The sequence below is a fragment of the Paraburkholderia sp. genome (assembly GCF_050742655.1).
Classification (GTDB): Bacteria; Pseudomonadota; Gammaproteobacteria; order Burkholderiales; family Burkholderiaceae; genus Paraburkholderia.
This window is the reverse complement of record NZ_JBOIGG010000017.1, coordinates 1-111,907: the sequence shown is the minus strand read 5'-3', so window position 1 is coordinate 111,907 and position 111,907 is coordinate 1. Positions and strand designations below refer to the sequence as shown.

The window sequence follows — 111,907 nt, the reverse complement described above, 5'->3', positions numbered from 1 at the left end:
TCGGTTCACGGCATTGTGCCAGAGCACTGTGATTCGCCGTATTTGCGTCCACATCGGGCTGCATCGCCTCTGGCGCGGCGCCCCGGGGCCGGTTTGCGGCCGTCCGGGCTTTTATGGTCTAATGACCTTCGACGAAACAGGGGTGCTTTGCTTGCTGGCCATACGCCGCAGCGAGGCTGAGAGAAACCCTTTGCACCCGATCCGGGTAATACCGGCGCGGGAAGTTTCCGGAAGTCCTGTTGTCTTCCTTTTCTCCGCCGGGCGGGCACCTCCACGAGGGTGCAGTCCGGCCGGCCTCGCCCGCCGGTTTCGTCCTTGGGTACGTGCGCTTTCGCCGTACGGAAAGGAACCGATGAGCGCTTATTCTTCAGTCTTTTGCTTCGCCTGCCCGCTGGCCGGCGGCTTCGTGCCGTTCCGCCCGGATGCCGTGCGATGAACGCCGCCATGGATGCTGCGACTAGCCGGCCGGACTTCGCCGTGATCGGCGGCGGACTGTGCGGACGTCTCGTCGCGTGGCATCTCGCGGGCGCGGGGCATCGCGTCGCGCTTTACGAGCGCGGCGATGCGTCGGGCTCGCAGGCGGCCGCGTGGGTGGCCGCGGCGATGCTCGCGCCGCTCGCCGAAGCCGCGAGCGCCGAACTGCTGATCACGCAACTCGGTGCCGCGTCGCTCGAGGCCTGGCCGCGTCTGATCGCCGAGCTTCCGCTACCGGTGTTCTTCCAGCGTAACGGCTCGCTCATCGTGTGGCATCACGCGGACCGTACCGAGGCGTCGCTATTCGAGCGTCGCGTGCGTGCGAATGCGCCGGCTGAATGGCTCGACGAAGGCTTCGTCGCGCTGTCCGGCGCGCAGATCGGCGCGGCCGAGCCGGCGCTCGCGGGCCGCTTTGCGCAGGGCTGGCTGCTGCCGCGCGAAGGTCAACTTGACAACCGCCAGGTGCTGGCCGCGCTCGGCGCGGGGCTCGCGGCACGCGGCGTCGAACTGCACTGGAACACGCCTGTCGACGATCGCGCGATGCCCGCCGCGCACGTCACGATCGATTGCCGCGGCCTCGGCGCGAAGCCCGTGCTGCCGACGCTGCGCGGCATCCGCGGCGAAGTCGCGCGGGTGCATGCGCCGGGCATCGGGCTCACGCGGCCGGTGCGGCTGCTGCATCCGCGCTACCCGCTCTATATCGCACCGAAGCAGGACGACTTCTACGTGATCGGCGCGACCGAGGTCGAGGGCGAGGACATGTCGCCGGTGTCGGTGCGCTCGGCGCTCGAATTGCTGAGCGCCGCGTTCTCGGTACATCCGGCGTTCGGCGAGGCGCGCATTCTCGAACTGAACGCGCAGTGCCGGCCGACGCTGCCCGACCATCGTCCGGCGCTGGTCTGGAACGGCGCGCGCACGCTGCGCGTGAACGGCCTGTACCGGCACGGCTACATGATCGCGCCGGAAGTCGCGGACGAAGCCGCGCGTTTTGCGGTGGCGCTGCTCGATGGACGCGTCGCCGATACCGATGCGTTCGCGACATGGCGGCGCGACGCGCGCTGGAGCGAACTGTTTCATCTCGACGCGTTGAGCCAGCCGGACCCGGCACGCGAGCCCGCATGACCCCGACAACCTGCCTCTTGCCGCGCAATACCGAAGAACCGTATTCGATCGACACCATGGACATTCACATCAACCAGAAGCCGCTGACGTTGCCCGACGGCGCGACCGTCGCCGATGCGCTCGCCGCATGGGGCGCCCGGCCGCCGTTCGCGGTTGCGCTGAATGGCGATTTCGTCGCGCGCGCACAGCATGCAGCGCGCGCGCTGCAGCCGGGCGACCGGCTCGACGTCGTGCAACCCGTCGCGGGCGGCTGAGCCGCTCCCGCACCGTCAGACGCAAGGATTCATCATGACTGCCCTCGCTTCCGTACCCACTCCCGCTCCGGCTCCGGCTGCCGCCGGCGCGCTTCGCCTGTACGGCGAAACGTTCGCGAGCCGCGTGCTGCTCGGCACGTCGCGCTATCCGTCGCTGCAATCGATGGTCGATTCGATCGACGCCGCGCGGCCCGGCATGGTGACCGTTGCGCTGCGCCGCCAGATGAACGAGGGCGGCGCCGAAGCCGGCTTCTTCGATCTGCTGAAACGCCACGGCGTGCCGCTGCTGCCGAACACGGCCGGCTGCCTGACCGTCGGCGAAGCGGTGACGACCGCGCACATGGCACGCGAAATCTTCGAGACCGACTGGGTCAAGCTCGAGCTGATCGGCGACGACTACACGTTGCAGCCCGATCCGGTCGGGCTGATCGAAGCGGCCGCGCGTCTGGTGAAGGACGGCTTCAAGGTGCTGCCGTACTGCACCGAGGATCTCGTGATCGGCCGGCGTCTGCTCGACGTGGGCTGCGAGGCGCTGATGCCGTGGGGTGCGCCGATCGGTACCGGTAAGGGCGTCGTGAATCCGTACGGGCTGCGCGTGCTGCGCGAACGGTTGCCGGATGTGCCGCTGATCGTCGATGCAGGGCTCGGCTTGCCGTCGCACGCCTGTCAGGTGATGGAGTGGGGCTTCGACGGCGTGCTGCTCAATACCGCGGTGTCGCAGGCCACGCACCCCGCGGCGATGGCGAGCGCGTTCGCGCTTGCGACCGAAGCCGGACGCGCCGCCTGGGTCGCGGGCCCGATGGCCGAGCGTGAAACGGCGCACGCGAGCACGCCGGTGGTCGGCATGCCGTTCTGGCATCACGACGGGAGCGCCGCATGACGCAGACCCTGCCGCTATCCGGTCGCGACCTGTTCTGGCCGCCCGCCGACGAACTCACCGAAGCTGCTGAGCGTATCCGCGGCCGGCTCGGCGACTGGCCGCCGACGCACGCACCGTGGCGCATCTGCCTGACTCCGCCGGACGACGCGAACGGTGGCGACCTGATCGTCGTCGCCGATGCGCGGCAGCACGGCGACCACGTCGCACGCTGGCTCGTCCATGGCGCGGGCGTGATCGAAGCCGCGGCTGGCGCCGCGACGCTGCATCTGGGCGGCGAGCGCTACCGGCTCGAAGGCACGCTGCCCGAGGACTGGATTCCCGCGCTCGCCGCGTTTCTCGACTGCGGATTCGCGCCGCACGACGCGCTGGTGCTGGCGCTCGCGTGGCGCGACGGCGACGAACGGCACGCCGCCGACGCGTGGCCGACCGATCTTTCGCGCTTTCCGCGCGTCGCGGGGTTGCCGGCTGCGCCGGCTCAACCGTTCGCGCGCTGTCCTGAGCGGCTGGGCCTCTATCCGGTACTGCCGGACGCGGACTGGGTCGAGCGGGTGCTGTCGTTCGGCGTGAAGACGGTGCAACTGCGCCGCAAGACCAGACATCCCGGCGAACTGACCGCCGAACTCGCCGACGACATCGCGCGCTGCGTCGCGGCCGGCCGCCGGCACGACGCGCAGGTGTTCATCAACGACCACTGGCGCGGCGCACTCGACGCGGGCGCGTACGGCGTCCATCTGGGCCAGGAAGACCTGCACACGGCGGACCTGCACGCGCTGGCTGCCGCCGGCATCCGCCTCGGCCTGTCGACGCACGGCTACTACGAAATTCTCGTCGCGCTGCATTTCCGGCCCAGCTACATCGCGCTCGGCGCGGTCTTCCTGACCACGACCAAAGCGATGCCGACCGAGCCGCAGGGGCTCGCGCGGCTCGCCCGCTACGTGCGGCTGCTGGAGGGCGTCGTGCCGCTGGTTGCGATCGGCGGGATCGACGGCGGCGTGCTGCCGGACGTACTGGCGACGGGCGTCGGATGCGCGGCAGTGGTCCGCGCGGTCACCGAGGCCGTGGACCCGGCCGCCGCGGTTTCCGCATTGCAACAGGCGTTTACGCAATAATCGGCGGACGTTGCGGAATTCCGCGGGCCTGTCACGACAGATTTTTCACGATGGCCCTATAATTCGCCCTTCGTGTAAATGGACTGTCAGCTACGTGCCTTCCACTTCTGAGCCCCTTCTCGAGCTGCGCGACGTCGACTTCGGTTATGGCGACCGCCTCGTCCTGTCGAACCTGAACCTGCGCTTCCCGCGCGGCCAGGTGGTGGCGGTCATGGGCGGCTCGGGATGCGGCAAGACGACGGTGCTGCGGCTGATCGGCGGCCTCGTGAAGGCGAAGAGCGGCCAGGTGCTGTTCCAGGGCGAGGACATCGGCACGCAGACCCGCGACGGCCTCTACGCGCTGCGCCGCAAGATGGGCATGCTGTTCCAGTTCGGCGCGCTGTTCACCGACATGTCGGTGTTCGAGAACGTCGCGTTCGCGTTGCGCGAACACACCGACCTCCCTGAAGAACTGCTCCGCGATCTCGTGCTGATGAAGCTCAATGCGGTTGGCCTGCGCGGCGCGCGCGATCTCGCGCCGTCTGAGATCTCCGGCGGCATGGCGCGGCGCGTGGCGCTGGCCCGTGCCATCGCGCTCGACCCCGAACTGATGATGTACGACGAACCGTTTGCCGGCCTCGACCCGATCTCGCTCGGCATCACGGCGAACCTGATCCGCACGCTGAACCAGGCGCTCGGCGCGACCTCCATCCTCGTCACTCACGACGTGCCCGAATCGTTCGCCATCGCCGACTACGTGTACTTTCTCGCGAACGGCGGCGTGCATGCGGAAGGCACGCCCGCGGAACTGCGCGCGTCGACGGATGCGACCGTGCGCCAGTTCATCGACGGTGCGCCGGACGGTCCGTTCAAGTTCCACTATCCGGGCAGCGCATCGCTTGCCGCGGACTTCGGTATCGGCGGAGGCGCGGCATGATCAGCGCGATCGGACGTTCGGTGATTGGCGGCCTGACCGGCGCGGGCTACGCGGCGCGCATGTTCGCGCGGCTCGTGCTCGAATTCTTCCCGCTGTTGCGCCGGCCGCGCCTCGTCACGAAACAGATCCACTTCGTCGGCAACTATTCGCTGGTGATCATCGCCGTGTCGGGGCTGTTCGTCGGCTTCGTGCTCGGTCTGCAGGGCTACTACACGCTGAACCGCTACGGTTCCGAGCAGGCGCTCGGGCTGCTGGTCGCGCTGTCGCTGGTGCGCGAACTGGGGCCAGTCGTCACGGCGCTGCTGTTCGCGGGCCGCGCGGGCACGTCGCTCACGGCGGAGATCGGCCTGATGAAAGCCGGCGAGCAGCTGACCGCGATGGAAATGATGGCGGTCGATCCGCTGAAGGTCGTCGTCGCGCCGCGCCTGTGGGCTGGCATCGTTGCGATGCCGATTCTCGCGGCGATTTTCAGCGCGGTCGGCATCATCGGCGGTTACGTGGTCGGCGTGCTGATGATCGGCGTCGACTCCGGTGCGTTCTGGTCGCAGATGCAGGGCGGCGTCGACGTGTGGCGCGACGTAGGCAACGGTGTGATCAAAAGCATCGTGTTCGGTTTCGCGGTAACGTTCATTGCGCTGTTTCAGGGCTACGAGGCGAAGCCGACCCCGGAAGGCGTGTCGCGGGCGACGACGAAGACCGTCGTGTATGCATCGCTCGCCGTGCTCGGTCTGGATTTCCTGCTGACCGCGCTGATGTTCAGCTAAGACCCGCGCCCCGCGCACCCGCCTGAAGGCGCCCGGACGGCGCCGTGCGGCGTGCCGGACGCAGCGGCGGTTTCTCTTTGGGATGACGATGAAAAAGACTGCTCTCGACTTCTGGGTCGGCCTGTTCGTGGTGCTGGGCTTCGTCGCGCTGCTGTTCCTGGCGCTGAAGGCCGGCAACATGAGCTCGCTGTCGTTTCAGGCCACGTACCCCGTGAAGCTCAAGTTCGACAACATCGGCGGGCTGAAGCCGCGCGCGCCGGTGAAGAGCGCGGGCGTGACGGTCGGCCGCGTCGCGTCGATCGGGTTCGACAGCAATGCGTACCAGGCGCTCGTCACGATCGATATCGACAGGCAGTATCAGTTTCCGAAGGATTCGTCGGCGAAGATCCTGACGTCCGGGCTGCTCGGCGAGCAGTACATCGGCCTCGAGCCGGGCGGCGACTCCGAGATGCTGAAAGCGGGCGATACCATCACGATGACGCAGTCGGCGATCGTCCTTGAAAATCTGATTGGGCAGTTCCTGTACAGCAAGGCGGCGGATTCTGGCGCCGCCAAGGCTTCCGCGCCCGCGCCGGGCGCTGCGGTACCTGCGCCGCCGGCTTCCGGCGCGGGCCAATAAGGAGAACAAGAATGAAAACCCTGCGCGTGCGCCATGCGGCGATCGTGCTGGCTGCGGTGACGCTTGCCGCGTGCTCGACGGTCCAGACGCCGACCAAGGAAGATCCGCTGGAAGGTTTCAACCGGACCATCTTCAAGTTCAACGACACCGTCGACCAGTACGCGTTGAAGCCGGTGGCGAAGGGCTATGTGTACATCACGCCGCAGCCGGTGCGCGACAGCGTCACGAACTTCTTCTCGAATATCGGCGACGTCTACACCGCGGCCAACAACCTGCTGCAGCTGAAGATCACCGACGGCGTCGAAGACATCATGCGGATCGTGATCAACACGATCTTCGGCGTCGGCGGCCTGTTCGACGTTGCGACGCTCGCGAAGCTGCCGAAGCACAACAACGACCTCGGCCTGACGCTCGGTCACTATGGTGTGCCGGCCGGTCCGTACCTGGTGCTGCCGCTGTTCGGGCCGAGCACGGTGCGCGATACGGTGGGCCTCGTCGGCAACTTCTACATCAGCCCGTTGAGCTATATCGATCCAGAGGGTTTCCGCTGGGCGCTGTATGGGCTGAACATCATCAACACGCGCGCGAGCCTGCTCGCCGCGGGCGACGTGCTCGAAGGCGCGGCGCTCGACAAGTACTCGTTCGTCCGCAACGGGTACCTGCAGCGTCGCCAGTCGCAGCTCTCGGACGGTAGCCCGGGGGCGCTGCCCGACTACGGCGCGCTGCCGAAGTACGACGAGGACGGCGCGACGGGTGCAGCGGCGCCGGCTGGGGCATCGGGTGCGGTTGCTCCACAGGGCGGACAGAGCGGCAACGACGAAACCAATGTGCCGGCGGGTCAGATCGTTCCGCCTTCCCGCTCGGGCTTCGGCTACCCGTCGTTCAAGCTGCATTGACGGCAGGTTGCGATAAAACAAGCCCGGTAACACCTGGAAACGACTGTCGCAGATTCATCGCGGCAGTCGATGAACTCGACCGGCATGGCCGGTTCAAAGATGAGCGCTCACTCCTTTGCAGGCTTCATATGAATATGAAAAAACTCTTCTTCATTCCGCTGTTCGCCGCGTTTTTCTCGCTCACCGGCACCGCATTTGCGCAGACGGTCGACAGCAATTCGCCGGACGGCATGGTCAAGACCGTGACCCAGCAGGTCATCGACACGATCCACAGCGACAAGTCGATCCAGCAGGGCGACATCTCCGCCGTGACGAAGCTCGTCAACGAAAAAATCCTGCCGTACACGGATTTCCGCCGCACGACGCAGCTCGCGATGGGCCGCAACTGGCGCACTGCGACGCCGGAGCAGCAGTCGCAGGTCGTCGAGCAGTTCAAGATGCTGCTGATCCGCACGTATGCCGGCGCGCTCGCGCAGGTGAAGGACCAGCAGATTCAATGGCGTCCGTTCCGCGCGGATCCGAATGACACCGACGTCGTCGTCCGCTCGGTCGTGATGAACAACGGCTCGCCGATCGAACTCGACTACCGTCTGTACAAGACGCCGCAAGGCTGGCGCGTGTATGACATCAACGTCCTCGGCGCGTGGCTGATCCAGGCGTACCAGCAGCAGTTCAACGAGCAGATCCAGCAGCACGGCATCGACGGTCTGATCCAGTTCCTCACGCAGCGCAACCAGCAGCTGGCTGCGGGCAAGCAGTCGTGAGCAACTCAGTGAGCAGCTCAGTGGGCAGCTTCGAAACCGGCGCCACGCTGACCCACGCGAGCGCGAAAGCCGCGTTCGCGGCGGGTCTCGAGCGCATTGCGGGCGGCGCCACCGGCGTCGACTGCACGCCGCTTACGCAGTTCGATTCCTCCGCGCTCGCCGTGCTGCTCGCATGGCAGCGCGCCGCGCAGAAGCGCGGTGCCGCACTCGATATCGTCAATCTCCCGGCAGGGCTCGCCAGCCTCGCCCAGGCCTACGGCGTCGACACGCTGCTGTCGTCGCGACATTGACGCTCCACGCGTCCTCTCCAATTCCCCAAGGCGGAGTCGGATAACCGACTTTGCCCTATAATCAAACGCTTTTTTGGGGTCTGCCGACGTTCAAAACCGGCCCCAATTTCCGTTTTTTCCCCGCAGTTTTGCACCTACAGGCGCCGCCGACGAAAGCGGCGCACCGTCATGCCAGCGATAGACATTCGTAACGTCAAGAAGCGCTACAAGGATTTGCAGGCGCTCAAGGGCGTCAGCCTCGCCGTCGAAGAAGGCGAGTTCTTCGGGTTGCTCGGCCCGAACGGCGCCGGCAAGACGACGCTGATCAGCATCCTCGCAGGACTCGCGCGCGCCGACGAAGGCTCGATCGCCGTGCGTGGCCACGACGTCGTCGCGGATTTTCGCGATGCGCGCCGCGCGCTCGGCGTGGTGCCGCAGGAACTCGTGTTCGATCCGTTCTTCACCGTGCGCGAGACGCTGCGCATCCAGTCCGGCTATTTCGGCTTGCGCCGCAACGACGCCTGGATCGATGAAGTGATGGCGAACCTCGATCTCACCGACAAGGCCGACGCGAACATGCGCGCACTGTCGGGCGGGATGAAACGTCGCGTGCTGGTCGCGCAGGCGCTGGTGCACCGGCCGCCCGTGATCGTGCTCGACGAGCCCACTGCGGGCGTCGACGTCGAGCTGCGGCAGACGTTGTGGAAGTTCATCTCGCGACTGAACCGCGAAGGTCACACGATCGTTTTAACGACGCACTACCTCGAGGAAGCCGAAGCGCTGTGCGACCGCATCGCGATGCTCCGTCGTGGCGAAGTGGTTGCGCTGGACCGCACGTCGGCGCTGCTGCAGCGCTTCGCGGGCACCCAGCTGTATCTGCGCTTCGCGCAGGGCGTGCTGCCCGCCGAACTGCGGCCGCTCGAAGTCGATCCGACCCAGGTGCAGAGCCAGACCCAGGGGCGCCAGCACCTGCTGCGGCTCGCCAGTTACGACGAAGTCGAACGGATTCTCGCGCAATGTCGCGCGGCCGGTTGTACATTCGAAGAAATCGAGATTCGCAAGGCGGATCTCGAAGACGTGTTCGTTCAGGTGATGAACGGTCCGGAAGTGATCGAGGGGCTTGCATGAGCGGCTATAGCGGATTCAGTACGCTGTTCTACAAGGAAGTCCTGCGGTTCTGGAAAGTGTCGTTCCAGACGGTGCTCGCGCCGGTCATCACCGCGTTGCTGTATCTGACGATCTTCGGCCATGCGCTGCGCGATCACGTGCAGGTATACCCTGGCGTGCAGTACACCAGCTTCCTGATCCCCGGCCTCGTGATGATGAGCGTGCTGCAGAACGCGTTCGCGAACAGCTCGTCGTCGCTGATCCAGTCGAAGATCACCGGCAATCTCGTGTTCATGCTGCTGCCGCCGCTGTCCGCCTCGGAGATATTCGGCGCGTACGTGCTTGCGTCGGTGGTGCGCGGTCTCGCGGTCGGTCTCGGCGTGTTCGTCGTGACGGTCTGGTTCATCCCGGTCAGTTTCGCGGCGCCGCTCTTCATCGTCGCGTTCGCGGTGCTCGGCTCGGCGATTCTCGGCACGCTTGGGCTGATCGCCGGCATCGTGGCCGAAAAATTCGACCAGCTCGCCGCGTTCCAGAATTTCCTGATCATGCCGCTCACGTTCCTGTCGGGCGTGTTCTACTCGACGCACACGCTGCCGCCGGTATGGCGTGAAGTGTCGCGGCTGAATCCCTTTTTCTACATGATCGACGGCTTTCGCTTTGGGTTCTTCGGGATGTCGGACATTGCTCCGCTCACGAGCCTCGCGATCGTCGCCGGTTTCTTCGTGGTGCTGGCCGTGCTCGCGATGCGTCTGCTCGCTTCCGGCTACAAACTGCGCCACTGACGAGGAGCACACCCATGTTGCCCACTCCCGAACAGGTCAAGAACTACATCGAGGCAGGCTTGCCCTGCCAGCATCTCGAAGTCGAAGGCGACGGTCAGCATTTTTTCGCGACCATCGTGTCGCCCGACTTCGAAGGCAAGCGGCTGATCCAGCGCCACCAGCTCGTGTACGCGGCGCTCGGCGACCGCATGCGCGAAGAGATTCACGCGCTCAGCATGAAAACGCTGACGCCCGCCGAATGGCAGAACGGATAATCTGGAACATCAGTGCGAACGACTCGACAAGACAACCGCGGTGCCGGTAGCGGCGCTGCAGCAGACAACCAACAGGCCGCGCGGGACGGCGCGGAAACTACCGCTCAGGAAAGCTCAGGCATGGACAAACTCGTTATCGTTGGGGGACAGCGGCTCGAGGGTGAGATCGCTGTGTCGGGCGCGAAAAACGCCGCGCTGCCGATTCTTTGCGCCAGTCTGCTGAGCGCGGAGCCGGTGCATCTGGAAAACGTGCCCGACCTGCAGGACGTGCGCACGATCCTGAAGCTGCTCGGCCAGATGGGCGTGCGCACCGAAAGCGGCGCAGGCCGCGTCGCGCTCGACGCGTCGAAGGTCGACAACCTGGTCGCGCCGTACGAACTCGTGAAGACGATGCGCGCATCGATCCTCGTGCTTGGTCCGCTCGTCGCGCGCTTCGGCGAGGCGAAGGTGTCGCTGCCCGGCGGCTGCGCGATCGGCGCGCGGCCGGTCGACCAGCACATCAAGGGTCTGCAGGCGATGGGCGCCGAGATCAACATCGAGCACGGCTTCATCGAGGCCCGCGCGAAGCGCCTGAAGGGCGCGCGGATCGTCACCGACATGATCACCGTGACGGGCACCGAGAACCTGCTGATGGCCGCCGTGCTCGCCGAAGGCGAAACGGTGATCGAGAACGCCGCGCGCGAGCCGGAAGTCGGCGATCTCGCGAACCTGCTCGTCGAGATGGGCGCGAAGATCGACGGCATCGGCACCGATCGCCTCGTGATCCAGGGTGTCGACAAGCTGCATGGTGCGCGTCACACGGTGATTCCGGATCGCATCGAGGCCGGCACGTTCCTGTGCGCGGTCGCGGCCGCGGGCGGTGACGTCACGCTGCGGCGCGTGCGTCCGCAGATCCTCGAAGCGGTGATCGACAAGCTGCGCGAAGCGGGCGTGACGATCGAGGAAGGCGACGACTGGATGCGCGTGCGGATGAACGCGCGCGCGCAGAGCGTGAGCGTGCGCACGTCCGAGTACCCGGCGTTCCCGACCGACATGCAGGCGCAGTTCATGGCGCTCAACGCGGTCGCGAACGGCACCGCGCAGGTCGTCGAGACGATTTTCGAGAACCGCTTCATGCACGTGCAGGAGCTGAACCGGCTCGGCGCGAACATCACGATCGACGGCAAGACCGCGCTCGTGACCGGCGTCGGCAAGCTGTCGGGCGCGAAGGTGATGGCCACCGATCTGCGCGCGTCGGCGAGCCTCGTGATCGCCGGGCTGTGCGCCGAAGGCGAGACGCTGATCGACCGCATCTATCACCTCGATCGCGGCTACGACCGGATGGAATCGAAGCTCACGGCGCTCGGCGCGCAGGTGCGGCGAATCTCCGGGAGCGCTGCATGAACACGGTGCCGCAGACGTCTTCGTCGCCGGCCGTGAGCGCACCGCTTACGCTCGCGCTGTCGAAGGGGCGTATCTTCGAAGAGACGCTGCCGCTGCTCGCGGCGGCCGGCGTCGAAGTCGCCGAAGACCCGGAGACGTCGCGCAAGCTGATCTTGCCCACCACCGATCCGAACCTGCGCGTGATCATCGTGCGCGCGACCGACGTGCCGACCTACGTCGAGTACGGCGCGGCGGATTTCGGCGTCGCGGGCAAGGACGTGCTGCTCGAACACGGCGGCGGCGGTCTGTATCAGCCGGTCGATCTCGATATCGCGCGCTGCCGGATGTCGGTCGCGGTGAAGGCGGGCTTCGACTACGCGAACGCGGTGCGCCAGGGCGCGCGTCTGCGGGTCGCGACCAAGTACGTCGAGACCGCGCGCGAGCACTTCGCGTCGAAGGGCGTGCACGTCGACCTGATCAAGCTGTACGGATCGATGGAACTCGCGCCGCTCGTCGGCCTCGCCGATGCGATCGTCGATCTGGTCAGCTCGGGCGGCACGCTGCGCGCGAACAACCTGGTCGAGGTGGAAGAGATCATGCAGATCTCGTCGCGCCTCGTCGTGAATCAGGCAGCGCTGAAGCTGAAGCGCGCCGCGCTGCGACCGTTCCTCGACGCGTTTGAACGTGCGTCGCGGCAGAACGGCGCAACAGTCTGACGGCGCTTACCGAAACGGATACCCGTATGTCTATCAAGATTCGCAAACTCGATTCCAGTGCCGCCGATTTTCATCAGGCGCTGCACGCGGTGCTCGCGTTCGAGGCGAGCGAAGACGAAGCGATCGAACGCTCCGTCGCGCAGATTCTCGCCGACGTGAAGGCGCGCGGCGACGCCGCGGTGCTCGACTACACGAATCGTTTCGACCGCCTGAACGCCGGCAGCGTCGCGGCGCTCGAACTGCCGCAAGCCGAACTCGAGGCGGCGCTCGAAGGGCTCGCGCCGAAGCGCCGCGCAGCGCTCGAAGCGGCGGCGGCGCGCGTGCGCGGGTATCACGAGAAGCAGAAGATCGAGTGCGGCAGCCATAGCTGGCAGTACACCGAAGCCGACGGCACGGTGCTCGGCCAGAAGGTCACGCCGCTCGACCGCGCGGGCATCTACGTGCCGGGCGGCAAAGCGGCGTACCCGTCGTCGGTGCTGATGAACGCGATTCCGGCGCGCGTCGCCGGCGTGCGCGAGATCGTGATGGTCGTGCCGACGCCGGACGGCGTGAAGAATCCGCTCGTGCTCGCGGCGGCGCTGCTCGGCGGCGTCGACCGGGTGTTCACGATCGGCGGCGCGCAGGCGGTCGGCGCGCTCGCGTACGGCACGAAGACCATTCCGGCCGTCGACAAGATCTGCGGCCCCGGCAATGCGTACGTCGCGTCGGCGAAGCGCCGCGTGTTCGGCACGGTCGGCATCGACATGATCGCGGGGCCGTCGGAAATCCTCGTGCTGTGCGACGGCACGACCGATCCGCGCTGGGTCGCGATGGACCTGTTCTCGCAGGCCGAACACGACGAACTCGCGCAGTCCATCTTGCTGTGCCCGGACAGCGCGTTCATCGCGCGGGTCGAGGACGCGATCGCCGAGCTGCTGCCGTCGATGCCGCGACGCGACGTGATCCAGGCATCGCTCGAAGGGCGCGGCGCGCTGATCAAGGTGCGCGACATGGCCGAAGCGTGCGCGATCGCCAACGACATCGCGCCGGAGCATCTCGAGATTTCCGCGCTGGAGCCGCATCAGTGGGGCCAGCTGATCCGCCACGCGGGCGCGATCTTCCTCGGTCGTTATACGAGCGAAAGCCTCGGCGACTACTGCGCGGGTCCGAACCATGTGTTGCCGACGTCGCGTACCGCACGGTTTTCGTCGCCGCTGGGGGTCTATGATTTCTTCAAGCGCTCGAGCGTGATCGAGGTCAGCGCCGAGGGTGCGCAGACGCTCGGCGAGATCGCCGCGGAACTCGCGTATGGCGAAGGTCTGCCGGCGCATGCCCGCAGCGCGGAATACCGGATGAAGCAGGGCGGGTGAAGCAGACAGGCTGACCTGGCGCGCAAAACAGGCGCGACGGGAAGTGACGCCGTAGTACGTATAAAACGAGAACATTGACCAACCAGAGGGCGGCCGCGTCTTTTCGCGCACCGCCCGTGCCGCGCCGGCGCGCGATGTGACCGGCTCCTTCAAGCCATGACGACACCTCAAGACATCATCCGCCGCGACGTGCTCGCGATGACGAGCTATCCGGTTCCGGACGCGACCGGCTTCGTGAAGCTGGACGCGATGGAAAATCCGTTCACGCTGCCACCGGCGCTCGCCGCGCAACTGGGCGAGCATCTGGCCGGGGTCGCGCTGAACCGCTATCCGGCGCCGCGGCCGGAAGCGCTGATCGCGAAGATCAAGCGGGTGATGAACGTGCCGGCTGCGTGCGACGTGCTGCTCGGCAACGGCTCGGACGAGATCATCAGCATCATTTCGCTTGCGTGCGCGAAGCCGGGCGCGAAGGTGCTCGCGCCGGTGCCGGGCTTCGTGATGTACCAGCTGTCGGCGAAGTTCGCGCATCTCGAATTCGTCGGGGTGCCGCTGAACGCCGATTTCACGCTCGACACCGACGCGATGATCGCCGCGATCGCCGAGCATGCGCCGGCCGTCGTCTACCTCGCGTATCCGAACAACCCGACCGGCACGCTGTTCGATCCGGCCGACATGGAGCGCATCATCGCCGCCGCCGGGCGCAGCCTCGTCGTGATCGACGAGGCGTACCAGCCGTTCGCGCAGCACAGCTGGATGCCGCGTGCCGACCAGTTCGACAACGTCGTCGTGATGCGCACCGTGTCGAAGCTCGGCCTCGCCGGGATCCGCCTCGGCTATCTCGCCGGCCGGCCCGCGTGGCTGACCGAGTTCGACAAGGTGCGGCCACCGTACAACACGAACGTGCTGACCCAGGCGACCGCCGATTTCATGCTCGATCATGTCGACGTACTCGACGCACAGGCCGCGCAGCTGCGCGACGAGCGCACGACACTGGCGCACGCGGTCGCGCGGCTGCCGGGCGTCGAAGTGTTCCCGAGCGCGGGCAATTTCCTGCTGGTGCGGGTGCCGGATGCGTCGGTGGCGTTCGAAACGCTGCTTACTGCGCGAATTCTGGTGAAAAACGTGAGTAAAATGCACCCATTGCTGGAGAATTGTGTGCGTCTGACCGTGGGTTCGCCCGAGCAGAACGCACAGATGCTCGCCGCGCTGAAACTTGTGTTGCACTGAGCCGCTGCGCCAACGCCGCGGCATTCCCTCTATTTCGCGTCACCCACTTTCAAGTTCGATTCGAGGATTCACCATGCGCCTTGCGGAAGTCGTTCGCAATACCAGCGAAACGCAGATCCGTGTCAAGATCGACCTCGACGGCACCGGCCAGCAGAAGCTTGCGACCGGCGTGCCGTTCCTCGATCACATGCTCGACCAGATCGCCCGTCACGGGCTGATCGATCTCGACATCGAGGCGCATGGCGACCTGCATATCGACGACCATCACACGGTCGAAGACGTCGGCATCACGCTGGGGCAAGCCGTCGCGAAGGCGATCGGCGACCGTAAGGGCATCCGCCGCTACGGCCACGCGTACGTGCCGCTCGACGAAGCGCTGTCGCGCGTCGTGATCGATTTCTCGGGGCGTCCGGGGCTCGAATTCCACGTGCCGTTCACGCGTGCGCGGATCGGTACGTTCGACGTCGACCTGTCCATCGAATTTTTCCGCGGCTTCGTCAATCACGCGGGCGTGACACTGCACATCGACAACCTGCGCGGCCTGAACGCCCACCACCAGATGGAAACGGTGTTCAAGGCATTCGGCCGGGCACTGCGGATGGCAGTCGAGCTGGACGAGCGCGCGGCGGGGCAGATTCCGTCGACCAAGGGCAGCCTGTAGGCCGCCCGAACCCCTGACGAAGCGGACCGGGTTGCGCATCAGCGCGTCCGGCGTGCGATGGACATCACCAAGTCGTTTATTTCGTTGCTCGCGCTGATCAATCCGGTCGGCGCGATACCGTTCTTTTTGAGCCTCACGTCGCAGCAGTCGGGAGCGGAGCGCAAGCGCACCATCCGCGTCGCGGCGATCTCGGTGTTCTGCGTGATCGCCATCACGACGATGCTCGGACAGCAGATCATCAGCTTCTTCGGCATTTCGGTCGGTTCGCTTGAAGTCGGCGGCGGCATCATCATGCTGCTGATGGCGGTCAACATGCTGAACGCGCAGATCGGCAATTCGCGCTCGACGCCCGAAGAGCGCGACGAGGCCGAGCAGAAGAACAGCGTCGCCGTGGTGCCGCTCGCCATTCCGCTGCTCACGGGGCCGGGCGCGATCAGCACGGTCATCGTGTATGCCGCCGGCTCCGCGCACTGGTACGACCGGATCAGTCTGGTCGCGATCGGCGCGGTGCTCGCGGCGATCTGTTTTTTTTCGCTGCGGCTTGCCGAGCCGATCGCCCGCTGGGTCGGGCAGACGGGCATCAATATCGGGACGCGGCTCATGGGTTTGATGTTGTCGGCGCTGGCGGTGGAGTTCATCGTCGACGGATTGAAGGCGTTGCTGCCTAACTTGAGATGAAGACTTCGATAGCGATTGTGGATTACGGAATGGGCAACCTGCGTTCGGTCGCCCAGGCACTCAGAAAGGCGGCGCCCGAGGCCGACGTGGCGATCGTCGACCAGCCGGACGCGATCCGCTCGGCGGACCGCGTCGTGCTGCCGGGTCAGGGCGCGATGCCGGACTGCATGCGCTGCCTCGGCGAATCGGGGCTGCAGGAAGCGGTGGTCGAAGCGTCGCGCAGCAAGCCGCTGATGGGCGTGTGCGTCGGCGAGCAGATGCTGTTCGACTGGAGTGCCGAAGGCGATACGTGCGGCCTCGGGCTGCTGCCCGGCAAGGTCGTGCGCTTCGAACTCGAAGGCCAGGTGCAGGACGACGGCTCGCGCTTCAAGGTGCCGCAGATGGGCTGGAACCGCGTGCGCCAGGCGCAGCCGCATCCGCTGTGGGACGGCGTTGCGGACGGCAGCTTCTTCTATTTTGTGCACAGCTATTACGTTGTACCGGCCGATGCCGCGCATACGTCCGGCGAGACCGTGTACGGCGTGGCCTTTACGTCGGCCGTGGCGCGGGATAACATTTTTGCGACCCAGTTTCACCCTGAAAAGAGCGCCGACGCGGGCTTGCGGATGTACCGCAACTTCGTCCACTGGAACCCATGAACGCGCCGCGCCTGCTGGGCGATGCCGTCCGCGGTGCCGCTTGCGCGCCGCCGGCTATCCGTACGGGCCGGGGGCGCCGAAAGAGATGTACTAAACTAGCGGAACGGCGCGCCGCCGTGCCGTGCCGGCCGATCTCCCATTTCTTCCCAGACACCATCCGATTGCTATGCTGCTGATCCCCGCCATCGACCTGAAAGACGGTCAGTGTGTACGCCTCAAACAAGGTGATATGGACCAGGCGACAGTTTTCTCCGAGGAGCCGGCGGCGATGGCCCGCCACTGGGTCGAGCGCGGTGCGCGGCGGCTGCACCTCGTCGACCTGAACGGCGCGTTCGCCGGCAAGCCGAAGAACGAGGAGGCGATCCGCGCGATCATCGCGGAAGTCGGCAACGAGATTCCGGTGCAGCTGGGCGGTGGCATCCGCGATCTCGACACGATCGAGCGCTATCTGGACGACGGCCTGTCGTACGTCATCATCGGCACTGCGGCGGTGAAGAATCCGGGCTTTCTGCAGGAAGCGTGCACGGCGTTCGGCGGTCACATCATCGTCGGGCTCGACGCGAAGGACGGCAAGGTTGCCACCGACGGCTGGAGCAAGCTGACCGGCCACGAGGTGGTCGACCTCGCGCGCAAGTTCGAGGACTACGGCTGCGAGTCGATCATCTACACGGACATCGGCCGCGACGGCATGCTCCAGGGCATCAACATCGACGCGACCGTGCGCCTCGCGCGCGCGGTGAAGATTCCGGTGATCGCGAGCGGCGGACTGTCGAATCTGACCGATATCGAATCGCTGTGCGAGGTCGAGGGCGAAGGCATCGAAGGCGTGATCTGCGGACGCGCGATCTATTCGGGCGATCTCGATTTCTCCGCCGCGCAGACGCACGCCGATCGCCTGCGCGAATCGGACGACGCCTGACGGGCGGCGCTGCTTCCCGCAGCGCTTCCGTTTCGTGTGTGGCTGTCGTGCAGCTTCGGCGGCCCGGTGCCACATCTGCCCGTCTTCTTCATCGGCGGTATTCGCAACGCATTGGCAAGATCATGGCTCTAGCTAAACGCATCATCCCCTGTCTCGACGTCACGGCCGGCCGCGTGGTGAAGGGCGTCAACTTCGTCGAACTGCGCGACGCGGGCGACCCGGTCGAAATCGCGCGCCGCTACGACGACCAGGGCGCCGACGAACTCACCTTTCTCGACATCACCGCAACGTCCGACCAGCGCGACCTGATCCTGCCGATCATCGAGGCCGTCGCGTCGCAGGTGTTCATTCCGCTGACGGTTGGCGGCGGCGTGCGCGCGGTCGAAGACGTGCGGCGTCTGTTGAACGCGGGCGCGGACAAGATCAGCATGAATTCGTCGGCGGTCGCGAATCCGCAGCTCGTGCGCGACGCGACCGACAAATACGGCTCGCAGTGCATCGTCGTCGCGATCGACGCGAAGCGCGTGTCCGCCGATCACGAAACGCCGCGCTGGGAAGTGTTCACGCACGGCGGCCGCAAGGCAACCGGCCTCGACGCTGTCGAATGGGCGCGCAAAATGGCCGAACTCGGCGCGGGCGAAATCCTGCTCACCAGCATGGACCGCGACGGCACGAAGAGCGGCTTCGACCTCGCGCTCACGCGCGCGGTATCGGACGCGGTACCGGTGTCGGTGATCGCGTCGGGCGGCGTCGGTTCGCTGCAGCATCTCGCGGACGGCATCAAGGACGGCCACGCCGATGCGGTGCTCGCGGCGAGCATCTTCCACTACGGCGAGCACACCGTCGGCGAGGCCAAGCGTTTCATGGCCGGTCAGGGCATTTCAGTGAGGATGTGACGTGGCGAATTCTCCGGGCAGCTGGCTCGACAAGGTGAGATGGGACGCGAACGGCCTCGTGCCGGTGATCGCGCAGGAAGCGTCGACGAACGACGTGCTGATGTTCGCGTGGATGAACCGCGAGGCGCTCGCGAAGACCATCGAGACTGGCCGCGCGGTGTATTTCTCGCGCTCGCGCCAGCGGCTGTGGTTCAAGGGCGAAGAGTCGGGCCACGTACAGCACGTCCACGAAGTGCGGCTCGACTGCGACGAGGACGTCGTGTTGCTGAAGGTCGAGCAGGTGTCGGGCATCGCGTGCCATACGGGCCGTCACTCCTGCTTCTTCCAGAAATTCGAAGGCACCGTCGACGACGGCGACTGGACGGCCGTCGAGCCGGTATTGAAAGACCCCGAACAGATCTACAAATGACGCAAATCTCGCAATCGACGAACGATACCCTGCTGCGCCTCGCGGCGATTATCGACAGCCGCAAGGGCGGCGATCCCGATGCTTCGTACGTTGCGCGCCTGTTTCACAAGGGCGATGACGCGGTACTCAAGAAGATCGGCGAAGAGGCGACCGAGGTCGTGCTCGCCGCAAAGGACGTGCGCCAGGGCGGCGCGCCGACCGCGCTCGTCAGCGAAGTCGCGGATCTGTGGTTTCATTGTCTCGTGATGCTGTCGCATTTCGACCTCAGCCCCGCGGATGTCCTCGCTGAACTCGAGCGTCGCGAAGGCACATCGGGCATCGAGGAAAAGGCGCTGCGCAAGAGCCGCGAGCGCGAGCAGAACGGCGATTGATCAGCGGTCAGCGTTCGCGTACCCAATCGCGCACGAAAGATTGCACCGGAAGGAGGAGGCAGGCATGGAACAGTCGCAGGGCGGGTATCCGCCGCCGTCTTACAGGAACGCTTCTGAATCCGACCGCGAGCGCAGCCTGCGCACGCTGACGCACGTGCTCTACGGGCTGTACGCGGTGCACTACCTGACCGGCGGCGTGTCGGGAATCATCGCGATCATCATCAACTACGTGAAGCGGGCAGATGTGATCGGCACGCCATACGAAGCGCATTTCGACTGGCAGATCCGCACCTTCTGGTGGGCGTTGCTCGGCTATCTGATCGGCGTCGCGCTATTCCTGCTGCTGATCGGCATTCCGATCCTCTGGGCTGTCGGAATCTGGACGTTGTACCGTATCATCAAAGGCTGGCTGTACCTGTACGACGGCAAGCCGCTGCAGAATTCGCGCGCGCTGCTCTGACGCTCCGCGCGCCGTGCATCAGGAAAACCATGAGCCACGACCCGAACTGCCTTTTTTGCAAGATCGCCGCGGGCGACATTCCGTCGACCCGGATTCACGAAGACGACGAGTTCGTCGCGTTTCGCGACATTCATCCGGCGGCTGAAACCCATGTGCTCGTGATTCCACGCAAGCACATCGCCACGCTGTCGGACTGCACCGAAAGCGACGCGCCGCTGCTTGGTAAAATGATGATCCTGGTTGCGCGTCTCGCGAAGCAGCTGGGCGTCGCGTACACGGGCGGCGAGACCGGTTTCCGCACGGTGATCAATACGGGCCCTGGCGGCGGGCAGGAGGTCTATCACCTGCACGCGCACCTGATCGCGGGCCCACGTCCGTGGCAACGGATGGGCTAGTGGCGACGGGCGGGGAGTAGCAGGCTGCGCCCGTTACATCGCTGTAATGCCGCCGACCCGATCGCACGCGATAATGGCGCGCCGTCGGCCGCAGGGCAGACAGTTTTTCCGTCGCGGTGACCCGCGACAGCAGGGTTAAGGAGAGTTTTCATGGGTTCGTTTAGCATTTGGCACTGGTTGATCGTCCTGGTGATCGTCGCACTCGTGTTCGGCACGAAGAAACTGCGCAATATCGGCAGCGATCTGGGTGGCGCGGTGAAGGGTTTCAAGGAAGGCATGAAGGAAAGCGAAGCGGGCGCCGACGCGCCGGGCACGCAGCGCGAACTGCCGCGTGCCGGTACCGTCGACGTCGACGCGAAGGAAAAGGCGCCGCATTCCGGCGATTCCCGCTAAGCCGCGGTTGCACGCGCACTGACGGAACCTCCGACTCATGCTGGATCTCGGTCTAACCAAGATGGCGCTGATCGGCGTCGTCGCACTGGTCGTGCTCGGACCCGAACGGTTGCCGCGCGTCGCGCGGACGGCCGGCGCGCTGTTCGGGCGCGCGCAGCGCTACATCAACGACGTGAAGGCCGAAGTCACGCGCGAAATCGAACTCGACGAACTGCGGCGCATGAAGACCGAGTTCGAATCGGCCGCGCAGAATGCCAGCACGGCGGTTCACGACAATCTGCGCAAGCACGAATCCGAGATCAACGACGCGTGGAACGCCGGGACGTCGGTGTCGTCGAGCGTCGTCGGTGGCGCGGCGATGCAGGCCGGCGACGGCGTGGCGGCGGACAGCACGCCATGGCGCAGCAGCTACTCGGCCGCGCCGAAGCGCAAGAACTGGCGCGTGAAGCAGGCGGCGATGCCGACGTGGTACAAGCGCGCCACGACACGCCGAACGCGCGTGCAGTCGGGGGCGGCGCGTGTCGCGCGGCATACGCCGGCGAGCCTGCGCCGCCCGACCCGCTTCCTCTGATGTCCCGCGTGTCCGCCGTCTCCCTCTCCCCCATTTCCTACCGAGGGCCGTCGTGAGCGACCCCCAGCAGACCCAGAGCGAAGGCAACGAAGAGACCTTCATCTCGCATCTCGTCGAATTGCGCGACCGCATCATTCGCGCCGGCATTTCCGTCATCGTCGTGTTCATCGGGCTCGTGTACTGGGCGCCGGACATTTTCCGGCTGCTCGCGCGGCCGCTGATGATGAACCTGCCGAAGGACGGCAAGATGATCGTCACGGACGTCACCGGCTCGTTCTTCGTGCCGATGAAGGTGACGATGCTCGTCGCGTTCGTGATCGCGCTGCCGATCGTGCTGTACCAGATCTGGGCGTTCGTCGCGCCAGGGCTGTACCAGCACGAGAAGAAGCTGGTCATGCCGCTCGTCGCGAGCAGCTATACGCTGTTCCTCTGCGGGATGGCGTTCGCGTATTTCGTCGTTTTCCCGACCATCTTCCGCGTGATGGCGCACTACAACGCGCCGCTCGGTGCGGAAATGACCACCGACATCGACAACTACCTGAGCTTCGTGCTGACGATGTTCCTCGCGTTCGGCGTGACGTTCGAAGTGCCGATCGTCGTCGTGCTGCTGGTGCGCATGGGCATCCTGACCGTGAAGAAGCTGAAGGAGATCCGGCCGTACGTGATCGTCGGCGCGTTCATCGTGTCCGCCGTGGTGACGCCGCCGGACGTCTTCTCGCAGCTGATTCTCGCGGTGCCGCTGATCGTGCTGTACGAGGCTGGGATCATCGCCGCGCGGCTGTTCGTCGGCAAGCCGGCGCCGGCAGCTGACGAGGAGAACGCTGCGGGTTGAGGGTGGCGCAGGGACTGAATGAAAAAGGGCAGCCGATGTGGCTGCCCTTTTTATTGGTCAATGCACGCGTAGCGTCGGCCGCTCAAGCGACGCCGCCAATCAACCGCCGTCGCTGTCGTTGTTGTCGTCGCCGTTGTTGTCGTCGGTGGCCTGCTTCGGCGGCGGCGGGCGCTTGCCGATCGTCACGTTCAGATCGAGTTCGCGGTTCTTGCGCACGACGTGCACCTTCGCGTCGGTGCCGGGCTTGATCTGCGCGATCACGTTCAGCAGACGCGTGGTGTCGGTGATGTCCTGCCCGTTCACGCTCACGAGGATGTCGCCCGGCTTGATGCCGGCCTTGTCCGCCGGGCCGCCCTTCAGCACCCCTGCGACGATCGCGCCCGACTTCTGCTCGAGCCCGAACGATTCGGCGATTTCCGGCGTCACATCCTGCGGTTCGACGCCGATCCAGCCGCGCGTGACCGAGCCGGTCGTGATGATGCTTTCGAGCACACTGCGCGCAGTCGATACGGGAATCGCGAAGCCGATGCCGAGCGAGCCGCCCGAGCGCGAGTAAATTGCCGTATTGATGCCGAGCAGGTTGCCGTTCACGTCGACGAGCGCACCGCCCGAGTTGCCCGGGTTGATCGCGGCGTCGGTCTGGATGAAGTTCTCGAACGTGTTGATGCCGAGGTGATTGCGGCCGAGCGCGCTGACGATGCCCATCGTCACCGTCTGGCCAACGCCGAACGGATTGCCGATCGCGAGCACGACGTCGCCGACGCGGGTCTGGTCCATCCGGCCGAGCGTGATGGTGGGCAGGTTCGTCATGTTGATCTTCAGCACCGCCAGATCCGTTTCCGGATCGACGCCAATCACCTTCGCGTTGGTGGTGCGGCCGTCGGACAGTGCGATTTCGATCTGGTCTGCACCGTCGACGACGTGCTGGTTCGTTAGAATGTAACCTTCCGAACTCACGATGACACCCGAGCCCAGGTTGGCCGCGGGCTGTTCCTGCTGCTTGCGGTTGTTGTTCCTGTCGCCGAAGAAATAGCGAAACAGCGGATCCTTCGCCCGTGGGTCGGGCGGCAGCGATCCGTCCTTGCTGGAGAACACGTTGACGACCGCGGGCATCGCCTTGTTGGCTGCATCCGCATACGACGCCTGCGCCGGGCCCCCACCGATGCCTGGGGCCACCTCCCGCAGCGCGACGATCGGCTCGGCGAGCTGTTTGCCGAACTGCCCCTGGCGCTGCAGCCATTGCGGTTTGAGGGTCGCAACGATGAACATCAGCGCCAGCAGCACGGTCACCGCTTGGGCGAAAAACAGCCAAAAGCGTCTAAGCATCTGAAAGATTAGAGGTTTATATGGATCGGATCGAACTGGAATTGTACTTGAACAACGTGCTCGAAACCGCGCGGTTCAAGGACTACTGCCCGAACGGGCTGCAGGTGGAAGGGCGTCGGCGGATCGGCAAGATCGCGACCGGCGTGACCGCCTCGCTGGCGTTTCTCGAAGCGGCGCTGGACTGGGGCGCGGACGCCGTGCTGGTCCACCACGGGTACTTCTGGCGCAACGAGGCGCCGCAGATCACCGGGCGCAAATACCGGCGCCTGAAGCTGCTGCTCGCGAACGACCTCAATCTGTTCGCGTTTCATCTGCCGCTCGACGACCACCCGCTGTACGGCAACAACGCGCAGCTCGGCGCGCGACTCGACCTGATTCCCGACGACGCCCGCTTCGGCGACAACCGGCTCGGCTGGCTCAGCACGTTGCCGATGCCCATCACGCTCGCGCATTTCGCGGCCGAGATCGAGCAGACGCTCGGCCGCACGCCGCTCGTATTCGGCGACCCGGACCGCGAACTGCGCCGGATCGGCTGGTGCACCGGCGGTGCACAGGGCTACTTCGACGCCGCGATCGAAGCCGGCGTGGACGTCTACCTGACCGGCGAAGTGTCCGAGCCGGTCGCGCATGCGTCCGCCGAAAGCGGCGTCGCGTTTATCGCAGCCGGGCATCATGCGACCGAGCGTTACGGCGTGCAGGCACTCGGTACGCATATTTCGGAGCGATTCGATATCGAACACCTGTTTATCGATATCGACAATCCAGTGTGAATTACTTGAAGAAAAGGATCGAAATACCCAGAGAACGCTTAAAAGGAGGTGACAAAAAGTTTGCGATCCGTGCGGGAAAACCCTGACATATCAAGGACTTCGCACGGTTTTTGGCAATGGCCCCTTGTAAATGCCGACTCCATTCGAGCAAACTAGCGGCGGTAGAACGACTTGACGGAAAAATCCAACTCAGAAGTGGGGCGATGTGATGCGAGACAAAGAAAGTGAACGCGTCGACGGCAGCCGCCGTACCTGGCTGATTGCGACGACCGTAGTAGGTGGCGTAGGAGGTGTTGCCACTGTCGTACCGTTTGTGAGTTCGTTTGCACCATCTGAAAAAGCCAAGGCGGCCGGCGCACCGGTCGAAGTCGATATCAGCGATTTGAAGCCCGGCGACATGCTGACCGTCGCATGGCGCGGCAAGCCGGTATGGATCCTGAATCGCACCGACGAGATGCTGGCCGACGTCCAGAAAGCCGATAAAGAACTGGCCGATCCCTATACTCAACATCCGTTTTCCATGCCGTTGCCGGCGTACTGCAACAACGAATTCCGCTCGCGGGTCGAACACAAGAACATCCTTATCGTTGTCGCGGTGTGTACGCATCTGGGCTGCACGCCGACACCGCGCTTCCAGGAGGGGCCACAGCCCAATCTTCCCGACGACTGGCCAGGCGGCTTCCTGTGCCCCTGTCACGGCTCGACCTACGATCTGGACGGCCGCGTCTTCAAGAACAAACCCGCGCCGCAGAACCTGGATATCCCGCCCTATATGTTCACGTCCGCCACCCGGGTCGTGATCGGCAAGGACGAGAAAGGAGAAGCGTAAATGGCGATCGAAAAAGAGGTGGAGACAACCGGGCTGGTCGGATGGATCGACCGGCGCTTTCCGTTGACGTCGACGTGGAAGGCCCATGTCTCCGAGTACTACGCACCGAAGAACTTCAACTTCTGGTACTTCTTCGGCTCGCTCGCGCTGATGGTGCTCGTGCTGCAGATCGTCACGGGCATCTTCCTCGTGATGAACTACAAGCCCGATGCGACGCTCGCGTTCGCGTCGGTCGAGTACATCATGCGCGAAGTGCCGTGGGGCTGGCTGATCCGCTACCTGCATTCCACCGGCGCGTCGATGTTCTTCGTCGTCGTGTATCTGCACATGTTCCGCGGGCTGCTGTACGGCTCGTACCGCAAGCCGCGCGAGCTCGTGTGGATCTTCGGCTGCGCGATCTTCCTGTGCCTGATGGCCGAGGCGTTCTTCGGCTACCTGCTGCCGTGGGGGCAGATGTCGTTCTGGGGCGCGCAGGTGATCGTGAACCTATTCTCGGCGATTCCGTTCATCGGGCCGGACCTGTCGCTGTGGATTCGCGGCGACTACGTCGTATCGGACGTCACGCTGAACCGCTTCTTCGCGTTCCACGTGATCGCGATTCCGCTCGTGCTGATCGGTCTCGTCGTGGCCCACCTGGTGGCACTGCACGAGGTCGGGTCGAACAACCCGGACGGGATCGAGATCAAGGCGAAGAAGGACGCGAACGGCATCCCGCTCGACGGCATCCCGTTCCATCCGTACTACTCGGTGCACGATCTGATGGGTGTGTCGGTGTTCCTGCTGATCTTCGCGGCGATCGTCTTCTTCGCGCCGGAGATGGGTGGCTACTTCCTCGAGGCGAACAACTTCGTCCCCGCGAACCCGCTGCAGACGCCGCCGGAAATCGCGCCAGTGTGGTACTTCACCGCGTTCTACGCGATGCTGCGTGCAACCACCGACCCGTTCAAGATCGTGCTGATGATCGTGATCGCGTTGCTGGGTCTGGTCGCGCTGGTGCGCGCGCGCGGCAAGTTCAAGATCGGCTTGCCGGTACTTGCGGTGCTGGTGATCCTCGCGATGTACTTCACCCAATCGAAGTTCTGGGGCGTGGTCGTGATGGGCGGCGCGGTGGTGTCGCTGTTCTTCCTGCCGTGGCTCGACCGGTCGCCGGTGAAGTCGATCCGCTACCGGCCGTTCTTCCACAAGGTGTTCTATGGAATCTTCGTGCTGATTTTCCTGACGCTGGGATTCCTCGGAACGCAGCCCGTGTCGCCCACCCGGACGTTGATCGCGCAGGTCTGCGCGTTGATCTACTTCGCGTTTTTCCTCGGCATGCCGTTCTGGACGCCGCTTGGCAAGTTCAAGCAGCCGCCCGAGCGCGTGCGGTTCAAGCCCCATTAATAGCGAGCGAGGAGAACACGAAGATGAAAAAATTACTGTCGACGCTCGTACGGGCCGGCGCCGCTTCGCTGGCGGTCGCCTGTGCGCTGCTCGGTACGCCGGTTCATGCGGATGAAAATTTTCCCCTCGACCGCGCTCCCGATAACCTCGAAAATCTCGTCTCCCTGCAGCACGGTGCGCAATTGTTTGTAAACTATTGCCTGAATTGCCACAGTGCGAACCTGATGCGCTATAGCCGGTTGACGGACATCGGCATTTCGCAGAAGGAGATCGAGGCAAACCTGTTGTTCACGACGGACAAGGTCGGCAATACGATGTCCGTCGCGATGCGCCCCGAGGACGCGAAGGCGTTTTTCGGTGCGACGCCGCCCGATCTGTCGGTGGAAGCGCGGGCGCGCAATCGCGACTGGCTGTACACGTATCTGCGCAGCTTCTATCGCGACAATACGCGGCCAACCGGCTGGAACAACATGGTGTACGAAAACGTGAGCATGCCTCACGTGCTGTGGCAGCTGCAGGGGCAGCGCACGGCGAAGTTCGAGGATTCGGTCGATCCGGAGAATGGCGAGAAGATCCACAAGTTCGTGGGCTTCCAGCAGGTCTCGGCGGGGACACTTTCGCCGGTGGATTATGATTCGTCTGTGGCCGACCTCGTGGCTTACCTCTCGTGGATGTCCGAACCCACACAGAAAACCCGGAAGCAGCTTGGCGTCTGGGTGCTTCTGTTCCTCGGCGTCCTGTGCTTTTTGACGTGGCGATTGAACGCCGCGTACTGGAAAGATATCAAATAGTCACGCTCTGACGGGCGTGGGGCCGGCGCCAGGAAAAACCTGCAGGACGGTTTTTTCGCACGCTGGCCTTTCAGTTTTTTGAGGAAACGCAAATTATGATGGTTCTGTATTCCGGCACAACTTGCCCGTTCTCCCAGCGTTGCCGGCTGGTGCTGTTCGAAAAGGGCATGGACTTCGAGATTCGCGACGTCGACCTGTTCAACAAACCGGAAGACATCGCGGTGATGAATCCGTATGGTCAGGTGCCGATTCTCGTTGAACGGGATCTGATTCTGTACGAATCGAACATCATCAACGAGTACATCGACGAGCGCTTCCCGCATCCGCAGCTGATGCCCGCCGATCCGGTGCAACGCGCGCGCGCGCGGCTGTTCCTGCTGAACTTCGAGAAAGAGCTGTTCGTGCATGTCGGCACGCTCGAGAACGAGAAGGGCAAGGCCGCCGAGAAGAATCACGAGAAGGCGCGCGTCGCCATTCGCGATCGTCTGACGCAGCTCGCGCCGATCTTCCTGAAGAACAAGTACATGCTCGGCGAAGAGTTCTCGATGCTCGACGTCGCGATCGCACCGCTGCTGTGGCGTCTGGATCATTACGGTATAGAGCTGTCGAAGAACGCGGCGCCGCTGATGAAGTACGCCGAGCGTATTTTCAGCCGTCCGGCTTATATCGAAGCGCTGACGCCGTCGGAAAAGGTGATGCGCCGCTGAGCCGGCTTTGAGGACAGCGTATCGCGCAACGGTGCGTGATACGCCGCCCGGGAAGAGGATCGTTGATGCAAGAGATTTCCACCAAGCCGTATCTGCTTCGCGCGTTGTACGAGTGGTGCACGGACAACGGCTATACGCCGCACATCGCGGTGCGGGTCGACAACCAGACCCGTGTGCCGCGGCAGTTCGTGCGCGACAACGAGATCGTGCTGAACATCAGCTTCGAGGCGACGAGCCAGTTGCAGATGGGCAATGAATGGATCGAGTTCAGCGCGCGTTTCTCAGGCAAGTCGCACAAGATCGAGGTGCCGGTCGCGAACGTGCTGGCGATCTACGCGCGTGAGAACGGTCAGGGCATGGCGTTTCCCGTCGATTCGGCGGGCGGCGAGGCAGCCGATTCCGGTACCGACGAGCCACTGGAAGACAGCGCGGCGACGCCTGGCGACAGCGGTCTGCACGTTGCGGAAGCCAGTCACGATGCGCCCGCGGCCGCGGATGAAAACGACGATCCGCGTCCTGACGACGACGGTTCGAAGGGCAGTGGACGCGGTCACCTCAAGGTCGTGAAATGAAGTAAAATCACGGCCTCATGCCGGCTTAGCTCATCAGGTAGAGCGCTTGACTTGTAATCATGAGGTGGCGGGTTCGAGTCCTGCAGCCGGCACCAATTAAAAGACCCGGCGGCACATTGAGCAGAGTGAATTTTTCTGCGCGTCTGGCGTAAGCCGGCGCGACTGGAATAAATCCATACTGCTCACCGCCGCCGAGCTAGAAGCGCGCGAGCATAATCATGTTCCTCGCGCCGGGGCGCCTCAAAAGCGTCGATCTCTACAAAAAAGATAGCCGGAATGGCCGGCTTCGATGACGGTCATTCCCGGTTTTATCCGACAGGTCTTTCTGCGATTTCTCGCCAGATTATCTGTTCCAGCAACTCTCCCAAAAGTACTCTCCGCCGTCCACGTAGATTTCGTCGTGGCGCGTATCAAGTCACATCCATAACGTATCGCTTTTCGCGCAATGCGATTCACGTCGTATTGCGCGATATCGGCATTTGATAATCCTTGACCCTCGAGGTTCAGGACGATCGGTACGTTATGGGTATCACCCTCTTTTCGATCGGCACAAAAGTTCACAACAGCACCTGGCGGCGCGTGTAAAACAGGCTGCATTCGCAAAAAACCACAGGCGCTTCGATCGGCTACATCGCGGTCGGCCTTCATGCCACGAGGCAAATTTTTGACGGGCTGCGGGATCGCCGACGTCGGTGTCCATCGACGTCGGCGATCCCGCAATCGCTTTCTTTGCAACTTAACGAGGAGATCCATTTGAAAACACAGAAGAGTCGTCGCGCGTTAATCGTAGCGACGGCGGTTGCGGCTGCATTGAGCGGTTGCGCGACCGAATCGTCGCAGTCGTTGCCCGTGCCCGTCATCAGCAGCGCGCAAACACCGTTTACGGGCAAGCCGACTGAAATCGCAGTCGGCAAGTTCGATAACCGTTCGAGCTATATGCGCGGCATTTTTTCGGATGGCATCGACCGCCTTGGCGGCCAGGCCAAGACGATTCTGATCACCAGCCTACAGCAGAGCCGACGTTTCAACGTGCTCGATCGCGACAATCTGGAAGAGATCAAACAGGAAGCGGGGTTTCTGAAAAAAGCCCAGGCCGTGAAGGGCGCGAATTTCGTCGTGACGGGGGACGTCACCGAGTTTGGGCGTAAAGAAGTAGGCGACCAGGAACTGTTCGGCATTCTCGGGCGCGCGAAACAGCAGGTGGCGTATGCGAAGGTCAGCCTCAATATCGTCAACACGACGACTTCCGAAGTCGTGCTGTCGGCCCAGGGCGCGGGTGAATACAGACTGTCGAACCGCGAAGTCATCGGCTTCGGTGGAACCGCGAGCTACGACTCCACGCTCAACGGCAAGGTGCTCGATCTCGCGATCCAGGAAGCCGTCAATCATCTCGTCCAGCAGGTCGACGCAGGCGCGCTTGGCGTAGCCAGATAAGGTAGTCAAATAAAGCGATCGGACACGCCCATTCATCCGCTAAAAAGCAAATCATATGAAGACCAGGATTTCAATGAAAGGCGTCGGGCTGCCGCTCGTCGCCACGGGGATTTTATTGACGGGTTGCGCGGCAAACAATTCGACGCCGCTGCTGTATCAATGGGATGGCTACCAGCCGCAGGTCTACGAATACTTCGAGGCGCAAACGGGGCCGCAGGAACAGATCGACGCGCTCGAGAAAGCGCTGCAACAGATCCGTGCGAAGGGCAACCGGCCGCCGCCGGGATTCCATGCGCACCTCGGCATGTTGTACGCGAGTGTCGGGAAGGATCAGCAATCTGTGCAGGAATTCGAGGCTGAAAAGCAGTCGTTCCCGGAATCGTCGACCTATATGGACTTCCTGTTGAAGAAGTCCAAATCACAATAAGAGGCCGCCATGTTCAAACACATGTCATTGAAGCTTCTATCCGCAGTCTCCGTGCTGACGCTGCTTGCCGCATGTGCGCATCCCGTTCAGCGTCCCGATTACACCGCGTTCAGGAAGAGCCAGCCGCGCTCCATTCTGGTGTTGCCGCCGGTGAATGAAACGTCGGACGTGAAAGCGACCTTCGGTCTGCTGTCGCAGGTAACAGAGCCGCTGGCCGAGTCGGGTTACTACGTGATTCCCGTTGCACCGATGGAAGAGACGTTCAAATTTAACGGCCTCACTGCAGCGACGGATATTCAGGCGGTTGCGCCCGCGAAGCTACGCGATATCTTCGGTGCCGACGCTGCGCTCTACACCAAGGTGACCCAGTACGGTTCGGTGTACAAGGTGATCGACAGTACGACGGTCGTTAGCGCATCGGCAAAACTCGTCGACCTGAGAACGGGCGACGTGCTCTGGCAGGGCCTGGCCACTGCAACCGGCAAGGAACTGGGCGGCAACGTCAACGTCAACGCGTTCGGATTGATCGGCCTGCTGGCGCAGGTGGCGGCCAAACAGATCGCGCACACGCTGTCCGATGACAGTGTTGCAGTCGCCGGGCTAACGAGTCAGCGGTTGTTGTCCGCGGGGCCACCGAGCGGTTTGTTGTACGGCCCGCATTCGCCGAAATTCGGCACTGATTGATTGGACCGATGGTGGTATCGAGAAGACCGCGGGCAGCGATGCCCGCGGTCTTTTTTTGACTGATGGATACCGTGGCGGCGGACGCCGATGGAGCAGAACGCGGCGCGCTCGGCAACATTCGAATCGCGTGGCAGGCGTCGACCAGTCCATCGCGGATAGGGTTCGGGCTGCGTCAGTCGCTTGCATGTCAACGGTGGTGTCGCAGCATCGACGATCCGTGCATATGCGTCACCTTTCCTTTGTCCTGGTCATAGGAGTTTCGAATGATCGATCTCAATGAGATTCTCGCTGCATGCATGGTCGCGCATCGATGCGGAGAAGACGTGAGTGCGGCGATGGCCGCACCTTTCATGAGCGCGGTGGCGAGCATGTCGATTGCGCCGTCGTTCAACGCGAGCAATGTCATCGGCGGCATGCAGGACGTGATTAGCCAGATGCTGCATCACATGACGCATCTCAGATCGACGATCGATCAACAGGTCCTTGCGCATCAGAACAAACAACGCAGGCAGAAGCCGTACGATTTTCAGTCGGACATGTCCGATCTGCGTCTGACCGACGCGCAGGAGTTTTCGAACGAACTCGCGTCGGAGTTTTTAGCGCCGTTCATGAACCGGAAGTGATCTTTGAAGAGTGCCCGCCAGTGGATTTCGACGAGGAGAGAAACAATTGTTCATGAATGGCTTCGGCGACCTTGGAATAATTTCGATTCCTTCCGAAATTCTCCTCGTACACCACGTCGCGCACTTAGCCTGAGTTTTGATACCTTGTTCCGCTTCATGGATCAGACGCAGAAGGCGATGATTTTTGAAGAACAAACATGAACAGGACCTATAGATCGATCTGGAGTGAAGCGCTGGGTGCGTGGGTTGCCGTATCGGAGCTCTTCTCTGCACGGGGCAAACCAGCGAGGTCGACGCTGGGGTTCGCGGCTCCGCGTTTGCCGGCGCTTACCCGGATCGCTATAGCCGCCGTTATGGCGATAGGGGGACCGTCTGAAAATGCATGGGCGCAGGCCACGGGGGTAGGGGGGCTCCAATTGTGCAATCAGGCGGGCACTAGTGGATGGGGAATAGGATCAAATGGAACCAGCAATGCTGGCACAATCGGTTCCTGTAGCTACTCGTTTCTCCTCACCAACAACAGCACCGGTAACGCCGGGTTAAGTGGTGGTCCTGGTGCGGCGTATGTTGGTTCGAGCGGAGCTGGGGCCTTGTTCCTTGTGGGGAATGGTGGCATCAGTATTAGTGGCGGGACTACTGGCGTCAGTATTACCAGCACTGTTTTGCTCCACAATAACCAGATCAATAACCTTGCGAACGGCACCGCCTCTGGCGACGCCGTCAATTTTGGACAGTTAACCAGTCTCTCCACGTCGACTTCGACCGGTGTGGATTCGTTGTCCACATCGACCTCGACGGGCATCAGCAGCTTGTCGACTGGTCTGAGCACGACCGGCAGCAGCGTCGGCAGTCTGTCGAGTTCGGCGTCGACGGGCATCGCGTCACTGTCCACGTCGACCTCGACCGGTATCGGTTCACTTTCGACGGGGCTGAGTACGACCGGCAGCGGCGTTGTCAGCCTGTCGACTTCGGCGTCGACGGGGATCAGTTCACTGTCGACCGGTTTGAGCACGACCGGTAGCAGCGTCGGTAGTCTGTCGACTTCAACCTCGACGGGCATTGGTTCACTGTCGACAGGCCTGAGTACAACGAACAGCAACGTCACTTCGCTTTCGACCGGTTTGAGCACGACCGGCAGCAGCGTCGGTAGTCTGTCGACTTCGGCATCGACTGGAATCAGTTCACTGTCGACGGGTTTGAGTACGACGGGTAGCAGCGTCGGTAGTCTGTCGACTTCAGCGTCGACGGGTATCAGTTCACTTTCGACGGGTTTGAGTACGACGGGTAGCAGTGTCGGCAGTCTGTCGACTTCGGCATCGACTGGAATCAGTTCACTGTCGACGGGTTTGAGTACGACCGGCAGCAGTGTCGGCAGTCTGTCGACTTCAGCATCGACAGGGATCAGTTCACTGTCGACGGGTTTGAGTACGACCGGCAGCAGTGTCGGCAGTCTGTCGACTTCAGCGTCGACGGGCATTAGTTCACTGTCGACAGGCCTGAGTACAACGAACAGCAACGTCACCTCACTGTCGACGGGGCTGAGTACGACTGGTAGCAGTGTCGGTAGTCTGTCGACTTCGGCATCGACAGGAATCAGTTCGCTGTCGACGGGGCTGAGCACGACCAGTAGCAGCGTCGGCAGTCTGTCGACTTCAGCGTCGACGGGCATCACTTCACTGTCGACAGGCCTGAGTACAACGAACAGCAACGTCACTTCGCTTTCGACAGGGTTGAGTACGACCAGTAGCAGCGTCGGCAGTCTGTCGACCTCGGCATCGACGGGGATCGGTTCGCTGTCGACCGGCCTGAGCACGACGAACAGCAACATTGGCTCGCTGTCGACGGGGGTCGCCAACTCGGTCCAGTACGACAACGCGGATCACTCGAAAGTTACCTTGGGCGGCCTCGACTCGCAAAAGCCCGTCGCACTCGCGAATGTCGCCGGTGGCATAAAGCCGACCGATGCCGTGAACGTGTCCCAACTGTCGTCGCTATCCACGTCGACATCAACGGGCATCAGTTCGCTTTCCGCGGGTCTGAGCACGACCAATAGCAATGTCGGTTCGCTGTCGACCGGCTTGAGCACGACCAACGGCAATGTGACGAGCCTGTCCAGTTCCACTTCGACCGGCATAGGCAGTCTGTCGACGGGCATCGGCAATCTCTCGACCAGCCTGAGCACGACGAACAGTAACGTCGCGAGCCTCTCCACCTCCGCATCGACCGGCATCAGCTCGCTGTCGACCGGTTTGAGCACGACCAGCAGTAACGTCGGTTCACTCTCCACCTCCACATCGACCGGCATCAGTTCGCTGTCGACCGGTTTGAGCACGACCAGCAGTAACGTCGGTTCACTCTCCACCTCCGCATCGACCGGCATCAGTTCGCTGTCGACCGGTATCAGCACCACACAGCAATCGCTGACATCATTGTCGACCGCTGTCGCACAGGGCAGCGGGAAACTGGGATCTGCAACTGGAACAGGCTCTAGTGCGCTAGGTGAAGATTCGAGCGCATCCGGCGTCAACGGCACGGCGTTGGGCCAGGGTTCGCACGCGTCCGGCGAAAATAGTACGGCGACTGGCCAGGGTTCGACGGCTACAGGTAAAGGCAGCACCGCCGTCGGTCAGAATGCATCGGCTTCCGGCAACGGCAGCACCGCAATCGGCAACAATTCGTCCGCGACCGCCGCGAACTCGGTCGCACTGGGAGCCGGTTCGGTAGCGGATCAACCGAATACCGTTTCGGTGGGCACACCCGGCAACGAGCGTCGCATGACCAATCTCGCGCCGGGTGTGAATCCGACCGATGCCGTCAACGTGGGGCAATTGAATTCCGTCCGGAACGAGCTGGGTTCAGTGTCACGCCGGGCCTACTCCGGTATTGCCGCTGCGACGGCCTTGTCGATGATTCCGGAAGTCGATCAGGGAAAGCGTCTGTCGATTGGTATCGGCACCGGAAATTACCAGGGGTACTCGGCGGTAGCAATCGGATTCTCTGCGCGCATTACCGAAAATCTCAAAGTGAAGGGCGGCGTTAGTACCAGCGGTGCCGGTAGCGTGTATGGAGCCGGGATGGGATATCAGTTCTAGCTTTCTACTCCCCACCGATCTGATGACGCAAAAGCGGCCGCGCGCGATTGCGCGGCTGCACTCGTTTCTGCACGCCACACATGGCGCGTGCACGGTCATCCCATCTTCACTTTTCCTCATCGACGTTTCCGCCTCGTACGCATCGCTGCGGAGGCATGACGACGCACACCTCTGTCCGAAGCAATTCACGCCGTCGACCCACATCGCATGAGCACCACCCGATAGCGCAAAGCCTTCGCGCAATCGTCAAAAACAGCCTGAGAAAAGTTCAGGATTGCTGGCTTGTAAAGCAACCTGGCTCACCTATTATTCGGCTCACGAAAAAATTACGAATCTCTTATTAAATGTCGATGAGCAACGCATACGTTGTGTTGCGCGTCGCGTTTCGTTAGCCCGGCACTACCGTGCCGGCCAGGTGGCCGCTTGATCCTACGAGGAAGCATCATGCCAACGCAAACATCGTCGCGCATTGCTCAGGTTCTTTGCACGACACGTCGTTTGTCCATTCTGTCATTCATCGGTTTATCGTCGACCGGCTTGCTGGTCTCCGCTGCTCACGCTCAAGCGAGTTCATCGGACTGGGTATCGACGCGCACGCACGCGTTCGATCTTCCCGCCGCGACTGCTGCAGCATCGGGCGCACAGGCCACGACCCATGCCGCATCCGGTGCAAGTGCGAACGCGGAACTCGGCGCGAACGAATCCGTTCATGTCGTCGTCACGCTGAAGCTGCGCGATCAGAAGGGACTCGACTCGTTCATCGATCAGGTCAACCGGCCGGGCAGTCCGAACTACCGACAGTACCTGACGCCCGATCAGATTCTGTCGACCTATGCGCCAACCGAGGCGCAAGCGAATGCCGTCGTCCAATATCTGACGCGCGCCGGCTTCACGAACGTGCACGTTGCGAAGAATCGTATGCTGGTGAGCGCCGATGGCACCGCCGCGACGGTGAAGGCGGCGTTCAACACGAGCCTGCGCCGTTTTTCTCAAGCGGGTCGGCCGGTCTACGCGAATGCAAGCGACGCACAGGTGCCGGCCGCGCTCGGCGATATCGTCGACTCCGTGCAGGGTCTGCAGAACGCGGTCACCGCCCATACGAACTACGTGATCAACGAACCGGGAGCGAGCGCGAGCACGCAGGCATCCGTGTCCGCGCGGACCGCGGCCGCAGCGACGCCGGTGCTGACCGGACACAATCCGGTCGAGTTCTCGAATCTCTATGCAGCCGGCTCGACGCCCACTGCATCCGCGACGACGGTCGGCATCATTTCCGAAGGCGATCTGACGCAGACGCTGTCCGATCTGCGGACCTTCACGACGAACAACGGCCTCGCCGCCGTGTCCACCAAAGTCGTGCAGACCGGTGCGCCCGGCAGCGACTACAGCGATACGGACGGTACCGTCGAATGGAATCTGGATAGCCAGTCGATCGTCGGCGCGGCCGGCGGCGCCGTGAAGCAGCTGGTGTTCTACGACGCACCGTCGATGTCGCTCGGCGACATCACGGATGCGTACAACCAGGCCGTGTCCGACAACGTCGCGAAGGTGATCAACGTGTCGCTTGGTGTCTGCGAAGCGAGTGCGCATCAGCAAGGCTCGCAGTCCGCCGACGACTCGATCTTCAAGATCGCGATGGCGCAAGGGCAGACTTTCTCCGTATCGGCCGGCGATCACGGGGTGTACGAATGCCAGGGCGGCTATCCGCCGTCGAACCTGCGCACCTACAGCGTCAGCGAACCGGCGACTTCGCCGTATGTGATCTCGGTCGGCGGCACCGCGCTCTACACGACGAACGGCAAGTACGATCACGAGACGACCTGGAACTCAGGACTCGACCAGTACGGCAGTCTGTGGGCGACCGGCGGTGGCGTCAGCAAGTATGAGGCGGCGCCGTCCTGGCAGTCGTCGGTGACGAACAACCAGGCGCGCGTAGTGCCGGACATCGGCTTCGATGCGGACAATCGCAGCGGTGCGATTCTGGTCTACAAAGGACAGACCAGCGGCACGCTGAAGGCAGGGCAGCCGAATCAGGTTGGCGGCACGAGTCTGGCAGCGCCGATCTTCTCCGGCATCTGGGCGCGCGTGCAGTCGGCGAACAACAACGCGCTGGCGTTTCCCGCAGCGAGCATCTATAGCGACGTGAGTGCGAATCCTGCGCTGGTTCATCCCGTGGTATCGGGTAACAACGGTGTCGTACGGAGCGGCGTCACGTATGGCTACAGCGCAGGCCCGGGCTTCGACTTCGTCACGGGCTGGGGCAGCTTCGACATCGCGCAACTGAACGCCGCGTTCAGTTCGTCGCCGACGCTGGCATCCGGTGGCAGCAAGAGCGGTAGTGGCAGCGCCGCGCAGCAGGATGGCACCGATCTGTTCGGTCTGCTCGCAGGCCTGTTCGGCGGATGGCTGCAGATCTTTTCCGCGCACGATGGCACCTGACCGGTAGCAGAAGAAGTCCCGATGCGGGTGCCGCTCCGGCGAGGAGCGGCACCCGCTTTCGTGTGGAACGTTCGATGGCTGCGGCGCGCGCCGTACTACAATTCGAACCCTGCACCCGCTGATGCGCGCACGCCCGACACCGCGCCGCACGCATCGCAGCCGTCGCCCTCCATCCTCCTCGCCACTCATGACCACACCCTACCCCACGCTGACCTGGCCTGCCGCAGACGGTCCCGAAACCGCTCGCTGGCGTTCGGAGGCCGGCGTGCCGCCGCCGAAACGCGTCGTGACCGCCGACGATCGCACGACCGCCGACACCGCATTCCGCCTCGCGAGCGAAGGCACCGCATTGCTGTGGACCGGCGACTATCAGAACGCACGCCAGCTGCTGCAGGCGATCACGCGACGCATCGAACGCAAGCCGCGCAAAGCGCCGGCCGATCCGAAAGACGCGTTCAACCTGCACCGGCAGGCGCAATCGCAACGCGCGCGCACGCTCGGCATGCTGCTGATTCCGCTCACCGGCGACTATGCAATTCCGCTGCGGCGTGCGCCGGAAGTCGCGCAGGCCTGCGAGGAAGTGTGGGGCGCACCGACCGGCGAAGCGTCGGTCGTGTCGTTGCGCGAGTTGCTGGGACTGGTCGGTGCGCACGAGTGGCGCAAGAAGGGCATCGAGGTCGCGGTGCTCGGCGACCGCATTCATCCGTACTACGGCGTGTTCTCGCCGGTGCGCGGCGAATACCTCGATCTGGTCGCGCGCGCGCCGCTGCCTTCGCTTGACCTCGCATTCGACATCGGCACGGGCACCGGTGTGCTCGCGGCCTTGCTCGCGAAGCGGGGCGTGAAGCGCGTCGTCGCCACCGATCAGGATCCGCGCGCGCTCGCGTGTGCGCGGGAAAATCTCGAACGACTCGGCTATAGCCGGCAGGTGCAGGTGGTCGAGGCCGATCTGTTTCCGCCGGGCCGCGCGCCGCTCATCGTCTGCAATCCGCCGTGGGTGCCGGCGCGGCCCGCGTCGCCCGTCGAGCATGCGGTGTTCGATCCGGACAGTCGCATGCTGCTCGGTTTTCTCGACGGTCTCGCCGCGCATCTCGAGCCGGGCGGCGAAGGCTGGCTGATCTTGTCGGACTTCGCCGAACATCTCGGGCTGCGCACGCGTGCCGCGCTGCTCGAGGCGATCGCCGCGGCGGGGCTCGAGGAGATTTCGCGCGACCTCATCCGTCCGCGCCATCCGAAGTCGAAGGATGCGACCGATCCGCTGCATGCAGCACGATCCGCCGAGATCACGTTCCTGTGGCGGTTGAAGGCGCGCTAACTGCGCGCGAGATTACGCGCAAGATATGCGGCCGCGCCTTCGCCGGCGGTACGGCCGGTCGCGAAGCATGCGGTGAGCAGATAGCCGCCCGTCGGCGCCTCCCAGTCGAGCATCTCGCCCGCGCAGAATGCGCCGGGCACGCTGCGGATCATCAGGTCGGCGTCGAGTGCCTCGAACGGCACGCCGCCCGCGCTGCTGATCGCTTCTTCGATCGGTCGCGCGGCGGTCAGCCGCAGCGGCAGCGCCTTGATCGCGCGTGCGAGTTGCGCCGTGTCGGTGAACGCTTCTTTCGACAGACACTCGCGCAGCAGCCCGAACTTCGCGCCGGCGATGCCGACGCGCCCCTGCAGATGCGTCGACAGCGAACGCGAACCCCGCGGCCGACCGACTTCCTGCTCGACCCGCGCAACGGTCAAGCCAGGCGCGAGATCCAGATGGACGGTGACCTCGCCGTCGGCCAGCAGCCGCTCGCGGATCGGTGAGGACAGCGCGTAAATTAAACTCCCCTCAACGCCGGTCGCCGTCAAAATGAACTCACCTTTTCGATAATGGACTTTTTTGTCCATATCGGTGACGGTGAGCGCGACGGATTTGAGCGGTTGCCCGGCGAAGCGCTCTCGGAAATAGTCGCTCCACGGCGCGTCGAATCCGCAGTTGGCCGGCTGCAGCGGCGCAACCGGGACGCTGTGCGCGGTGACGAGCGGTACCCACGATGCGTCCGAGCCGAGCCGCGGCCAGCTCGCGCCGCCGGTTGCGAGCACGAGCGCGTCGGCTGTGACGTGCCGTTCGCCGTCGGGTGTCGTAAAGCGCAGCGTGTGACGATCCGCGCCGTCCTCCATGAAGGTTTCCCAGCCGGTCCAGCGATGCCGCATGTGGAAGCGTACGCCGCTTTCCTTCAGGCGATGGAGCCACGCGCGCAGCATCGGCGCGGCTTTCATGTCGGTGGGGAAGACGCGTCCCGAACTGCCGACAAATGTTTCGACGCCGAGCGCGCGCAGCCAGTCGCGCAGCGCATCGGGGCCGAAGCCGTCGAGCAGCGGCGCGATCTGTGCGCGGCGCACACCATAGCGCTCGACGAACTGTTCGAGCGGTTCCGAATGCGTGATGTTCATCCCGCCTTTGCCGGCCATCAGGAATTTGCGTCCGGCCGAAGGCATCGCGTCATAGACGTCGACGGTGACGCCGCGGCGGCTCAGCGCTTCGGCGGCCATCAGCCCGGCGGGGCCCGCGCCGATCACGGCGGCGGAAACGGAAAGCGGTGTGCTGATCGATGACATCGGGAAACGGAGCAGACGGCGAGGGCGGTGACACGGCGCCACGGCGAGCTTGGTAGCCCCGCGCCGGGACGTGCGAGGCCGCCATTGTCCCATCGGTGCGCCGGAGCGGCAAACGGGCTACCCGCGCGTGGACTCAGATTCAGGTAATCGCACCCACCTGCCACTGCACGAATTCGTTCTGCCTCTGACTGCGTTACACCGGTGAGCGCGCCGCCTTCGTCTCGTCGTTCTGCCCGGGGTGCGCCGGCAGCGGTTCGATCCGCCCGACGACGAAGAGGTAACTGAACGCACCGAGAAAACAGAAGCCGCCCGCGACGACCAGCGGAATCGTGAACGAGCCTTTCGTCATCGCGACCATCAGGCCGGTGAACGTCGTGATGACGATGCCCGCGAGGTTCGATGCGAAGTTCTGGATGCCGCCGATCGATGCGACGTGCCGCGGCGTCGGCGCGACGTCGGCGGGCAGCGACCAGATGCTGGCGGCGGCGAATGCGAGACTGCCGTACGCGATGCCGAAGAACGCGAGCATCAGGTACACGTCCGACGTGAACGCCGACAACGTGATCACCGACGACATCAGCATGCCGCCGACCATGCACGTCTTGCGCGAAGCGGTGAGGCTCCAGCCGCGCCGGTAGAGCGCGTCGGACACATAGCCGCCGAGCCAGCCGCCGGGGATCGAGATCAGCGCAGGCACCATGCCGAGCGTGCCGAGCGACTTCAGCGAAAAGCCGCGCGTCTGCACCAGATAGCTCGGAAACCACGTGATGAAGAAATAGATCACGAAGTTCAGGCAGAAGAAGCCGAGCATCATCCCCCACATCGTCCGGTGGCGGAACAGCGAGGCCCACGACGCGTCGCCGGCGTGGCGCACATGCGGCTCGGGCACGACGTCGCGTTCGCCGGTCATGTCGCCATGCGCGGGGCTGCGGTAGATCGCCAGCCAGCCGACGATCCATACCGCGCCGAGCAGCCCGGTCACGACGAAGGATGCCTTCCAGCCGAGCGTGCCGATGATCAACGCGACGACCGGAATCGACAGCGCCGAGCCGACCCGCGAGCCGCTGTCGAAGATGCTGGTCGCAAGCGCGCGCTGCGCGGGCTTGAACCACTGGCTGACGAGCTTCGCGCACGACGGATACGCGCCCGCTTCGCCGATGCCGAGCATCAGCCGGCAGCCGAACATCGACATCACGCTCGACGCACCCGCGGTCGCCGCCGTGAATACCGACCACCAGCCCACCGCGAGCGGCAGCGCGACCCGCGCGCCGACGCGGTCGACGAACCAGCCGAACGGCATCTGCATCAGCGCGTAGGTCCAGAAGAAGCCGCTCAGCACGAGGCCCATCTCAGCGGGTCCGATGCCGAGCGCCTTCTCGATCTGCGGGGCCGCGACCGCAAGGTTTGCGCGATCGATATAGTTCACCGCGATCGCGAGGAAGCAGAACAGGATCACCACCCAGCGCATTTTCCGCATGACAACGTCTCCTCCAGTGTCGGCATCCGTCTTGTGAATGCTGTGGTCCGCTGCGATGCCGGGCAGGCGGGCCGTTTGTTTCGTGCGTCCCGCTCTAGCGGCGGAACTGCGTGTACTGCCCGATCAAGCCGCGACCGGCTCGCGTGCGAGCGCCGCCCGCAGTCGCGGTTGCGCGAGATCGAGCTTCAGTTCGTGCGCGAGATCGAGCACCGGCTGGAAACGCCGCTGCTTCTTCTGCGCATGATTGCGTGCGATGTCCGCGAGCCGGTGATCGAGAAACGGATTCTCGAAACGCTCGCGCACCTCGTCGAGATAGCCGCGCGCATCGTCGCCTTTGCCGAGTGCATCGAAGACCGGCAACACCTCGTCGCGCCACAGCGCTTCGAGATCGGCGCGCAGCGCGGGGTCGTGCATCGCGTGCAGCGTGTTTTCGTCGGCTGGACGCGCGTCGGCCTGCCAGCGTTCTGCGAGGTACGTGTGGCCGAGATTGAGCAACAACAGCTTCAGGCGCTCGTAGTGCGGCAGGTCGTCGGTGACTATCATCGCTTCGTGTTCGCACGGCAACACCATCCCGGGTTGCCGTTCGATTGCCCACAGCGCGTACGGCTCGGCGACCGCGCCGATCGGCAGGATCGGCTCCGACACGATGCGGTCAACCAGCGAGTTCACCCAGATGCACGTGTGCTCGATATAGCGGACGAACGCGTCGTCCGCGTGCCAGTCGCGCGCAATACCCGCCACCAGCGCGCGCAGCGTGTCGCCGTTGTTGGTGATCAGCTCGCACGGCAGCAGCGTGAGCGGCGCGGCGCCCGCTTCGAAGCGCGCGTGCAGCAGCACGACGAGCTTCGCGGCGAAACCGTGCGGCACGGTGTGCGCAGCGTGGGGTTCATGCAGCAGCGCGGCAGTGTCGTCGGGGAAGCACGCGAAGCCGCTGTCGCTGGTGTTCGACAGCACGACGCGCGCATCGTGTGCGAAGCGCTCGCGCACGAGCGGCCAGTCGACGCTCGCGTCGAGCGCTTCGTCGATCGCATCGCATTCGACGGTCTCGTCGATGTCCGCGTTGTCGAGACGGCCGCGGATCCGCACCGGATAGTGCGGCGCTTCGCGCAACGCGTCGATGCGCGCGCGGCTGTCGGGGTTCGACGTCGTCTGCACGACCGTGACGCGGCCGAGCGCGCGGCCCATCGCGAGCGCCTGCGCGATGAAGAAATCGGCGTGTGCCTGCAGGAAGCGGCTCGTGCCGAACTGGAGGATCGGGTTGTTCATCGGTTTCATCGTGTTCATCGAAGCGGATGGCGGGAGCGTGGTGTCGCGGGGCTCGCAGGCCGACGCGCACGCGCAGACAATGAGGCGAAACGAAAGCGCGTTTGACCGGCAGGGTTCATCGCGAGGTCGCAGGAGAGTGGGGCGGTGGGGCCGACGGTCGCGGATCGAAACCGACATAACCCGCTGCCAATTCGATCTATTTCGGCCTGACCAGTTGCCGATGATAGAAGTCGTTTGTTAATCTGGTCAAGCCAGTTTCGGTGCTGCCGCGAGTGGGGCGGCACGCCGTTTCGCACCTCGCCCGTCCCGATCGTTCGTATTTTTCCCCGCCTGTTGTCTGGAGGCGCTGTGCCCGCCAAACCTGTCGAAACGCGCCGTCTCTACCTGCAGATCGCCGACAAGCTGCGCGACCTGATCGAGCAGCAAGGCTTCGCGCCGAGCGGACGCCTGCTGTCCGAACGCGAACTCGCGCAGACGCTCGGCGTGTCGCGGCCGTCGGTGCGCGAAGCGCTGGTGGCGCTGGAACTGGAGGGACGCGTGGAGATCCGGATGGGCTCGGGCGTGTACGTGACCGAAACGTCGCGCGCGGTCACGACGCCCGATCCGGAGAAGCTCGGTGAAAGTCCGCGCGAAAACATGGAAGCACGCGCGGTGATCGAAGGAGCGATCGCGGCCACGGTCGCGCCGTTTTCGCGGCCGAAGGCACTGAAGGCGCTACGCGCGCTGTTCGAGCGGATGGCGCAGGAAGTCGCGGCGGGGCAGGTGCCGATTGCGGCGGACCGGCAGTTTCACCTGGCGATCGCGCAGATGACGGGCAACGACGTGCTGGTCCGCACGGTCGCGGACCTGTTCGACGAGCGGCATCGTCCGCTGTCGTCGAAGCTGCGCGTGCATTTCGAAGGCGAGGATACCTGGGTGGCCGCGCTCGACGAGCATCGCGCAATTCTCGAAGCGCTCGAGGCACGCGATGCCGTGCAGGCGCACGCGGCGATGCAGCGGCACCTCAAGCTGTCGTACGAACGGTTGATGACGCGCCAAGGCCGGTAACCCCGCCGGCTGGTGGCACGAAGGCTGGAGCAGCCAGGCCGCTCAACCCGGATAAGCCTCGTCGACCTTGAGTCCGGCCAGCTTGAAAATGACCCGCAGCGTTTGCGGCTTGATGTCGCGGCGCGACGCGAGCGTCGTCATCACGAAGTCGAGCACTTTCGCGTATTTGAGCAGCGTCAGGCAGGTTTCGAGATCGACGCTGCCGTCGCGCATCGCTTCGGCGAGCTGAAGCATCTCGGCCGAAATGTCGCGTGCCATTTCGAGTTCGAGCTGCTGTTTTTCCGTCCACGCCGGCGTCGCCGTCAGCTTCGCAAGCAGCTCCTGGAACTTCTGCTCGGCGCTTCCGTTGGGTATTGCATCCATTGCCGCCTCTTCATCGTCTGAGCGCGCTTTCTGTAGAGATCGCGGCGCGCTGCAGGTTACGTAACGTTCGTGCCCGTGTTCCGGCCCGACCTCCCCACACGCCCGGCGGTCCGCCGTTTCGAAAACGACGGCCGCCGGCTTTCCTTGTTGTTCTACCGGCCCCGACAGGCGGGCTGGCTTACGGCATCGTGACGCGGCGTTGACCCCGCGCCGCATACGGCCTTATCGGAGCACGAAGTATTCCAGGTAAGTGTTCCAGGCAAGTGAGCCATCAGTACGCCGTAAGTGAGTTTCAAGTGCGTCGCGCAGCCGTCCGGGCGGTCGATCCGCATCGGGTAGCCGCGCTTTGGGTAAACTGGCAGCAACTTTTCTCTTTTTCCGTCGCCTGTCGCACGTTCGCGATGCAATGGGCGGCGGTTTCATTCGATGTCCGGCAAAACCCACGAAATCCGACCCAACCAGTCCGTCGAGTTGCTGAAGGAGCTGCATATCCTCACGCGCGACGGCAAGATGAACCAGGACAGCCGCCGCAAGCTGAAGCAGGTGTATCACCTGTTTCAGTTCATCGAGCCGCTGCTGACCGAGTTGAAGGCCGCGCAGCCCGCGATCACGCTGGTCGATCACGGCGCCGGCAAGTCGTACCTCGGCTTCATCCTGTACGACCTGTTCTTCAAGGAGCAGCACGACGCGTCGCGGATCTACGGGATCGAAACGCGCGAAGAACTGGTGACGAAGTCCGAGGAACTGGCGGCGCGGCTCGGGTTCGGCGGGATGTCGTTCCTCAATCTGTCGGTCGCGGATTCGATCGTCTCCGACCGCCTGCCGCCGACCGTCGACATCGTCACCGCGCTGCACGCGTGCGACACCGCCACCGACGACGCGATCCGCTTCGCGTTACGCAAACAGGCGAAGTACATCGTCGTGGTGCCGTGCTGCCAGGCGGAAGTGGCGGGCGTGCTGCGGCGGAACAAGAACCGCTCTCTCGGTCATGCGCTGACGGAGATCTGGCGTCATCCGCTGCATACGCGCGAGTTCGGCAGCCAGATCACCAACGTGCTGCGCTGTCTGCAGCTCGAGGCGCATGGCTATCAGGTCAATGTGACCGAACTGGTCGGCTGGGAGCACTCGATGAAAAACGAGCTGATCGTCGCGCAGTACAAGGACTTGCCGCGCGGTCGTCCGACGCAACGGCTCACGGAAGTGATGGAGACACTCGGTATCGCCGAGCTGCAGGAAAGGTTCTTCGTCGCGGCTTGACGGGCTGTTTTAAGAACCGTCTGCGGGCGCGTTCATCCACTCGGCCCAGCCCGCGTGGCCGAGACGCCGCAGCGTGTCCATGTTGCGTCCGTAGATGTCGGCGGCATCGGGAAAGGCATCGACCGCGCGCTCGATGCTCGCCTCGCGCAGCAGATGCAGGATTGGCCACGGTGCGCGGTTCGTGTAGTTTTCGATGTCGTCGGGTTCGCTGTCCTCGAACCGATACCGCGGATGAAAGCTCGCGATCTGCAGCTCGCCTTCGAGGCGCAGCTGCTTCAGCAGACGATCGGCGAAGAACAGGCAATCGTTGTAGTCGGCGAAATCGGCGAGCGTATGCGGCACGATCAGCAGCGTCGTGTCGATCGCAGCCGGGTCGGCGTCGGCAAGCGCACGCAGTTCCGTTTCAAGATCGGTCAGCACGCCTTCCATGTCGACCGCTTCGCTGATCGCGTAGCGGATCTGCTCCTTCACGTACACAGCCTTCGCGAATGGGCACAGGTTCAGGCCGATCACTGCGCGCGTCAGCCAGTGGCGCGTCGTAGCGAGGATCGTTTCGCGCGCGGCGTCGTCGAGCGGCATCACGGCTGCTCCGGCGCGGTCTGCACACACGCTGCGGCGACCAGCTGCGCGGCGACGCGTGCGGTCACGGCAACCGGTCCGCTAGTGGGGCCGTAGGTCTGGCTCGCCGCGTAGATGCCTTCGATCAGCAATGCCAGTGCATTGGCGAGTGCCACCGGATCGTCCGCGCCGGCCGCGGTCGCGAGCTCCGTGAGCCGTGCCATCAGCTTCGTCTTGTTGCGCGACACGCACAGCCGCGCCGGATGTGCGGGGTCCGGAAATTCGGCCGATACGTTGACGAACGGGCAGCCCCGATAATCGGGCACCGACGCGCGCGCCGTGAGGTCTTCGAAATACTGCGCGATCTGCTTCACGGGCTCGCCGGGATGCTTCGCGACGCTCTGTTCGAAGCGATGGAAAAAGCCCTCGTCCGAGCGCTCCAGATACGCGACCACCAGATCGTCCTTCGACGAGAACTGCCGGTACAGACTCATCTTGTTGACGCCCGCGAGCTCGACCACTGCGTCGACGCCGACGGCCCGCACGCCTTCGCGATAGAAGAGCTCGGCGGCGGCGTCCAGCAGATGCGACTGCGCTTCATGTCCGGCCATCTGCGCGCGAGGGCGACGGCCGGCTGGTAGTTTGGCGCTTGCGTTGGCATTCATGGCACATCACCTTCGGGGTTATTGCATCGATGGCTTGACATGTTACCGACCGGTAACTAAGATCGCAACTCTGTTTGTGACAGATCAGTCACAAGTCCTTTACCGGATCGGTAACAATCAGGCAGGCAACGTGAATCGGCGCTGTCCACAGCAGGCGGGCCGACGGGAGAACCGATGAACTGGGCAGCAAGAAGAATCGGCGCACGCTTTCACTATGGCTGGCTCGCGGTGGCCGTCGTGTTCCTGGTATTGCTCGCGGCCGCCGGGACGCGCGCGACGCCAAGCGTGATGATGGTGCCGCTCGAGCATCAATTCGGCTGGAGCCGCGCGACGATCTCGCTCGCGATCTCCGTGAACATTGCGCTGTACGGGCTGATGGGACCGTTCGCCGCCGCGGCGATGCAGCGCTTCGGCGTGCGGCCCACCGTACTCATCGCGCTGTCGACGATGGCGGCCGGCGTCGCACTGTCGTCGCTGATGACGCACCCGTGGCAGATGATCCTGATCTGGGGCGTGATGGTCGGCGGAGCGACGGGCGTCGCGGCGCTGTCGCTGTCGGCGACGATCGTGAACCGCTGGTTCACCACGCACCGCGGCCTCGTGATGGGTATCCTCACCGCGAGTTCGGCCACCGGCCAGCTGGTGTTCCTGCCGCTGCTCGCCGCGGTGGCGGAGCATCAGGGCTGGCGTCAGGTGGTGTGGATCGTCGCGGGTGCGGCCGCGGTCGTGTTGCCGCTCGTCGCGTTCCTGCTGCCCGAGCGTCCTGCCGACGTGATGCTGCGCCCGTTCGGCGAGCCGCCCGGCGCACCACTCGCGACCGCCGTGCAGACGAAGAATCCGCTGCAGATCGCGTTCGGCACGCTCGCATCGGTGAGTCGCACGCGCGACTTCTGGCTGCTGTTCTTCAGCTTCTTCATCTGCGGCGCGAGTACCAACGGCTACATCGGCACGCATCTGATCGCGATGTGCGGCGACTACGGGCTGAGCGAAGTGCAGGGCGCGTCGCTGCTCGCCGCGATGGGCATCTTCGATCTGTTCGGCACGACGTTGTCGGGCTGGCTGTCGGACCGCTTCAACAGCCGCGTGCTGCTGTTCTGGTACTACGGTCTGCGTGGGCTGTCGCTGATGTATTTGCCGCACGCGTTCGGCATCGACTTCTACGGCCTGCCGATCTTCGCGATTTTCTACGGTCTCGACTGGATCGCCACCGTGCCGCCGACCGTGCGTCTCGCCACCGACGTTTATGGCAAGGACGCCGCACCAGTCGTGTTCGGCTGGGTCGTCGCGGGACATCAGCTGGGTGCCGCGTTCGCCGCGCTCGGTGCCGGCATGCTGCGCGCGAGCCTCGGTACGTACACGGTCGCGTCGATGATCTCGGGCGGACTGTGCCTCGTGGCATCGGTGCTGGTGTTGCGGATCAACCGGCGCGAGCGGCCAGTTGCCGCGCAGCCGGTTTGACGGCTGCATCGACGCACACGGCGGAGCGCGTTTCGTGAAGCCCGGGTTATGCTATGAGCCCCGGGCGTTCGCCCGTCGACGCAACCTCGACTGAGAGAAACGCATGACCACCAAACCCGCAGCGACCGACGTTTCCATTCACGATCTGCTCGCCGGCCGCTGGAGCCCAAGAGCCTTCTCGAATGAGCCGGTGACTCGCGAGCAACTGCATTCGATTCTCGAGGCGGCCCGCTGGGCGCCGTCTTCGTATAATGCGCAGCCGTGGCGTTTCGTCGTATTCGACCGCAACACCGATGAAGCCGCGTACAAGCGCGCGTTCGCGACGCTCGTGCCGTTCAACCAGGGCTGGAATGGTCCGGTGCCGGTGCTGATCGCCGTCACGGCGCAGTCGTTGACGAGCAAGGGTGAAGTCAATCGCTGCGCGCCGTACGACGCGGGTGCAGCGGCGCTGGCGCTGGTGCTGCAGGCGCATGCGCTCGGTCTTGCCACGCATCAGATGAGCGGGATCGACGTGAGCGCGTTCCGTAAAGAATTCGCCATTCCGGACGACGTCGAAGTGATCGCGATGATCGCGGTCGGCCACTATGGCGATCCGGCGAAGCTCGATGCGGCGCTGCGCGATCGCGAGCGGGCGGCGCGCACGCGTGTGCCGCTCGGCGATATCGCGTTTGCCGGTGCGTGGAAGAAGGCGTTCTGACGCGACAGTTTTTTGTTGTCGGTGTGTGATGGATCAGAAAACGCGCGGCGTGTGCCGCGCGTTTTTTTATGGTCGCGGCGTTGGGGATTGCGCGACCATCAGTCGTCCGTTACCGCGGACAGCGGTGCCGCGACGCTCTCCAGCGATTTCCTTTCGGCATCGATGCCCCAGATCGCGACGATCACCGCGGCCGCGAGCATTAGCGCCGAGCCGACCAGATAGCCGGTGAACACCTCGCTGCGCTGATGCGTGTCGATCAGCCGGCCGAAGAACACGGGGCCTGCGATGCCGCCGAGCGCAGTGCCGAACGCATAGAAGACCGCGATCGCGAGCGCGCGGATTTCGAGCGGAAACGATTCGCTGACAGTCAGATACGCGGAACTCGCCGCCGCCGACGCGAAGAAGAAGATCGTCATCCACGCGATCGTCTGGGTGGTCACCGTGAGCCACTGCTGCTCGAACAGATAGCCGCTGCCCGCGAGCAGAATGCCCGACAGCGCGTAGGTCGTCGCGATCATCGTGCGGCGGCCGATCACGTCGAACAGCCGGCCGAGCACGAGTGGCCCGAGAAAATTGCCGAGCGCGAACGGCAGCAGATACCAGCCGATGTGATCGCCTGGCACGTGGTAGAAATCCGTGAGCACGAGCGCATACGTGAAAAAGATCGCGTTGTAGAAGAACGCCTGCGCGGTCATCAATGACAGGCTGACGAGCGAGCGTCGCCGGTGCAGCGTGAAGAGTGCGTGGAAGACCTCACCGAGCGCGGTATGCGTGCGTGCGCGTAGTCGTAAGCGGGGCGTGTCTTCGATTGCGGGCAGCGTGTGGCCCTGGTCGCGAAAGCGCGTCTCGATGTCTTCGACGATCGTGCGCGCGTCGTCGAGCTGGCCGTGCGTCAGCAGCCAGCGCGGGCTTTCCGGCACCCATGCGCGCATCGGCAGGATCGCGAGCGCGAGCGCCGCGCCGATGAAGAAGCACGCGCGCCAGCCCCAGTCGCCCGGCAACAGGCCGGGGTCGAGCAACACCAGCGAGCCCCCGGCGCCGAGTGCCGCGCCGACCCAGAACGTGCCGTTGATGCCGAGGTCGGTCCAGCCGCGCACGCGGGCCGGCGTGAACTCCTGAATCGTCGAGTTGATCGCCGTGTATTCGCCGCCGATGCCCGCGCCGGTCAGGAAGCGGAACGCGATGAAGCTCGAGAGATTCCACGACAGCGCGGTCGCCGCCGTCGCCGCGAGATACAGCGTCAGCGTGATGAAAAACAGCTTGCGCCGGCCGAACCGGTCGGTGAGCCAGCCGAAGCCGAGCGCGCCCAGCACCGCGCCCGCGAGATACGCACTGCCGGTCAGCCCGACGTCCGCGTTCGAAAACCGCAGCGCGGGGCTCGCCTTCAGCGCGCTTGCAACCGCGCCCGCCAGCGTTACCTCGAGCCCGTCGAGCAGCCACGTGATGCCGAGCGCGGCGACGATCAGCGAATGAAAGCGGCCCCACGGCAGGCGGTCGAGCCGCGCGGGCAGATCGGTCTCGACGATCGCGGACGATGTCTCGCGCGCGGCGACGGTGGACGGCTCGGTCATTTCCGCTTGTCTCCCGGATCGGTGTAATTGGACGGTCTAACCGTCGGTAGCGAGCAATTTCCGTTCCGCGGGCCGGTTGCCGGTCGTCGTGGTTTCGTGATAAAAAGCCCGTCCTCTTTCTGTCGGCGGCCGCTGCGAGCGGCGGCTTTTCGCGATGACCTATTGTGCGATTGACTTCGGCACGTCGAATTCGGCGGTCGCGTTGCCCGATGCCGGCGTACTGCGGCTCGCGCCGGTCGAGCGCGATTTCACGACACTGCCGACCGCTGTCTTCTTCAACACCGATGAAAACACGCGCGCGTTCGGCCGTGCGGCGATCGAAGCGTATGTCGACGGCTTCGACGGCCGGTTGATGCGCTCGATGAAGAGCATCCTCGGCTCGGCGCTCGCGGAAACGACCACCGATCTCGGCGACGGCTCCGCGATCCGCTATACCGACGTGATCGCGATCTTTGTCGATCATCTGAAGCGTCGCGCCGAAGCGGCGGCGGGCGAATCGATCGACCGCGCGGTGCTCGGGCGGCCGGTGTTCTTCGTCGACGACGATCCGCGCGCGGATCTGCTCGCGCAGCAGCAGCTCGAGGCGGCGGCGCGCTCGGTGGGGCTGCGCGAAATCCACTTCCAGTATGAGCCGATCGCGGCCGCGTTCGACTACGAGTCGCATCTGAACACGGAAGGGCTGGTGCTGGTCGCCGACATCGGCGGCGGGACGTCGGACTTTTCGCTCGTGCGCGTAGGCCCCGGGCGGATGAAGCGGATCGAACGCAAGGACGACGTGCTCGCGCATCACGGCGTGCACGTCGCGGGGACCGACTTCGACCGGCGCGTCGAGCTCGCGACGATCCTGCGCGAGCTGGGTTACCAGAGCTTCGATCCCGAAGGCCGCGAAGTGCCGAACCGCGTCTACTTCGATCTGGCGACCTGGCATCTGATCAACACCGTGTACGGGCCGAAGCGCGTCAGCGAGCTGTCGCTGATGCGCCATCTGTACCCCGAGGTGCGCCATTACGACCGGTTGATGCGGGTGATCGACCGGCGGCTCGGTCATGCGCTTGCGGCGCACGCGGAAGAGGCGAAGATCGGCGTCGCGGCCGGTGGCGAAACGGTGATCGATCTTGACGACGTGGAAGATGACCTGCGTCTCGCATTCGACGAGGCACAACTCGTCACAGCCGGGCGCGACGAGATGCAACGCATCGTGCAGGCGGCACGCGAGACCGTGCGGGCGGCGGGCATCGCGACGCGGGATGTCACCGCGATCTATTTCACCGGCGGGTCGACGGGGCTGAAATTCTTGTCGGCGGCGCTGGCGGCCGCGTTTCCTGATGCGGAGCCGGTATTCGGCGACCGTCTCGCGAGCGTCGCAACGGGTCTCGGCATTCACGCACAGCGGCTGTTTCGCTGAGATACGCGGGAGTCTCGTTTCTCTGTGCCGCGGTTAATCGCGTGGTCAGCGTAGCCAATAAGCGGGACCAATAAAAAAACCCCGCCGAGGCGGGGTTTTTCTTTGCGTCCTGAGGGAAGCGTTGCTGCTTACACCGGCTTGATGTTAGCGGCTTGCTTGCCCTTCGGGCCCGTCTTCACTTCAAACGACACCTTCTGGTTTTCTTGCAGCGTCTTGAAGCCTTCCGTGCGGATTTCCGAGAAATGCGCGAACAGATCTTCGCCGCCGCCGTCGGGAGTGATGAAGCCAAAGCCCTTTGCGTCATTGAACCACTTGACGGTACCGGTTTCCATATTACTTGTTCCTAAAGATGATAAATAAGGCCGAAGCCCGTGGGGTGCATGAAAATCAAGGAAGGGGGTAATGGGACCAACCGGAGTACCGTTGATGGGCGAACTACGAAAGACCAATTCACTCGCCGCTTGAAATCCTGCCCGTCCGTTATACGGATATTTCGTTCGAAGGTCAACTCAATCCCAGTAACGCGCGGGGGTTTTTTACGGATGGCTCGGGTCTTGCTTACAAAGCTTGCTATTTGCCTGATTTTTTTGTAGGGACAACCCGCATTTCGACTGCAATGATCTGGTGCAACCGTTAAACTACGCGCCGCGTGGCGGTTGCACCCATTCAGCGGATAAGCCCCATGCATGCTGGTCTGTCGCCGGGAGACGATTCACAGAGCAGGACGAGGCGACACAAGACAGAGACCGCAGGTACTCGAATACAGGAGAAGACGTGAAGAGCTCAATTCAACGGAACATCGGACCGATCGCGCTGATGCTGACCGGTCTCGGCTCGATCATCGGGTCGGGCTGGCTGTTCGGCGCCTGGAAGGCGGCAAAGATTGCAGGGCCCGCGTCAATTTGTGCGTGGGTCATCGGTGCGGTCGTGATTCTCGCGATTGCCCTGACGTACGCCGAACTCGGCGCGATGTTTCCGGAGTCGGGCGGCATGGTGCGCTACGCGCGCTATTCGCACGGCGCGCTGGTGGGCTTCATCAGCGCATGGGCCAACTGGATCGCGATCGTGTCGGTGATTCCGATCGAAGCGGAAGCGTCGATCCAGTACATGAGCACCTGGCCATACCAGTGGGCGCATGACCTGTTCGTCAACGGATCGCTCACGACGCTAGGGCTACTGCTTTCCGCAGTGCTCGTGATCATCTACTTCCTGCTGAACTACTGGGGCGTCAAACTGTTCGCGCGCGCCAATTCGGCGATCACCGTCTTCAAGTTCATCATTCCGGGCGCGACGATCCTCGGTCTGATGCTGACGGGCTTCCATCACGAGAACTTCGGCACGTTCGGCACGGCCGCGACGGCCAGCACGTTCGCACCGTACGGCTGGTCCGCGGTGTTCACCGCGGTCGCGACGAGCGGCATCGTGTTCGCGTTCAACGGCTTCCAGAGCCCGATCAACCTGGCCGGTGAGGCCCGCAATCCCGCGAAGAGCGTGCCGTTCGCGGTGATCGGCTCGATCCTGCTGGCGCTCGTGATCTACGTGCTGCTGCAGATCGCGTACATCGGCGCGGTGAATCCGGCCGACGTGCTGAAGGGCTGGAGCCACTTCAACTTCGCGTCGCCGTTCGCCGAACTGGCGATCGCGCTGAACCTGAACTGGCTCGCGATCCTGCTGTACGTCGATGCGTTCGTCAGCCCGAGCGGCACCGGCACGACCTACATGGCGACGACTACGCGGATGATCTACGCGATGGAGCGCAACAACACGATGCCGAAGATCTTCGGCAACGTGCACCCGTTCTACGGCGTGCCGCGTCAGGCGATGTGGTTCAACCTGCTCGTGTCGTTCATCTTCCTGTTCTTTTTCCGTGGCTGGAGTTCGCTCGCGGCTGTGATCTCGGTGGCGACCGTGATCTCGTACCTGACCGGCCCGATCAGCCTGATGTCGCTGCGTCGCGCGGCCACCGATCTCGAGCGTCCGCTGCACATTCCGGGCATGCAGTTCATCGCGCCGTTTGCGTTCGTCTGCGCATCGCTGATCCTGTACTGGGCCAAGTGGCCGCTGACGGGCGAAATCATCCTGCTGATGATCGTCGCGCTGCCGGTGTACTTCTACTACCAGTCGAAGACAACCTTTGCCGGTTGGGGCAAAGATCTGAAGGCGGCGTGGTGGCTCGTCGCCTATCTGCCGGTGATGGCGATCCTGTCGCTGATCGGCAGCAAGCAGTTCGGCGGCCGCAATGTGCTGCCGTACGGCTGGGACATGCTGGTGGTGATCGTTTGCGCGCTGATTTTCTACTACTGGGGCGTGCATACCGGCTATCGCACCGACTATCTCGACGAGCGCGAGAACCAGGACGATATCCTCGAAGGCATTGGCGCCTGATTCCGACGGCGTCCGACTGCGACGCAATAAAAACAAAGCCCGCCTGACTCACGTCAGGCGGGCTTTTTGTTATCCGCTGGACTTCGCGCGCTTAAGCGTTACCGAACACGTAGTTGGTCATCGCGAGCGCGCGCTGATACGTGCCAAGCGACTGGATCTGCAGCGTGTAGTCGTCATCGGCGGCGCCGAGCGCGGCGAACACCGGCAGCAGATGCTCGTCGGTCGGATGCATCAGCGCGGCGTGCGGCGCGCGGTTCCGGTAGTCGAGCAGCGCGTCGATGTCGCGCCCGGCCAGCCGGTCCTCGAACCAGTCGGTGAATTCGGCGACGCGCGGATCGGCATCCTCTGGTCGCGCGGAAAAATCGGCGGCGCGCAGGTTGTGCGTGATCTGGCCGGAGCCGATCACCATCACGCCGTCGTCCTTCAACGCGCGCAGCGCCCGGCCGACGCGGAAGTGATGCGCGGCGTCCATGTGCGGCTGGATCGACAGCTGGGCGACTGGAATGTCGGCGGCGGGGAACATCAGCAGCATCGGCACCCACGCGCCGTGATCGAGTCCGTGCGGCTGCGTCGCAGTGGCCACACCGTGCGCATCGAGCAGCGCGGCGGCGCGGCGCGCGACGTCGGGCGCCCCGGGCGCCGCGTACTCGATCTCATAGAGCGCGCGCGGAAAACCGTAGAAATCGTGAATCGTCTCCGGGCGTTCCGCGGTGCTCGCGACCGGCGCAGCGGTGCCCCAGTGCGCCGATAGCATCAGGATCGACTCGGGACGCGGCAACTGCGCCGACAGCACGGCGAATTCGCCGGACGGCAGCGACGGGTCGATCGGCAGCGTCGGTGCGCCGTGCGACAGGAAGAGGGTAGGCAGGCGGTTCATGGCAGCACCGCGATGGACGCGGCGTAAGAGTTCGATTGCCTTGAATATAGAGGCGAACCGCCAGCGGATAAACAGTCGAAAGTGGATTTGATTGTGTCGCTGGTGTTGCGAATCGAGAGCGCAGTGGGCATGTACCAGGGCGAGGGCGAGACCTGCACAGGGACGCGGCGTCCCGCTTGCGGTTGCGCGCCGATCGTTCCGCCGTTGACTGCTGCGCTTACTCGTCGTCGCCCGAACGCAGGCCCTGCCACGCGGGCGCGAGCGCCGGGCCGAGCGCGAACAGATCCAGCACGCGCGCGACGGTGTGATCGACCATCTCGTCGATCGACGTGGGCGCGTTGTAGAACGCCGGCAGCGGCGGAAAGATTATTCCGCCCATTTCGGTCACGGCGGTCATGTTGCGCAGATGCGCGAGATTGAGCGGCGTTTCGCGGACCATCAGCACGAGCCGGCGCCGCTCTTTCAGCGTGACGTCGGCGGCGCGCGTGATCAGGTTGTCCGAGAAGCCGTGCGCGATGCTCGCGAGCGTTTTCATCGAGCACGGCGCGACGATCATGCCGTCGGTCGTGAACGAGCCCGACGCGATGCTCGCACCGACGTCGCGCACCGGATGGACCACGTCGGCGAGCGCATGCACGTCGTCTTTCGACAACTGCAGCTCATGCCGGACGTTGAGCCAGCCCGCGCTGGAAATCAGCAGATGGGATTGCACGCCGCCGATACGGCGCAGCGTTTCAAGAAGCCGGACGCCGTAGATGGCGCCGGTCGCGCCGGTGATCGCGACGATCAGCCGGCGCGGTGCCGCGGCCTGTGGCGTCGAGGGGAGCGGCACCGTCATGCGGACAACAGCAGTCGACGCGCCGCTCAGGCGGCGGCGAACAGCTGCTGCAGTTCGCCCGACTGGTACATCTCCATCATGATGTCCGAGCCGCCGACGAATTCGCCCTTCACGTACAACTGCGGGATGGTCGGCCAGTTCGAGAATTCCTTGATGCCCTGGCGGACGCCGTCGTCCTCGAGGACGTTGACGGTTTTCAGTTCGTCGACGCCGCATGCCTTCAGGATCTGGATCGCGCGGCCCGAGAAGCCGCACATCGGAAATTGCGCGGTGCCCTTCATGAAGAGCACGACGGCGTTTTCGTCGACGATTTGCTTGATGCGTTGTTGCGTGTCCATGAGACTGACCTTGCGGTTCCGAAATGGTGGGGGTTAGGCTGAAATGATAGCGGATTTCGTTACAGCTAGCCGGCGGCCGGGTTCAGGCGCCTGCGTTCACGTGCTGGCGAGCCCGCCGCTGATCCGCTCGATGCCCGCGAGATCGCACGCCGACCGGACGTCGCGCAGCCCGGCCGCCGCGAGCAGCGCCCGCACGGCGGCCGCCTGGTCGTAGCCGTGCTCGATCCACAGCGCGCCGCCCGCCACGAGTCGCGACGGCGCGCCTGCCACGATCGCGCGGATCGCCGACAGACCGTCGGCTTCATCGGTGAGCGCGCCGCGGGGCTCGAAGCGCAGGTCGCCCTGCGTCAGATGCGGGTCGCCGTCCGCGATATACGGCGGATTGCTGACGATCACGTCGAACGGCGCTTCCGCAGCCGAATCGAAAGCCGAGTACCAGTCGCCCTGGACGAAGCGCAGCGGACCGCCCGGTCGGCGCGGATCGACGAGCCGCGCGCCGTTGCGCGTCGCGACCGCGAGCGCCTGCGTCGAGCGGTCGGTCGCGCAAACCTGCGCGTCGGGCCGCGATGCGGCGATCGCGACCGCGATCGCACCGCTGCCGGTACCGAGGTCGAGCACGCGGGGCATGCGCCGGCCATCAAGGGCTGCCAGCGCGGTTTCCACCAGCAGCTCGGTTTCCGGCCGTGGGATCAGCACGTCGGGCGTGACGTCGAAATCGAGTCCGAAGAATTCGCGTGTGCCGACCAGCTGCGCGACCGGTTCGCCTGCGACGCGACGTGCTTCGAGCGCGCGGTAACGCAGGACGGCGGTCGCATCGAGTGCTTCGTCGGCGCGCGTGATCAGTTCCGTGCGGCGCCAGCCGAGCGCATGCCCGAGCAGGACGCGCGCTTCGAGCGCCGGCAACGGCGACGCGCGCAGCAGGGCGGCGGCGGTATCCATGGTTGTGTCAGTCGGCGTCGCCGAGCGACGCGAGCAGTTCCGCTTGATGCTCGCTGACGAGCGCGGCGATCAGTTCGTCGAGATCGCCGTCCATCAGCGCGTCGAGCCGGTACAGCGTCAGGTTGATCCGGTGATCGGTGAGGCGCCCCTGCGGAAAGTTATACGTGCGGATGCGCTCCGAGCGGTCGCCCGAGCCGACGAGACTCTTGCGCGTCGCCGCTTCCTTCGCGTGCTGCTCCTGGTACTGCCGGTCCTTGATGCGCGCCGCGAGCACCTTCAGCGCGCGGTCCTTGTTCTTGTGCTGCGAGCGGTCGTCCTGGCATTCGACGACGATCCCCGTCGGGATGTGCGTGACGCGCACCGCCGAATCGGTCTTGTTGATGTGCTGCCCGCCCGCGCCCGATGCGCGGAACGTGTCGATCCGCAGATCGGCCGGATTGATTTCGACCTCGCCGATTTCGTCGGCCTCGGGCATCACGGCGACCGTGCACGCGGACGTATGGATGCGCCCCTGCGTTTCGGTGGCCGGCACGCGTTGCACGCGGTGTCCGCCGGATTCGAACTTGAGCTTCGAATACGCCGCCTCGCCCGCGATCCGCACGATCACTTCCTTGTAGCCGCCGAGGTCCGATTCACTCGCCGACATCATCTCGACCTGCCAGCGATTGCGTTCCGCATAGCGCAGGTACATCCGCAGCAGATCGCCCGCGAACAGCGCCGATTCGTCGCCGCCGGTGCCCGCGCGGATTTCGACGAAGATGTTGCGGTCGTCGTTCGGATCTTTCGGCAGCAGCATCTTCTGCAGTTCGCCGGCGAGCTGTTCCATCCGTTCGCGCGCCGCGCGGATTTCCTCTTCGGCGAAGTCGCGCATCGACGGATCGGCGAGCAGTTCCTGCGCGGTCGTCGCGTCGCCGGCGGCCTGGCGCCAGTGCGCGTACTGCTCGACGACCGGACCGAGTTCCGCATGCTCGCGGGTGAGCTTGCGGTACTGGTCGAGATTGGCCGTGATGTCTTCGCGGCTCAACAGGTCGTTCAGTTCGGCCAGCCGGATAGTGAGCTGGTCGAGCTTGCGTTGCATGCTCGTTTTCATCGGTCGGTCGGAACGTGTTCCGGAAAGGGCGACAGTGGAGTGGAATCGGGTACGGTGCGCGGGCCCTGAACGGGCGCCGGGCAAGTGCGCGGGGATGCGCGCGACGGCGGGGGAGCGCCGCTAACGCTCCGAGGAGCCGGAGTGTTTGTAGAAGCCGCCCAGCAGGTCGATGAGCGAGTCGCGGTCCGTGCCGCTCGCGCGATTGAGCGCGTGCGTGGGGCCGTGGATCAATTTATTGGTCAGCGATTGCGACAGCGCTTCGAGCACCGCGGCCGGATCGTCGCCGCGCGCGAGCATCTTCAGCGCGCGTTCGACTTCGGCGCGGCGCAGCGCGTCGGCTTGCGTGTGCATGTGCTTGATGACCGGCACGATGCTGCGCGCGTCGAGCCATTGCATGAAGTTCTGCACGCGCGTTTCGATGATCGCTTCGGCCTGCGCGACCGCGGCCTGACGCGACGCGTTGCCTTCACGAACGATCGCGCCGAGATCGTCGACGGTGTACAGGAACACGTCTTCGAGCTGGCCGACTTCCGGTTCGATGTCGCGCGGCACGGCGAGGTCGACCATGAAGATCGGCCGGTGGCGGCGCGCCTTCACCGCGCGCTCGACCGCGCCCAAGCCGATGATCGGCAGCGTCGACGCGGTGCACGACACGACGATGTCGAACTCGTGCAACCGCGTGGGCAGTTCGGCGAGCGGAATGGCCCGGCCGTTGAAGCGTTCAGCGAGCCGCGAGCCGCGTTCGGCGGTGCGGTTCGCGACCACCAGTTCGCGCGGCTGCTGCGCGGCGAAGTGCGTCGCGCACAGCTCGATCATTTCGCCCGCGCCGATGAACAGCACGCGCTGGTTCGAGATCCTGTCGAAGATGCGCTGCGCGAGCCGCACCGCGGCCGCGGCCATCGATACCGACTGCGCGCCGATCTCGGTCGTGCCGCGTACTTCCTTCGCGACCGCGAACGTGCGCTGGAACAACTGGTTGAGGTAGGTGCCGAGCGCGCCGGCTTCCGATGCGGTGCGCACCGCATCCTTCATCTGGCCGAGGATCTGGGTTTCGCCGAGCACCATCGAGTCGAGCCCGGACGCGACTCGAAACGCATGCCGTACCGCTTCCGACTGCGGCAGCGCGTACATGTGCGGCGCGAGTTCGTCGACGGGGAGGTTGTGGTACTTCGACAACCACTGGATCGCGGCTTCGCGGGCCGTCTGGTCGTCGGTCGCGCAGTAGAGCTCGGTGCGGTTGCAGGTGGACAGGATCGCCGCTTCGGGCGCCGTGCGGGCGGTGCGGCCCAGCCACACGTCCTTGAACGTCGCAAGGGCAGGCTTGATCTGTTCGAGCGGAAACGCCACGCGTTCGCGCAAGGCGACGGGCGCGGTGTGGTGATTGATTCCGATCGTTAGAAGCTGCATATGCGGGGCTATGGTTGCGGCCAATATTATAGCTTTTCCGCGTTTCTTTCAGTCCATCCCGCCGATTCCCTTGCCGCAGGGGCGCCACCGGCGCTCCGCCTTGCGCGGAGCGGCCCGCGGGCGCTGCCGCGAAAGCCGCGCCTGGCAACCATGAGGGCCGATTGCCACGACCTGGCCGGGGTGCCCAGCCACCCCCGACCCGACCACGACGTTCCGCCGCGGAACCGATTTTCGTAGTGGCTGTTTCTGATTCGTCTTACTTTGGAAGAAAGTTGCGCCCCGCCGATTGGCTGTTGGGGCGCTGGTCGTGAGAAGATCGGGGTCTGGCAGCCACACGCGCTACCGCGTTCCGGTCGGTCCGACCGCGTCGATCACACGGTCCATATCCGGCCGCGTGGACTGTCCACAGAGAATGGAACACTAAACAGAACCGCTGCGTAAAACGAATAATCGTCACCAGCGGTGCCGACCTTCAATGAAAGAGAGAACGATGTTATCCGGGGACGCGACGCCCGCTCCTCCGACCGGCCCGTACGGCGGCGAGGTTCGCTGATGGGCTGGTTCGGCATTCTGGTGCTCGGCGTCGCAGTGGGGCTCGCCGGCGGATGGCTGCATCCGCTACGCCGCGCGAGCCGCGCCCGCTGGTGGATGGCGGTCACGGCCGGCGTCGCTGGCGCGGCGTTCGGCCTGATGGCCGGCAACGTGACTGGCCTCTTTCATGATGGCGACCTGCTCGAATGGCCGGTGTGTACGGCTGTCTCGCTGATCGCCGTCGCCGTGACGGTCGGCATGTTCCCCCGACGATGAACGCTTGCAGGTGAATCCGATGAATGCCCGTCTTCCGAAAATCTCCTCGATCCCCGAGCGCATCGCCGAGCTGCGTGGTGCGATGGCCCGCGAAGGGCTCGCCGCGTATCTGGTGCCTTCCGCCGATCCGCATCTGTCCGAGTATTTGCCCGGCCGCTGGCAGGGCCGCGAATGGCTATCCGGTTTCACCGGGTCGGCGGGCACGCTGGTCGTCACCGACAAATTCGCCGGGGTATGGACCGACAGCCGCTACTGGGTGCAGGCCGACGAGCAGCTGGGCGGCACCGGCGTGCAGTTGATGAAGATGACCGAGGGCCAGCACAGCGCACCGCACATCGACTGGCTTGCGCAGAACGTCGCGACCGGCGGCACGGTGGGCGCCGACGGCGCGGTGCTCGGCGTGGCCGCCGCGCGCGCGCTGACCGATGCGCTGACCGCGCGCGGCGTCCGCCTGCGTACCGACGTCGACCTGCTCGAAACGATCTGGCCGCAGCGCCCCACGCTGCCCACTGATGCCGTCTACGAACACGTGGCGCCGCACGCGAGCGTCGCGCGCGCCGACAAGCTGGGTCAGGTGCGCCGCGCGATGCAGGAAAAGGGCGCGCAGTGGCATCTGATCTCGACGCTCGACGACCTCGCGTGGTTGTTCAATCTGCGCGGCGCGGACGTGAACTACAACCCGGTGTTCGTCGCGCATGCGCTGATCGGCCTCGATCGCGCGACGCTGTTCGTGTCCGGCGGCAAGGTGCCGGACGGGCTCGCGGCGTCGCTCGCACGCGACGGCGTGCGGGTCGAGCCGTATGCGCACGCGACCGCCGCGCTGATGGCGCTGCCCGCCGGCGCGACGCTGCTGATCGACCCGCGGCGGATCACGTTCGGCGTGTTGCAGTCGGTGCCGTCGACGGTGAAGCTGATCGAAGCCGTGAACCCGTCCACGTTCTTCAAGTCGCGCAAGACCGACACCGAAGCGGAGCACATTCGCGCGACGATGGAGCAGGACGGCGCGGCGCTCGCCGAGTTCTTCGCGTGGTTCGAAAACGCGCTCGGCCGCGAGAAGGTCACCGAGCTGACCATCGACGAGCGCCTCACCGCGGCCCGCGCGCGCCGGCCCGGCTTCAAGTCGCTGAGCTTCGCGACCATCGCGGGCTTCAACGCGAACGGCGCGATGCCGCACTACCGCGCGACGCCGGAGGCGCATGCGACGATCGAAGGCAATGGTCTGCTGCTGATCGATTCGGGCGGCCAGTACCTGAGCGGCACGACGGACATCACGCGGGTCGTGCCTGTCGGCACGATCAGCGACGCGCAGCGGCACGACTTCACGACGGTGCTCAAAGGCACGATGGCGCTGTCGCGCGCGCAGTTCCCGCGCGGCATCCGCTCGCCGATGCTTGATGCGATCGCGCGTGCGCCGATCTGGGAAGCGGGCGCGGACTACGGTCATGGCACCGGCCATGGCGTCGGCTATTTCCTGAACGTGCACGAAGGCCCGCAGGTGATCGCGCACTACGCGGCCGCCGAATCGTGGACCGCGATGGAAGAGGGGATGATCACGTCGATCGAGCCGGGCCTGTACCGACCCGGCAAGTGGGGCGTGCGGATCGAGAACCTCGTGCTGAACCGTGAGGCCGAGCAGACCGAGTTTGGCGATTTCCTGAAGTTCGAGACGCTGACGCTGTGCCCGATCGACACGCGGTGCCTCGCGCTGGAGCGGTTGCGCGACGACGAGCGCGCGTGGCTGAATGCGTATCACGAGACGGTGCGCACGCGCGTATCGCCGCATGTGTCGGGCGACGCGAAGGCGTGGCTCGACGCGCGCACGCAAGCGGTGTGAGATCGCTGGGGTAACGAGGACACGGTATGACGGATCTGGCAGTGCTGGTCATCGACGTACAGAAGGCTTTCTTCTTCGGCCCCGATGCCGCGTATCGCGGGGACGAAGTGGTCGACGGCATCAACCGGCTGACCGATGCCGCGCGCGCGTCCGGTGTGCCGGTGTTCTTCGTGCAGCACGACGGCGCAGCCGGCGACGACGTCGAGCCGCACACCGACGGGTGGCACCTGCACCCCGGGCTCGTGCGCAATGACAAGGACGCGGTCGTCAACAAGACCGTCGGCGATTCGTTTCACGAGACACCGCTCGCGGACACGCTCGCGCGGCACGGCGTCAAACGCCTGTTGATCTGCGGCTACGCGACCGAATTCTGCGTCGACGCGAGCGCACGCCGTGCGGCATTTCTCGGCTACCGGACGACGATCGTCGGCGACCTGCACACCACGCAGCACACGTCGGCGCTCACGCCGAAGCAGATCGTCGATCACTACACGCAGCTATGGCCGCGCTGTTCGCTGTCGGGCAACCGGATCGGCGTGCGCACGCTGTCCGATGTGCTTGCGACGGAGTTCGCATGACGGTGAATGCAGTCAAGGCAGTCGTGTTCGATTTCGGTGGCGTGCTGATCGACTGGAGTCCCGAGCACCTGTATCGCAAGCTGATTCCGGACGAAGCCGAGCGCCGCTGGTTTCTCGCGAACGTCTGCACAATGGAATGGGTGATCCGCCAGGACGGTGGTCAGCCGCTGGCTGAGGGGACCGCCGAACTGATCGCGCGGTTTCCGGAACACGAGCCTTTGATCCGCGCGTTCTACGACCGCTGGCACGAGATGATCGCCGGCGTGCACGAAGACACGATCGCGATCGTCGAAGCGCTCGAGGCCGCGGACGTGCCGATCTTCGGGCTGACCAACTGGTCGGCTGAGACGTTTCCGTATGCGTGGGAGCACTTCCCGGTGCTGCGGCGGTTTCACGACATCGTCGTGTCGGGTCGTGTGAAGCTCGTGAAGCCGGACCCGGCGATCTTCGCCGCGATGCGCGAGCGGATCGAAGCGCGGCTGCCGGGCATCGAGCCGGACGAACTGGTCTTCATCGACGACAACCTGAAGAACGCGCAGGCTGCTACCGCGCTCGGCTGGCATGGTGTGCATCACACCGGAGCGGGATCGACGGCTGCGGCGTTACGCGCGCTCGGGCTGCCGGTCTGAGCATCTGTCGTAACTACAGTCACTACTGCCCGCTGCGCCACATCGGCGTCAGCCGCGCGGCGACCGCGCGGCACGCGGCGCGCAACGGCGCGACATAGGTTTCCTCTGGCGTCGCGCTGCGGCGAAAGAGCGGAATGCTGACGCTGATGCACGCGACCGGCTCGCCATCTGGACCGGGAATCACGCAGCCATAACAGAAAATCTGCGCTTCGTTTTCCTCGCGGTCTTCCGCGTGACCGCGTGCGCGTGTCGCGTCGAGTTCGGCCGCGAGCGCCGCCGGTTCGACGATCGTATTCGGCGTGAAGCGCTCGAGCACGAGCCCTTGCAGCAGCGCATCGCGTGCGCGTGGATCGAGCGCGGCGAGATACGCCTTGCCGACCGAACTCGAATAGAGCGTTACGCGCGTGCCGATCCGCGACGCCATCCGCACCGCGTGCGGACTCTCCAGCTTCTCGATGTAGACCATCTCCGTGCCGCTGCGCACCGCGAGATGCACGGTCTCCTGAGTCGCGTCGCGCAGCGTCTGCAACGCATCCGTCGCGGCGACGCGTAGATCGGAGCGCTCCCAACTGCGGCTCGCGAGCGTCAGCAGACGCGGGCCGAGCTCGAACGTGGCGCCCCGCGGACTCTCGATCACCAGCCCCTCGCCGATCAGCGCACCGACGATCCGGTAGACCGTCGGTCGCGGATAGCCGCTGTGCGCGGCGAGTTGCGCGATGGTCGGCGGCCCGGCGGCGTCCGCGATCAGTTGCAGTACCGACATGAACTTCGAGAAGGCGGCGGTGCCGGTGGCTTGAGCGGCGTCGCGGGTATCGGCGGAAGTCGGCATGGTGTCGATGATGTCACGCGGCCAGATACCCGCCATCGACCGGCACGATCGTCGCCGTGACGAACGCCGCGGCCGGCGAGCACAAAAACACAACGGTCTGAGCGATGTCGTCGGGTTCGCCCCAGCGTCCGAGCGGCGTGCGCTCGAGGATCGCGCGCGAACGGTCCGCGTCGTCCTGCAGCGCCTGCGTGAGCGGCGTCGCGATCCAGCCGGGCGCGACCGCGTTCACGCGGATGCGGTCGCGCGCATACGCGAGCGCGAGCGATTTCGTCAGCTGCGCGATGCCGCCCTTGCTCGCCGCATACGCGGGCACGAGGCCGCCGCCGAAAAAGCTCAGCATCGACGCGGTATTCACGATTGCACCACGGCTTGCTGCAAGCAACGGTCGCGCCGCCGAGCACGCGCGCATCGTGCCCGTCAGGTTCACGTCGATCACCTGCTCGAACACGTCGATGTCGTGCTCTTCGCCGCGGCGGATCATCCCCGCGCAGTTCACGAGAATATCGAGCGACGAGAGCGGCGCGAACAGCGCGGCGACGTTGTCGTTCGACGCGACGTCGAGTGCGGCGACTTCGATGGATGCGCCGAGCGCCGCGCGCTGCGCATCGGTCGGCGCCAGCCCTGCCGCGACGACGCGTGCGCCGAGTCCGGCGAGGCGCTGCGCGATCGCCGCGCCGATGCCCTGCGTGCCGCCGGTCACGACGGCCGTTTTACCTGCGAAAAGATCGTGCTGGAACGTCATGATGGATCGATGAGCAAAAAAGAAAGAGACATCAGGCGGGCCGCGCAGCGATCGCGTCGTCGGTACGTTCGGCGATCGGCACACGCACGACGAACATGTAGACGAGCGCCGCCGCGAACGACACGGCCGCGCTGATCAAAAACGCGTTGACGAACGAATGCGTGCGGTCGACCACGACACCGGTGATGAACGGCGCAAACGATCCGCCGAAATACCCGCCGAAGTTCTGGATGCTGCCGAGCGACGCAACAAGATGCCGCGGCGCCGCGACGCTGACGAGCGCCCACGCGCCGCCGCTCGCGAGATTGATGAAGTACATCGCGAACGACAGGTAGACGATCGCGAGCGTCGTGTTCGGCGTGTACGCGGCCGGCACCGTGAAGACCGCGGCGAAGATGAGTCCGGTGCAGATCGGCCACTTGCGGCTGCGGATCGGCGAAACGCCGCGCGCCATCAGGCCGTCGGCGACGAAGCCGCTCGACAGCATGCCGAGCGTGCCGAACAGATAGGGAATCGACACGATCCAGCCGGTCTTCGCAATCGACAGATGGCGCTCGTGTTCGAGATATGCAGGCAGCCACGTCAGGTACAGCCAGACCATGTAGATCACGCCCATAAAGCCGAAGATCATCCCCCATGTGGTCGGCGAGGTGAACAGGCCGCGCCATTCGGCGAACGTCATCCGGCGCTCGGCGCGCGCATGCGGTTCCTCTTCGGTCAGGTGGACGACCTCGTCGGGCGCGAGCTGAATGTCGGCACGATTGCGATACACGATGTACCAGCCGGTCGCGACCGCGATGCCGAGCACGCCCATCACGACGAACATCCAGCGCCAGCCGAACACCAGCAGCAACGCGGTGAGGATCGGTGGCGCGAGCGCGGGGCCGATCGTCGACGACGTCGTGAAGATGCCGGTCGGCCGGCCGCGTTCGCGCAGCGTGAACCATTCGCTGACGACCTTCGCACCCGCCGGAAACTGCGGCGCCTCGCCGATGCCCAGACAGATCCGCGCGACGAGAAACTGCGGCAGCGTCTGCACGAGCCCGCCGAACAATTGCGCCACCGACCACACGAGCATCCCGACGCCGAGCATCAGCCGCGCGCCGAAGCGGTCGAGCAGCACGCCCATCGGCAATTGCGAGAACGCGTACGCGAACGAGAATGCCGACAGCAGCAGACCCATCTGCGACGCGCTCAGACCGAGTTCGCCGCTGACCGAATGATTGGCGATCGACAGCGTGCTGCGATCGAGATAGTTGACGATGCCCGCGAGTGTCAGGAACACGAGCGCGATCACCTGGATGCGCGCGAGGCGCCGGGTCTTGGCCTGCATGGTTGTCTCCTCCGATGCTCTTTTGAGTCTATGGATGGATGAAGCAGCGTGACGCGCCGGGCTCACCTCACGAACTGGTCGACGAATCCGCCGCCGAGTCCAACCCGCTCGAAATGCGCGCGGCACATCTCGAGTTTCGTGAACACGTCTTCATAACCGGTGAAGTTGCCGTACGGATCGCAGTAGTACATCACGCCGTTCACCTGGAAGTAGGTGATCATTTCTTCGACGTCTTCGGGCACGTACAGCGTGTGCGTTTCGCCGGGCGGCTCGAACACGTAGCTGCCTTCGGTCGCGACCCAGTCGTGTTCGAGATAGCGCCACTTGCCCTTCAGCACCATGCCGTGCACCGCCTGCGGATGCCGGTGGCGGCTCAGCACGCCGGACTTGCGCACGCGCAGCAGGTTCATCCAGTAGCCGGTCGACACGTTCAGGCACAGTGGCCTGAACCACACGTTGTCGGCTTGCGGCACCCACAGGCGCTCGTCCTTCGGGATCGCGGATTCGACGACGATCTCGCGCAACGCTTCGGGCGGATTGGGTAACTGATAAGGCGTGAGCGCATCCGACGCGTTGGCGCCGGCGGAGGGAGCGGACATGGCGTCTCCTGATTTGTCCATATTGTGGATTTTGAAATCAGATTATGGACAAATCGTCGTGCTTTGCGCAGCACGTGTCAAGCGTCGCCGCCGCGCGTCGCGCGCGGCATGTCCGGCCTTGTCTCGCGTGCGCTTGATACGGCGCACACGAGGCGAACAGGGCACAGCGTCGACACGACGACCGGACAGCAAGCGATGTACCCGCCGTCGTGCCGAACTGCAACCGCAATCGTCGTGCGTCGCGTGCTAGCGGGCGATCGGCTTGTAGCGCAGGCGCTTCGGACGCGCCGCTTCTTCGCCGAGCCGCTTGATCTTGTCGGCTTCGTATTCCTGATAGTTGCCGTCGAAGAACGTGATCTGCGAGTCGCCTTCGAACGCGAGGATGTGCGTCGCGATCCGGTCGAGGAACCAGCGATCGTGCGAGATCACCATCACGGAGCCGGCGAATTCGAGCAGCGCGTCTTCCAGTGCGCGCAGCGTTTCGACGTCGAGATCATTCGACGGTTCGTCGAGCAGCAGCACGTTGCCGCCGGCGATCAACGTCTTCGCCAGATGCAGCCGGCCGCGTTCGCCGCCCGACAGGTTGCCGACGTTCTTCTGCTGGTCGCCGCCCTTGAAGTTGAAGCGGCCGATATACGCGCGCGACGGCGTTTCGTATTTGCCCACCGTCAGCACATCGGCGCCGCCGGAGATTTCCTCGAACACGGTCTTCGAGCCGTCGAGCGCGTCGCGGCTCTGGTCGACGTACGCGAGCTTCACGGTCGGGCCTTGCACGATCTCGCCCGAGTCCGGCTGTTCCTTGCCGGTCAGCATGCGGAACAGCGTCGACTTGCCGGCGCCGTTCGGTCCGATGATCCCGACGATCGCGCCTGCGGGGATCTTGAAGCTGACGTCGTCGAGCAGCAGACGGTCGCCGTATGCCTTGCTCACGTTCTTGAATTCGATCACTTCATTGCCGAGGCGATCGCCGACCGGGATGAAGATTTCGAGCGTCTCATTGCGCTTCTGGTAGTCCTGGCTGTTCAGTTCCTCGAAGCGCGCGATCCGCGCCTTCGATTTCGCCTGACGTCCCTTCGGGTTCTGCCGGACCCAGTCCAGTTCCTTCTTGATCGCTTTCTGGCGCGCGGATTCCGTCGATTCTTCCTGCTTCAGCCGCTCGTCCTTCTGGTCGAGCCAGCTGCTGTAGTTGCCCTTCCACGGAATGCCGTGGCCGCGGTCGAGTTCGAGAATCCATTCGGCCGCGTTGTCGAGGAAGTAGCGATCGTGGGTGACTGCGACGACGGTGCCCGGGAAGCGCGTCAGGAACTGTTCGAGCCATTCGACCGATTCCGCGTCGAGGTGGTTGGTCGGTTCATCGAGCAGCAGCATGTCCGGCTTTTCGAGCAGCAGCTTGCACAGTGCGACGCGGCGCTTCTCGCCGCCCGACAGGTTCTCGATCTTCGCGTCCCATGCCGGCAGGCGCAGCGCGTCGGCGGCGATTTCGATCTGCTGTTCCGCGCTGCCGTCGGCGGTGGCGAGGATCGCTTCGTACTTCGCCTGGTCGGCGGCGAGCGCGTCGAAGTCGGCGTCCGGCTCTGCATACGCCGCATAGATTTCATCGAGCTTCTTTTGCGCGCCGAACACTTCGCCGAGACCTTCCTCGACGGCTTCACGCACGGTCTTCTGCGGATCGAGCTGCGGTTCCTGCGGCAGATAGCCGATGTTCAGGTTCGGCATCGGCGTCGCTTCGCCTTCGATGTCCTTGTCGACGCCCGCCATGATGCGGATCAGCGTCGACTTGCCCGAGCCGTTCAGGCCGAGCAGGCCGATCTTTGCGCCGGGGAAGAACGACAGCGAGATGTCTTTCAGGATCTGGCGCTTGGGCGGCACGATCTTGCCGACCCGGTTCATGGTGAAGACGTATTGGGCCATTTGCTTGCAGTAGACGTTGACGACGCCAGCCGCATGCGGACGGGCAATCGAGGGTGAATGGGTAATCGGTACAGGCCGGGCAGGGCGCCCGGCGCCGGGCTTAACGACGCCCGCGCGCGGGCGGATGGTTCAGACGGCATTGTACTTCGCCGCGAGGAACGGACTGCAGCGGGAAGCGACGGGGGCGAACGGGGCGGCGTACCGTCCGGTGCCGATCTATAGCCAGTCCGCGACGCCGCCGTGCCGAGAACAGGTGCCGCTGCGATGACGGCTGAAACTATAGGTGCCGTCGCGGCAGCGCGCGGTCGCGCCTTGCGGGATCTGCCTGGACAGCGAGCGGGCCGGTGCGTGCACGGTGTCGCCGTCGCGGTTCCTGTAGGTGTTGTGATTGCTGAGGTTGGCTTCGTCGGCGTTCGTGCCGGGGGCAGCGTCCGGCGCGACATAGGCGAACGCCGGCGGCACGCTCAACAGCAGGGCCGCGGCAAACGCCGCGCCCAGCCGGATGAACTTGAGTGCCGCGCGGTTCATGGCTTCTCAGTTCGCCCGCTGTCCGCTCGCCGGATCGAAGAAATGCAGATGCTTTGCAGGCAGCGCGACCTGCAGCGCTTCGCCGGCCGCCGGCCGATGCGTGTGCGGCAGCCGCGCGGTGACGTCGTGCGCGCCCCAACGGCCGTGCGCGAGATTGTCGGCGCCGAGCAGTTCGCACGAATCGACGGTGAGGGTCGCGTGCGCCGCGTCGGGCTGGCCGGGCGTCATGTGCTCGGGACGGATGCCGACGATCCATTCGCGTCCGGCCGCTACCTCGCGACCGATCGACGGCGCACCGGCGATCGGCAGCGCCGGGCCGCCTTCAGCGATCTCGAACGTCGAGCCGTCGTCGGACACGCGGCCGTGCAGCAGGTTCATGCCCGGCGACCCGATGAAGCTCGCGACGAACACCGTCGCCGGCCGTTCGTAGACGTCGGTCGGCGAGCCGATCTGTTCCGCGTAGCCGCGGTTCATCACGATCACGCGCTGCGCGAGCGTCATCGCTTCGACCTGGTCGTGTGTGACGTACAGGCTCGTCGTCGCGAGGCGCGCGTGCAACCGCTGGATTTCGAGCCGCATCTGCACGCGCAGCCGCGCATCGAGATTCGACAGCGGCTCGTCGAACAGGAACACGGCCGGTTCACGGACGATCGCACGACCCATCGCGACGCGCTGCCTCTGACCGCCCGACAGCTCGCGCGGCTTGCGCTCAAGCAGCGGCCCGAGCTCGAGAATCTTCGCCGCCGCGTCGACACGCTGCGCGACCGCCGCGGGAGCCGTGCCGGCGATCTTCAGCGCGTAGCCCATGTTCTGCGCGACGCTCATGTGCGGATACAGCGCGTAGTTCTGGAACACCATCGCGATGTTCCGGTCTTTCGGTTCGAGCCGGTTCACGACCTTGCCGCCGATCGAAATCTCGCCGTCGGAGATGCTCTCCAGACCGGCGACCATCCGCAGCAGCGTCGACTTGCCGCAGCCCGACGGACCCACCATCACGACGAACTCGCCGTCCGCGATGTCCACGTCGATGCCGTGCAGCACGAACTGTTTGCCGTCGTAGGTTTTCTTGACAGCCTTGAGCGTCAGCGCAGCCATTCCATCCGCCTTTCAGTGCAGAGGCGGCCGGCGCGATGCGCACGGCCGCGGGATGTGTTCATTGAGATTTTCATTGCGATATCCGGCCGGGCCTGCTCATTTTTCCGAATCGACGAGGCCGCGCACGAACCAGCGCTGCATCGTCAGCACGACGGCGAGCGGCGGCAGCATCGCGAGCAGCGTCGCCGTCATCACCAGATGCCATTCGGTCGCGGTATCGCCGGACGCGATCATGCTCTTGATCCCGACGACCGCCGTGGTCAGCGACTGCTGGCTCGTGATCAGGATCGGCCACAGATACTGGTTCCAGCCGTAAATGAAGGTGATCACGAACAGCGCGGCGACGTTCGTCTTCGACAGCGGCACGACGACATCCCAGAGGAAACGCAGCGGCCCCGCGCCGTCGATGCGCGCGGCTTCCATCAGCTCGTCGGGCAGCGTCATGAAGAACTGGCGGAACAGGAACGTTGCGGTCGCCGACGCGATCAGCGGCAGCGTGAGACCCGCGTACGTGTTGCTCATATGCATCGACGAGACGACCTGAACCGTCGGGAAGATGCGCACTTCGACCGGCAGCGTCAGCGTGACGAAGATCAGCCAGAACGCCGTGTTGCGAAACGGGAAGCGGAAGAACACGATCGCGTATGCGGAGATCATCGAGATCGCGATCTTGCCGATCGCGATGACGAGCGCCATCACGAGGCTGTTGAACAGCATGCGGCTGAACGGGCTGGCCGCGCCGCCGCTGCCGTGCGTCCACACGGTCGCGACATTCTCGAACAGATGCGTGCTCGGTATCAGCGACAGCGGCACGCTGAATACTTCGTGCTCGCTCATCGTGGCCGCGCAGAACGCGACGTACACGGGAAACACCACCAGCACGACGCCGATCAACAGCACCGCGTGGCAGAACAGGTCGAAACCGCGACGATTCTCGATCATGAGTATTGAACCCTCCGCTCGACGAAACGGAACTGCACGACGGTCAGCCCGACGACGATCACCATCAGCACGACCGACTGCGCGCCCGAACTGCCGATGTCGAGGCCCTGAAAGCCCTCGGCGAATATCTTGTAGATCAGCGTACGCGTGGCCTGCGCGGGACCGCCGCCGGTGGCTGCATCGATGACCGGGAACGTGTCGAAGAACGCGTAGGTCAGATTCACGACGAGCAGGAAGAAGCTGGTCGGCGACAGCAGCGGCAGCGCGATGCCGAAGAAACGCCGCACCGGACCTGCGCCGTCGATCGCCGCCGCTTCGATCAGCGAGCGCGGAATCGCCTGCAAGCCCGCGTAGAAGAACAGGAAGTTGTAGCTGACCTGCTTCCATACCGATGCGAGCACGACGAGGAACATTGCTTGCCCCGAGTTCAGCGCGTGATTCCACACGATGCCGTACTTCGCGAGCGCATACGTGACGAGCCCGATGCTCGGATTGAACAGGAACGACCACAGCACTGCGGCGATCGCGGGCGCGACCGCGTACGGCCAGATCAACAGCGTCTGGTACGCCCTCGCACCGCGCGTCACGCGGTCCGCGCAGGCGGCGAGCAGCAGCGAGATCACGAGACCGGACACCGTGACGAGCGTACAGAAGATCAGCGTGGTGTAGAGCGACGACAGGTACAGCGGATCGGCGAACAGCTGGCGGAAATTCGCCAGCCCGACGAACTGGCTCGACGTGCCGAATGCGTCCTGCGATAGCGTCGACTGCCATAGTGCGTCGCCGGCGGGCCACAGGAAGAACACGAGCGTGATCGCGAGCTGCGGACCGACGAGCAGGTAGGGCAGGACACCGGAGCCGAAGCGGGAGCGCTTTTCCATCGATTTTTCCAGCTGGAATGAACGGTGCGCAGGATGAAGCGCGATGACGCGCGGACTCGCCGCGCGTCTCCTTCGTTTTACCTCTGTGTTGCTTCTGTTGCGACGGCCACGTTAGCTGCCCGCTTTCTCGAAGCGGCGCAGCAGTTCGTCGCCACGCGACGCGGCGGAGTCGAGCGCGTCTTTCGGCGACTTCTTCTGCGCCCAGACCTGCTCGAGTTCTTCGTCGATGATCGTGCGGATCTGCGGCATGTTGCCGAGGCGCAGTCCCTTCGTGAACGGCAGCGGCGGCTTGTTCAGCATCTGACGGATCGCGGTGTCGCTGCCCGGGTTCTTCTGATAGAAGCCCTGTTGCTGCGTCAGCTGGTAGGCGGCTGTCGTGACCGGCAGATAGCCCGTGTCCTGGTGCCATTTGGCGGCGACCGCCGGCGAGCTCAGATACGCCAGGAATTTCGCGACGCCCTTATAGACCGCCGGATCCTTGCCCGACAACACCCAGAGACTCGCGCCACCGATGATCGCGTTCTGCGGCGCGCCCTTCACGTTCGCGTCGTACGGCATCATGCCGGTGCCGAAGTTGAACTTCGCGTATTTCTTGATCGTCGCGAGCGAGCCCGACGAGTTCGTGATGATCCCGCAGTCGCCGCTATAGAACTTCGACACCGGTTCGTCCTTGCGGCCGACGTAGGTGAACGTGCCTTCCTTGGCCATGTTCTGCAGGAACTGGATGTGCGCGATCTGCAGCGGCTTGTTGAACTCGAGCACCGCATCGGTACCGTCGAAGCCGTTGTTTTCCGACGCGAACGGCACGCCGTGCCACGCACTATAGTTCTCCAGCTGGATCCAGCTCTGCCAGCCCGACGAGTAGCCGCACGACATCCCCGATGCCTTCAGCTTCTGCGCGTCCTGCTCGAGTTCGGCCCACGTCTTCGGCGGCTTGTTCGGGTCGAGCCCGGCCTTCTTGAACGCATCCTTGTTGTAATAGAGCACCGGCGTCGAGCTGTTGAACGGCATCGAGATCAGCTCGTTGGTCTTCGCGTCGCTGTAGTAGCTGGCGATGGTCGGCACGAAGGCTTTTTCGTCGAGTGGTACGCCGGCTTGCTTGAACACGTCGGATACAGGGATGACGGCTTTCTTTGCCTGCATCATCGTTGCCGTGCCTACTTCGTAGACCTGCAGGATGGCCGGCGCGTTGCCGCTGCGGTATGCAGCGATGCCGGCGGCGAGCGTCTGGTCGTAGCTACCCTTGAAGACCGGAACGATCTTGTAGTCGCTTTGCGACGCGTTGAACGCGTTCGCGATGTCGTTCAGGCGTTCGCCCAGTGCGGCTTCCATCGCGTGCCAGAACTGGATTTCGGTTGCCGCCTGCGCGTTCTGGGCGATGCCCAGCGCGAGTACCGCAGCAACGGATAACGAACGGATCAGGGGTTTGCCAATCATCGATGGGTCTCCTTCGAGAGCTTGTGTGGTGAACGCCGGTTGGGCGGATGCGCGATTCTAATTCCGGTCGATGACAATAAAATGCTGGAGTCCTGCGGATTGTGCGAAAGCTAATCTTTCGATGTGTTTCATGGTCCGCCGACGATCGTCGGGCACGGCTGGCGGGCCTCGCCGGCTCATGAATGGCGCAATGTATCACCCGTCTCGCCGAACCCCGCATCGGCAGAAACGCGGATGACGGCGCGGCGGACGACAAAGAAAGCCACGGTGGTGCGCGGCTTTCCGGGAGAGAGGGTGAAGATGCCCCAGGTCTGTGCGCGCTTCGTCGCTGGACGTTGAGGCGACGGTCTCCGTGACTATTCCGCCTTCGCCTGATCGATACTATCGGCGCTCCAGCCACCGCCCATCGCTTGATAAAGCTGCACACGCGAGCTCAGCGCGCTGGCGCGGATCTGCACGACACTGAGTTGCGCCGAGAGCAGATTACGCTGTGCATCGAGCTGATCCAGATAGGTCGTATAGCCTTCGCGATAGCGATTGGTGGCGATGCGCAACGTTTCGACCAGCGTATCGCGCTGCGCTTTGACGAGCGTCAACTGCTCGTCGTAGTCCTTTGCCGAAGCGAGCGCGTCTTCCACTTCGCGGAAGGCAGTCAGCACTGTGCCGCGATAGGCGAACGCTGCCTGATCGCGCTGCGCGCCGGCCTTCTCGGCCTCGGCGGTCAGCCTTCCGCCCTCGAACAACGGAGCGAGAATACTGCCGCCCAGCGACCAGATCGTGATCGGGTCAATCTGTGCGGTGGAAAAGGACCGACCGAGCGCGGTCGATAGCTGCACCTGCGGCAGAAAATTCTTCCGTGCCACGAGCAGTGACTTGTCTGCTGCCGCGAGTTGATACTCCGCCTCCGCGACATCGGGGCGGCGGCGCAACAGGCTCGACGGCAGACCCGCAGGGATGCTGGGCTCAGCCAACGCATCGAAGATTCCACCGCGCTCGATCGCTGCCGGCGTTTCATCGGTGAGCAGGCTCAATGCATTCTCGGTCCTGGCAATAGCCAGTTCGGTGCTGGGAATGAGTTGCTCGGTCGATTCGTATTCCGCCTGCGCCTGTTGCAGCTCCAGCTTCGACGAATAACCCTCATCGAACTGCCGCTTCGCAAGACGCAGCGAATCCTTGCGCGCAGCCAGCGTCTGGTGCGCGATCTTCAATTGGGCGTCGAGGCTCAGCAGCGTGATGTAGCCGCTCGCCGTCGAACCGGCAATCGACAACCGCGTCGCGTCCCGTGCTGCTTCGCTGGCCAGATACGCATCGCGTGCCGCTGAACGTTGATCCGACAGCCGGCCGAACAGATCCACCTCCCACGCCGCTTCGACCTCGAACTGCCCGCCACTCTGGTGAAGCGGTTCGCCGAAGGGGCCGACGCTGGTCGAGCGCACACCACCGGCGTTGAAATCGAGCGTCGGCAGAAGCGCTGCACGAGCCAGTTGCACATTGGCACGCGCTGCGCGCACGCGACTGATGGCGACGTTGATATCGGTATTGTTGGCCAGCGCCTTTTCGACCAGCGCAGTCAGGACCGGATCGCCGAATTGCCGCCACCAGGCGGTGTCCAGCGGCATCGTCGGTCCGGCGTCGGTACGCCACGTCGCAGGCGGTGTGACGTCGGGCACTGCCGCGGTCTTGACTGGTGGTCCGTTACAGGCCGTCAGCATGGCGAGGGCAAGAACGAGGAGAGGAACGCGGCAGCTCATTGTCTATCGCCGCGAGTATCGACCGAGGTCTCGACCGACATGCCTGGCCGCAACCGTTTTGCCAGTTCCTGCCCTGGGTCGACGTTGATGCGCACGGCGATACGCTGCGCCACCTTGACGAAATTCCCGGTCGCGTTGTCGGATCGAATCGCCGCGAATTCCGATCCCGTCGCCGGTGCAATTTCTTCGATATGGCCGCGCAGTTCGGCGCCGCCGAGCGCATCGACCTCGAACGTTGCGGGCTGACCGACGCGCATGTGGCGGGTCTGCGCTTCCTTGTAATTGGCGACGATCCATACGCTGTGCGGGACCAGCGACATCAACTGGGTACCCGCGGTGACATAGGCGCCGTTACGCACGCTCACCTCGGAAAGCTGTCCGTCGACGGGCGCACGGATGATCGTGTGGCCCAGGTCGATTTGCGCACTGAGCAACGCGGCCTGATTCGCATCGATCGCGGCTTTCAGTCCCGGACGCGCGACAAGCACGGTGCGAACATCTTCCGAGCCGATCGCGCGACTGGCCTCGGCTTGCTGCAAGCTGGCCTGCGCGGCGAGCAGCGCGGCGCGGGCCTGGTCGTGTTCGCGTCTCGACAGCGAGCCATCTTTGACCAGCGCATCGGCGCGACGCATGTCTGCCTGGGTGCGGACGACTTGCGCGCGGGCACTCGCGATATTCGCTTCCTGGCCCTCGATGGCGATTTCGCGCGAGCGCTGCGACTGTGCGGAATTGGCGAATGTGGCCCGCTGCGCGGCGAGGTTGGCCTGGGCCTGCTCGACCCGGGCGCGATAGGTGCTGTCGTCGATCGTCACGAGCACTTGTCCGGCCTTCACCTCGGCGAAGTCGCTGACCGGCACGGTCGTGACATAACCGCTCACCTGTGGGCTGATGACCGTCACGAAGCCGCGCACGTAGGCGTTATCGGTCTTTTCCGGCAAGCTGGAGAACGGTGGCAACCGCCATGCGTACAGGATGACGAGTATCGCGATGATCGCGAGCACCACGATGCCGATGATGGTCGCCTGATTTTTCTCGGGTGGGCGCCATCCGCGCGGCGGGCCTAGCGGGTCCGCTGTAGCAGCGGCAGCAGCAGGCGGCTCGTTGGCGGCCTTCGACGGCCCTGCGTTCGGTGTATTCATCGAATCACGTTCCCTTTCCGTCGTTATTTTTGATGAGCGGCTTGTGCGGCTTGTGCGGCTTGTGCGGCTTGTGCAGCCTGTGCCTGCATTATTTTCTGCTGGAGAACGATGATCGGCGAAAGCTCGTTACGCCGCCGTATCGACCAACGAATCACCAAACCCCAGATCAATGTCATCACAGCGAGTACCCCAACGAGCAGGAATACATCGTTATACGCAAGGATATTGGCTTCACGCGACACGATCTGCGAAAACCCAGCCACGCCATTCGCACGGATTCGTGCGGCGATTACCGGATTGGCCAGCGTGATGGTCTGCACCAGTTCGTTTGAATGGAATCGCTCGCGCATTATCTGAAAGGTGCCAAGCAACGCGGTGCCGACCTGTCCGCCGACACTCTGGCTGATATTGAACAGCACCACGAAGCTGACGTAATTCTGTCCGCCCGACAGTAGCATCTGCGCCATACCGATTACCATCGCACGCCCGAGGAACAGCAGCGACGCGAACCCGATCAGCGCCTGGGTGAAGTAGAAATTCTCCGGCCGCGTGAGGTTGGTCGCGTCGGCATCCATGAATGCGCCAATCGCGATGAGGAGCGTGGCCAGCCGAACCGCTGAGGCGGGGTTGTCCGCCCTGAAGGTCAATACGCTGACCGCGATTCCGGCGATCGAAGCGCTCAGGATGATCAGGTTAAGCGTAATCATCTGATCGTTGAGCATGCCGAATATCGTCAACAGCCCGACCGAGCCGAAAGCCTGTTCGGAAAGCAGAATACGGATCGCCGCTGCGACCAGGATCAGCCGCACCATCTCGCGTCTGCTCAGAAATCGCGTATTGATCAGCGGGCTCGCACGTCGATGTTCGACCAGCAGCCCTGCGACGACCAGCGCAATGCCGGCAGCCAGCGACCATCCCATCCATGCACGCTCGAGCCACCATTCGATCCGTCCTTCGGAAACCACGGCGATCAGCAGCGCGAGGCCTGGTCCGAGCAGGGCGAAGGTGAGGAAGTCCAGCGGCTCGAATACTTTGGTGCGGTCGCTGCGCGGTAAGGGCAGCAGCATCACCGCGGTGAGCGACGCGAGCGCCATCGCGAACTCGAACCAGTAAAGCATGTGCCAGTCGCCCGCATTCAGCAGCCCGGGCGACAGGATGCGCGCGAGCGGAACGGCAAGCTGGGGAATGCTGATGCCGATCATGATGCCGTGCATCTTTTTCGGCGTGGGCATCGCCTGAAGCAGGTAGGTGATGGCCAGCGTCGTCAGGCCGGCTGCGGCAACGGCGCTGACCGCGCGCACGGCCACCGCCATCCAGAACGTTTCAACGAACAGGTGCAGCAGGTTGATCAGCGCATACACCACGAGGGTGTAGCGGATAAAGGCCTGCAGGCCGAATTGCTGGCGATACTTCACCAGCATCAGATTGGCCGAGACGTAGACCATGAAGTAGGCGGCGCTCAGCCAGTTGGCCTCGTTGCTGAAGAGACCGAGCGTGCCTTGAGCGAAGTTCAGATTCACCGTGACCAGCGCGTTGCCCAGGCCTTGCGTGATGCCGAGCAGGCAACCGACCACGAAATATCCGGCGCGCCGTGCGCCAGGATGGTCTGGATTGTAGGGAGAGCCGGGCAGCGTTGGCCGCTCATGCGGCTTGAAGACGTATTCAGTCGGCTCAGACATGACCTGTTGGGACTCCCCTTTGGACAAGACCTATCCTGCGAGTAGACCGGGAAAGCATTCCGAACTATCAACGAGAACTTCGTCATCGGCATGACAAAGCTCGAGTGCCGCACCTTGCACCGAAGCATACTATCGGACAGTTTGTTTAACCATATGCCTGTGGTGATGGAGGTCGGGCGTGACCTTGTGCAAGACCTTCGCAAGGTTGGGGCGAACGTGCCCGATGTATTGAAGTATCGAAATATCGAAGTACGTAGAGGTTTTCAGATAGCGATTTTGCGCGAGCGTTCGACTACGGAAAATTCGCAGGAAAAACGGATGCCGTAAAAGAAGTAAACGGCGTCGCTCTTCAGGATTTAAACGACCCGATAAAACCGGACCAGTCGAAACTACGAGGTTCGCGGACCGCAAAGTTTTTGCCATCGAATCGCAGTTGACAATCGAAAAATGGCTTGCTCCAATCGTGCCGGCGATTCATCCGCTAAAGAAATAATCCAATGCCTCACCCAGGGTCGGGGCGCGCGATAAAAACATAACGACGTCATATTTCAGGTATCCGCTCGACGGCGGCCTTACCGTCGGTGATATCTCGCTTTCAGTTTTCGGAACCGCGGCAGCAGTTTGCTGGAGTGCAGCATGCGTGTATAAGCGCGTCGGTCTGGACCGACGTATCCGATTGTCGTGGCTTTCTGTGTCTACCCATACAAAAAATGGTGCGAACACATTTAACGACTTCAGAAAACGAGAATGCGGCCAGCGCGTTTGATATTGCCGATGCGGCGATATCGACTCCGATATCAACTTCTGTATCGAGTCCGATATCACATCAATACGCCGTTCAGATACTCGGCCATTATGCGAGGCCCGTGCGACGGATCGAACCGGCCGCGGATGTCCCGACACTCACACTGACGGCCGCGCTCGCCGCGATCGAGACATGCACACGACTCGACCGCTATTTGCCGGTGACGGTCGATAGCCGCCACCGTCGCGACACAGTGCCCGGCATCGCGCATTGGACCCAGTGGCCCTACGAGTCGCTGAACTTCGCGCCGCGCGATCAGGCGCTACGCCTGCTCGATGCCGCGCGCAGCGCCGACGTCCCCGATCGGGCGATGCAGGTCGACCTGATCAGTCGCCCCGTCGAACTGAATGCGGGGCGGGCAGCCGTGCGCATCCTGTGCCGGCTCGGCGAAGACATGCTGTCGGTGATCGCCGTCTGCGCGGAGGATGATCCGTGGGCGCAGGCGTGCGACGCGGTCGCCGAGCTGTATGCGGAAATCCTGCACGAATTGCTCACTGATCCGGAGGCGACGCCTGGCACCGCGCGCGGTCTCGGCTCCGCTTCGTTCGAGAGCGTGGTCGGCGCACTCGCGGGCGAAGCGTACGACAACGGTGCGTGGCGTGCGATTCCACGGATGATCGAAGACAGCGTCGACCGGCACCCGGCACGTCCCGCGTTTTGCTTCGATGGCCGCTGGCTCACCTACGCCGGGTTCGATCGCCTGGCGAATGCCTTTGCTGTCGAACTCGCCACGCGCGGCGTGGTGAAAGGCTCGATCGTTCCGGTGCTGCTCGTGAACAGTCTCGAGATGCCGGTCGCGTATCACGCGCTGATGAAGCTCGGCGCCGCGTTCGTGCCGCTCGATCATGCCTGGCCTGTCGAGCGTCTCGTGCAGGCACTGGAGGAGCTGTCGAGCGACGTCGTGGTCTGCGCAAACGCAGACGATTTGCCCGCGGCATTTCGCGCCGGCGCGCTCGCGATCGACGTCGATCTGCTCGAGCCGCAGCGCGCGCGGCCCGATGTCGGGATCGAACCGGGCGATGCGATCTACGGCATTTTCACGTCGGGCACGACGGGTCGCGCGAAGTGCGCGCTGAACCTGCACGGCGGGCTCGCAAACCGCTTCCGCTTCATGTCGCGCTATTTCGATCGTGTGGCAGGCGACAGCGCGTGCATTCTGCAAAACAGTCGGCACACGTTCGACTCGTCGGTCTGGCAACTGTTCTGGCCGCTGACGACCGGCGCGAAAGTCGTGATTCCGAAGCAGGGTGCTTTCCTCGATCTCGAGACGACGGTCGACACGATCGCGCGCTATCGCGTCACGATGACGGACTTCGTGCCGAGCGTGTTCAATCAGATCGTTGCACTCGCCGAACACGACGACCAGGTTTGCGCGAAGCTCTCGACGCTCGCGGAGTTGATCGTGGGCGGCGAGGAAATTACGCCGCCGATGGTTCACAAGATGCGCACGCTGTTGCCGCATCTGCGGATCACGAACGCGTATGGTCCGACGGAGACGTCGATCGGCATGGTCTTTCATCCGGCTGAGGCGGCAGACGGCATGTCGATCCCGATTGGCCGCCCGATCGACAACTGCTATGTCGTCATCGTCGACCCTGAGCTGCGACCGCTGCCGCCCGGCGCGTGCGGCGAGTTGCTGATCGGGGGTATCTGCGTCGGCGCCGGCTACGTCGGACGACCCGAACTGACCGGGCACGTGTTCATCGACAACCCGTTCCCGACGATTCCCGGTGCGACGCTCTACCGTACCGGCGATCTCGGCTATTTCGACAGCCACGGCGAACTGCGTTTTGTCGGCCGCAAGGACTTTCAGGTGAAGGTGGGCGGCGTGCGGATCGAACTCGGCGAGATCGAGGCGGCCGCGGAGCGCTGCCCCCATGTGCATCACGCGAAGGCATTCGTCGCGGGCGAGCGCGGCACGCGGTCGATTGCACTCTTCGTGACCGGCGCAGCGGATCTCGACCGCACGACAATCGAGCGGCATCTGCGCGGGGTTCTGCCGCGCGCGTCCCTGCCGCGGCATTACTTCGTGCTCGCCTCGATGCCGCTGGCGGAAAGCGGGAAAGTGAATCGCAAGGTCCTGCAGGAACAGCTCGACGACTATCTCGCCGACACCAATCTTCAGATGCTTCACGCCGTGCCCGTCGCAGATGACGACGTGATCGCGCGCGTGCTGGCGGTGTTTGGTGCGCAGTTGCGCTGCGCGGATCTCGGCGTCGACGACGACTTCTTCGAAGCCGGCGGGGACTCGCTCAACGCGCTTGCGACGGCGATTGAACTCGAGCGTCTGTTTGCGCTGCGCTTTAGCGTCAGCGATCTGCTCGCGCATGCGAGCGCGGCGAAGGCCGGCCGGCACATCGAGCATCTGCTTGCAGGCGGCGATACGGGCGAACCCGAAGAGGCGCTGATGGAGCGCGATGCGCGCTTCTTCGCGACCGCGCACGGGAAGCTGTTCGACATATCGCCGGCTGCGGACGCGAGCATCGGTAACCGCGAGACGCGTGACGCACGGTACATGCCATCGCTGGCCCGACGACACGCACCTCGCAGCGTGCTGCTGACGGGCGGCACCGGCTTCGTCGGCAATTATCTCGCGAAGGCGCTGCTGGATCGCGACGACGATCTGGAGGTCGTCGTCCTGCTGCGCACGGACGGCGATCCGCAGCGCAGGCTGGTCGAATGCTTCGACGAAAAGCATCTGTGGGATGCGCGTTATGCGGGGAGACTTCATGCGGTCGGCGGCGATCTCGCCGCACCGGGACTCGGCCTCGACCCATCGCATCGCGACGCACTCGCCGCGCGCTGCGACGCGATCGTCCACTGCGGAGCGCTCGTCAATTTCGCTTACGACTATCGTGCGCATCGAGCGTCGAACGTGCTCGCGACGCAGCAGTTACTGCGCCTGTCGCTCGAGCGTCGCGAGAAGCCGTTCTTCTTCGTGTCGACGCTCGGCGCGTTCGAGCAGGAAGCCGCGCGCCGCACTTCGCCGCTCGACGAAGCGTTCGATCCCAGCCACGCGATCATTCCGCGTTCCGGCTACAGCCGCTCGAAGTGGATCGCCGAACGGATGCTGCTCGACGCACGTCTGACCGGATTGCCGGTCACGGTGTTCCGGCTCGGCGAGGTGATGCCGTCGGGCGGCGAGGGAGCACGTTGTGTACCGAATCCGCGGGCGCTCACGCACTTCCTGCTGACGGCGATGGCGCAGCTGAACGCGAGACCCTCCGTGCCGATGCGTTCGGACTGGTCGCCGGTCGACTACGTCGCGTCCCGCGTGGTATCGGCAGTCTTCGATATCGACGCATGGGACCGTACGTACCACGTATTCCATCCGCGGAGCGTGTGCTTCACCGAAGCGTTTTCGCATGCCGGCGCCACGCTCGATACGCTCTCGTGCGGGCAATGGCTTGCCGCGCTGGACGCGCACATCGCGCAGCATGGATCACACGAACTCAGTTTGCTGCGCCGGTTGCTGCCGTCCGCGCAAAACGACGAGGCCGCGCTGGCCGCGACGTTCTCGGTTTTGCTGACGGACAATCCCGGTCTCTTCGACCGGGCGGGTTGCGATGCGCTCGAACGGACGCATGGTCTCGCGGGCGTTGATCTGGACAACGCGATTGCCCGATATGGCCGTCAGTTGCTGGGTGCTGCTTGATACGAATGACACAAGGTAGTTACAAGCGAGGAGTCGCGATGCATTACCGAAGGATGGGACGTCTCGGCTGGCAGGTTAGCGAGATCGGCTACGGCATGTGGGGCATTGCCGGCGGCCCGGGCAATTTCACTGGTGCCAACTACGACACCGCGCCTCTCTGCCTCGATGCGGCAGTCGAAGCCGGCTGCAATTTTTTCGACACCGCATGGGTCTACGGACGCGGTATCAGCGAGCAGATGCTGGGTCGCGTGCTGCATGCGCATTCTGATCGTCGGCTGTACGTCGCGACGAAGATTCCACCGAAGAACCGCGAGTGGCCGCCTCGCGCCAACGACACGCTCGACGACGTGTTTCCGGCCGCGCACATTCGCGAGTACACCCAGCGCAGTATCGAGAATCTCGGTGTCGACCGGATCGACCTGATGCAATTCCATGTGTGGGACGACCGCTGGGCCAACGACGAATCGTGGCAGCGCACGATGAGCGACCTGCGTGCCGAAGGTCTCATCGAGGGCATCGGGATCAGCGTGAATCGCTGGGAGCCGGGCAATTGCGTGAAGGCGATCGAGACCGGGCTCATCGACGTGATCCAGGTGATCTACAACATTTTCGATCAGGCGCCCGAAGACGAATTGTTCCGCGTGGCGCTGGAACGCGACATCGGGATCATCGCGCGCGTGCCTTTCGACGAAGGCGGCCTGACCGGCACGCTGACGCGAACGAGCACCTTCCCGCCCGAAGACTGGCGCAGCACCTACTTCGGTCCGGAGAATCTCGGACCGACGGTCGAGCGGGCCGACGCGCTGAAGCGCATCGTGCCCGACGGCGCCACGCTGCCGGAACTCGCGCTGCGTTTCATTCTTCATCACCCGGCCGTGTCGACGGTGATTCCCGGCATGCGACAGATCGCGAACGTGCGGGCCAACATGGCCGTGAGCGATGCGCCGCCGCTGTCGCCCGAGCTGCTGGCGGAGTTACGCCGGCATCGTTGGGATCGTCTGCCGACTGCGTGGTCGCAATGATTGCGACGGATCAAGGGAGGTGATGCGTGAACAAGATCATCGCGATGTGGGCCCATCAGCGGGCGATGTCGACGGCGTTCCTGCGCATGATGCTCGAGCGCGGCGACGTGACCGTGATCCATGAGCCGCTCGTCACACTGATCGATACCGGGCGCGTGAGCGTGCCGGAGGTCGACGGCTCGACCGTCGAAGTGGAATCGGAGGCCGCGCTGTTCGCGCAGATGCGCGCGCTGGCGCAGACGCGTCCCGTGTTCTTCAAGGACACGGTCGAGCACCGCTACCGCTATCTGTTCGAGCATCCCGAAGCGATCGCCGATTTCGAGCACACATTCATCGTGCGCGAGCCGCATCGGACGATCAGTTCGCTATATCACATGAAGCCCACGATCACCTGTCCCGAGGTGGGCTATGAGCACCTGTTCGAGATCTTCGAACTCGTGCGCGGCCTGAAGTCCTCGTTACCGATCGTGATCGACGCCGAGCGGCTCATCGCGGACCCGCGAGCGGTCATCGCGCGCTGGTGCTGCGAGACCGGGCTGCCGTTCCTCGACCATGCGCTGACATGGCAGCCCGAGGACCGGCCCGAATGGCAGCGCACGCGGCAGTGGCATACGGGCGTGTCGCAAAGCTCGGGATTCAGCGCGCAGCACCACGACTATGAGGCGACGGTCGACAACCACCCGATGCTCAAGCAGTACTTCGAGCACCATCGTCCGTTTTACGAGCGACTGGTTTGCCATGCGATCCGGTGACCCGTCTTCAGTATCGCGTCTGGTTCTTCAATCCGTTTTCTCCTTATAGCGAGGCAAGCTCATGTCAGGCAATCCATCCGCGGTCGATGCAGTCGAGCAGCTTTCGTCGGGCGAGGCATTTGCCCGCGCGTTCGTCGTCCATGGTCCGAACACCGAGGTTCATTTCGATTACACGATCACCGAGGCGTTCAAGCCGACGCAGGACCGGCCGCGCCTGATGGTGAGCCAGCTGTTCCGGAAGCGCCGCATCGACACGCCGACGAGCCGCTTCTGGTCCGAGAGCCGGCCGCCCGCGGGCCAGACGGGAGATGTCTTCGAAGGGGCGCTCCGTCAAGAAGCAACGTTCCGCTTCGGCACGAGCGAGGCTGCCGTGCGGCCGATCTCCGGATGGGTGCAGCTTCCCGAAGCGCTCTTCGCCGACGAGCGGGCGATCGCCGAGTTCATCGACTACCGTCTGCTGGTGCGGCTCGCGACCGCCGAGAACCAGGCGCTGACGCTCGGCCCCAACGGGCTTCTGAACTACCCCGGCGTGACGCAGCTCAAGTATTCGGGCAGCTATGTCGACGGCGTGCTGGCCGCCTGCAACGAGATCGAGCAGAACGGCGCGACCGCGCACGCGATGATCGTCAATTCCGTCGACTACTATCATCAGATGCTCGGCAAGGGCAGCATCCTCGCCGACCTGAAGGCGAACGGCACGATCATCGTGCGCACGCGGATGGTCGCGCCGGGTTGTGCGCTCGTCGGCGATTTCGCGGTGGCCGCGCGTCTGCTTCATACGGGCAAGTCGGTGATCCGCGTCGGTACGCCGCCCGCCGGCACGTTTGCGAGCGACGGTCTGGCGGTTTGCGCGGAAATTTATGAGGGGCTCGCCGTCCATCTGCCGACACACTTTTTCCACGCGATGCCGGGCTAGCGGCGCGGTGTGGAGGAGACAGTGGTGACTAGCTCAGTAACGGGACAGGGAGCGACAGATGGACGAGCGCACTGAAGCCAGCGTCAAGACATCGGGGTGGCGGTTCTACGGGACTTACATGCCGCTTTTTCTCGGCCTTTTCTGTTGTCACTTCGGCATCGGTGCGACGCTTTCCGTCCTGCCGTTCTACGTGAAAGACAGGATGGGCGGCGGCGACGTCAGCGTCGGTACGGTGATCGCTGCGATCGCGGTGGCCGTGGTGATTACGCGGCCCATCGCCGGGCGTCTGTCCGATCGCATCGGCCACAAGACACTGATGATGGCCGGGGCCGTGCTCTGCGCGCTCGCGGGTGCGAGCTATGCGGTGGCGTCGAACCTGGACGCGCTGGTCGCGGTCAGGGTGCTGCACGGCATCGGCGAGGGGGCGGTGTTCACGGCCGGCGCAACGTGGCTCGTCGCACTCGCGCCGGCCGAGCGGCGCGGCAAGATCGTCGGCCTGTACGGCGTTAGCATGTGGACTGGCGTCACGCTCGGCGCGCTCGCCGGCGTGATGCTCATGAAGGCGCTCGATTTCGGGTCGGTCTGGGCGGTCTGCACGGTCACGCCGGTGGTGGGCGCGCTGCTGATTTCGCGCAAGGCGGCGCCGGCACGTGTCCGCGCGGCGAAAAAGACGGCGTTCTTTCCGGGTACGGCATTCGTGCCTGGTATAGCGCTCGCGTTTGCATCGATGGGTTATGCGGCACTCGCGTCGTTCGTTTCGCTGCACATGGCGAAGCGGGGCATCGACAATGGCATCCTGGCGTTCAACGTGTTCGGCTTCGCGTATGTCGGGTCGCGGCTCTTCCTCGGTCACCTGCCCGACAAGCTCGGACCATACCGCGTCGCGCTGGGCGCCGCGCTTGTCGAGGCGTGCGGCCTTGCGCTGGTCGGCATCGCGCCTTCGCTTGCTGTTGCGGTAGCTGGCGGTTTTACGATGGGGCTTGGTTTGTCGCTGCTGTATCCGTCGCTTGCGCTCGTCGTGATCCGCAACACCGATACCTCGCAGCACGGCGCCGCGCTCGGGATGTTCACGTCGTTCTGGGATCTCGGCGTGGCCGCGGGCGGTATCGCTGCGGGCTTCGTCGCGAGCCGCACCGGCTACCCGGCGATCTACGCGGTTATGCTCGTATTCGCGGTCGCGTCGGCAGGTCTTGTCCCGCTTGCGGCGTTGCGTCGCACGGCGGCGGTATCGCAGCCCTAAGCCCACGCGGGGTGTCTGGAGAATTCGTCCATGAGTGGAAACAATCTCATCTGGCAGAACGTGACGATCGGTGCCGAAGCCCGCGCTGCGCAGAAGAACCAGCAGCCGTGCGTACTATGGTTCACCGGTTTGTCGGGAGCGGGTAAATCGACGATCGCGAATCTCGTCGACGAGCGGCTCTTCGCGCGCAACCGCCACTGCTTTGTGCTTGACGGTGACAACGTGCGTCAGCGGCTCAACCGCGATCTCGGCTTCACCGATGAGGATCGCGTCGAGAACGTGCGGCGTGCCGGCGAGGTCGCGAGGCTGATGGTCGATGCCGGACTGATCGTGCTCGTCACGTTCATCTCGCCGTTTCGCGAGCAGCGGCTCGCCGCACGGCGACTGTTCGGCGAACGCGAGTTCGTCGAAATCCACGTCGACGCACCGCTCGAGGTCGCGGAGGCACGCGATCCGAAGGGCCTCTATCGCAAGGCGCGCAGCGGACTCATCACGCATTTCACGGGTATCGACTCGCCCTACGAGGCGCCCGAACAACCGGAGCTACGTCTCGACACCGCGCAATGGAATGCGGAGCAGTCAGCGAACGCGGTCGTGGCCTGGCTGGATCGCGAGAAACTGATTTGAACGTCGACTTCGTGGTGATGGATGGCGCTATCGTCGGCGCCGCGTGCGCGTATTGTCTGGCCGAAGCGAGGCGCGTCGCGCTGCTCGCGCGCAAGTGGGCAGGCCCGCGCAGTATGATTGCCGACGACGTGCCGATGCTCGATGCCAGAGAACGCAAAGGAGAAGGACGCCGATGAAATACCTGACCGGTTGCCGCATCGCGGCACTCGTGATTTCGCTGGCAAGCCAGGTGACGCTCGCCGACGAAACGCGCGTGAACCGCGGCCACGATCCGTTCTTCCAGGTCTCGAAGGCGATCGCCGATTGCCCGGTGCCGCTCGGGCCGCTCGAGACCGAGCAGGAGTGGCTCGACGAGGCGCATTACCGGATCGAGCGCGGCAACAGCTGCTGGGTGGAGGGGCGTTGCCGGCTGTCGAACGGCTATCTGTACGACAAGGAGATCGAGGAGGCGGTTGGACGGCGCCTGACGAACATCAACTACGCGACCCATTGGCGTGACAGCACGACGCTGTGGCTCACGCTGCAACGGCGTTTTATCTATGTGGAAGGATGCGTGTCGCCGGACTTCGACAAGCAGAAGTTTCTGGTCGAACTCGGAAAGACCGCCGACGTCGATCAGGTGATCGACAAGACGATGAACGACCCGAAGGCCGTGCCACCGTACAAGACGGTAACCGGTGTGGACAAGACGTCGGGCGCGCAATGACGTCGACGCTGACCTGACGCAGGTTCTTCACGACCCCATGGCGCAAGGTCCATGGGGTCGTCAATCCGGGGTGTGGTTCGTCGTCAGACGTTGAACAGGAAGTTCATCACGTCGCCGTCGTGCACGACATATTCCTTGCCTTCGGCGCGCATCTTGCCGGCTTCCTTCGCGCCGTGTTCGCCCTTGTACGCGACGAAGTCCGCGAAGCCGATGGTCTGCGCACGGATGAAGCCGCGCTCGAAATCCGTGTGGATCACGCCGGCTGCCTGCGGCGCCGTGTCGCCGATGTGGATCGTCCACGCGCGTACTTCCTTCACGCCGGCGGTGAAGTAGGTCTGCAGACCGAGCAGTTTGAAGCCCGCGCGGATCACGCGATTCAGACCTGGCTCTTCCATGCCCATGTCGGCGAGGAAGACTTCCTTGTCTTCGTCGGCGAGATCGGCGATCTCCGCTTCGATCGCTGCACACACCGCGATGACCGGTGCGTTTTCCGCTTCCGCGTGGCGGCGGACTGCGTCGAGATGCGGGTTGTTCTCGAAGCCATCGTCCATCACGTTCGCGACGTACATCGTGGGTTTCGCGGTGATCAGGCAGAACGGCTTGAGGATCGCCTCTTCATCGTCCGACAGCGACAGCGCGCGGACCGGCTTCGCCTGGTCGAGCTGCGCGCGGACTTTTTCCAGCACGGCGGCGAGCTTCCCGGCTTCCTTGTCGTTACCCGATTTCGCGGCCTTCGAGTAGCGCGACAGCGACTTTTCGACGGTGGCGAGGTCGGCGAGCGCGAGCTCCGTGTTGATCACCTCGATGTCCGACAGCGGATCGACCTTGCCCGCGACGTGGATCACGTTGTCATCCTCGAAGCAGCGCACGACGTGCGTGATCGCATCGGTTTCTCGGATGTTCGCGAGGAACTGGTTGCCGAGCCCTTCGCCCTTGCTCGCGCCCGCAACGAGGCCCGCGATGTCGACGAATTCGACGACGGCCGGCACGATCCGCTCCGGCTTGACGATCTCGGCGAGTGCGTTCAGACGCGCGTCCGGCACCTCGACGATGCCGACGTTCGGTTCGATCGTGCAGAACGGATAGTTTTCGGCGGCGATGCCGGCCTTGGTCAGTGCGTTGAACAGGGTGGACTTGCCGACGTTCGGCAGGCCGACGATGCCGCATTTGAGGCTCATGGAAGACCTTTAATCAATCAGTGGATTTGCGACCGGTCGACGTGGGTCACAGCGCTCGGTGACAACTGGAGCGGGCAGTCGCAAGGTGAATCCGGGACGAGACAAACGGTACGAGGCCGGCGCATGGGCACGGTTTTGTACGGGTTTTGTGCTCGAAAGAGCGCAATTGTAACTCTTTCGGGGGCGTGGTTTGGTGAGGCGGGAGGAACTGGGGTGGCTTCGCGGTAGCGGCTGCATGAGGCCGGCGGCGGAGGTTTTCTCGCGGTGACAATTGTTGACATCGACCCGTGCGGGACACGTTAGCGTCGTGTGAGTAGGCCACGAACGTTTTACGAGGAGCGTGTCAGCGATGCCGAAGCAGCGGGAGAACGAAACGATGTGCCTGTTTGCCGCGACAGGCTCATCGCGTGTGCGAGACAGACATCATGCGTAAGGCCGCGATCAGGCACGGCGATCCCACGACGACCGGCGGCGTTGTCATCGCCTTGTCGTCCACCATCCACGATGGCACCAGGAAGGTTGCACTAAGTGGCGATCTGGCGACCTGCCGCAACTGCAAAGGCACATTCAGGATTTTCGGCACGGGCAAGGGAATGTCCGAGAAAGGCCGCGATGTCGTGATTGATGGGGATCGGGTGTTGTGTCCGTGCGGGAAAAACCGGGTCATCGTAGGGAGTAATCCGGGGATTTTTCTTGAGGGTGGTGGTGGGCTTGAGGGCTCGGGCGGTGTCGTTGCATCGACACAGTCAGACAGACAACCCTATGACGAACAGGTGCGCGTCGTTGCTCCCGGTGCGGTACTCGAAGGCTATCCGTATGTTATCGAGAACGCGGGTACCCGAATCGCTTCAGGCCATCTTGATAAAAGTGGGCGCTTGCCGCGCGTCTATACCGATTCTTGCGAAGACTACACGGTGCACTGGGGCGATGAAGCTCTCGCAAAGCAGGATGGAGCCTGAGCGATGCCGAACCGGAAGACAATTGTTAGAACGAACACCACGCCGGGTTCAATAAAGGAAGTGACGTTGAAGGTTGTCACCTTCGCCGAGTTGTGGAGAGCGTATCCCCATTCCGACCCGTGTATCGACCCGTCTACTGGCGAACCGGCCTTCGAGGACGAATGCGCTATTCGCTTTGGTACATGTCTCGCGGGTACAGGCATCACCAACAAGTCATTCAAGGGCGAGAAATGCTGGTTCCATGGTCATCCTCCTAGCCATATGCTTCGAGCAAAAGAAGTGTCGGAGTGGCTGCGGCGTCGTCCTTTTGCCGGTTGTCCGTCGCCGGAGACCGTGACGGGAGCGGACTGGCGAGATAAAGTAAAAGGCAAAACAGGGATCATTTTCTTTGGCAGTTATTGGCGGCGCAATCTCAAAGAAAAAACCCCGACGGGAGATCATATTGATTTGTGGAATGGAGATCGACTTACTCCAAGCTCCGAGACTACCCTTCGATTTACGCTTGGCATAAGCTGGATATGGAACCCGCTATCCTTCATTGGCGTCGGCCCGGAGAACCTTTACTCGAATCTTGCGGACTCTAAACTTGTCCTGTTCTGGGAAATCGCATGAGAGCAACGCTAACTATTACGTCCCTGTTCGTTTTTGGGGCATTAGCTGGAGGGCTTTTCGCGCTTTACATCGACCTGCCAGCGGGAACCGTCGAATGCAGCGACGCATGCGGTGCGCGTGCACTGGTGTTCGCCTTGCGCTGGGGTTTCGTTGCGGGGATATCGTCGGCAATTGCCGGCGGATTGATATTTACACGCGGTTCCGTCAAATCATCCGCAAGGCGATAGAGCAAGGCTCGCCTGGGTCAGGCTAAATTCATACTGTTTTGGGAAGCAAAGTGAGACGGATCGCGATTGCATCCGCTGACCCGTCTACTCGCAAGCCTTTGGGGACGAACGCATCGTCCGCTCCGGCACCGGTCGCTGTCTCAATAGCCGTTGCCCCCACCCCATCCGGACCGCCCCCCACAGCTATAATGCCCGGATGACCCATACCCAGACCTTTGACGCCGCCGTGATCGGCGGCGGGCTCGTCGGCAAGACCGCTGCGCTCGCGTTGACGCAGGGCGGACTGCGCGTCGCGCTGCTCGCGCAGCCGTGCGCGCCGCAGCCCGCCGACGAAGCCTTCGACGCGCGGGTCTATGCGCTGTCGGCGAGTTCGCAGGCGCTGTTCGAGCGGTTGCGCGTATGGCAGGCGCTCGATGCGTCGAAACTGGCGCCGGTCTACGACATGCGCGTGTTCGGCGATGCGCATGCCGAACTGCATTTCTCCGCGTTCCAGGCATCGGTGCCGCAACTCGCGTGGATCGCGGAGTCGTCGCTGATCGAGCGGGCGCTCGACGCCGCGCTGCGCTTCCAGGCCAACCTCACGTGGCTCGACACGCGCGCACAGGGTCTCGACGTGACGCCCACCGGCGCGACCGTCGCGCTCGCGAACGGCCGCGCGATCGCCGCGGATCTGGTCGTCGGCGCGGACGGCGCGCACTCGTGGGTGCGCGCGCAGATCGAGTCGAACGTGACGCGGCGCGATTACCGGCAAACCGGTGTGGTCGCGAACTTCAAGGCCGAGCGGCCGCATCGCGAGACCGCATATCAATGGTTTCGCGACGGCGAGATCGTCGCGCTGCTGCCGCTGCCCGACGGCCACGTGTCGCTCGTCTGGTCGGCGCGCACCGAACATGCGGACGAACTGCTCGCGCTCGATCCGGCGCAACTCGCGGCCGAAGTCGAGCGCGTGTCGCAGGGCGTGCTGGGCGGCCTCGAATGCGTGACGCCGGCGAAGGGCTTTCCGCTCGCGCTGCAAACGGTCGACCGTCTGATCGCACCGCGTGTCGCGCTGGTCGGCGATGCCGCGCATCTGATCCATCCGCTCGCGGGCCAGGGGATGAACCTCGGGTTGCGCGACGTGGCTTCGCTCGCCGACGTCGTCGCGCAGAAAGAAGCCTTCCGCGATACTGGCGATACCGTGCTGCTGCGCCGCTACGAGCGGTCGCGCCGCGAAGACATCCGCGCGCTGATGCTCGCGACCGACGGTCTGCAGAAGCTGTTCGCGGTGCCCGGGCCGTTTGCGCGCGTGGTGCGCAACGCGGGTATGGCGGTGCTCGGCGCGCAGCCGCTGGTCAAGCGCTGGCTGGTATCGGCGGCACTGGGGTAAGGGCGCCAGGCAGGAACACTCGAAGCAGGCGCGCGCATCCGGCGCGCGCGAACGAATCAGGGAATCAGCATGAACAAGTCTCTCCGTATCGCCGCGCTGGTCCTCGCGACCGTCACCGCGACGCTCGGCTGCACCGCGCAAGCCGACCAGACCACCGACAAACTGAAGGCGACCCTGCAGGCGCGCCTCGGCGACGTGACGATCAAGGGCGTGGCGAAATCGCCGATCGCGGGGCTGTACGAGGTGAATCTCGGGACGCAGATTCTGTACAGCGACGCGACGGGCGACTACGTGCTGCTCGGCGACCTCGTCGATGCGAAGACGCACAAGAACCTGACCGAAGCGCGTCTGTCGGAAACCAACCGGATCGACTTCGCGAGCCTGCCGTTCGCGAACGCGGTGAAGGTGGTGAAGGGCAACGGCAGCCGTCGCATCGCGGTGTTCTCCGATCCGAACTGCCCGTACTGCAAGCAGCTGGAAAACACGCTGAAGTCGGTCGATAACGTGACGGTCTATACGTTCCTGTACCCGGTGCTGACGCCCGATTCGGCAGTGAAGTCGAAGTCGATCTGGTGTTCGACTGATCGCGCGAAGGCGTGGGAATCGTGGATGCAGAACCATCAGGCGCCGACCGCCGCCGGCACCTGCGATACCGCAGCCATCGACAAGAACCTCGCGCTCGGCCAGGCGATGAACGTGACCGGCACGCCGACCGTGTTCCTCGCGGATGGCCGTCGTCTGCCGGGCGCCATTCCCGCCGACGAACTGAACAAGCAACTGTCGGCGGTGCATTAAGCGCCGCACGCAACGGGAGGCGCATCACGCGTCTCCCATCTGCATGTCGCAGTTTTCTCCTCTCCTCTTTCTCCGCCCGCATTCCTCCCGCCGATGAAGCCGATCCGCTACAGCATCGTCCCGAAGCAACCCGCCGCCCACCTGTTCGAAGTCACCGTCACCGTCGCCGATCCCGATCCGGCCGGGCAACGCTTCATGCTGCCCGTGTGGATTCCGGGCAGCTACATGGTGCGCGAGTTCGCGCGCAACATCGTCACGCTGCGCGCATTCAACGACGCGGGTCGCAAGGTGCGTATCGCGAAGACCGACAAGCACACGTGGCAGGCAGCGCCGGTGAAGGGCGCGTTGACGCTGCGCTACGAGGTCTATGCGTGGGACCTGTCGGTGCGCGCCGCGCATCTCGACGACACGACCGGCTTCTTCAACGGCACGAGCGTGTTTCTCGCTGTAGAGGGCCATGAAGACGCGGCGTGCGTCGTCGATATCCGCCGGCCGGACGGTGCCCAGTATCGTCAGTGGCGCGTCGCGACCGCGCTGCCGGAAGCGCGCGGCACGAAGCGGTACGGCTTCGGCGAATATCGCGCGCAGAACTATGACGAGCTGATCGACCATCCGGTCACGCTCGGCGAATTCGCGCTCGCGACGTTCAAGGCGCACGGCGTGCCGCACGACATCGTGATCGCGGGGCGAGTGGTCGGGCTCGACATGCCGCGGCTCGCCGCCGACCTGAAGCGCATCTGCGAAGCGCAGATCGCGCTGTTCGAACCGAAGTCGAAGAAAGCGCCGGTGGATCGCTACGTCTTCATGACGCAGGCCGTGACCGACGGCTACGGCGGTCTCGAACACCGCGCGTCGACGGCGCTCATCTGCAATCGCAGCGATCTGCCGGTGGCGGGCCTCGAAGCGATGACCGAAGGCTACCGGACCTATCTTGGCCTGTGCAGCCACGAATACTTCCATACGTGGAACGTAAAGCGCATCAAGCCGGCCGCGTTCGCGCCGTACGATCTGTCGCGCGAAAACACGACGTCGCTGCTGTGGCTGTTCGAGGGCTTCACGTCGTATTACGACGACCTGATCCTCGTGCGCAGCGGCGTGATTTCGCCGGACGACTATTTCGGGCTGGTCGGCAAGGTGGTGGGCGGCGTGTTGCGCGGCAGCGGCCGGTTCCGGCAGACCGTCGCGGAGAGTTCGTTCGACGCGTGGGTCAAGTATTACCGGCAGGACGAGAACGCCGCAAACGCGATCGTCAGCTACTACACGAAGGGATCGCTCGTCGCGCTCGCGTTCGACCTGTCGATCCGCGCGCAGACCGGTCATCGCAAGTCGCTCGACGACGTGATGCGGCTGCTGTGGCAACGCTATGGTCGCGACTTCTATCACGGCAAGCCGGTCGGCATCGACGAAGCGGACGTCGAGGCGCTCTTCGCCGAGGCGACCGGCGCGGATCTCGCGGAACTGTTTGCCGAGGGCGTGCACGGCACGGCCGATCTGCCGCTCGCCGAATTGCTGAAACCGTTCGGCGTATCGCTGAAGCCCGCGCAGGACGCACAGGCGAAATCGTCGCCCGCGTCGCTCGGCGCACGCGTGCGCAACGGCGCGGACTGCACGCTCGCCGTCGTGCACGACGGCAGTGCCGCGCAGAAAGCGGGGCTGTCGGCCGGCGACGTGCTGGTCGCGATCGACGGCCTGCGGGTGACCGGCAGCAATCTCGACACGCTGCTCGCGCGTTATCTGCCAGGCGCGAAGGTCGAGGTTCATGCGTTCCGGCGCGACGAACTGCGGGTCGCGCAGGTCGAACTCGACGCGCCGGAAGTGACCCGTTATGTGCTCGAAGCCACGGGCGACAAGGCCGCCCCGCGCAAGGCCCGTGAACGCTGGCTGAACGGCCGATAAGGCGTCGATCGGGCCGGGGTCGTTGCATCTGGCCCCGCAGGCGCGGCTTACGCTTTACTGTCGAAAGCGAAACGCTGCGACGTCTGCCCTAACGTCTGAACGTCGGATTGTTCTATGGCTGCAACAATGCTTCGCTGGGACGGTACTTTTTCGCGGCGCCGCAAAAAAACACAATGGCTCCACTCGCGCAAACGCTGCGCGCCCCTACTGGAGTCAAACGATGACCACGATCCTGCAAATCAATTCGGCCGCCCGCTCGCAAGGCGCGCAGTCGACGCTGCTGGTAAACGAACTGACGGAAAAGCTGAAGCAATCCCATCCGGACGCGCACGTCGTCGTCCGTAACCTGCAGGCTGAGCCGCTGCCCCACCTCGACGATGCGATCCTCGGCGCGTTCTTCACGCCCGCCGAACAGCGCAGCCCGGAACAACAGGCACTGTCCGCACGCAGCGAAGCGCTGATCGCCGAACTGCAGGCCGCCGATGTCGTCGTGATCGGTGCACCGATGTACAACTTCGGCATCTCGTCGCAACTCAAGACGTATTTCGATTTCATCGCTCGCGCGGGCATCTCGTTCCGCTACGGCGCGTCGGGTCCGGAAGGCCTCATAACGGGCAAGAAGGTGTTCGTCGTGTCGGCACGCGGTGGCAAGTACCACGGTACGCCGAACGACACCCAGACGCCGTACCTGAAGACGTTCCTCGGCTTCCTCGGCATGACCGACGTGACCTTCATCTACGCGGAAGGCCTGAACATGGGCCCGGACTCCGCCGCAGCCGCGCTCGCCGGCGCGCGCGACGCGATTGCCGCAGCGTAAGTCTGCCGATTTACCGTTGCCGCTGTCGCGGTGGCGGAGTCGTACAAAGCAAAACGCCACGGAATTTATCCGTGGCGTTTTGCTTTTTGGGGCGCGTCGTGTGTCGGGTCGGGTCTATGCGAGCGTTTCCGCAGTCTCGGGCAAGCGCCAGTCGATCGGTTCGCGACCCTGCTCGACAAGATAGGTGTTCGCGAGCGCGAAATGCCCGCAGCCGAGAAAGCCGCGATGAGCGGACAGCGGCGACGGATGCGGCGCCTCAAGCACTTTGTGCGACCGGCCGCCGAGCAGCGCGCGCTTCGCCTGCGCATGCGCGCCCCACAGCATGAACACGAGACCCTCGTGACGCTGCGCGAGTTCGTGAATCAGCGTGTCGGTGCAGCGTTCCCAACCGCGCTTCGCATGGCTTGCCGCGTTGTCACGCTCGACGGTCAGCACCGTGTTCAATAGCAGCACGCCTTGCCGCGCCCATGCGTCGAGGCAGCCGTGAGCGGGCGGCGGATGGCCGAGGCTCGCCGCGATTTCCTTGAAGATGTTCTTGAGCGACGGCGGCGGCCGCACCGAAGGCGGCACCGAAAACGCGAGACCGTGCGCCTGCGGCGTGCCGCGATCTTCGCCGTGATACGGATCCTGGCCGAGGATCACGACTTTCACGTCGTCGGGGCTGGTCAGACGCAACGCGCGAAATACGTCCGCCGGGTACACGGTCTTGCCGGCTGCCCGTTCGCCATCGACGAAACGACATAGCGGCGCATACGCGTCACTGTCGATGAACGGTTGCAGCAGCTTGCGCCACTCGGGCGGTAGCGCAGCGAACTGTGCTTCGAGCGATTGCATGGATGGTAGCGCCGGCACGGCGGAGGGGGCGGGCTCGTCGGCGAACAGCGAAGGCTGCGACGGCTGCGAGAGGGATCGGGATCGGGATGAGGACGTCATGACGCGCAAGTGTCGCAGCAAAGCTGCGGTAGCTCAAGGCGCGGGTTCAGCGTTCGCGCAGCCGGTAGCCGCGCTGCGCCTTGCTGATGTCGTCGGGGGCGAGGCCCGGTACCGCGGCGCACAGTTCGTCGGCGAGTGCGTGCAACGCGCGGTCGCCGTCGTTCCCGCCGCGCTTCAGCTCCAGCTCGACTTCGCAGATCGGTGCGCGCCGCGTGTTGCCGTCGATCACCGCGATCACTTCGCCGATATCGATCGCTGCTTCGATCTGGGCGTCAGCATGGTCGACGTGCCAGATCGTGCGCATGAAGTCGGTGCGAAACAATTCGATCAGTTCGGGCGCGGCGTGTCGTAATGCATCTGCAGCGGATGCATCGTCGCAGGCGTGCAGCAGCGCATCGATCTCGAGCGCGGGACCCGCGACGGGTATCTCCCATTCGTGCCGGCTGTGCAGGCCGCCGGTCGCGACACCTATGGTCTTGAACGTCTGCAGCCAGCCTTGCGGCGTCTGCCGCAAACGCAACGCGCTTTTTGCGCGGGCGAGTGCAAGCGCGGGCGTATCGAAGTAACGGTTTGCCAGCGGCAGCGGGTCACCGGCGTGGCCGGTGCGCGCGACGAACCATTGCGTGGCCGCAGGTACCTGGTCCGCCGGCAGCGCCAGCTTGATTTCACGTTCGATACCCATCGCGTGCTCAGTCAGGAGAACCGGTCAGAAGAACATCCGCGCGAGTTCCGCGCCTGGGTTGTCCGCGCGCATGAACGCTTCGCCGACGAGGAACGTGTTCACGTCCTGTGCGCGCAGCCGCTCCACATCCGCACGCGACAGGATGCCCGATTCGGTGACGACGATACGGTCGTCCGGAATCGAATCGAGCATGCTGATGGTCGTCTCGATCGACGTTTCGAACGTGCGCAGATTGCGGTTGTTGACACCGATCAGCGGCGTCTTCAGCGTCAGCGCTTCGGCAAGTTCGTCGTGATCGTGCACCTCGACCAGCACCGCGAGCCCGAGCGAATGCGCGAACGCTTCGAGGTCCTGCATCTGCGGTGTATCGAGCGCGGCTGCGATAAGCAGGATCGCATCCGCACCCATCGCGCGCGCTTCGACGATCTGATACGGATCGACGATGAAGTCCTTGCGCAGCACCGGCAGATCGCAGGCCGCGCGCGCTTCTTCGAGGTACGCGGCGCTGCCCTGGAAGAATTGCACGTCGGTCAGCACCGACAGGCACGCGGCGCCGTGCTTCGCGTACGACTGCGCGATGTCGGCGGGCACGAAATGCTCGCGTATCACGCCCTTCGACGGGCTCGCCTTCTTCACTTCGGAGATCACGGCCGCGACGCCGGCCGCGTGCTTCGCGCGCAGCGCGCCGACGAAGTCGCGCAGATCGCGCGCTGACGCTTCGAGCTTCAGTTCTTCGAGCGGCGCGCTCTGCTGCGCCGCGCGGATCTCGCTGCGCTTGACGTCGATGATGCGTTCGAGGATATCGCTCATGAGAATTCCGTACCGAAAATTACTGCCTGAATGGCTGGGTGAAGCGGACCAGTTCGTCGACCTTCGCGCGCGCGCGGCCGCTCGCGATCACTTCGCGCGCGATGCCGATGCCGTCAGCGATCGAGTCGGCGATGTCCGCTGCGTAGAGCGCGGTGCCTGCGTTCAGCACGACGATTTCGCGCGCGACGCCGGGCGTGTTGTCGAGCGCCTCGAGCAGCATCGCCTTCGATTCGTTCGCGTCCGCGACCTTCAGCGTGCGGTTCGACACCATCTGCATGCCGAAGTCTTCGGGATGGATTTCGTACTCGCGCACTTCGCCGTTACGCAGTTCGCCGACCTGCGTCGTCGCGCCGAGCGACACCTCGTCCATGCCGTCCATCCCGTACACGACGAGTACGTGCTTCGCGCCGAGACGCTGCATCACGCGGACCTGAATGCCGACGAGATCAGGGTGAAACACGCCCATCAGCTGGTTCGGCGCGCCGGCCGGATTGGTCAGCGGGCCGAGGATGTTGAAGATGGTCCGCACGCCGAGTTCGCGGCGTACCGGCGCGATGTTCTTCATCGCCGGATGATGGTTCGGCGCGAACATGAAGCCCATGCCCGTTTCGGCGATCGACGCAGCGACCTGATCCGGCTGCAGATCGATGTTCACGCCGAGCGCCTCGAGCACGTCGGCGCTGCCCGACTTGCTCGACACACCGCGGTTGCCGTGCTTTGCTACCTTCGCGCCGGCCGCCGCGGCGACGAACATCGTCGCCGTCGAGATGTTGAACGTGTGCGCGCCGTCGCCGCCGGTACCGACGATATCGACGAAGTTCGAGTTGTCCGGCACGTCGACGTGCAGCGCGAATTCACGCATCACCGTCGCGGCCGCGGCGATTTCGCCGATGGTTTCTTTCTTGACACGCAGCCCGGTGATGATCGCTGCCGACATGACCGGCGACATGTCGCCGCGCATGATGAGGCGCATCAGGTGCAGCATTTCGTCGTGGAAGATCTCGCGATGCTCGATCGTGCGCTGGAGTGCTTCCTGTGGGGTAATCGACATGATTTCGGCCTCGATCTTCATGCGTGGCGATGCCGGTCGGCGGATTTCGACTGCTTGACGAAATTCTCCAGCAGCGCGTGACCGTGTTCGGACAGGATCGATTCTGGATGAAACTGTACGCCTTCGACCGCGAGCGTTTTGTGACGCACGCCCATGATCTCGCCATCCTCGGTCCACGCCGATACCTCGAGGCAATCGGGCAGCGATTCGCGTTCAATGGCGAGCGAGTGATAGCGGGTCACGGTGAAGTGCTTCGGCAGGTCGGCGAACACGCCTTTGCAGTCGGTTTCGATCTCGCTCACCTTGCCGTGCATGATGGTCTGCGCGCGCACCACGCGGCCGCCGAATGCTTCGCCGATCGCCTGATGGCCGAGGCACACGCCGAGAATCGGCACCTTGCCGGAAAATTCGCGCAGCACGTCGAGCGTGATGCCCGCATGTTGCGGGTTGCTCGGTCCCGGTGACAGGCAGATGCGCTCGGGCTTCAGTGCGGCGATTTCGTCGAGCGTGATTTCGTCGTTGCGATGGGTCCGCACGTCTTCGCCGAGTTCGCCGAAGTACTGGACCAGGTTATAGGTGAACGAGTCGTAGTTGTCGATCATCAGCAGCATGGTCTGTCTCCGGTCAGAAGTCGCTATCGAGGCCGTCCTGCACCTGCTCGGCGGCGCGCAGCACCGCGCGCGCCTTGTTCTCGGTCTCTTGCCATTCGGATTCGGGTACCGAATCCGCGACGACGCCCGCTGCGGCCTGCACGTACAGGTTGCCGTTGTGGATCACGCCGGTGCGGATCGTGATCGCGAGATCCATCTCGCCCGTGAACGACACATAGCCGACTGCGCCGCCGTACAGCCCACGCTTCACGGGTTCGAGTTCGTCGATCAGTTCCATCGCACGGACTTTCGGCGCGCCCGACAGCGTGCCGGCCGGGAAGGTCGCGCGCAGCACGTCGAAGTTCGTCATGCCTGGCTTCAGTTTGCCTTCCACCGAGCTCACGATGTGCTGCACGTGCGAGTACTTTTCGATCGCCATCTTGTCGGTCACCACGACCGAGCCGATCTGCGCGATACGACCGACGTCGTTGCGCGCGAGGTCGATCAGCATTACGTGCTCGGCGACTTCCTTTGGGTCGTTCAGCAGTTCGGTGGCGAGTTCAGCATCGCGCTCGGGCGTGTTGCCGCGCGGCCGCGTGCCCGCGAGCGGACGGATCGTCACGATGCGATCTTCGCCGCGCTTTTCCTGGCGCACGAGAATTTCCGGCGATGCACCCACCACATGGAATTCGCCGAAGTTGTAGTAGTACATATACGGAGACGGATTCAGCGAGCGCAACGCGCGGTACAGCGACAGCGGATTGTCGCGATACGGCTTGGTGAGGCGCTGGCCGACCTGCACCTGCATCAGTTCGCCGGCCGCGATGTATTCCTTCGCCTTGCGCACGGCGGCGAGGTAGTCGTCTTTCGCGAACTCGCGATACGTTTCGGTGCGCACGCTCGCCGACGTGACCGGCGGCTGCACGGTGGTACGCAGACGCTGGCGCAGTTCGCGCAGACGCTGCTTCGCGCGGGCGTAGGCTTCGGGTGTGGTCGGGTCGACATAGATCACGAGATACAGCTTGCCCGCGAGGTTGTCGATCACCGCGACCTCTTCGGTCAGCAGCAGCTGGATGTCGGGGAGATTCAGATCGTCGGGCGGCGCGGTGTGCGCGAGCTTCTTTTCGATATAGCGCACCGCGTCGTAACCGAAGTAGCCCGCGAGGCCGCCGGCAAAACGCGGCAGGCCCGGGCGCTGTGCGACCTTGAAGCGTTTCTGGAACTGCTCGATGAACGTGAGTGGATCGTCTTCGTGGGTTTCGACGACCTTGCCGTCCTTCACCACTTCGGAGATGCCGTTGCGCGTGCGGATCAGCGTGCGTGCCGGCAATCCGATGAACGAATAGCGGCCGAACCGTTCGCCGCCCACCACCGACTCGAGCAGGAACGAATTGGCGCCGTTGCGTTCGGGCTGCGCGAGCTTCAGATAGAGCGACAGCGGCGTGTCGAGATCGGAGAGCGCTTCGGCGATCAGCGGAATGCGGTTGAAGCCCTCGTTCGCGAGAGACTGGAATTCGAGTTCGGTCATGTTCCGATCCTGTTCGTGCGTCCGGCGGCAGGCAGCGCCGGACAATGCAGTGTGTTGCGCTGCCGGTTGCGGGTGCCGTCGACGGTGTCGGGCGGGAGCGACCGGTGCGGAGCAGAACCTGGAGGTGCGGTGCGCGCATCGGGTGGATCGTCGCGGTGCCTGAAGCAGCACATCAGGTACGCGGCGACGGTCAAGCCGACAAAGCGGGACCAGCAACAAACAACCAGGAAAAGTGCGCGAGCGCAGCGAAGTAAAAAACGGTGCCGAAGTCGGGCTTCAGCGTACCTCAAGCGAGGTGTCAGTGCGACCAGCGACGCCAGGGCCAAGCTCCCCGGTCGATGCTGCTCAGACTCCGTTTTTTATTCAGAAACATGAGGAAGGACTTTGTTAAGCCGGTGATTGATATGCCGCGATTGCCTTGGCGGCATCGAGGAGCGAGGCAACTATACCATCCGATTTTATCGTTTGTACAGCCTGCCCATGATTGTAGCCGTAGGGCACCGTGAGGGTCGCCATGCCCGCCGCGCGGCCCGCCAGGGCGTCGTTTTCGGAGTCGCCGATCGCGACCGCCGCTTCCGGCGCCACGCCGAGCGCGGCGCACGCGTGCAGCATCGGCAGCGGGTCGGGCTTCTTCTTCGGCAGGCTGTCGCCGCCCAGCACGATGTCGAAGTACCGCAGCAGCCCGTACTGTTCGAGCAGTTCGACCGCGAAACGGTGCGGCTTGTTGGTCACGCACGCGAGCTTCAGGCCCGCCGCGTGCATCGCGGCGAGGCCGGTTTCGACGTCGGGATAGAGCGTCGTATGGCGGCCGTTGATCTTCGCGTACCCGGCTTGATAGAGCGCGAGCGCCTCGTCGAAGCGCGCCTGCGCGCGCTCGTCGCCGAAGCGCGGCACGAGCACACTGCGGACCAGATGCTCGGAACCCTTGCCGACGTAGCCGATCACTTCTTCGCGCGACGTGTGCTCCGCGTCGAGTTGCGCGAGCATGCCGTTCAGGCCCGCGGTGAAATCGTCGGCGGTATCGATCATCGTGCCGTCGAGGTCGACGATCGCGGCCCGCACGCGCGGCCCGGTGAATGCCGGCGCGGCGAACGGAGGCGTTGCGGTCATGGCTGGCGCGCGACGGTGGCGAGCGCCCCGCGCATTTCGTCGATGACCGCCTTGTAGTCCGGTTTGCCGAAAATGGCCGAGCCCGCGACGAACGTGTCCGCGCCGGCGGCTGCGATTTCCGCGATGTTGTCGATCTTCACGCCGCCGTCCACTTCGAGATGGATGTGGCGGCCGGTGCGCTCGTTATAGGCATCGATTTTCGCTCGCGCTTCGCGCAGCTTGTTCAGCGCCTCAGGGATGAACGACTGCCCGCCGAAGCCCGGATTCACCGACATGATCAGCACGAGGTCCACCTTGTCCATCACGTGATCGAGGTAGTTGAGCGATGTGGCCGGGTTGAACACGAGGCCGGCCTTGCAGCCGTGATCGCGGATCAGCGACAGCGTCCGGTCGATGTGATCGGAGCCTTCAGGGTGAAAGCTGATCACGTTAGCCCCGGCCTTCGCGAAGTCCGGCACGATGCGGTCGACCGGGCGCACCATCAGATGCACGTCGATCGGCACCTGAACGTGCGGGCGGATCGCTTCGCAGACGAGCGGGCCGATCGTCAGGTTCGGCACGTAATGATTGTCCATCACGTCGAAGTGAATCCAGTCGGCGCCGGCGGCGACAACGTTACGGACTTCTTCGCCGAGCCGCGAGAAATCAGCGGACAGGATGCTGGGAGCGATGTGGAATTGCGTCATGGCGGGGAGTGGCTGACGGGAAAACCGTTATTTTACCGGTTCGCCGACGGATGCGGCCTCGTCCGGACGGGAGACGCCGGTTGCGGGTCCGCGTGGCATCAAGCAGAATGCCAATCCATGACGAGCCTCCCGCCGGCCGGCCGGGAATCCGGTCGGAGACCCATTGGCGAGCGGGCTTCGCGAAGACTTTTCACCTTATCTTCATCAGACCGGAAGCGAGCGGAACCAGGATGAGTCAGTACGAATTCAGCGTGTCGTCGCAGGTGCAATACCTGCCCGAAGAGTCGGACCCGGAACATCGCCAGTATGCGTTCGCCTATACGCTGACTATCCGCAATAGCGGGCAGGTGCCCGCCCAACTGATCGCCCGCCACTGGGTCATCACCGATAGCGAATCGCGCGTGCAGGAAGTGAAGGGGCTCGGCGTAGTCGGCCATCAGCCGCTGCTCAAACCCGGCGAACAATTCGAATATACGAGCTGGGCGGTGATCGCGACGCCGGTGGGCACGATGCGCGGAGAGTACTTCTGCGTGGCCGAGGATGGTGAGCGGTTCGACGCCCCGGTTACTGAATTCATCCTGCGCATGCCGCGCACGCTGCATTGAACGCGTGCCCGCGTTCAATGTCTGTCGACAGTCCCGACGCTATTTGTCGCGCGACGCCTTCTTCTTTCCGGACGTGGTCCACACCACGATGAAAATCAGCAGCCCCAGCGCGAGCAGCGATTCCAGCGCGAATATGAGCATCGGGTATTCGTCGAGCAGATCAGACATGGCGGTTTCCATCAAGAGCGAACATTGTATGCGTATTATCCGGCGGGCCGTCGCGTGGGCCGGCACCGTGTCGATAGCGGTACTGCTCGCCGCGTGCGGCGGACGCGAAGCGGTACGGCCCGGCGCTCCGCCGACTGGAGCGGCGATCATCCCCGGGCAGATCGCGCCTGCGCGGCTGACGCAGGTAGAGTGGCAGCAGGTGCCGGGCTGGCAGGACGATTCGCTGATCGGCGCGACCGCGGCGCTGCGGCAGAACTGCGTGCGGCTTGCGCGTCAGGCCAGCTGGCAGCGTGCGTGCACGGCTGCGAACCAGCTCGACGACCTCGACGTAGCCGGTGCGCGGACGTTCTTCGAAACCTACTTCGCACCGTTTCAGCTCGCCAATAACGACGGCACGCTCGACGGTCTCGTGACGGGCTATTACGAGCCGCTGCTGCGCGGCTCGCGCACGCGTCAAGGCGTTTATCAGACGGCGCTGTATCGTTGGCCCGCCGGCTATCGGACGGGTACGGCGCTGCCGTCGCGCGCGCAGCTTGAGCGGTCCGGCGTGCTGAACGGCAACGAACTCGTGTGGGTCGACGATCCGATCGAAGCGTTCTTTCTGCAGGTGCAGGGCTCCGGGCGCGTCGTGATGGAAGACGGCAGCGTGATGCGCGTGGGCTTCGGCGGGACCAACAACCAGCCGTACCGGTCGATCGGCCGCTGGCTGCTCGACCGCGGCGAAGTGACGCCGGCACAGGCGACGATGCAAGGCATCAAGGCATGGGCGCGCGCGAACCCGACGCGCGTCGATGCACTGCTCGATACGAACCCGCGCTTCGTTTTCTTCCGCGAGATGTCTTCGGCCGAACCGTCGGCTGGCGGCGGCGCGGATGGCCCGATCGGCGCGCTGGGCGTGCCGCTGACACCCGAACGTTCGATTGCAGTCGACCCTTCGTCGATTCCGCTCGGCACGCCGGTGTTTCTGCAGACCACGCGTCCACTGACCAACCAGCCGATGAATCGCCTCGTGTTCGCGCAGGACACTGGCTCGGCGATCAAGGGCGGCGTGCGTGCGGATTACTTCTGGGGGCTCGGCGACGACGCAGGCGACCTCGCCGGCAAGATGAAACAGGCCGGCCGGATGTGGCTGCTGCTGCCGCGCTCGTGACGCGGCGATCATCCGCTATGCGCCCGTGAGGCGCTTGTCGATCACGCGTCTCGCCTTGCCCACCGACCGTTCGATCCCGTTGACCCCGAGCACCTTGACCACCGCGCTCACGCCGATCAGCGCCTTGATGTCGTAGGTGAGCGCGTGCCGGGCCGCGTCGAGCGCGGTGGTGTCCGGCGCGGTTTCGGGACACGGCTCGACATTCAGCGTCAGCACGTCGAGCGGACCTTCCTTCGTCAACACAATCTGATAGTGCGGCGCGAGTGCGTGCTGCTTCAACAGCAGCTCTTCGATCTGCGTCGGGAATACGTTCACGCCGCGCACGATCATCATGTCGTCCGAGCGGCCGGTGATCTTTTCCATGCGCCGCATCGTGCGCGCGGTGCCGGGCAAGAGGCGCGTCAGATCGCGTGTGCGATAACGGACGATCGGCAGCGCTTCCTTGGTCAGCGACGTGAACACCAGTTCGCCGAGCTCGCCGTCGGGCAGCACCTCGCCGGTATCCGGGTCGATCACTTCGGGATAGAAGTGGTCTTCCCAGATGGTCGGACCGTCCTTCGTTTCCACGCATTCCGACGCGACACCCGGACCGATCACTTCCGACAGACCGTAGATGTCGACCGCGTCGATACCCATGCGCTGTTCGATCGCGAGGCGCATGTCGTTGGTCCACGGCTCCGCGCCGAAGATGCCGGTGCGCAGCGAGCACGTTACCGGGTCGATGCCCTGGCGTTCCAGTTCGTCGGCGATCGACAGCATGTAGCTCGGCGTCACCATGATGATGTCGGGCCGGAAATCCTGGATCAGCTGCACCTGCTTCTCGGTCTGGCCGCCGCCGAACGGAATGACGGTGAGACCCGCGCGCTCGGCGCCATAGTGCGCGCCGAGACCGCCGGTGAAGAGGCCGTAGCCGTAGCTGATGTGCACCTTGTCGCCGGCACGTGCGCCCGCCGCGCGGATCGAGCGCGCGACGAGGTTGGCCCACGTGTCGATGTCGCGCGCGGTGTAGCCGACGACCGTCGGCTTGCCGGTCGTACCCGACGATGCATGGATGCGCGAGATGCGTTCCTGCGGCACGGCGAACATCCCGAACGGATAGTTGTCGCGCAGATCTTTTTTCGTCGTGAACGGGAAGCGCGACAGGTCGGCGAGCGAATGCAGCTCCGACGGATGGATGCCGGCTTCGTCGAATTTGTGCCGATACACCGGCGAGTTTTGGTATGCGTGTGCGAGCGACCATTTCAGTCGTTCGAGCTGCAGTGCGGCGAGTTCGTCGCGGCTCGCCGTTTCGATCGGCTCGAGCGGGAGCGGGGTGGTCATCGATGTCTCCTTGGCTTTTTGTCGGAACAGGGTGTGTGCGGTGCCGGCGGCTGTGGGCTAGCTGTCCTGCGACGGAATCACGGTGCCGCGAATCTGCGCGGACTTGCCGCGGAACATCGCGACGACTTCGCCGCCCCGGTTGGTCACACGAATATCGTAGATGCCGTTGCGCCCGCTCAGCGTCTGCTCGACAGCCTCCGCGGTCAGCACATCGCCGCCCGATACCGGGCGCAGGAATTCGATCGAGCAGCCCGACGCGACCGTATTGACGTTGTACGAATTGCACGCGAACGCGAAGGTGGAATCGGCGAGTGTGAAGATCAGGCCGCCGTGGCAGATCTCGTGGCCGTTCAGAAAGTCGCTGCGCACGGTCATCTGCATGCGCGCGTAGCCGGGACGCACGTCGAGCAGTTCGATGCCGAGCGCGCGGCTGCAGCGGTCGGCGTCGTACATGGATTGCGCGGTTGCGCGCGCGAGTTCGTCGGGTGTCATCGCGGATGGGTCTCGGGTTTGTGTCGCTCGGGTTTGTGTCGACATGTCAGCGCCCCTCGAAGCGTGGCGCGCGCTTTTCGATGAAGGCCTGCACGCCTTCCGCGTAATCGTGCGACGCGCCTAGGTCGCGCTGCAGATCGCGTTCGAGATCGAGCTGCCCGTCGAGCGTGTTCGTGACGCTGGCGCGCAATGCGCGCTTGATCGACGCGATCGCGCGCGTGGGTTGCTGCGCGAGCTGCGTCGCGAGTTGCGTGGCTGTCGTAGACAGTTCCGCATCGTCGACCACGCGCCAGATCATCCCCCAGCGTTCGGCTCTCTCCGCATCGAGTTTCTCGCCGGTGAGGGCGAGTCCGAGTGCCCGTGCCATACCGACGCGTTGCGGAAGAAACCACGTGCCGCCCGAGTCGGGCACGAGGCCGATCTTCACGAAGGCCTGGATGAAGCTCGCCGAGCGTGCGGCGACAACCAGGTCGCACGCGAGCGCGAGGTTGGCGCCGGCGCCGGCGGCGGTGCCGTTCACCGCGGCGATTACCGGCAGCGGCAATGCCTGCAGACGCCGGATCAACGGATTGAAATGAGCGTCGATCAGATCGCCGAGATCGGTCATCGCGCCCGGCGTGAAGTCGAGATCGGCGAGATCCTGACCGGCACAGAAGCCGCGACCCGCGCCGGTGAGGACCAGGGCACGGGCGCCGGCTGCTTCGACCTGGTCGAGCGCTTCGGCGAGTTCGCCGTGCATCGCGCGCGTGAAGCTGTTGAGCTTGTCCGGGCGGTTTAGCGTGACGGTCGCGACGCGCGTCGATGCGTCGACGGCGACCTGGATCGTTTCGTATGACATGTTTTGTCTCCTCCTGACGTACCGTGTGCGGTGTCCGCTGCGTTCTGATCTGTTCAGATCCGCTCGATCGCGAGCGCGATGCCCTGGCCGACGCCGATGCACATCGTGCACAGCGCAAAGCGGCCGTTGCTGCGCTCCAGTTGATACAGCGCCGTCGTGACGAGCCGCGCGCCAGATGCGCCGAGCGGATGCCCCAGCGCGATGGCACCGCCGTTCGGATTGACGCGCGGATCGTCGTCGCGCAAACCGAGCGTGCGCAGCACGGCAAGACCCTGCGATGCGAACGCTTCGTTCAGTTCGATGACGTCGAACTGCTCTAGCGACATGTTGAGTTGCGCGAGCAGCTTTTGCGTCGCGGGCGCGGGACCGATGCCCATAATGCGCGGTTCGACGCCGGCCGTCGCCATGCCGAGCACGCGGGCGCGGCGACGCAGGCCGTATTGGTCCGCAGCCGCGTGATTGGCGAGCAGCAACGCGCACGCGCCGTCGTTTACACCGGACGCATTGCCTGCCGTCACGGTGCCGTCGGCGCGCACGACGCCTTTCAGTTTCGCTAGCGCGTCGAGCGAAGTTTCGCGCGGATGCTCGTCGAGCATGACGCGCAACGGGTCCCCCTTTTTCTGCGGGATCTCGACGGCGACGATTTCTTCGGCGAGCCGGCCTTCGCGCTGCGCGGCCGCCGCTTTCTGCTGGCTGCGCATCGCGAACGCGTCCTGATCGGCTCGAGCGATGCCGAATTCGACCGCGACGTTTTCCGCGGTTTCTGGCATCGAATCGACACCGTAGTCGCGTTTCATCAGCGGATTGACGAAGCGCCAGCCGATGGTCGTGTCGTGAATCTCGGCCTGACGCGAGAACGCTGACGTTGCTTTGCCCATCACGAACGGTGCACGCGTCATGCTCTCGACGCCACCCGCGATCATCAGGCGCGCTTCACCCGCCTTGATCGCGCGGGCGGCCGTGCCGACCGCATCCATGCCGGAGCCGCACAGTCGGTTGATCGTGGCACCGGGCGCGTCGGTCGGCAAGCCGGCCAGCAAGGCCGACATGCGCGCGACGTTGCGATTGTCTTCGCCGGCCTGGTTCGCGCAGCCATAGATGATGTCGTCGAGCGCGCGCCAGTCGACGCCCGGGTTGCGGGCGATCAGTGCCTTGATCGGCACGGCGCCGAGATCGTCGGGGCGCACGTCTTTCAGGGCGCCGCCGTAACGGCCAAACGGGGTGCGAATCGCGTCGCAGATAAAGGCATCGGTCATGTTGTGTTCCTGCGTCGAGCCGAGCGGTGGTAATCGTTCATCAGGCTCATGTTATTCGGAGCGTGGCCCCGGTTCCATCCGGCCAAACGGCATAGTCTGTCCGGCTGACTTATGCAGATGCGGATACCGGCTCAACATGAACGCGACTTTGAACGACACGGAAGCGGCTCGCGACGAATGCGGCATCGGCGAGCGCGGCATTGGCCGCGGGGTTCGCGCCGGTGCCGTGAAAGTCGGAGAACGCGGCGGACTGATTGACGAAAACGCCACCCGTCAGATTGATCGACAGAGCGACGCCGCCACGGACCGATGCTTCGTGCGCGGCTTCGACGACGACATCGTCGGTGCTGTAGATCGACAGTGTCAGTGCGCCGTGTTCGGCGGCGATCGAACCGGCGAGGTCGAGCGATTGAGCGGTGGAGTCGGTCGCGATGACAAACGAGATCGGGCCGAACCATTCGCGTGTGAACTGTCCGGCATCGGTGGCGGCGTCGAGCTTCAGCACGAGCGGCGTGCGGACGCGCGCGCCGGCAAAGGCGGGATGTTCGAGCGTCTGGCTGGCGACCAGCACGGGGCCGAGCTGGCGTGCTTCGTCGATGCGGTGCGTGACGCCGTCGTTCTGGATTGCGCCCAGCAGTTCGACGGCACGGGCCGGATCTGCAACGAGCTTCTGCACGGCGCCCGCGATTGCTTCGGCGACCGCGTCGAATCCGAGCACGCCTTCGGGCGTACGGATGCCGTCGCGCGGAACGTAGATGTTCTGCGGAGCCGTACACATCTGGCCCGAGTACAGCGCGAGCGAGAAAGCGATGTTGCGCGCGACGGCCTTGATGTCGTCGGCCGAGTCGATGACGATCTGGTTCACGCCCGCTTTCTCGGTGAAGACCTGTGCCTGATGCGCATGCCGTTCCAGCCACGTGCCGTTCTGCGTGCTGCCGGTGAAGTCGATGAGCCTGATTTCCGGACGCAGCGCGAGATCCTGGACGAGCGCGCCGTCATTGGGTTCGGTTGCGAGGAGCGTCACGACGTTCGGATCGAAACCGGCTTCGCGCAGCACGTCGCGCGCGATGCGTACGGTGATCGCGAGCGGCAGGATCGCGCCGGGATGCGGTTTGACGATCGCCGTGTTGCCGGTGGCGAGATCGGCGAAGAGGCCGGGATAGCTGTTCCACGTCGGGAACGTGCAGCAGCCGAGGACAAGGCCGGTGCCGCGCGGCACGATCGTGTACCGCTTCTTCATCGCGAGCGGCGGGTTCTTGCCTTGCGGCTTTTCCCAGTGCGCGTCCGTCGGCACCCGGCGCAACTGGTCCCATGCGTAGGCGACCGCCTCGAGCGCGCGGTCCTGCGCATGCGGGCCACCGGCCTGGAACGCCATCATGAATGCCTGGCCGGTGGTGTGCATCACGCTGTAGCCGATCTCGAAGCTGGCGCGGTTCACGCGCGCGAGAATCTCGAGGCATACGCCTGCCCATGCTTGCGGACCAGCCGTGCGCCACGCGCGTTGCGCGTGCGCGGCGGCGGCGATCAGCGCGTCGGGGTCGGCCTTCGGGTAGCGGATACCGAGCGGAAAGCCGAACGGCGAGACTTCCGTACCGACGGTTTCGCCGGTGCTGGGTTGGTCGAGTTCGAACGGCTTGTCCAGATGGGCTTTGAACGCCGCTTCACCGTCCGCATTCGCGGTTTCCCCGTACACTTTCGGACTGGGCATTTCGGCGAACGGGCTCCAGTAGCCGCGCGTCTCGATGGCGGCGAGCGCCTTGTGCAATGTGTCTTCGTGCTTCGTGAACAGAGGATGTGTCATGACAGAAGGAATGCCGAACAGAAGTTTGGGGGAAATCCTGGCGAATAATTAACCGACCGGTTGGTTGGTGAATGTTAGCATTGATTGGGCGGCCTGCGCGAAGTGTTTTTCGCGCGGATTCACTTATGCAAACCAAGGAGCACTCATGACGTACGAAAACATTCTGGTCGAGACCCGCGGTCGCGTCGGCCTGATTACGCTGAACCGTCCGAAGGCATTGAACGCGCTGAACGATGCGTTGATGGACGAGCTAGGCGCGGCGCTCAAGGCATTCGATGTCGACGACGGCATCGGCGCGATCGTCGTGACCGGCAGCGAGAAGGCGTTTGCTGCGGGCGCGGATATCGGAATGATGGCGACCTACAGCTATATGGACGTCTATAAGGGCGACTACATCACGCGCAACTGGGAAACGGTCCGGACGATTCGCAAACCGATCATCGCCGCAGTCGCTGGCTTCGCGCTGGGTGGCGGCTGTGAACTGGCGATGATGTGCGACATCATTTTCGCTGCCGACACGGCGAAGTTCGGGCAACCCGAAATCAAGCTCGGCATCATGCCGGGCGCCGGTGGGACGCAGCGTCTGCCGCGCGCCGTTTCAAAAGCGAAAGCGATGGATATGTGCCTGACCGCGCGCTTCATGGATGCCGCCGAAGCGGAGCGAGCGGGACTGGTGTCGCGGGTGATACCGGCGGCGTCGCTGATCGACGAGGCTATTGCCGCCGCGTCGACAATTGCTGAGTTTCCGTTGCCGGCCGTGATGATGGTGAAGGAGTCGGTGAATCGCGCCTATGAGACGACGCTGGCGGAAGGCGTGCATTTTGAACGCCGGCTGTTCCATTCGCTGTTCGCCACCGAAGATCAAAAAGAGGGAATGGCGGCGTTCGTCGAGAAGCGCAAAGCGGTCTTCAAACATTGCTAGAAATAACGCTTGCCAGGGCGAGATGAGGTGACTAGAATTGCGGACTTTCGCGCTTCGGGAAACGGGGTGCGGGAAGACGGGAGAGCCAGCAATGGCGGGGATTTCCGGGCGAGTGGTGGCGGGGGAGAAGTGATAAACCTGTTGACGCTCGAGAGGAAAGTCTCCATAATCTCGTTTCTCTGCTGCAGGGCGGCAGACGGTGAGCGGGGCGGCGGTGGGAGTGCTGTCTGGTGAGCCGGAACTGATCTTTAAAAACTAACAGCCGATAAGTGTGGGCGCTTGATGGC

Annotated in this window: 112 protein-coding genes, 1 tRNA gene, 2 pseudogenes and 1 riboswitch; of the genes and pseudogenes, 71 read left to right on the top strand and 44 right to left on the bottom strand. The window is 64.2% G+C overall.

What is annotated here, in order from left to right:
• The first annotated feature begins 128 nt into the window (after positions 1-128).
• A riboswitch (TPP riboswitch) is annotated at positions 129-240 on the top strand.
• Positions 241-432: 192 nt separating this feature from the next.
• The 29 genes from ACREXZ_RS22850 to tatC all read left to right on the top strand — a co-directional run bounded on the left by ACREXZ_RS22850 (position 433) and on the right by tatC (position 22,087).
• The gene (locus tag ACREXZ_RS22850; RefSeq protein WP_431766392.1) at positions 433-1,596 is read left to right on the top strand and encodes an FAD-dependent oxidoreductase; all 1,164 of its coding nucleotides are present in this window, start codon (positions 433-435) and stop codon (positions 1,594-1,596) included.
• 56 nt (positions 1,597-1,652) lie between these two features.
• Complete coding sequence (thiS, locus tag ACREXZ_RS22845) at positions 1,653-1,850, top strand: sulfur carrier protein ThiS (RefSeq protein WP_431766447.1); 198 nt, start codon at positions 1,653-1,655, stop codon at positions 1,848-1,850.
• Between the two features lie 34 nt (positions 1,851-1,884).
• Positions 1,885-2,730 carry a thiazole synthase gene (locus ACREXZ_RS22840; protein ID WP_431766391.1) on the top strand — a complete coding sequence of 282 codons (846 nt, stop codon included), beginning with the start codon at positions 1,885-1,887 and terminating at the stop codon, positions 2,728-2,730.
• On the top strand, positions 2,727-3,839 hold the full coding sequence (gene thiE, locus ACREXZ_RS22835; protein ID WP_431766390.1) for a thiamine phosphate synthase: 1,113 nt from the start codon (positions 2,727-2,729) through the stop codon (positions 3,837-3,839). Before ACREXZ_RS22840 ends, thiE begins: the two co-directional genes overlap by 4 nt.
• A 94-nt stretch (positions 3,840-3,933) precedes the next feature.
• The gene (locus ACREXZ_RS22830) at positions 3,934-4,755 is read left to right on the top strand and encodes an ABC transporter ATP-binding protein (RefSeq protein ID WP_431766389.1); all 822 of its coding nucleotides are present in this window, start codon (positions 3,934-3,936) and stop codon (positions 4,753-4,755) included.
• On the top strand, positions 4,752-5,519 hold the full coding sequence (gene mlaE, locus ACREXZ_RS22825; RefSeq protein ID WP_431766388.1) for a lipid asymmetry maintenance ABC transporter permease subunit MlaE: 768 nt from the start codon (positions 4,752-4,754) through the stop codon (positions 5,517-5,519). Before ACREXZ_RS22830 ends, mlaE begins: the two co-directional genes overlap by 4 nt.
• A gap of 88 nt (positions 5,520-5,607) precedes the next feature.
• Positions 5,608-6,138 (top strand): outer membrane lipid asymmetry maintenance protein MlaD, encoded by a 531-nt coding sequence (mlaD, locus tag ACREXZ_RS22820; RefSeq protein ID WP_431766387.1) that lies wholly within the window; start codon positions 5,608-5,610, stop codon positions 6,136-6,138.
• Positions 6,139-6,149: 11 nt separating this feature from the next.
• Positions 6,150-7,034, top strand: coding sequence for an MlaA family lipoprotein (locus ACREXZ_RS22815; RefSeq protein ID WP_431766386.1), 885 nt, complete (start codon positions 6,150-6,152; stop codon positions 7,032-7,034).
• 134 nt (positions 7,035-7,168) lie between these two features.
• The gene (locus tag ACREXZ_RS22810) at positions 7,169-7,798 is read left to right on the top strand and encodes an MlaC/ttg2D family ABC transporter substrate-binding protein (RefSeq protein WP_431766385.1); all 630 of its coding nucleotides are present in this window, start codon (positions 7,169-7,171) and stop codon (positions 7,796-7,798) included.
• A gap of 8 nt (positions 7,799-7,806) precedes the next feature.
• Positions 7,807-8,088 (top strand): STAS domain-containing protein, encoded by a 282-nt coding sequence (locus tag ACREXZ_RS22805; RefSeq protein WP_431766384.1) that lies wholly within the window; start codon positions 7,807-7,809, stop codon positions 8,086-8,088.
• Between the two features lie 168 nt (positions 8,089-8,256).
• On the top strand, positions 8,257-9,195 hold the full coding sequence (locus ACREXZ_RS22800; protein ID WP_431766383.1) for an ABC transporter ATP-binding protein: 939 nt from the start codon (positions 8,257-8,259) through the stop codon (positions 9,193-9,195).
• Positions 9,192-9,956: an ABC transporter permease gene (locus ACREXZ_RS22795; protein WP_431766382.1), complete on the top strand. Its 765-nt coding sequence runs from the start codon at positions 9,192-9,194 to the stop codon at positions 9,954-9,956. Before ACREXZ_RS22800 ends, ACREXZ_RS22795 begins: the two co-directional genes overlap by 4 nt.
• 14 nt (positions 9,957-9,970) lie before the next feature.
• Positions 9,971-10,210, top strand: a complete 240-nt coding sequence (locus ACREXZ_RS22790) for a BolA family protein (protein WP_431766381.1) — start codon at positions 9,971-9,973, stop codon at positions 10,208-10,210.
• A gap of 120 nt (positions 10,211-10,330) precedes the next feature.
• Positions 10,331-11,593 carry a UDP-N-acetylglucosamine 1-carboxyvinyltransferase gene (murA, locus tag ACREXZ_RS22785; protein WP_431766380.1) on the top strand — a complete coding sequence of 421 codons (1,263 nt, stop codon included), beginning with the start codon at positions 10,331-10,333 and terminating at the stop codon, positions 11,591-11,593.
• Positions 11,590-12,288, top strand: coding sequence for an ATP phosphoribosyltransferase (gene hisG, locus ACREXZ_RS22780; RefSeq protein ID WP_431766379.1), 699 nt, complete (start codon positions 11,590-11,592; stop codon positions 12,286-12,288). The genes murA and hisG overlap by 4 nt, the downstream gene beginning before the upstream one ends.
• A 26-nt stretch (positions 12,289-12,314) precedes the next feature.
• Complete coding sequence (gene hisD / locus ACREXZ_RS22775) at positions 12,315-13,637, top strand: histidinol dehydrogenase (RefSeq protein ID WP_431766378.1); 1,323 nt, start codon at positions 12,315-12,317, stop codon at positions 13,635-13,637.
• A gap of 156 nt (positions 13,638-13,793) precedes the next feature.
• Positions 13,794-14,864: a histidinol-phosphate transaminase gene (gene hisC, locus ACREXZ_RS22770; protein WP_431766377.1), complete on the top strand. Its 1,071-nt coding sequence runs from the start codon at positions 13,794-13,796 to the stop codon at positions 14,862-14,864.
• 73 nt (positions 14,865-14,937) lie between these two features.
• The gene (gene hisB, locus ACREXZ_RS22765) at positions 14,938-15,525 is read left to right on the top strand and encodes an imidazoleglycerol-phosphate dehydratase HisB (RefSeq protein ID WP_431766376.1); all 588 of its coding nucleotides are present in this window, start codon (positions 14,938-14,940) and stop codon (positions 15,523-15,525) included.
• Between the two features lie 57 nt (positions 15,526-15,582).
• Positions 15,583-16,203 carry a MarC family protein gene (locus ACREXZ_RS22760; RefSeq protein WP_431766375.1) on the top strand — a complete coding sequence of 207 codons (621 nt, stop codon included), beginning with the start codon at positions 15,583-15,585 and terminating at the stop codon, positions 16,201-16,203.
• Positions 16,200-16,841, top strand: coding sequence for an imidazole glycerol phosphate synthase subunit HisH (gene hisH / locus ACREXZ_RS22755; RefSeq protein ID WP_431766374.1), 642 nt, complete (start codon positions 16,200-16,202; stop codon positions 16,839-16,841). The genes ACREXZ_RS22760 and hisH overlap by 4 nt, the downstream gene beginning before the upstream one ends.
• 166 nt (positions 16,842-17,007) lie before the next feature.
• A complete protein-coding gene (hisA, locus tag ACREXZ_RS22750; RefSeq protein WP_431766373.1) occupies positions 17,008-17,760 on the top strand; it encodes a 1-(5-phosphoribosyl)-5-[(5-phosphoribosylamino)methylideneamino]imidazole-4-carboxamide isomerase in 753 nt (250 codons plus the stop codon).
• A 122-nt stretch (positions 17,761-17,882) separates the two neighbouring features.
• Entirely contained in the window at positions 17,883-18,656 is a 774-nt protein-coding gene (hisF, locus tag ACREXZ_RS22745) for an imidazole glycerol phosphate synthase subunit HisF (RefSeq protein WP_431766372.1), read from the top strand.
• 1 nt (position 18,657) lies between these two features.
• Positions 18,658-19,065 (top strand): phosphoribosyl-AMP cyclohydrolase, encoded by a 408-nt coding sequence (gene hisI, locus ACREXZ_RS22740; protein WP_431766371.1) that lies wholly within the window; start codon positions 18,658-18,660, stop codon positions 19,063-19,065.
• Positions 19,066-19,070: 5 nt separating this feature from the next.
• A complete protein-coding gene (locus ACREXZ_RS22735) occupies positions 19,071-19,436 on the top strand; it encodes a phosphoribosyl-ATP diphosphatase (protein ID WP_431766446.1) in 366 nt (121 codons plus the stop codon).
• 64 nt (positions 19,437-19,500) lie between these two features.
• Positions 19,501-19,896: a DUF4870 family protein gene (locus ACREXZ_RS22730; RefSeq protein WP_431766370.1), complete on the top strand. Its 396-nt coding sequence runs from the start codon at positions 19,501-19,503 to the stop codon at positions 19,894-19,896.
• Between the two features lie 29 nt (positions 19,897-19,925).
• Entirely contained in the window at positions 19,926-20,291 is a 366-nt protein-coding gene (locus tag ACREXZ_RS22725; RefSeq protein WP_431766369.1) for a histidine triad nucleotide-binding protein, read from the top strand.
• 150 nt (positions 20,292-20,441) lie between these two features.
• Positions 20,442-20,684 carry a Sec-independent protein translocase subunit TatA gene (gene tatA / locus ACREXZ_RS22720; protein ID WP_431766368.1) on the top strand — a complete coding sequence of 81 codons (243 nt, stop codon included), beginning with the start codon at positions 20,442-20,444 and terminating at the stop codon, positions 20,682-20,684.
• A 37-nt stretch (positions 20,685-20,721) separates the two neighbouring features.
• Positions 20,722-21,255, top strand: coding sequence for a Sec-independent protein translocase protein TatB (tatB, locus tag ACREXZ_RS22715; RefSeq protein ID WP_431766367.1), 534 nt, complete (start codon positions 20,722-20,724; stop codon positions 21,253-21,255).
• 52 nt (positions 21,256-21,307) lie between these two features.
• A complete protein-coding gene (tatC, locus tag ACREXZ_RS22710; protein ID WP_431766366.1) occupies positions 21,308-22,087 on the top strand; it encodes a twin-arginine translocase subunit TatC in 780 nt (259 codons plus the stop codon).
• Positions 22,088-22,186: 99 nt separating this feature from the next.
• Here the strand turns inward: tatC and ACREXZ_RS22705 are convergent, their stop codons facing one another.
• Positions 22,187-23,413, bottom strand: a complete 1,227-nt coding sequence (locus tag ACREXZ_RS22705) for a Do family serine endopeptidase (protein ID WP_431766365.1) — start codon at positions 23,411-23,413, stop codon at positions 22,187-22,189.
• A gap of 20 nt (positions 23,414-23,433) precedes the next feature.
• Between ACREXZ_RS22705 and ACREXZ_RS22700 the strand changes: the two genes are divergently transcribed.
• The 7 genes from ACREXZ_RS22700 to ACREXZ_RS22670 all read left to right on the top strand — a co-directional run bounded on the left by ACREXZ_RS22700 (position 23,434) and on the right by ACREXZ_RS22670 (position 28,557).
• Positions 23,434-24,183, top strand: a complete 750-nt coding sequence (locus ACREXZ_RS22700) for a Nif3-like dinuclear metal center hexameric protein (protein ID WP_431766364.1) — start codon at positions 23,434-23,436, stop codon at positions 24,181-24,183.
• 208 nt (positions 24,184-24,391) lie between these two features.
• The gene (gene petA, locus ACREXZ_RS22695; protein ID WP_431766363.1) at positions 24,392-25,012 is read left to right on the top strand and encodes a ubiquinol-cytochrome c reductase iron-sulfur subunit; all 621 of its coding nucleotides are present in this window, start codon (positions 24,392-24,394) and stop codon (positions 25,010-25,012) included.
• Entirely contained in the window at positions 25,013-26,392 is a 1,380-nt protein-coding gene (locus ACREXZ_RS22690) for a cytochrome b (RefSeq protein ID WP_431766362.1), read from the top strand.
• 23 nt (positions 26,393-26,415) lie between these two features.
• Positions 26,416-27,183: a cytochrome c1 gene (locus tag ACREXZ_RS22685; protein WP_431766361.1), complete on the top strand. Its 768-nt coding sequence runs from the start codon at positions 26,416-26,418 to the stop codon at positions 27,181-27,183.
• 95 nt (positions 27,184-27,278) lie between these two features.
• The gene (locus ACREXZ_RS22680; RefSeq protein WP_133651099.1) at positions 27,279-27,890 is read left to right on the top strand and encodes a glutathione S-transferase N-terminal domain-containing protein; all 612 of its coding nucleotides are present in this window, start codon (positions 27,279-27,281) and stop codon (positions 27,888-27,890) included.
• 65 nt (positions 27,891-27,955) lie between these two features.
• The gene (locus tag ACREXZ_RS22675) at positions 27,956-28,462 is read left to right on the top strand and encodes a ClpXP protease specificity-enhancing factor (protein ID WP_431766360.1); all 507 of its coding nucleotides are present in this window, start codon (positions 27,956-27,958) and stop codon (positions 28,460-28,462) included.
• A 19-nt stretch (positions 28,463-28,481) separates the two neighbouring features.
• A tRNA-Thr gene (locus tag ACREXZ_RS22670) sits at positions 28,482-28,557 on the top strand.
• A 145-nt stretch (positions 28,558-28,702) separates the two neighbouring features.
• On the opposite strand, the gene ACREXZ_RS22665 is transcribed toward ACREXZ_RS22670, so the two are convergent.
• Positions 28,703-29,215, bottom strand: a complete 513-nt coding sequence (locus ACREXZ_RS22665; protein WP_431766359.1) for a hypothetical protein — start codon at positions 29,213-29,215, stop codon at positions 28,703-28,705.
• Here ACREXZ_RS22665 and ACREXZ_RS22660 point away from each other — a divergent pair, their 5' ends adjacent.
• The 8 genes and pseudogenes from ACREXZ_RS22660 (at position 29,216) to ACREXZ_RS22625 (ending at position 38,476) form a co-directional block, all read left to right on the top strand.
• Positions 29,216-29,896: a CsgG/HfaB family protein gene (locus ACREXZ_RS22660; RefSeq protein WP_431766358.1), complete on the top strand. Its 681-nt coding sequence runs from the start codon at positions 29,216-29,218 to the stop codon at positions 29,894-29,896.
• Between the two features lie 55 nt (positions 29,897-29,951).
• A complete protein-coding gene (locus tag ACREXZ_RS22655) occupies positions 29,952-30,323 on the top strand; it encodes a DUF4810 domain-containing protein (RefSeq protein WP_431766357.1) in 372 nt (123 codons plus the stop codon).
• A gap of 9 nt (positions 30,324-30,332) precedes the next feature.
• Positions 30,333-31,007, top strand: coding sequence for a DUF799 domain-containing protein (locus tag ACREXZ_RS22650; RefSeq protein WP_431766356.1), 675 nt, complete (start codon positions 30,333-30,335; stop codon positions 31,005-31,007).
• A gap of 263 nt (positions 31,008-31,270) precedes the next feature.
• Positions 31,271-31,630: a DUF6277 family protein gene (locus ACREXZ_RS22645; protein ID WP_431766355.1), complete on the top strand. Its 360-nt coding sequence runs from the start codon at positions 31,271-31,273 to the stop codon at positions 31,628-31,630.
• Positions 31,631-31,827: 197 nt separating this feature from the next.
• Positions 31,828-34,338: pseudogene (locus ACREXZ_RS22640) on the top strand (ESPR-type extended signal peptide-containing protein); the annotation flags it as partial.
• 66 nt (positions 34,339-34,404) lie between these two features.
• Positions 34,405-34,722 carry a YadA-like family protein gene (locus ACREXZ_RS22635; protein ID WP_431766445.1) on the top strand — a complete coding sequence of 106 codons (318 nt, stop codon included), beginning with the start codon at positions 34,405-34,407 and terminating at the stop codon, positions 34,720-34,722.
• A gap of 444 nt (positions 34,723-35,166) precedes the next feature.
• Positions 35,167-37,161, top strand: coding sequence for a S53 family peptidase (locus tag ACREXZ_RS22630; protein WP_431766354.1), 1,995 nt, complete (start codon positions 35,167-35,169; stop codon positions 37,159-37,161).
• A 187-nt stretch (positions 37,162-37,348) separates the two neighbouring features.
• The gene (locus tag ACREXZ_RS22625; RefSeq protein ID WP_431766353.1) at positions 37,349-38,476 is read left to right on the top strand and encodes a methyltransferase; all 1,128 of its coding nucleotides are present in this window, start codon (positions 37,349-37,351) and stop codon (positions 38,474-38,476) included.
• Here the strand turns inward: ACREXZ_RS22625 and ACREXZ_RS22620 are convergent.
• The 3 genes from ACREXZ_RS22620 to ACREXZ_RS22610 all read right to left on the bottom strand — a co-directional run bounded on the left by ACREXZ_RS22620 (position 38,473) and on the right by ACREXZ_RS22610 (position 42,496).
• Positions 38,473-39,753, bottom strand: coding sequence for a TIGR03862 family flavoprotein (locus ACREXZ_RS22620; RefSeq protein ID WP_431766352.1), 1,281 nt, complete (start codon positions 39,751-39,753; stop codon positions 38,473-38,475). The genes ACREXZ_RS22625 and ACREXZ_RS22620 overlap by 4 nt on opposite strands.
• A gap of 193 nt (positions 39,754-39,946) precedes the next feature.
• On the bottom strand, positions 39,947-41,230 hold the full coding sequence (locus ACREXZ_RS22615) for an MFS transporter (RefSeq protein WP_431766351.1): 1,284 nt from the start codon (positions 41,228-41,230) through the stop codon (positions 39,947-39,949).
• Positions 41,231-41,353: 123 nt separating this feature from the next.
• Positions 41,354-42,496: a mannitol dehydrogenase family protein gene (locus ACREXZ_RS22610; protein WP_431766350.1), complete on the bottom strand. Its 1,143-nt coding sequence runs from the start codon at positions 42,494-42,496 to the stop codon at positions 41,354-41,356.
• 348 nt (positions 42,497-42,844) lie between these two features.
• Between ACREXZ_RS22610 and ACREXZ_RS22605 the strand changes: the two genes are divergently transcribed.
• Entirely contained in the window at positions 42,845-43,543 is a 699-nt protein-coding gene (locus ACREXZ_RS22605; protein WP_431766349.1) for a FadR/GntR family transcriptional regulator, read from the top strand.
• A 42-nt stretch (positions 43,544-43,585) separates the two neighbouring features.
• Here ACREXZ_RS22605 and ACREXZ_RS22600 read toward each other — a convergent pair whose 3' ends face one another.
• A complete protein-coding gene (locus ACREXZ_RS22600) occupies positions 43,586-43,906 on the bottom strand; it encodes a DNA-binding protein (RefSeq protein WP_431766348.1) in 321 nt (106 codons plus the stop codon).
• Between the two features lie 426 nt (positions 43,907-44,332).
• Here ACREXZ_RS22600 and ACREXZ_RS22595 point away from each other — a divergent pair, with 426 nt between their 5' ends.
• Complete coding sequence (locus tag ACREXZ_RS22595) at positions 44,333-45,163, top strand: class I SAM-dependent methyltransferase (protein ID WP_431766347.1); 831 nt, start codon at positions 44,333-44,335, stop codon at positions 45,161-45,163.
• A 9-nt stretch (positions 45,164-45,172) separates the two neighbouring features.
• Here the strand turns inward: ACREXZ_RS22595 and ACREXZ_RS22590 are convergent, their stop codons facing one another.
• On the bottom strand, positions 45,173-45,742 hold the full coding sequence (locus tag ACREXZ_RS22590; protein WP_431766444.1) for a DUF1415 domain-containing protein: 570 nt from the start codon (positions 45,740-45,742) through the stop codon (positions 45,173-45,175).
• Positions 45,742-46,386, bottom strand: coding sequence for a TetR/AcrR family transcriptional regulator (locus tag ACREXZ_RS22585; protein ID WP_431766346.1), 645 nt, complete (start codon positions 46,384-46,386; stop codon positions 45,742-45,744). Before ACREXZ_RS22585 ends, ACREXZ_RS22590 begins: the two co-directional genes overlap by 1 nt.
• A gap of 174 nt (positions 46,387-46,560) precedes the next feature.
• Here ACREXZ_RS22585 and ACREXZ_RS22580 point away from each other — a divergent pair, with 174 nt between their 5' ends.
• Together ACREXZ_RS22580 and ACREXZ_RS22575 are read left to right on the top strand one after the other, a co-directional pair.
• Positions 46,561-47,844 (top strand): MFS transporter, encoded by a 1,284-nt coding sequence (locus ACREXZ_RS22580; RefSeq protein WP_431766345.1) that lies wholly within the window; start codon positions 46,561-46,563, stop codon positions 47,842-47,844.
• A gap of 103 nt (positions 47,845-47,947) precedes the next feature.
• Positions 47,948-48,541: a nitroreductase family protein gene (locus ACREXZ_RS22575; RefSeq protein ID WP_431766344.1), complete on the top strand. Its 594-nt coding sequence runs from the start codon at positions 47,948-47,950 to the stop codon at positions 48,539-48,541.
• Positions 48,542-48,639: 98 nt separating this feature from the next.
• Here ACREXZ_RS22575 and ACREXZ_RS22570 read toward each other — a convergent pair whose 3' ends face one another.
• Positions 48,640-50,112: an MFS transporter gene (locus tag ACREXZ_RS22570; RefSeq protein WP_431766343.1), complete on the bottom strand. Its 1,473-nt coding sequence runs from the start codon at positions 50,110-50,112 to the stop codon at positions 48,640-48,642.
• Between the two features lie 154 nt (positions 50,113-50,266).
• Between ACREXZ_RS22570 and ACREXZ_RS22565 the strand changes: the two genes are divergently transcribed.
• Positions 50,267-51,517, top strand: a complete 1,251-nt coding sequence (locus ACREXZ_RS22565) for an Hsp70 family protein (protein ID WP_431766342.1) — start codon at positions 50,267-50,269, stop codon at positions 51,515-51,517.
• Between the two features lie 128 nt (positions 51,518-51,645).
• On the opposite strand, the gene ACREXZ_RS22560 is transcribed toward ACREXZ_RS22565, so the two are convergent.
• Entirely contained in the window at positions 51,646-51,849 is a 204-nt protein-coding gene (locus ACREXZ_RS22560; RefSeq protein WP_091019821.1) for a cold-shock protein, read from the bottom strand.
• Between the two features lie 442 nt (positions 51,850-52,291).
• Between ACREXZ_RS22560 and ACREXZ_RS22555 the strand changes: the two genes are divergently transcribed.
• Positions 52,292-53,902 carry an APC family permease gene (locus ACREXZ_RS22555; RefSeq protein WP_431766341.1) on the top strand — a complete coding sequence of 537 codons (1,611 nt, stop codon included), beginning with the start codon at positions 52,292-52,294 and terminating at the stop codon, positions 53,900-53,902.
• Positions 53,903-53,993: 91 nt separating this feature from the next.
• On the opposite strand, the gene ACREXZ_RS22550 is transcribed toward ACREXZ_RS22555, so the two are convergent.
• The 6 genes from ACREXZ_RS22550 to hemA all read right to left on the bottom strand — a co-directional run bounded on the left by ACREXZ_RS22550 (position 53,994) and on the right by hemA (position 59,391).
• A complete protein-coding gene (locus ACREXZ_RS22550; protein WP_431766340.1) occupies positions 53,994-54,779 on the bottom strand; it encodes a DODA-type extradiol aromatic ring-opening family dioxygenase in 786 nt (261 codons plus the stop codon).
• Between the two features lie 217 nt (positions 54,780-54,996).
• Positions 54,997-55,617 (bottom strand): UbiX family flavin prenyltransferase, encoded by a 621-nt coding sequence (locus ACREXZ_RS22545; RefSeq protein WP_431766339.1) that lies wholly within the window; start codon positions 55,615-55,617, stop codon positions 54,997-54,999.
• Positions 55,618-55,643: 26 nt separating this feature from the next.
• Complete coding sequence (gene grxD, locus ACREXZ_RS22540) at positions 55,644-55,955, bottom strand: Grx4 family monothiol glutaredoxin (RefSeq protein ID WP_431766338.1); 312 nt, start codon at positions 55,953-55,955, stop codon at positions 55,644-55,646.
• Positions 55,956-56,051: 96 nt separating this feature from the next.
• Entirely contained in the window at positions 56,052-56,894 is an 843-nt protein-coding gene (gene prmC, locus ACREXZ_RS22535) for a peptide chain release factor N(5)-glutamine methyltransferase (RefSeq protein ID WP_431766337.1), read from the bottom strand.
• A 7-nt stretch (positions 56,895-56,901) separates the two neighbouring features.
• Positions 56,902-57,984: a peptide chain release factor 1 gene (gene prfA / locus ACREXZ_RS22530; RefSeq protein WP_431766336.1), complete on the bottom strand. Its 1,083-nt coding sequence runs from the start codon at positions 57,982-57,984 to the stop codon at positions 56,902-56,904.
• Positions 57,985-58,104: 120 nt separating this feature from the next.
• A complete protein-coding gene (gene hemA / locus ACREXZ_RS22525) occupies positions 58,105-59,391 on the bottom strand; it encodes a glutamyl-tRNA reductase (protein WP_431766335.1) in 1,287 nt (428 codons plus the stop codon).
• Between the two features lie 552 nt (positions 59,392-59,943).
• On the opposite strand from hemA, the gene ACREXZ_RS22520 reads away from it, so the two are divergent.
• The 4 genes from ACREXZ_RS22520 to ACREXZ_RS22505 are packed head-to-tail and all read left to right on the top strand — an operon-like array spanning position 59,944 to position 63,239.
• Entirely contained in the window at positions 59,944-60,198 is a 255-nt protein-coding gene (locus ACREXZ_RS22520) for a hypothetical protein (RefSeq protein ID WP_431766334.1), read from the top strand.
• A 19-nt stretch (positions 60,199-60,217) separates the two neighbouring features.
• Positions 60,218-62,032, top strand: a complete 1,815-nt coding sequence (locus ACREXZ_RS22515) for an aminopeptidase P family protein (RefSeq protein ID WP_431766333.1) — start codon at positions 60,218-60,220, stop codon at positions 62,030-62,032.
• 26 nt (positions 62,033-62,058) lie between these two features.
• Entirely contained in the window at positions 62,059-62,610 is a 552-nt protein-coding gene (locus ACREXZ_RS22510) for a cysteine hydrolase family protein (protein ID WP_431766332.1), read from the top strand.
• Entirely contained in the window at positions 62,607-63,239 is a 633-nt protein-coding gene (locus ACREXZ_RS22505) for an HAD family hydrolase (protein ID WP_431766331.1), read from the top strand. The genes ACREXZ_RS22510 and ACREXZ_RS22505 overlap by 4 nt, the downstream gene beginning before the upstream one ends.
• A gap of 22 nt (positions 63,240-63,261) precedes the next feature.
• Here ACREXZ_RS22505 and ACREXZ_RS22500 read toward each other — a convergent pair whose 3' ends face one another.
• The 13 genes from ACREXZ_RS22500 to ACREXZ_RS22440 all read right to left on the bottom strand — a co-directional run bounded on the left by ACREXZ_RS22500 (position 63,262) and on the right by ACREXZ_RS22440 (position 78,105).
• Positions 63,262-64,068, bottom strand: a complete 807-nt coding sequence (locus ACREXZ_RS22500) for an IclR family transcriptional regulator (RefSeq protein ID WP_431766443.1) — start codon at positions 64,066-64,068, stop codon at positions 63,262-63,264.
• 13 nt (positions 64,069-64,081) lie between these two features.
• Positions 64,082-64,810 (bottom strand): SDR family NAD(P)-dependent oxidoreductase, encoded by a 729-nt coding sequence (locus tag ACREXZ_RS22495; RefSeq protein WP_431766330.1) that lies wholly within the window; start codon positions 64,808-64,810, stop codon positions 64,082-64,084.
• A 31-nt stretch (positions 64,811-64,841) separates the two neighbouring features.
• Positions 64,842-66,143: an MFS transporter gene (locus ACREXZ_RS22490; RefSeq protein WP_431766329.1), complete on the bottom strand. Its 1,302-nt coding sequence runs from the start codon at positions 66,141-66,143 to the stop codon at positions 64,842-64,844.
• A gap of 62 nt (positions 66,144-66,205) precedes the next feature.
• Positions 66,206-66,742 carry a 2,4'-dihydroxyacetophenone dioxygenase family protein gene (locus tag ACREXZ_RS22485; RefSeq protein ID WP_431766328.1) on the bottom strand — a complete coding sequence of 179 codons (537 nt, stop codon included), beginning with the start codon at positions 66,740-66,742 and terminating at the stop codon, positions 66,206-66,208.
• Positions 66,743-66,988: 246 nt separating this feature from the next.
• Complete coding sequence (gene ettA / locus ACREXZ_RS22480) at positions 66,989-68,653, bottom strand: energy-dependent translational throttle protein EttA (RefSeq protein WP_431766327.1); 1,665 nt, start codon at positions 68,651-68,653, stop codon at positions 66,989-66,991.
• A gap of 216 nt (positions 68,654-68,869) precedes the next feature.
• A complete protein-coding gene (locus tag ACREXZ_RS22475) occupies positions 68,870-69,181 on the bottom strand; it encodes a DUF3761 domain-containing protein (RefSeq protein ID WP_431766326.1) in 312 nt (103 codons plus the stop codon).
• A gap of 6 nt (positions 69,182-69,187) precedes the next feature.
• Positions 69,188-70,276, bottom strand: a complete 1,089-nt coding sequence (locus tag ACREXZ_RS22470) for a sn-glycerol-3-phosphate import ATP-binding protein UgpC (RefSeq protein ID WP_431766325.1) — start codon at positions 70,274-70,276, stop codon at positions 69,188-69,190.
• A gap of 96 nt (positions 70,277-70,372) precedes the next feature.
• Positions 70,373-71,218: a sn-glycerol-3-phosphate ABC transporter permease UgpE gene (ugpE, locus tag ACREXZ_RS22465; protein ID WP_431766324.1), complete on the bottom strand. Its 846-nt coding sequence runs from the start codon at positions 71,216-71,218 to the stop codon at positions 70,373-70,375.
• Entirely contained in the window at positions 71,215-72,099 is an 885-nt protein-coding gene (gene ugpA / locus ACREXZ_RS22460) for a sn-glycerol-3-phosphate ABC transporter permease UgpA (protein ID WP_431766323.1), read from the bottom strand. Before ugpA ends, ugpE begins: the two co-directional genes overlap by 4 nt.
• Positions 72,100-72,210: 111 nt before the next feature.
• Positions 72,211-73,536, bottom strand: a complete 1,326-nt coding sequence (gene ugpB / locus ACREXZ_RS22455; RefSeq protein ID WP_431766322.1) for a sn-glycerol-3-phosphate ABC transporter substrate-binding protein UgpB — start codon at positions 73,534-73,536, stop codon at positions 72,211-72,213.
• A 356-nt stretch (positions 73,537-73,892) separates the two neighbouring features.
• Complete coding sequence (locus ACREXZ_RS22450) at positions 73,893-75,248, bottom strand: efflux transporter outer membrane subunit (protein ID WP_431766442.1); 1,356 nt, start codon at positions 75,246-75,248, stop codon at positions 73,893-73,895.
• Positions 75,249-75,283: 35 nt separating this feature from the next.
• Positions 75,284-76,198, bottom strand: coding sequence for an HlyD family secretion protein (locus tag ACREXZ_RS22445; RefSeq protein WP_431766321.1), 915 nt, complete (start codon positions 76,196-76,198; stop codon positions 75,284-75,286).
• 251 nt (positions 76,199-76,449) lie between these two features.
• Positions 76,450-78,105, bottom strand: a complete 1,656-nt coding sequence (locus ACREXZ_RS22440) for an MFS transporter (protein WP_431766320.1) — start codon at positions 78,103-78,105, stop codon at positions 76,450-76,452.
• Positions 78,106-78,971: 866 nt separating this feature from the next.
• Between ACREXZ_RS22440 and ACREXZ_RS22435 the strand changes: the two genes are divergently transcribed.
• From ACREXZ_RS22435 to ACREXZ_RS22400, 8 genes and pseudogenes are all read left to right on the top strand, one after another.
• Positions 78,972-82,565 carry a non-ribosomal peptide synthetase gene (locus tag ACREXZ_RS22435; protein ID WP_431766319.1) on the top strand — a complete coding sequence of 1,198 codons (3,594 nt, stop codon included), beginning with the start codon at positions 78,972-78,974 and terminating at the stop codon, positions 82,563-82,565.
• Positions 82,566-82,603: 38 nt separating this feature from the next.
• Entirely contained in the window at positions 82,604-83,587 is a 984-nt protein-coding gene (locus ACREXZ_RS22430) for an aldo/keto reductase (protein WP_431766318.1), read from the top strand.
• Between the two features lie 26 nt (positions 83,588-83,613).
• Entirely contained in the window at positions 83,614-84,339 is a 726-nt protein-coding gene (locus tag ACREXZ_RS22425; RefSeq protein WP_431766317.1) for a hypothetical protein, read from the top strand.
• Between the two features lie 61 nt (positions 84,340-84,400).
• Entirely contained in the window at positions 84,401-85,255 is an 855-nt protein-coding gene (locus tag ACREXZ_RS22420) for a family 3 encapsulin nanocompartment shell protein (RefSeq protein WP_431766316.1), read from the top strand.
• A 58-nt stretch (positions 85,256-85,313) separates the two neighbouring features.
• Positions 85,314-86,495, top strand: coding sequence for an MFS transporter (locus ACREXZ_RS22415; RefSeq protein WP_431766315.1), 1,182 nt, complete (start codon positions 85,314-85,316; stop codon positions 86,493-86,495).
• 6 nt (positions 86,496-86,501) lie between these two features.
• A pseudogene (gene cysC, locus ACREXZ_RS22410) lies at positions 86,502-87,122 on the top strand (adenylyl-sulfate kinase); the annotation flags it as partial.
• On the top strand, positions 87,119-87,298 hold the full coding sequence (locus ACREXZ_RS22405) for a hypothetical protein (protein ID WP_431766314.1): 180 nt from the start codon (positions 87,119-87,121) through the stop codon (positions 87,296-87,298). The pseudogene cysC and the gene ACREXZ_RS22405, both read left to right, overlap by 4 nt.
• Complete coding sequence (locus ACREXZ_RS22400) at positions 87,295-87,828, top strand: hypothetical protein (RefSeq protein WP_431766313.1); 534 nt, start codon at positions 87,295-87,297, stop codon at positions 87,826-87,828. Before ACREXZ_RS22405 ends, ACREXZ_RS22400 begins: the two co-directional genes overlap by 4 nt.
• An 83-nt stretch (positions 87,829-87,911) precedes the next feature.
• Here ACREXZ_RS22400 and ychF read toward each other — a convergent pair whose 3' ends face one another.
• Positions 87,912-89,006: a redox-regulated ATPase YchF gene (ychF, locus tag ACREXZ_RS22395; protein WP_431766312.1), complete on the bottom strand. Its 1,095-nt coding sequence runs from the start codon at positions 89,004-89,006 to the stop codon at positions 87,912-87,914.
• Between the two features lie 425 nt (positions 89,007-89,431).
• Between ychF and ACREXZ_RS22390 the strand changes: the two genes are divergently transcribed.
• From ACREXZ_RS22390 to ACREXZ_RS22365, 6 genes are all read left to right on the top strand, one after another.
• A complete protein-coding gene (locus tag ACREXZ_RS22390) occupies positions 89,432-89,965 on the top strand; it encodes a PAAR domain-containing protein (protein WP_431766311.1) in 534 nt (177 codons plus the stop codon).
• 3 nt (positions 89,966-89,968) lie between these two features.
• Positions 89,969-90,577: a T6SS effector amidase Tae4 family protein gene (locus tag ACREXZ_RS22385; RefSeq protein ID WP_431766310.1), complete on the top strand. Its 609-nt coding sequence runs from the start codon at positions 89,969-89,971 to the stop codon at positions 90,575-90,577.
• Positions 90,578-91,000: 423 nt separating this feature from the next.
• Positions 91,001-92,170, top strand: coding sequence for a UbiH/UbiF family hydroxylase (locus ACREXZ_RS22380; RefSeq protein WP_431766309.1), 1,170 nt, complete (start codon positions 91,001-91,003; stop codon positions 92,168-92,170).
• Between the two features lie 69 nt (positions 92,171-92,239).
• Complete coding sequence (locus tag ACREXZ_RS22375) at positions 92,240-92,965, top strand: DsbC family protein (protein ID WP_431766308.1); 726 nt, start codon at positions 92,240-92,242, stop codon at positions 92,963-92,965.
• A 93-nt stretch (positions 92,966-93,058) separates the two neighbouring features.
• The gene (locus tag ACREXZ_RS22370; protein ID WP_431766307.1) at positions 93,059-94,861 is read left to right on the top strand and encodes a M61 family metallopeptidase; all 1,803 of its coding nucleotides are present in this window, start codon (positions 93,059-93,061) and stop codon (positions 94,859-94,861) included.
• Between the two features lie 220 nt (positions 94,862-95,081).
• The gene (locus ACREXZ_RS22365; protein ID WP_431766306.1) at positions 95,082-95,678 is read left to right on the top strand and encodes an FMN-dependent NADH-azoreductase; all 597 of its coding nucleotides are present in this window, start codon (positions 95,082-95,084) and stop codon (positions 95,676-95,678) included.
• Between the two features lie 114 nt (positions 95,679-95,792).
• Here the strand turns inward: ACREXZ_RS22365 and ACREXZ_RS22360 are convergent, their stop codons facing one another.
• From ACREXZ_RS22360 to rpe, 8 genes are all read right to left on the bottom strand, one after another.
• Positions 95,793-96,611 (bottom strand): uracil-DNA glycosylase, encoded by an 819-nt coding sequence (locus ACREXZ_RS22360; RefSeq protein WP_431766305.1) that lies wholly within the window; start codon positions 96,609-96,611, stop codon positions 95,793-95,795.
• A gap of 46 nt (positions 96,612-96,657) precedes the next feature.
• Positions 96,658-97,293: a CYTH domain-containing protein gene (locus ACREXZ_RS22355; protein WP_431766304.1), complete on the bottom strand. Its 636-nt coding sequence runs from the start codon at positions 97,291-97,293 to the stop codon at positions 96,658-96,660.
• 24 nt (positions 97,294-97,317) lie between these two features.
• Entirely contained in the window at positions 97,318-98,103 is a 786-nt protein-coding gene (trpC, locus tag ACREXZ_RS22350) for an indole-3-glycerol phosphate synthase TrpC (RefSeq protein ID WP_431766303.1), read from the bottom strand.
• A gap of 19 nt (positions 98,104-98,122) precedes the next feature.
• Entirely contained in the window at positions 98,123-99,154 is a 1,032-nt protein-coding gene (gene trpD, locus ACREXZ_RS22345) for an anthranilate phosphoribosyltransferase (RefSeq protein ID WP_431766302.1), read from the bottom strand.
• 17 nt (positions 99,155-99,171) lie between these two features.
• Positions 99,172-99,765, bottom strand: coding sequence for an aminodeoxychorismate/anthranilate synthase component II (locus ACREXZ_RS22340; protein WP_431766301.1), 594 nt, complete (start codon positions 99,763-99,765; stop codon positions 99,172-99,174).
• A gap of 13 nt (positions 99,766-99,778) precedes the next feature.
• Positions 99,779-101,272 (bottom strand): anthranilate synthase component I, encoded by a 1,494-nt coding sequence (gene trpE, locus ACREXZ_RS22335; RefSeq protein WP_431766300.1) that lies wholly within the window; start codon positions 101,270-101,272, stop codon positions 99,779-99,781.
• Positions 101,273-101,659: 387 nt separating this feature from the next.
• Positions 101,660-102,382: a phosphoglycolate phosphatase gene (locus ACREXZ_RS22330; RefSeq protein WP_431766299.1), complete on the bottom strand. Its 723-nt coding sequence runs from the start codon at positions 102,380-102,382 to the stop codon at positions 101,660-101,662.
• Entirely contained in the window at positions 102,379-103,068 is a 690-nt protein-coding gene (gene rpe / locus ACREXZ_RS22325; protein ID WP_431766298.1) for a ribulose-phosphate 3-epimerase, read from the bottom strand. Before rpe ends, ACREXZ_RS22330 begins: the two co-directional genes overlap by 4 nt.
• A gap of 230 nt (positions 103,069-103,298) precedes the next feature.
• Between rpe and apaG the strand changes: the two genes are divergently transcribed.
• Positions 103,299-103,673, top strand: a complete 375-nt coding sequence (gene apaG, locus ACREXZ_RS22320; protein WP_431766297.1) for a Co2+/Mg2+ efflux protein ApaG — start codon at positions 103,299-103,301, stop codon at positions 103,671-103,673.
• A gap of 39 nt (positions 103,674-103,712) precedes the next feature.
• Here apaG and ACREXZ_RS22315 read toward each other — a convergent pair whose 3' ends face one another.
• The gene (locus ACREXZ_RS22315) at positions 103,713-103,841 is read right to left on the bottom strand and encodes a hypothetical protein (protein WP_431766451.1); all 129 of its coding nucleotides are present in this window, start codon (positions 103,839-103,841) and stop codon (positions 103,713-103,715) included.
• Here ACREXZ_RS22315 and mltA point away from each other — a divergent pair.
• Positions 103,807-104,991 carry a murein transglycosylase A gene (gene mltA, locus ACREXZ_RS22310; RefSeq protein ID WP_431766296.1) on the top strand — a complete coding sequence of 395 codons (1,185 nt, stop codon included), beginning with the start codon at positions 103,807-103,809 and terminating at the stop codon, positions 104,989-104,991. The two genes, ACREXZ_RS22315 and mltA, sit on opposite strands and share 35 nt — an antisense overlap.
• 15 nt (positions 104,992-105,006) lie before the next feature.
• Here mltA and paaK read toward each other — a convergent pair whose 3' ends face one another.
• The 5 genes from paaK to paaN form a co-directional block, all read right to left on the bottom strand.
• The gene (gene paaK, locus ACREXZ_RS22305) at positions 105,007-106,311 is read right to left on the bottom strand and encodes a phenylacetate--CoA ligase PaaK (RefSeq protein ID WP_431766295.1); all 1,305 of its coding nucleotides are present in this window, start codon (positions 106,309-106,311) and stop codon (positions 105,007-105,009) included.
• Positions 106,312-106,368: 57 nt separating this feature from the next.
• The gene (paaI, locus tag ACREXZ_RS22300; RefSeq protein WP_431766294.1) at positions 106,369-106,803 is read right to left on the bottom strand and encodes a hydroxyphenylacetyl-CoA thioesterase PaaI; all 435 of its coding nucleotides are present in this window, start codon (positions 106,801-106,803) and stop codon (positions 106,369-106,371) included.
• 46 nt (positions 106,804-106,849) lie between these two features.
• Positions 106,850-107,641, bottom strand: a complete 792-nt coding sequence (paaG, locus tag ACREXZ_RS22295) for a 2-(1,2-epoxy-1,2-dihydrophenyl)acetyl-CoA isomerase PaaG (RefSeq protein ID WP_431766293.1) — start codon at positions 107,639-107,641, stop codon at positions 106,850-106,852.
• Positions 107,642-107,694: 53 nt separating this feature from the next.
• Positions 107,695-108,897: a 3-oxoadipyl-CoA thiolase gene (gene pcaF, locus ACREXZ_RS22290; protein WP_431766292.1), complete on the bottom strand. Its 1,203-nt coding sequence runs from the start codon at positions 108,895-108,897 to the stop codon at positions 107,695-107,697.
• Positions 108,898-109,006: 109 nt separating this feature from the next.
• Positions 109,007-110,698 (bottom strand): phenylacetic acid degradation protein PaaN, encoded by a 1,692-nt coding sequence (gene paaN, locus ACREXZ_RS22285; RefSeq protein ID WP_431766291.1) that lies wholly within the window; start codon positions 110,696-110,698, stop codon positions 109,007-109,009.
• A 145-nt stretch (positions 110,699-110,843) separates the two neighbouring features.
• Between paaN and ACREXZ_RS22280 the strand changes: the two genes are divergently transcribed.
• Positions 110,844-111,620 carry an enoyl-CoA hydratase gene (locus ACREXZ_RS22280; RefSeq protein WP_431766290.1) on the top strand — a complete coding sequence of 259 codons (777 nt, stop codon included), beginning with the start codon at positions 110,844-110,846 and terminating at the stop codon, positions 111,618-111,620.
• The last annotated feature ends 287 nt before the right edge of the window (positions 111,621-111,907 follow it).

What these genes read in the sequence shown, in the direction of transcription:
- ACREXZ_RS22470 (WP_431766325.1), bottom strand. Translation starts at nt 70,276, where the DNA reads ATGGCTGCGCTGACGCTCAAGGCTGTCAAGAAAACCTACGACGGCAAA.
- ACREXZ_RS22575 (WP_431766344.1), top strand. Translation starts at nt 47,948, where the DNA reads ATGACCACCAAACCCGCAGCGACCGACGTTTCCATTCACGATCTGCTC.
- ACREXZ_RS22665 (WP_431766359.1), bottom strand. Translation starts at nt 29,215, where the DNA reads ATGGATCTCCTCGTTAAGTTGCAAAGAAAGCGATTGCGGGATCGCCGA.
- murA (WP_431766380.1), top strand. Translation starts at nt 10,331, where the DNA reads ATGGACAAACTCGTTATCGTTGGGGGACAGCGGCTCGAGGGTGAGATC.
- ACREXZ_RS22375 (WP_431766308.1), top strand. Translation starts at nt 92,240, where the DNA reads ATGAACAAGTCTCTCCGTATCGCCGCGCTGGTCCTCGCGACCGTCACC.
- paaI (WP_431766294.1), bottom strand. Translation starts at nt 106,803, where the DNA reads ATGACACCCGACGAACTCGCGCGCGCAACCGCGCAATCCATGTACGAC.
- ychF (WP_431766312.1), bottom strand. Translation starts at nt 89,006, where the DNA reads ATGAGCCTCAAATGCGGCATCGTCGGCCTGCCGAACGTCGGCAAGTCC.
- trpD (WP_431766302.1), bottom strand. Translation starts at nt 99,154, where the DNA reads ATGTCGATTACCCCACAGGAAGCACTCCAGCGCACGATCGAGCATCGC.
- ACREXZ_RS22585 (WP_431766346.1), bottom strand. Translation starts at nt 46,386, where the DNA reads ATGAATGCCAACGCAAGCGCCAAACTACCAGCCGGCCGTCGCCCTCGC.
- ACREXZ_RS22655 (WP_431766357.1), top strand. Translation starts at nt 29,952, where the DNA reads ATGAAGACCAGGATTTCAATGAAAGGCGTCGGGCTGCCGCTCGTCGCC.
- hisD (WP_431766378.1), top strand. Translation starts at nt 12,315, where the DNA reads ATGTCTATCAAGATTCGCAAACTCGATTCCAGTGCCGCCGATTTTCAT.
- thiE (WP_431766390.1), top strand. Translation starts at nt 2,727, where the DNA reads ATGACGCAGACCCTGCCGCTATCCGGTCGCGACCTGTTCTGGCCGCCC.
- trpE (WP_431766300.1), bottom strand. Translation starts at nt 101,272, where the DNA reads ATGACCGAACTCGAATTCCAGTCTCTCGCGAACGAGGGCTTCAACCGC.
- apaG (WP_431766297.1), top strand. Translation starts at nt 103,299, where the DNA reads ATGAGTCAGTACGAATTCAGCGTGTCGTCGCAGGTGCAATACCTGCCC.
- ACREXZ_RS22625 (WP_431766353.1), top strand. Translation starts at nt 37,349, where the DNA reads ATGACCACACCCTACCCCACGCTGACCTGGCCTGCCGCAGACGGTCCC.
- hisC (WP_431766377.1), top strand. Translation starts at nt 13,794, where the DNA reads ATGACGACACCTCAAGACATCATCCGCCGCGACGTGCTCGCGATGACG.
- paaG (WP_431766293.1), bottom strand. Translation starts at nt 107,641, where the DNA reads ATGTCATACGAAACGATCCAGGTCGCCGTCGACGCATCGACGCGCGTC.
- ACREXZ_RS22420 (WP_431766316.1), top strand. Translation starts at nt 84,401, where the DNA reads ATGTCAGGCAATCCATCCGCGGTCGATGCAGTCGAGCAGCTTTCGTCG.
- ACREXZ_RS22645 (WP_431766355.1), top strand. Translation starts at nt 31,271, where the DNA reads ATGATCGATCTCAATGAGATTCTCGCTGCATGCATGGTCGCGCATCGA.
- hisH (WP_431766374.1), top strand. Translation starts at nt 16,200, where the DNA reads ATGAAGACTTCGATAGCGATTGTGGATTACGGAATGGGCAACCTGCGT.
- ACREXZ_RS22500 (WP_431766443.1), bottom strand. Translation starts at nt 64,068, where the DNA reads ATGCCGACTTCCGCCGATACCCGCGACGCCGCTCAAGCCACCGGCACC.
- ACREXZ_RS22475 (WP_431766326.1), bottom strand. Translation starts at nt 69,181, where the DNA reads ATGAACCGCGCGGCACTCAAGTTCATCCGGCTGGGCGCGGCGTTTGCC.
- ACREXZ_RS22440 (WP_431766320.1), bottom strand. Translation starts at nt 78,105, where the DNA reads ATGTCTGAGCCGACTGAATACGTCTTCAAGCCGCATGAGCGGCCAACG.
- ACREXZ_RS22705 (WP_431766365.1), bottom strand. Translation starts at nt 23,413, where the DNA reads ATGCTTAGACGCTTTTGGCTGTTTTTCGCCCAAGCGGTGACCGTGCTG.
- ACREXZ_RS22510 (WP_431766332.1), top strand. Translation starts at nt 62,059, where the DNA reads ATGACGGATCTGGCAGTGCTGGTCATCGACGTACAGAAGGCTTTCTTC.
- ACREXZ_RS22330 (WP_431766299.1), bottom strand. Translation starts at nt 102,382, where the DNA reads ATGACCGCAACGCCTCCGTTCGCCGCGCCGGCATTCACCGGGCCGCGC.
- ACREXZ_RS22840 (WP_431766391.1), top strand. Translation starts at nt 1,885, where the DNA reads ATGACTGCCCTCGCTTCCGTACCCACTCCCGCTCCGGCTCCGGCTGCC.
- ACREXZ_RS22790 (WP_431766381.1), top strand. Translation starts at nt 9,971, where the DNA reads ATGTTGCCCACTCCCGAACAGGTCAAGAACTACATCGAGGCAGGCTTG.
- ACREXZ_RS22415 (WP_431766315.1), top strand. Translation starts at nt 85,314, where the DNA reads ATGGACGAGCGCACTGAAGCCAGCGTCAAGACATCGGGGTGGCGGTTC.
- ACREXZ_RS22815 (WP_431766386.1), top strand. Translation starts at nt 6,150, where the DNA reads ATGAAAACCCTGCGCGTGCGCCATGCGGCGATCGTGCTGGCTGCGGTG.
- ACREXZ_RS22365 (WP_431766306.1), top strand. Translation starts at nt 95,082, where the DNA reads ATGACCACGATCCTGCAAATCAATTCGGCCGCCCGCTCGCAAGGCGCG.
- hisB (WP_431766376.1), top strand. Translation starts at nt 14,938, where the DNA reads ATGCGCCTTGCGGAAGTCGTTCGCAATACCAGCGAAACGCAGATCCGT.
- mlaD (WP_431766387.1), top strand. Translation starts at nt 5,608, where the DNA reads ATGAAAAAGACTGCTCTCGACTTCTGGGTCGGCCTGTTCGTGGTGCTG.
- tatB (WP_431766367.1), top strand. Translation starts at nt 20,722, where the DNA reads ATGCTGGATCTCGGTCTAACCAAGATGGCGCTGATCGGCGTCGTCGCA.
- ACREXZ_RS22650 (WP_431766356.1), top strand. Translation starts at nt 30,333, where the DNA reads ATGTTCAAACACATGTCATTGAAGCTTCTATCCGCAGTCTCCGTGCTG.
- ACREXZ_RS22810 (WP_431766385.1), top strand. Translation starts at nt 7,169, where the DNA reads ATGAAAAAACTCTTCTTCATTCCGCTGTTCGCCGCGTTTTTCTCGCTC.
- ugpE (WP_431766324.1), bottom strand. Translation starts at nt 71,218, where the DNA reads ATGATCGAGAATCGTCGCGGTTTCGACCTGTTCTGCCACGCGGTGCTG.
- prmC (WP_431766337.1), bottom strand. Translation starts at nt 56,894, where the DNA reads ATGGATACCGCCGCCGCCCTGCTGCGCGCGTCGCCGTTGCCGGCGCTC.
- pcaF (WP_431766292.1), bottom strand. Translation starts at nt 108,897, where the DNA reads ATGACCGATGCCTTTATCTGCGACGCGATTCGCACCCCGTTTGGCCGT.
- ACREXZ_RS22700 (WP_431766364.1), top strand. Translation starts at nt 23,434, where the DNA reads ATGGATCGGATCGAACTGGAATTGTACTTGAACAACGTGCTCGAAACC.
- rpe (WP_431766298.1), bottom strand. Translation starts at nt 103,068, where the DNA reads ATGACGCAATTCCACATCGCTCCCAGCATCCTGTCCGCTGATTTCTCG.
- ACREXZ_RS22690 (WP_431766362.1), top strand. Translation starts at nt 25,013, where the DNA reads ATGGCGATCGAAAAAGAGGTGGAGACAACCGGGCTGGTCGGATGGATC.
- hisA (WP_431766373.1), top strand. Translation starts at nt 17,008, where the DNA reads ATGCTGCTGATCCCCGCCATCGACCTGAAAGACGGTCAGTGTGTACGC.
- ACREXZ_RS22370 (WP_431766307.1), top strand. Translation starts at nt 93,059, where the DNA reads ATGAAGCCGATCCGCTACAGCATCGTCCCGAAGCAACCCGCCGCCCAC.
- ACREXZ_RS22560 (WP_091019821.1), bottom strand. Translation starts at nt 51,849, where the DNA reads ATGGAAACCGGTACCGTCAAGTGGTTCAATGACGCAAAGGGCTTTGGC.
- hisF (WP_431766372.1), top strand. Translation starts at nt 17,883, where the DNA reads ATGGCTCTAGCTAAACGCATCATCCCCTGTCTCGACGTCACGGCCGGC.
- ACREXZ_RS22490 (WP_431766329.1), bottom strand. Translation starts at nt 66,143, where the DNA reads ATGCAGGCCAAGACCCGGCGCCTCGCGCGCATCCAGGTGATCGCGCTC.
- ACREXZ_RS22680 (WP_133651099.1), top strand. Translation starts at nt 27,279, where the DNA reads ATGATGGTTCTGTATTCCGGCACAACTTGCCCGTTCTCCCAGCGTTGC.
- ACREXZ_RS22800 (WP_431766383.1), top strand. Translation starts at nt 8,257, where the DNA reads ATGCCAGCGATAGACATTCGTAACGTCAAGAAGCGCTACAAGGATTTG.
- ACREXZ_RS22590 (WP_431766444.1), bottom strand. Translation starts at nt 45,742, where the DNA reads ATGCCGCTCGACGACGCCGCGCGCGAAACGATCCTCGCTACGACGCGC.
- hemA (WP_431766335.1), bottom strand. Translation starts at nt 59,391, where the DNA reads ATGCAGCTTCTAACGATCGGAATCAATCACCACACCGCGCCCGTCGCC.
- hisG (WP_431766379.1), top strand. Translation starts at nt 11,590, where the DNA reads ATGAACACGGTGCCGCAGACGTCTTCGTCGCCGGCCGTGAGCGCACCG.
- petA (WP_431766363.1), top strand. Translation starts at nt 24,392, where the DNA reads ATGCGAGACAAAGAAAGTGAACGCGTCGACGGCAGCCGCCGTACCTGG.
- ugpA (WP_431766323.1), bottom strand. Translation starts at nt 72,099, where the DNA reads ATGGAAAAGCGCTCCCGCTTCGGCTCCGGTGTCCTGCCCTACCTGCTC.
- tatA (WP_431766368.1), top strand. Translation starts at nt 20,442, where the DNA reads ATGGGTTCGTTTAGCATTTGGCACTGGTTGATCGTCCTGGTGATCGTC.
- ACREXZ_RS22725 (WP_431766369.1), top strand. Translation starts at nt 19,926, where the DNA reads ATGAGCCACGACCCGAACTGCCTTTTTTGCAAGATCGCCGCGGGCGAC.
- ACREXZ_RS22340 (WP_431766301.1), bottom strand. Translation starts at nt 99,765, where the DNA reads ATGCTGCTGATGATCGACAACTACGACTCGTTCACCTATAACCTGGTC.
- ACREXZ_RS22580 (WP_431766345.1), top strand. Translation starts at nt 46,561, where the DNA reads ATGAACTGGGCAGCAAGAAGAATCGGCGCACGCTTTCACTATGGCTGG.
- ACREXZ_RS22360 (WP_431766305.1), bottom strand. Translation starts at nt 96,611, where the DNA reads ATGACGTCCTCATCCCGATCCCGATCCCTCTCGCAGCCGTCGCAGCCT.
- grxD (WP_431766338.1), bottom strand. Translation starts at nt 55,955, where the DNA reads ATGGACACGCAACAACGCATCAAGCAAATCGTCGACGAAAACGCCGTC.
- ACREXZ_RS22385 (WP_431766310.1), top strand. Translation starts at nt 89,969, where the DNA reads ATGCCGAACCGGAAGACAATTGTTAGAACGAACACCACGCCGGGTTCA.
- ACREXZ_RS22485 (WP_431766328.1), bottom strand. Translation starts at nt 66,742, where the DNA reads ATGTCCGCTCCCTCCGCCGGCGCCAACGCGTCGGATGCGCTCACGCCT.
- ACREXZ_RS22565 (WP_431766342.1), top strand. Translation starts at nt 50,267, where the DNA reads ATGACCTATTGTGCGATTGACTTCGGCACGTCGAATTCGGCGGTCGCG.
- ACREXZ_RS22620 (WP_431766352.1), bottom strand. Translation starts at nt 39,753, where the DNA reads ATGTCATCGATCAGCACACCGCTTTCCGTTTCCGCCGCCGTGATCGGC.
- ACREXZ_RS22380 (WP_431766309.1), top strand. Translation starts at nt 91,001, where the DNA reads ATGACCCATACCCAGACCTTTGACGCCGCCGTGATCGGCGGCGGGCTC.
- ACREXZ_RS22675 (WP_431766360.1), top strand. Translation starts at nt 27,956, where the DNA reads ATGCAAGAGATTTCCACCAAGCCGTATCTGCTTCGCGCGTTGTACGAG.
- ACREXZ_RS22430 (WP_431766318.1), top strand. Translation starts at nt 82,604, where the DNA reads ATGCATTACCGAAGGATGGGACGTCTCGGCTGGCAGGTTAGCGAGATC.
- ACREXZ_RS22280 (WP_431766290.1), top strand. Translation starts at nt 110,844, where the DNA reads ATGACGTACGAAAACATTCTGGTCGAGACCCGCGGTCGCGTCGGCCTG.
- ACREXZ_RS22390 (WP_431766311.1), top strand. Translation starts at nt 89,432, where the DNA reads ATGCGTAAGGCCGCGATCAGGCACGGCGATCCCACGACGACCGGCGGC.
- ettA (WP_431766327.1), bottom strand. Translation starts at nt 68,653, where the DNA reads ATGGCCCAATACGTCTTCACCATGAACCGGGTCGGCAAGATCGTGCCG.
- trpC (WP_431766303.1), bottom strand. Translation starts at nt 98,103, where the DNA reads ATGAGCGATATCCTCGAACGCATCATCGACGTCAAGCGCAGCGAGATC.
- ACREXZ_RS22630 (WP_431766354.1), top strand. Translation starts at nt 35,167, where the DNA reads ATGCCAACGCAAACATCGTCGCGCATTGCTCAGGTTCTTTGCACGACA.
- ACREXZ_RS22570 (WP_431766343.1), bottom strand. Translation starts at nt 50,112, where the DNA reads ATGACCGAGCCGTCCACCGTCGCCGCGCGCGAGACATCGTCCGCGATC.
- ACREXZ_RS22610 (WP_431766350.1), bottom strand. Translation starts at nt 42,496, where the DNA reads ATGAACAACCCGATCCTCCAGTTCGGCACGAGCCGCTTCCTGCAGGCA.
- ACREXZ_RS22850 (WP_431766392.1), top strand. Translation starts at nt 433, where the DNA reads ATGAACGCCGCCATGGATGCTGCGACTAGCCGGCCGGACTTCGCCGTG.
- ACREXZ_RS22550 (WP_431766340.1), bottom strand. Translation starts at nt 54,779, where the DNA reads ATGAACCGCCTGCCTACCCTCTTCCTGTCGCACGGCGCACCGACGCTG.
- ACREXZ_RS22600 (WP_431766348.1), bottom strand. Translation starts at nt 43,906, where the DNA reads ATGGATGCAATACCCAACGGAAGCGCCGAGCAGAAGTTCCAGGAGCTG.
- ugpB (WP_431766322.1), bottom strand. Translation starts at nt 73,536, where the DNA reads ATGATTGGCAAACCCCTGATCCGTTCGTTATCCGTTGCTGCGGTACTC.
- prfA (WP_431766336.1), bottom strand. Translation starts at nt 57,984, where the DNA reads ATGAAAACGAGCATGCAACGCAAGCTCGACCAGCTCACTATCCGGCTG.
- ACREXZ_RS22635 (WP_431766445.1), top strand. Translation starts at nt 34,405, where the DNA reads ATGACCAATCTCGCGCCGGGTGTGAATCCGACCGATGCCGTCAACGTG.
- ACREXZ_RS22795 (WP_431766382.1), top strand. Translation starts at nt 9,192, where the DNA reads ATGAGCGGCTATAGCGGATTCAGTACGCTGTTCTACAAGGAAGTCCTG.
- ACREXZ_RS22355 (WP_431766304.1), bottom strand. Translation starts at nt 97,293, where the DNA reads ATGGGTATCGAACGTGAAATCAAGCTGGCGCTGCCGGCGGACCAGGTA.
- ACREXZ_RS22400 (WP_431766313.1), top strand. Translation starts at nt 87,295, where the DNA reads ATGAAATACCTGACCGGTTGCCGCATCGCGGCACTCGTGATTTCGCTG.
- ACREXZ_RS22520 (WP_431766334.1), top strand. Translation starts at nt 59,944, where the DNA reads ATGGGCTGGTTCGGCATTCTGGTGCTCGGCGTCGCAGTGGGGCTCGCC.
- ACREXZ_RS22315 (WP_431766451.1), bottom strand. Translation starts at nt 103,841, where the DNA reads ATGTCTGATCTGCTCGACGAATACCCGATGCTCATATTCGCGCTGGAA.
- mltA (WP_431766296.1), top strand. Translation starts at nt 103,807, where the DNA reads ATGAGCATCGGGTATTCGTCGAGCAGATCAGACATGGCGGTTTCCATC.
- ACREXZ_RS22730 (WP_431766370.1), top strand. Translation starts at nt 19,501, where the DNA reads ATGGAACAGTCGCAGGGCGGGTATCCGCCGCCGTCTTACAGGAACGCT.
- ACREXZ_RS22495 (WP_431766330.1), bottom strand. Translation starts at nt 64,810, where the DNA reads ATGACGTTCCAGCACGATCTTTTCGCAGGTAAAACGGCCGTCGTGACC.
- ACREXZ_RS22450 (WP_431766442.1), bottom strand. Translation starts at nt 75,248, where the DNA reads ATGCTGACGGCCTGTAACGGACCACCAGTCAAGACCGCGGCAGTGCCC.
- paaN (WP_431766291.1), bottom strand. Translation starts at nt 110,698, where the DNA reads ATGACACATCCTCTGTTCACGAAGCACGAAGACACATTGCACAAGGCG.
- ACREXZ_RS22760 (WP_431766375.1), top strand. Translation starts at nt 15,583, where the DNA reads ATGGACATCACCAAGTCGTTTATTTCGTTGCTCGCGCTGATCAATCCG.
- ACREXZ_RS22615 (WP_431766351.1), bottom strand. Translation starts at nt 41,230, where the DNA reads ATGCGGAAAATGCGCTGGGTGGTGATCCTGTTCTGCTTCCTCGCGATC.
- ACREXZ_RS22595 (WP_431766347.1), top strand. Translation starts at nt 44,333, where the DNA reads ATGTCCGGCAAAACCCACGAAATCCGACCCAACCAGTCCGTCGAGTTG.
- ACREXZ_RS22545 (WP_431766339.1), bottom strand. Translation starts at nt 55,617, where the DNA reads ATGACGGTGCCGCTCCCCTCGACGCCACAGGCCGCGGCACCGCGCCGG.
- ACREXZ_RS22515 (WP_431766333.1), top strand. Translation starts at nt 60,218, where the DNA reads ATGAATGCCCGTCTTCCGAAAATCTCCTCGATCCCCGAGCGCATCGCC.
- ACREXZ_RS22505 (WP_431766331.1), top strand. Translation starts at nt 62,607, where the DNA reads ATGACGGTGAATGCAGTCAAGGCAGTCGTGTTCGATTTCGGTGGCGTG.
- mlaE (WP_431766388.1), top strand. Translation starts at nt 4,752, where the DNA reads ATGATCAGCGCGATCGGACGTTCGGTGATTGGCGGCCTGACCGGCGCG.
- thiS (WP_431766447.1), top strand. Translation starts at nt 1,653, where the DNA reads ATGGACATTCACATCAACCAGAAGCCGCTGACGTTGCCCGACGGCGCG.
- paaK (WP_431766295.1), bottom strand. Translation starts at nt 106,311, where the DNA reads ATGACCACCCCGCTCCCGCTCGAGCCGATCGAAACGGCGAGCCGCGAC.
- ACREXZ_RS22685 (WP_431766361.1), top strand. Translation starts at nt 26,416, where the DNA reads ATGAAAAAATTACTGTCGACGCTCGTACGGGCCGGCGCCGCTTCGCTG.